This is a genomic window from Flavobacterium aquaticum (assembly GCF_003259835.1).
Lineage (GTDB): Bacteria > Bacteroidota > Bacteroidia > Flavobacteriales > Flavobacteriaceae > Flavobacterium > Flavobacterium aquaticum.
In genome coordinates, this window is sequence record NZ_QLMI01000001.1 from 346,029 (window position 1) to 461,371 (window position 115,343).

Annotated in this window: 110 protein-coding genes, 11 tRNA genes and 1 other RNA gene (2 of these 122 cut by a window edge); 67 read left to right on the top strand and 55 right to left on the bottom strand. The window is 32.2% G+C overall.

Features of this window, described 5'->3' with window-relative positions:
• The 3 genes in view from nusB to yajC are tightly spaced (at most 12 nt apart) and all read left to right on the top strand, a layout consistent with a single transcriptional unit that may run on beyond the window.
• Nucleotides 1-560: the 3' portion of a transcription antitermination factor NusB gene (gene nusB / locus B0I03_RS01755; RefSeq protein ID WP_181452317.1), read on the top strand. Its footprint begins 382 nt before the window's first position; the window shows 560 of its 942 coding nt (coding positions 383-942); the start codon falls outside the window, past its left edge; its stop codon occupies nt 558-560.
• A 12-nt stretch (nt 561-572) separates the two neighbouring features.
• Nucleotides 573-1,040 carry a DUF1573 domain-containing protein gene (locus tag B0I03_RS01760; RefSeq protein ID WP_111565756.1) on the top strand — a complete coding sequence of 156 codons (468 nt, stop codon included), beginning with the start codon at nt 573-575 and terminating at the stop codon, nt 1,038-1,040.
• Nucleotides 1,041-1,049: 9 nt separating this feature from the next.
• On the top strand, nt 1,050-1,319 hold the full coding sequence (yajC, locus tag B0I03_RS01765; protein WP_111565757.1) for a preprotein translocase subunit YajC: 270 nt from the start codon (nt 1,050-1,052) through the stop codon (nt 1,317-1,319).
• 50 nt (nt 1,320-1,369) lie between these two features.
• Here the strand turns inward: yajC and B0I03_RS01770 are convergent, their stop codons facing one another.
• From B0I03_RS01770 to porX, 8 genes are all read right to left on the bottom strand, one after another.
• Nucleotides 1,370-1,945: a YdeI/OmpD-associated family protein gene (locus tag B0I03_RS01770; RefSeq protein ID WP_245902908.1), complete on the bottom strand. Its 576-nt coding sequence runs from the start codon at nt 1,943-1,945 to the stop codon at nt 1,370-1,372.
• Nucleotides 1,946-1,949: 4 nt separating this feature from the next.
• Nucleotides 1,950-3,191, bottom strand: a complete 1,242-nt coding sequence (pepT, locus tag B0I03_RS01775) for a peptidase T (protein ID WP_111565758.1) — start codon at nt 3,189-3,191, stop codon at nt 1,950-1,952.
• Between the two features lie 75 nt (nt 3,192-3,266).
• Nucleotides 3,267-4,235: a hypothetical protein gene (locus B0I03_RS01780; protein WP_111565759.1), complete on the bottom strand. Its 969-nt coding sequence runs from the start codon at nt 4,233-4,235 to the stop codon at nt 3,267-3,269.
• A 125-nt stretch (nt 4,236-4,360) separates the two neighbouring features.
• Nucleotides 4,361-4,438: transfer RNA gene (locus B0I03_RS01785), tRNA-Val, on the bottom strand.
• 82 nt (nt 4,439-4,520) lie between these two features.
• Complete coding sequence (locus B0I03_RS01790; RefSeq protein ID WP_111565760.1) at nt 4,521-4,907, bottom strand: DUF4258 domain-containing protein; 387 nt, start codon at nt 4,905-4,907, stop codon at nt 4,521-4,523.
• 60 nt (nt 4,908-4,967) lie between these two features.
• Nucleotides 4,968-6,164, bottom strand: coding sequence for an alanine dehydrogenase (locus B0I03_RS01795; RefSeq protein WP_111565761.1), 1,197 nt, complete (start codon nt 6,162-6,164; stop codon nt 4,968-4,970).
• A 101-nt stretch (nt 6,165-6,265) separates the two neighbouring features.
• Nucleotides 6,266-6,679 (bottom strand): tRNA (adenosine(37)-N6)-threonylcarbamoyltransferase complex ATPase subunit type 1 TsaE, encoded by a 414-nt coding sequence (tsaE, locus tag B0I03_RS01800; protein WP_026725814.1) that lies wholly within the window; start codon nt 6,677-6,679, stop codon nt 6,266-6,268.
• Nucleotides 6,680-6,702: 23 nt separating this feature from the next.
• Nucleotides 6,703-8,256 (bottom strand): T9SS response regulator signal transducer PorX, encoded by a 1,554-nt coding sequence (gene porX, locus B0I03_RS01805; RefSeq protein WP_111565762.1) that lies wholly within the window; start codon nt 8,254-8,256, stop codon nt 6,703-6,705.
• A gap of 132 nt (nt 8,257-8,388) precedes the next feature.
• Between porX and B0I03_RS01810 the strand changes: the two genes are divergently transcribed.
• The 9 genes from B0I03_RS01810 to B0I03_RS01850 all read left to right on the top strand — a co-directional run bounded on the left by B0I03_RS01810 (nt 8,389) and on the right by B0I03_RS01850 (nt 16,547).
• Nucleotides 8,389-9,624, top strand: coding sequence for an HD domain-containing protein (locus B0I03_RS01810; protein ID WP_111565763.1), 1,236 nt, complete (start codon nt 8,389-8,391; stop codon nt 9,622-9,624).
• A gap of 120 nt (nt 9,625-9,744) precedes the next feature.
• The gene (lpxD, locus tag B0I03_RS01815) at nt 9,745-10,764 is read left to right on the top strand and encodes a UDP-3-O-(3-hydroxymyristoyl)glucosamine N-acyltransferase (protein ID WP_111565764.1); all 1,020 of its coding nucleotides are present in this window, start codon (nt 9,745-9,747) and stop codon (nt 10,762-10,764) included.
• 15 nt (nt 10,765-10,779) lie between these two features.
• Nucleotides 10,780-12,168, top strand: coding sequence for a bifunctional UDP-3-O-[3-hydroxymyristoyl] N-acetylglucosamine deacetylase/3-hydroxyacyl-ACP dehydratase (locus tag B0I03_RS01820; RefSeq protein WP_111565765.1), 1,389 nt, complete (start codon nt 10,780-10,782; stop codon nt 12,166-12,168).
• Nucleotides 12,169-12,264: 96 nt separating this feature from the next.
• Nucleotides 12,265-13,050: an acyl-ACP--UDP-N-acetylglucosamine O-acyltransferase gene (gene lpxA, locus B0I03_RS01825; protein ID WP_111565766.1), complete on the top strand. Its 786-nt coding sequence runs from the start codon at nt 12,265-12,267 to the stop codon at nt 13,048-13,050.
• Between the two features lie 40 nt (nt 13,051-13,090).
• Nucleotides 13,091-13,657 (top strand): elongation factor P, encoded by a 567-nt coding sequence (gene efp, locus B0I03_RS01830; protein WP_026725820.1) that lies wholly within the window; start codon nt 13,091-13,093, stop codon nt 13,655-13,657.
• 93 nt (nt 13,658-13,750) lie between these two features.
• Nucleotides 13,751-14,692 (top strand): UDP-3-O-(3-hydroxymyristoyl)glucosamine N-acyltransferase, encoded by a 942-nt coding sequence (locus tag B0I03_RS01835; protein ID WP_111565767.1) that lies wholly within the window; start codon nt 13,751-13,753, stop codon nt 14,690-14,692.
• Entirely contained in the window at nt 14,682-15,044 is a 363-nt protein-coding gene (locus B0I03_RS01840) for a nuclear transport factor 2 family protein (protein WP_111565768.1), read from the top strand. Before B0I03_RS01835 ends, B0I03_RS01840 begins: the two co-directional genes overlap by 11 nt.
• 84 nt (nt 15,045-15,128) lie before the next feature.
• Nucleotides 15,129-16,001 (top strand): succinate--CoA ligase subunit alpha, encoded by an 873-nt coding sequence (gene sucD / locus B0I03_RS01845; RefSeq protein ID WP_111565769.1) that lies wholly within the window; start codon nt 15,129-15,131, stop codon nt 15,999-16,001.
• Nucleotides 16,002-16,115: 114 nt separating this feature from the next.
• Nucleotides 16,116-16,547: a lipocalin family protein gene (locus B0I03_RS01850; RefSeq protein ID WP_111565770.1), complete on the top strand. Its 432-nt coding sequence runs from the start codon at nt 16,116-16,118 to the stop codon at nt 16,545-16,547.
• A gap of 32 nt (nt 16,548-16,579) precedes the next feature.
• On the opposite strand, the gene B0I03_RS01855 is transcribed toward B0I03_RS01850, so the two are convergent.
• Together B0I03_RS01855 and prmA are read right to left on the bottom strand one after the other, a co-directional pair.
• Complete coding sequence (locus B0I03_RS01855; protein ID WP_111565771.1) at nt 16,580-16,855, bottom strand: ATP-dependent Clp protease adaptor ClpS; 276 nt, start codon at nt 16,853-16,855, stop codon at nt 16,580-16,582.
• Nucleotides 16,856-16,989: 134 nt separating this feature from the next.
• The gene (gene prmA, locus B0I03_RS01860; RefSeq protein WP_111565772.1) at nt 16,990-17,823 is read right to left on the bottom strand and encodes a 50S ribosomal protein L11 methyltransferase; all 834 of its coding nucleotides are present in this window, start codon (nt 17,821-17,823) and stop codon (nt 16,990-16,992) included.
• A 91-nt stretch (nt 17,824-17,914) separates the two neighbouring features.
• Between prmA and B0I03_RS01865 the strand changes: the two genes are divergently transcribed.
• From B0I03_RS01865 to ygiD, 4 genes are all read left to right on the top strand, one after another.
• Complete coding sequence (locus B0I03_RS01865; protein ID WP_111565773.1) at nt 17,915-19,132, top strand: porin; 1,218 nt, start codon at nt 17,915-17,917, stop codon at nt 19,130-19,132.
• A 126-nt stretch (nt 19,133-19,258) separates the two neighbouring features.
• Nucleotides 19,259-20,095 (top strand): CvfB family protein, encoded by an 837-nt coding sequence (locus tag B0I03_RS01870; RefSeq protein WP_111565774.1) that lies wholly within the window; start codon nt 19,259-19,261, stop codon nt 20,093-20,095.
• Nucleotide 20,096: 1 nt separating this feature from the next.
• Entirely contained in the window at nt 20,097-20,381 is a 285-nt protein-coding gene (locus tag B0I03_RS01875; protein WP_146603241.1) for a hypothetical protein, read from the top strand.
• Between the two features lie 111 nt (nt 20,382-20,492).
• The gene (gene ygiD / locus B0I03_RS01880) at nt 20,493-21,326 is read left to right on the top strand and encodes a 4,5-DOPA-extradiol-dioxygenase (RefSeq protein WP_449528512.1); all 834 of its coding nucleotides are present in this window, start codon (nt 20,493-20,495) and stop codon (nt 21,324-21,326) included.
• Here ygiD and B0I03_RS01885 read toward each other — a convergent pair whose 3' ends face one another.
• Genes B0I03_RS01885 through B0I03_RS01895 form a run of 3 tightly spaced genes read right to left on the bottom strand, consistent with a single transcriptional unit; the run spans nt 21,327 to nt 24,064 of the window.
• The gene (locus B0I03_RS01885; RefSeq protein WP_111565777.1) at nt 21,327-22,508 is read right to left on the bottom strand and encodes a serine hydrolase domain-containing protein; all 1,182 of its coding nucleotides are present in this window, start codon (nt 22,506-22,508) and stop codon (nt 21,327-21,329) included.
• Complete coding sequence (locus B0I03_RS01890; protein WP_111565778.1) at nt 22,498-22,944, bottom strand: PH domain-containing protein; 447 nt, start codon at nt 22,942-22,944, stop codon at nt 22,498-22,500. Before B0I03_RS01890 ends, B0I03_RS01885 begins: the two co-directional genes overlap by 11 nt.
• 1 nt (nt 22,945) lies before the next feature.
• Entirely contained in the window at nt 22,946-24,064 is a 1,119-nt protein-coding gene (locus B0I03_RS01895; protein WP_181452318.1) for a C1 family peptidase, read from the bottom strand.
• 118 nt (nt 24,065-24,182) lie between these two features.
• Between B0I03_RS01895 and B0I03_RS01900 the strand changes: the two genes are divergently transcribed.
• From B0I03_RS01900 to miaE, 10 genes are all read left to right on the top strand, one after another.
• Nucleotides 24,183-24,551 (top strand): four helix bundle protein, encoded by a 369-nt coding sequence (locus B0I03_RS01900; protein WP_008257848.1) that lies wholly within the window; start codon nt 24,183-24,185, stop codon nt 24,549-24,551.
• 76 nt (nt 24,552-24,627) lie between these two features.
• Nucleotides 24,628-25,467, top strand: coding sequence for a 1,4-dihydroxy-2-naphthoyl-CoA synthase (locus B0I03_RS01905; protein ID WP_111565780.1), 840 nt, complete (start codon nt 24,628-24,630; stop codon nt 25,465-25,467).
• A 56-nt stretch (nt 25,468-25,523) separates the two neighbouring features.
• A complete protein-coding gene (locus B0I03_RS01910; RefSeq protein ID WP_111565781.1) occupies nt 25,524-26,102 on the top strand; it encodes a PH domain-containing protein in 579 nt (192 codons plus the stop codon).
• On the top strand, nt 26,095-27,597 hold the full coding sequence (locus B0I03_RS01915; protein ID WP_111565782.1) for a PH domain-containing protein: 1,503 nt from the start codon (nt 26,095-26,097) through the stop codon (nt 27,595-27,597). Before B0I03_RS01910 ends, B0I03_RS01915 begins: the two co-directional genes overlap by 8 nt.
• 31 nt (nt 27,598-27,628) lie before the next feature.
• Complete coding sequence (gene menA / locus B0I03_RS01920; protein WP_181452319.1) at nt 27,629-28,525, top strand: 1,4-dihydroxy-2-naphthoate octaprenyltransferase; 897 nt, start codon at nt 27,629-27,631, stop codon at nt 28,523-28,525.
• A gap of 38 nt (nt 28,526-28,563) precedes the next feature.
• Nucleotides 28,564-29,241 carry a metal-dependent hydrolase gene (locus tag B0I03_RS01925; protein WP_111565783.1) on the top strand — a complete coding sequence of 226 codons (678 nt, stop codon included), beginning with the start codon at nt 28,564-28,566 and terminating at the stop codon, nt 29,239-29,241.
• A 472-nt stretch (nt 29,242-29,713) separates the two neighbouring features.
• Nucleotides 29,714-30,910, top strand: a complete 1,197-nt coding sequence (locus B0I03_RS01930) for a tetratricopeptide repeat protein (protein WP_146603242.1) — start codon at nt 29,714-29,716, stop codon at nt 30,908-30,910.
• Between the two features lie 79 nt (nt 30,911-30,989).
• Nucleotides 30,990-32,036 carry an o-succinylbenzoate synthase gene (locus B0I03_RS01935; RefSeq protein WP_111565785.1) on the top strand — a complete coding sequence of 349 codons (1,047 nt, stop codon included), beginning with the start codon at nt 30,990-30,992 and terminating at the stop codon, nt 32,034-32,036.
• Nucleotides 32,037-32,082: 46 nt separating this feature from the next.
• Nucleotides 32,083-32,535: a hypothetical protein gene (locus B0I03_RS01940; RefSeq protein WP_111565786.1), complete on the top strand. Its 453-nt coding sequence runs from the start codon at nt 32,083-32,085 to the stop codon at nt 32,533-32,535.
• A 61-nt stretch (nt 32,536-32,596) separates the two neighbouring features.
• Entirely contained in the window at nt 32,597-33,178 is a 582-nt protein-coding gene (gene miaE, locus B0I03_RS01945) for a tRNA-(ms[2]io[6]A)-hydroxylase (protein WP_111565787.1), read from the top strand.
• 56 nt (nt 33,179-33,234) lie between these two features.
• Here miaE and B0I03_RS01950 read toward each other — a convergent pair whose 3' ends face one another.
• On the bottom strand, nt 33,235-34,446 hold the full coding sequence (locus tag B0I03_RS01950) for a glycosyltransferase family 4 protein (RefSeq protein WP_111565788.1): 1,212 nt from the start codon (nt 34,444-34,446) through the stop codon (nt 33,235-33,237).
• Nucleotides 34,447-34,547: 101 nt separating this feature from the next.
• Between B0I03_RS01950 and B0I03_RS01955 the strand changes: the two genes are divergently transcribed.
• The 3 genes from B0I03_RS01955 to B0I03_RS01965 all read left to right on the top strand — a co-directional run bounded on the left by B0I03_RS01955 (nt 34,548) and on the right by B0I03_RS01965 (nt 36,032).
• A complete protein-coding gene (locus tag B0I03_RS01955; RefSeq protein WP_181452320.1) occupies nt 34,548-34,727 on the top strand; it encodes a hypothetical protein in 180 nt (59 codons plus the stop codon).
• A gap of 224 nt (nt 34,728-34,951) precedes the next feature.
• Nucleotides 34,952-35,203, top strand: coding sequence for a hypothetical protein (locus B0I03_RS01960; protein ID WP_111565789.1), 252 nt, complete (start codon nt 34,952-34,954; stop codon nt 35,201-35,203).
• Between the two features lie 316 nt (nt 35,204-35,519).
• Nucleotides 35,520-36,032, top strand: a complete 513-nt coding sequence (locus tag B0I03_RS01965; RefSeq protein WP_111565790.1) for an NUDIX hydrolase — start codon at nt 35,520-35,522, stop codon at nt 36,030-36,032.
• Here the strand turns inward: B0I03_RS01965 and B0I03_RS01970 are convergent.
• Both B0I03_RS01970 and B0I03_RS01975 read right to left on the bottom strand, forming a co-directional pair.
• Nucleotides 36,024-36,638: a YkgJ family cysteine cluster protein gene (locus B0I03_RS01970; protein WP_111565791.1), complete on the bottom strand. Its 615-nt coding sequence runs from the start codon at nt 36,636-36,638 to the stop codon at nt 36,024-36,026. The two genes, B0I03_RS01965 and B0I03_RS01970, sit on opposite strands and share 9 nt — an antisense overlap.
• 71 nt (nt 36,639-36,709) lie before the next feature.
• A tRNA-Arg gene (locus B0I03_RS01975) sits at nt 36,710-36,783 on the bottom strand.
• Nucleotides 36,784-36,854: 71 nt separating this feature from the next.
• On the opposite strand from B0I03_RS01975, the gene B0I03_RS01980 reads away from it, so the two are divergent.
• On the top strand, nt 36,855-37,367 hold the full coding sequence (locus B0I03_RS01980; RefSeq protein ID WP_111565792.1) for an adenine phosphoribosyltransferase: 513 nt from the start codon (nt 36,855-36,857) through the stop codon (nt 37,365-37,367).
• Between the two features lie 65 nt (nt 37,368-37,432).
• Here B0I03_RS01980 and B0I03_RS01985 read toward each other — a convergent pair whose 3' ends face one another.
• From B0I03_RS01985 to B0I03_RS02030, 9 genes are all read right to left on the bottom strand, one after another.
• Nucleotides 37,433-39,223, bottom strand: a complete 1,791-nt coding sequence (locus tag B0I03_RS01985) for an acyl-CoA dehydrogenase family protein (protein ID WP_111565793.1) — start codon at nt 39,221-39,223, stop codon at nt 37,433-37,435.
• Nucleotides 39,224-39,358: 135 nt separating this feature from the next.
• Nucleotides 39,359-40,549 (bottom strand): acetyl-CoA C-acyltransferase, encoded by a 1,191-nt coding sequence (locus B0I03_RS01990; protein WP_111565794.1) that lies wholly within the window; start codon nt 40,547-40,549, stop codon nt 39,359-39,361.
• Between the two features lie 43 nt (nt 40,550-40,592).
• On the bottom strand, nt 40,593-42,983 hold the full coding sequence (locus tag B0I03_RS01995; RefSeq protein WP_111565795.1) for a 3-hydroxyacyl-CoA dehydrogenase/enoyl-CoA hydratase family protein: 2,391 nt from the start codon (nt 42,981-42,983) through the stop codon (nt 40,593-40,595).
• 18 nt (nt 42,984-43,001) lie between these two features.
• On the bottom strand, nt 43,002-43,442 hold the full coding sequence (locus tag B0I03_RS02000; protein WP_111565796.1) for a MarR family winged helix-turn-helix transcriptional regulator: 441 nt from the start codon (nt 43,440-43,442) through the stop codon (nt 43,002-43,004).
• Nucleotides 43,443-43,569: 127 nt separating this feature from the next.
• Complete coding sequence (locus B0I03_RS02005) at nt 43,570-45,339, bottom strand: AMP-dependent synthetase/ligase (RefSeq protein ID WP_111565797.1); 1,770 nt, start codon at nt 45,337-45,339, stop codon at nt 43,570-43,572.
• A gap of 124 nt (nt 45,340-45,463) precedes the next feature.
• On the bottom strand, nt 45,464-46,318 hold the full coding sequence (locus tag B0I03_RS02010; protein WP_111565798.1) for an EamA family transporter: 855 nt from the start codon (nt 46,316-46,318) through the stop codon (nt 45,464-45,466).
• Between the two features lie 354 nt (nt 46,319-46,672).
• Nucleotides 46,673-50,338, bottom strand: a complete 3,666-nt coding sequence (purL, locus tag B0I03_RS02020) for a phosphoribosylformylglycinamidine synthase (protein ID WP_111565800.1) — start codon at nt 50,336-50,338, stop codon at nt 46,673-46,675.
• Nucleotides 50,339-50,503: 165 nt separating this feature from the next.
• The gene (locus tag B0I03_RS02025) at nt 50,504-51,136 is read right to left on the bottom strand and encodes a DUF1579 domain-containing protein (protein WP_245902911.1); all 633 of its coding nucleotides are present in this window, start codon (nt 51,134-51,136) and stop codon (nt 50,504-50,506) included.
• Nucleotides 51,137-51,155: 19 nt separating this feature from the next.
• Nucleotides 51,156-52,715, bottom strand: a complete 1,560-nt coding sequence (locus B0I03_RS02030; RefSeq protein WP_111565801.1) for a hypothetical protein — start codon at nt 52,713-52,715, stop codon at nt 51,156-51,158.
• A 303-nt stretch (nt 52,716-53,018) separates the two neighbouring features.
• Here B0I03_RS02030 and B0I03_RS02035 point away from each other — a divergent pair, with 303 nt between their 5' ends.
• The 4 genes from B0I03_RS02035 (at nt 53,019) to B0I03_RS02050 (ending at nt 55,494) form a co-directional block, all read left to right on the top strand.
• On the top strand, nt 53,019-53,444 hold the full coding sequence (locus B0I03_RS02035) for a hotdog fold thioesterase (protein WP_111565961.1): 426 nt from the start codon (nt 53,019-53,021) through the stop codon (nt 53,442-53,444).
• Nucleotides 53,444-54,472 carry an isochorismate synthase gene (locus tag B0I03_RS02040; RefSeq protein ID WP_111565802.1) on the top strand — a complete coding sequence of 343 codons (1,029 nt, stop codon included), beginning with the start codon at nt 53,444-53,446 and terminating at the stop codon, nt 54,470-54,472. The genes B0I03_RS02035 and B0I03_RS02040 overlap by 1 nt, the downstream gene beginning before the upstream one ends.
• Nucleotides 54,473-54,627: 155 nt before the next feature.
• Entirely contained in the window at nt 54,628-55,344 is a 717-nt protein-coding gene (bshB1, locus tag B0I03_RS02045; protein ID WP_111565803.1) for a bacillithiol biosynthesis deacetylase BshB1, read from the top strand.
• A 74-nt stretch (nt 55,345-55,418) separates the two neighbouring features.
• Nucleotides 55,419-55,494: transfer RNA gene (locus B0I03_RS02050), tRNA-His, on the top strand.
• Nucleotides 55,495-55,551: 57 nt separating this feature from the next.
• Here B0I03_RS02050 and B0I03_RS02055 read toward each other — a convergent pair.
• Complete coding sequence (locus B0I03_RS02055; protein ID WP_111565804.1) at nt 55,552-56,478, bottom strand: SIMPL domain-containing protein; 927 nt, start codon at nt 56,476-56,478, stop codon at nt 55,552-55,554.
• 160 nt (nt 56,479-56,638) lie between these two features.
• Here B0I03_RS02055 and B0I03_RS02060 point away from each other — a divergent pair, with 160 nt between their 5' ends.
• The gene (locus B0I03_RS02060; protein ID WP_111565805.1) at nt 56,639-57,538 is read left to right on the top strand and encodes a hypothetical protein; all 900 of its coding nucleotides are present in this window, start codon (nt 56,639-56,641) and stop codon (nt 57,536-57,538) included.
• 154 nt (nt 57,539-57,692) lie between these two features.
• Entirely contained in the window at nt 57,693-58,211 is a 519-nt protein-coding gene (locus B0I03_RS02065; protein WP_111565806.1) for a hypothetical protein, read from the top strand.
• 71 nt (nt 58,212-58,282) lie between these two features.
• Here the strand turns inward: B0I03_RS02065 and B0I03_RS02070 are convergent, their stop codons facing one another.
• The 3 genes from B0I03_RS02070 to B0I03_RS02080 are packed head-to-tail and all read right to left on the bottom strand — an operon-like array spanning nt 58,283 to nt 66,713.
• Nucleotides 58,283-60,190, bottom strand: coding sequence for an OmpA family protein (locus B0I03_RS02070; protein WP_111565807.1), 1,908 nt, complete (start codon nt 60,188-60,190; stop codon nt 58,283-58,285).
• A gap of 11 nt (nt 60,191-60,201) precedes the next feature.
• Nucleotides 60,202-61,110, bottom strand: coding sequence for a PorP/SprF family type IX secretion system membrane protein (locus B0I03_RS02075; RefSeq protein ID WP_111565808.1), 909 nt, complete (start codon nt 61,108-61,110; stop codon nt 60,202-60,204).
• A gap of 29 nt (nt 61,111-61,139) precedes the next feature.
• The gene (locus B0I03_RS02080; protein ID WP_111565809.1) at nt 61,140-66,713 is read right to left on the bottom strand and encodes an HYR-like domain-containing protein; all 5,574 of its coding nucleotides are present in this window, start codon (nt 66,711-66,713) and stop codon (nt 61,140-61,142) included.
• 351 nt (nt 66,714-67,064) lie between these two features.
• On the opposite strand from B0I03_RS02080, the gene B0I03_RS02085 reads away from it, so the two are divergent.
• From B0I03_RS02085 to B0I03_RS02100, 4 genes are read left to right on the top strand one after another with little or no spacing between them, the layout of a single operon-like run.
• The gene (locus tag B0I03_RS02085; RefSeq protein ID WP_111565810.1) at nt 67,065-67,568 is read left to right on the top strand and encodes a SixA phosphatase family protein; all 504 of its coding nucleotides are present in this window, start codon (nt 67,065-67,067) and stop codon (nt 67,566-67,568) included.
• Nucleotides 67,549-69,633, top strand: a complete 2,085-nt coding sequence (ppk1, locus tag B0I03_RS02090) for a polyphosphate kinase 1 (protein ID WP_111565811.1) — start codon at nt 67,549-67,551, stop codon at nt 69,631-69,633. Before B0I03_RS02085 ends, ppk1 begins: the two co-directional genes overlap by 20 nt.
• 10 nt (nt 69,634-69,643) lie before the next feature.
• Nucleotides 69,644-70,534 carry a Ppx/GppA phosphatase family protein gene (locus B0I03_RS02095; protein ID WP_111565812.1) on the top strand — a complete coding sequence of 297 codons (891 nt, stop codon included), beginning with the start codon at nt 69,644-69,646 and terminating at the stop codon, nt 70,532-70,534.
• Nucleotides 70,535-70,571: 37 nt separating this feature from the next.
• Complete coding sequence (locus B0I03_RS02100; RefSeq protein ID WP_111565813.1) at nt 70,572-71,777, top strand: AbiH family protein; 1,206 nt, start codon at nt 70,572-70,574, stop codon at nt 71,775-71,777.
• A gap of 56 nt (nt 71,778-71,833) precedes the next feature.
• Here B0I03_RS02100 and B0I03_RS13265 read toward each other — a convergent pair whose 3' ends face one another.
• The 3 genes from B0I03_RS13265 to B0I03_RS02115 form a co-directional block, all read right to left on the bottom strand.
• The gene (locus B0I03_RS13265) at nt 71,834-72,202 is read right to left on the bottom strand and encodes a DNA polymerase III (protein WP_245902913.1); all 369 of its coding nucleotides are present in this window, start codon (nt 72,200-72,202) and stop codon (nt 71,834-71,836) included.
• Between the two features lie 320 nt (nt 72,203-72,522).
• Nucleotides 72,523-73,596 (bottom strand): DNA polymerase III subunit gamma/tau, encoded by a 1,074-nt coding sequence (gene dnaX / locus B0I03_RS02110; protein WP_111565815.1) that lies wholly within the window; start codon nt 73,594-73,596, stop codon nt 72,523-72,525.
• A 109-nt stretch (nt 73,597-73,705) separates the two neighbouring features.
• Entirely contained in the window at nt 73,706-74,014 is a 309-nt protein-coding gene (locus B0I03_RS02115) for a hypothetical protein (RefSeq protein ID WP_111565816.1), read from the bottom strand.
• Between the two features lie 126 nt (nt 74,015-74,140).
• On the opposite strand from B0I03_RS02115, the gene rnpB reads away from it, so the two are divergent.
• An RNA gene (rnpB, locus tag B0I03_RS02120) (RNase P RNA component class A) lies at nt 74,141-74,464 on the top strand.
• Nucleotides 74,465-74,477: 13 nt separating this feature from the next.
• Here rnpB and rsmD read toward each other — a convergent pair.
• The 3 genes from rsmD to B0I03_RS02135 are packed head-to-tail and all read right to left on the bottom strand — an operon-like array spanning nt 74,478 to nt 76,610.
• Nucleotides 74,478-75,056, bottom strand: coding sequence for a 16S rRNA (guanine(966)-N(2))-methyltransferase RsmD (rsmD, locus tag B0I03_RS02125; protein WP_111565817.1), 579 nt, complete (start codon nt 75,054-75,056; stop codon nt 74,478-74,480).
• The gene (locus B0I03_RS02130; RefSeq protein ID WP_111565818.1) at nt 75,053-75,865 is read right to left on the bottom strand and encodes a DUF3822 family protein; all 813 of its coding nucleotides are present in this window, start codon (nt 75,863-75,865) and stop codon (nt 75,053-75,055) included. Before B0I03_RS02130 ends, rsmD begins: the two co-directional genes overlap by 4 nt.
• A complete protein-coding gene (locus B0I03_RS02135) occupies nt 75,849-76,610 on the bottom strand; it encodes a hypothetical protein (RefSeq protein WP_111565819.1) in 762 nt (253 codons plus the stop codon). Before B0I03_RS02135 ends, B0I03_RS02130 begins: the two co-directional genes overlap by 17 nt.
• A gap of 123 nt (nt 76,611-76,733) precedes the next feature.
• Here B0I03_RS02135 and B0I03_RS02140 point away from each other — a divergent pair, with 123 nt between their 5' ends.
• Both B0I03_RS02140 and kdsB read left to right on the top strand, forming a co-directional pair.
• A complete protein-coding gene (locus B0I03_RS02140; RefSeq protein WP_111565820.1) occupies nt 76,734-78,158 on the top strand; it encodes an ATP-dependent DNA helicase in 1,425 nt (474 codons plus the stop codon).
• 27 nt (nt 78,159-78,185) lie between these two features.
• Nucleotides 78,186-78,911: a 3-deoxy-manno-octulosonate cytidylyltransferase gene (kdsB, locus tag B0I03_RS02145; RefSeq protein WP_111565821.1), complete on the top strand. Its 726-nt coding sequence runs from the start codon at nt 78,186-78,188 to the stop codon at nt 78,909-78,911.
• Here kdsB and B0I03_RS02150 read toward each other — a convergent pair.
• Entirely contained in the window at nt 78,903-79,565 is a 663-nt protein-coding gene (locus B0I03_RS02150) for a spermidine synthase (protein WP_111565822.1), read from the bottom strand. The genes kdsB and B0I03_RS02150 overlap by 9 nt on opposite strands.
• Before the next feature lie 55 nt (nt 79,566-79,620).
• Between B0I03_RS02150 and B0I03_RS02155 the strand changes: the two genes are divergently transcribed.
• Both B0I03_RS02155 and B0I03_RS02160 read left to right on the top strand, forming a co-directional pair.
• Complete coding sequence (locus B0I03_RS02155) at nt 79,621-80,178, top strand: 1-acyl-sn-glycerol-3-phosphate acyltransferase (protein ID WP_111565823.1); 558 nt, start codon at nt 79,621-79,623, stop codon at nt 80,176-80,178.
• Nucleotides 80,179-80,279: 101 nt separating this feature from the next.
• Nucleotides 80,280-81,317: a hypothetical protein gene (locus B0I03_RS02160; protein ID WP_111565824.1), complete on the top strand. Its 1,038-nt coding sequence runs from the start codon at nt 80,280-80,282 to the stop codon at nt 81,315-81,317.
• 50 nt (nt 81,318-81,367) lie between these two features.
• Here the strand turns inward: B0I03_RS02160 and B0I03_RS02165 are convergent, their stop codons facing one another.
• Nucleotides 81,368-81,829: a helix-turn-helix domain-containing protein gene (locus B0I03_RS02165; protein WP_111565825.1), complete on the bottom strand. Its 462-nt coding sequence runs from the start codon at nt 81,827-81,829 to the stop codon at nt 81,368-81,370.
• A 302-nt stretch (nt 81,830-82,131) separates the two neighbouring features.
• On the opposite strand from B0I03_RS02165, the gene B0I03_RS02170 reads away from it, so the two are divergent.
• The 3 genes from B0I03_RS02170 to B0I03_RS02180 are packed head-to-tail and all read left to right on the top strand — an operon-like array spanning nt 82,132 to nt 84,379.
• Nucleotides 82,132-83,286, top strand: coding sequence for a M14 family metallopeptidase (locus B0I03_RS02170; protein ID WP_111565826.1), 1,155 nt, complete (start codon nt 82,132-82,134; stop codon nt 83,284-83,286).
• Between the two features lie 57 nt (nt 83,287-83,343).
• Nucleotides 83,344-83,823, top strand: a complete 480-nt coding sequence (locus B0I03_RS02175) for an Lrp/AsnC family transcriptional regulator (protein WP_026726210.1) — start codon at nt 83,344-83,346, stop codon at nt 83,821-83,823.
• 46 nt (nt 83,824-83,869) lie between these two features.
• The gene (locus B0I03_RS02180; RefSeq protein WP_111565827.1) at nt 83,870-84,379 is read left to right on the top strand and encodes a DinB family protein; all 510 of its coding nucleotides are present in this window, start codon (nt 83,870-83,872) and stop codon (nt 84,377-84,379) included.
• A gap of 40 nt (nt 84,380-84,419) precedes the next feature.
• On the opposite strand, the gene B0I03_RS02185 is transcribed toward B0I03_RS02180, so the two are convergent.
• The 4 genes from B0I03_RS02185 to aroB all read right to left on the bottom strand — a co-directional run bounded on the left by B0I03_RS02185 (nt 84,420) and on the right by aroB (nt 88,656).
• On the bottom strand, nt 84,420-84,809 hold the full coding sequence (locus B0I03_RS02185) for a DNA primase (RefSeq protein ID WP_111565828.1): 390 nt from the start codon (nt 84,807-84,809) through the stop codon (nt 84,420-84,422).
• An 87-nt stretch (nt 84,810-84,896) separates the two neighbouring features.
• Nucleotides 84,897-85,871 carry a deoxyhypusine synthase family protein gene (locus B0I03_RS02190; RefSeq protein ID WP_111565829.1) on the bottom strand — a complete coding sequence of 325 codons (975 nt, stop codon included), beginning with the start codon at nt 85,869-85,871 and terminating at the stop codon, nt 84,897-84,899.
• Nucleotides 85,872-85,882: 11 nt separating this feature from the next.
• Nucleotides 85,883-87,292, bottom strand: coding sequence for an arginine decarboxylase (locus B0I03_RS02195; RefSeq protein ID WP_111565830.1), 1,410 nt, complete (start codon nt 87,290-87,292; stop codon nt 85,883-85,885).
• A gap of 296 nt (nt 87,293-87,588) precedes the next feature.
• The gene (gene aroB, locus B0I03_RS02200) at nt 87,589-88,656 is read right to left on the bottom strand and encodes a 3-dehydroquinate synthase (RefSeq protein WP_111565831.1); all 1,068 of its coding nucleotides are present in this window, start codon (nt 88,654-88,656) and stop codon (nt 87,589-87,591) included.
• A gap of 93 nt (nt 88,657-88,749) precedes the next feature.
• Here aroB and B0I03_RS02205 point away from each other — a divergent pair, with 93 nt between their 5' ends.
• Nucleotides 88,750-89,916, top strand: a complete 1,167-nt coding sequence (locus B0I03_RS02205) for a proline dehydrogenase family protein (protein ID WP_111565832.1) — start codon at nt 88,750-88,752, stop codon at nt 89,914-89,916.
• 70 nt (nt 89,917-89,986) lie between these two features.
• Entirely contained in the window at nt 89,987-90,979 is a 993-nt protein-coding gene (locus B0I03_RS02210; RefSeq protein ID WP_181452322.1) for a T9SS type A sorting domain-containing protein, read from the top strand.
• Nucleotides 90,980-91,229: 250 nt separating this feature from the next.
• On the opposite strand, the gene B0I03_RS02220 is transcribed toward B0I03_RS02210, so the two are convergent.
• Complete coding sequence (locus B0I03_RS02220) at nt 91,230-91,652, bottom strand: thiol-disulfide oxidoreductase DCC family protein (protein ID WP_111565835.1); 423 nt, start codon at nt 91,650-91,652, stop codon at nt 91,230-91,232.
• Nucleotides 91,653-91,789: 137 nt separating this feature from the next.
• On the bottom strand, nt 91,790-93,958 hold the full coding sequence (locus B0I03_RS02225) for an endonuclease MutS2 (protein WP_111565836.1): 2,169 nt from the start codon (nt 93,956-93,958) through the stop codon (nt 91,790-91,792).
• Between the two features lie 83 nt (nt 93,959-94,041).
• On the opposite strand from B0I03_RS02225, the gene B0I03_RS02230 reads away from it, so the two are divergent.
• Complete coding sequence (locus B0I03_RS02230; protein ID WP_111565837.1) at nt 94,042-94,707, top strand: uracil-DNA glycosylase; 666 nt, start codon at nt 94,042-94,044, stop codon at nt 94,705-94,707.
• A gap of 51 nt (nt 94,708-94,758) precedes the next feature.
• Here the strand turns inward: B0I03_RS02230 and B0I03_RS02235 are convergent, their stop codons facing one another.
• The 11 genes from B0I03_RS02235 to B0I03_RS02285 all read right to left on the bottom strand — a co-directional run bounded on the left by B0I03_RS02235 (nt 94,759) and on the right by B0I03_RS02285 (nt 102,394).
• Nucleotides 94,759-95,319 carry a hypothetical protein gene (locus B0I03_RS02235; RefSeq protein ID WP_146603243.1) on the bottom strand — a complete coding sequence of 187 codons (561 nt, stop codon included), beginning with the start codon at nt 95,317-95,319 and terminating at the stop codon, nt 94,759-94,761.
• 87 nt (nt 95,320-95,406) lie between these two features.
• Complete coding sequence (locus tag B0I03_RS02240; protein WP_111565839.1) at nt 95,407-95,937, bottom strand: hypothetical protein; 531 nt, start codon at nt 95,935-95,937, stop codon at nt 95,407-95,409.
• An 11-nt stretch (nt 95,938-95,948) separates the two neighbouring features.
• Nucleotides 95,949-96,542, bottom strand: coding sequence for a DUF3575 domain-containing protein (locus B0I03_RS02245; protein WP_111565840.1), 594 nt, complete (start codon nt 96,540-96,542; stop codon nt 95,949-95,951).
• 40 nt (nt 96,543-96,582) lie between these two features.
• Nucleotides 96,583-97,512: a transglutaminase domain-containing protein gene (locus B0I03_RS02250; protein WP_111565841.1), complete on the bottom strand. Its 930-nt coding sequence runs from the start codon at nt 97,510-97,512 to the stop codon at nt 96,583-96,585.
• A gap of 27 nt (nt 97,513-97,539) precedes the next feature.
• Nucleotides 97,540-98,385, bottom strand: coding sequence for a substrate-binding domain-containing protein (locus B0I03_RS02255; RefSeq protein ID WP_111565842.1), 846 nt, complete (start codon nt 98,383-98,385; stop codon nt 97,540-97,542).
• Between the two features lie 23 nt (nt 98,386-98,408).
• Complete coding sequence (locus B0I03_RS02260; RefSeq protein WP_111565843.1) at nt 98,409-98,906, bottom strand: hypothetical protein; 498 nt, start codon at nt 98,904-98,906, stop codon at nt 98,409-98,411.
• Between the two features lies 1 nt (nt 98,907).
• Complete coding sequence (locus B0I03_RS02265; protein WP_111565844.1) at nt 98,908-99,462, bottom strand: GNAT family N-acetyltransferase; 555 nt, start codon at nt 99,460-99,462, stop codon at nt 98,908-98,910.
• Nucleotides 99,463-99,553: 91 nt separating this feature from the next.
• Nucleotides 99,554-100,420, bottom strand: coding sequence for a nucleoside phosphorylase (locus B0I03_RS02270; protein WP_111565845.1), 867 nt, complete (start codon nt 100,418-100,420; stop codon nt 99,554-99,556).
• 75 nt (nt 100,421-100,495) lie between these two features.
• Nucleotides 100,496-100,828, bottom strand: coding sequence for a translation initiation factor (locus tag B0I03_RS02275; RefSeq protein ID WP_111565846.1), 333 nt, complete (start codon nt 100,826-100,828; stop codon nt 100,496-100,498).
• Nucleotides 100,829-100,873: 45 nt separating this feature from the next.
• Nucleotides 100,874-101,272, bottom strand: coding sequence for a GxxExxY protein (locus B0I03_RS02280; protein ID WP_111565847.1), 399 nt, complete (start codon nt 101,270-101,272; stop codon nt 100,874-100,876).
• Between the two features lie 168 nt (nt 101,273-101,440).
• Nucleotides 101,441-102,394 carry an isopenicillin N synthase family dioxygenase gene (locus tag B0I03_RS02285; RefSeq protein ID WP_111565848.1) on the bottom strand — a complete coding sequence of 318 codons (954 nt, stop codon included), beginning with the start codon at nt 102,392-102,394 and terminating at the stop codon, nt 101,441-101,443.
• Nucleotides 102,395-102,866: 472 nt separating this feature from the next.
• On the opposite strand from B0I03_RS02285, the gene B0I03_RS02290 reads away from it, so the two are divergent.
• A complete protein-coding gene (locus B0I03_RS02290; RefSeq protein ID WP_111565849.1) occupies nt 102,867-104,843 on the top strand; it encodes an alpha-ketoacid dehydrogenase subunit alpha/beta in 1,977 nt (658 codons plus the stop codon).
• Between the two features lie 323 nt (nt 104,844-105,166).
• Nucleotides 105,167-105,973: an alpha/beta hydrolase gene (locus B0I03_RS02295; protein ID WP_111565850.1), complete on the top strand. Its 807-nt coding sequence runs from the start codon at nt 105,167-105,169 to the stop codon at nt 105,971-105,973.
• A gap of 13 nt (nt 105,974-105,986) precedes the next feature.
• Here B0I03_RS02295 and B0I03_RS02300 read toward each other — a convergent pair whose 3' ends face one another.
• Nucleotides 105,987-107,000 carry a helix-turn-helix transcriptional regulator gene (locus B0I03_RS02300; RefSeq protein WP_111565851.1) on the bottom strand — a complete coding sequence of 338 codons (1,014 nt, stop codon included), beginning with the start codon at nt 106,998-107,000 and terminating at the stop codon, nt 105,987-105,989.
• 117 nt (nt 107,001-107,117) lie between these two features.
• Here B0I03_RS02300 and B0I03_RS02305 point away from each other — a divergent pair, with 117 nt between their 5' ends.
• The 14 genes from B0I03_RS02305 to B0I03_RS02355 form a co-directional block, all read left to right on the top strand.
• Entirely contained in the window at nt 107,118-107,585 is a 468-nt protein-coding gene (locus tag B0I03_RS02305; protein WP_181452323.1) for a phosphatase domain-containing protein, read from the top strand.
• A gap of 68 nt (nt 107,586-107,653) precedes the next feature.
• Complete coding sequence (locus B0I03_RS02310; protein WP_111565852.1) at nt 107,654-108,400, top strand: nucleotidyltransferase domain-containing protein; 747 nt, start codon at nt 107,654-107,656, stop codon at nt 108,398-108,400.
• Between the two features lie 10 nt (nt 108,401-108,410).
• The gene (locus B0I03_RS02315; protein ID WP_111565853.1) at nt 108,411-110,687 is read left to right on the top strand and encodes an AAA family ATPase; all 2,277 of its coding nucleotides are present in this window, start codon (nt 108,411-108,413) and stop codon (nt 110,685-110,687) included.
• A 9-nt stretch (nt 110,688-110,696) separates the two neighbouring features.
• Nucleotides 110,697-111,755 (top strand): DNA polymerase beta superfamily protein, encoded by a 1,059-nt coding sequence (locus B0I03_RS02320; RefSeq protein WP_111565854.1) that lies wholly within the window; start codon nt 110,697-110,699, stop codon nt 111,753-111,755.
• Nucleotides 111,756-111,765: 10 nt separating this feature from the next.
• The gene (locus B0I03_RS02325; protein ID WP_111565855.1) at nt 111,766-112,344 is read left to right on the top strand and encodes a peptidylprolyl isomerase; all 579 of its coding nucleotides are present in this window, start codon (nt 111,766-111,768) and stop codon (nt 112,342-112,344) included.
• 741 nt (nt 112,345-113,085) lie between these two features.
• Nucleotides 113,086-113,157: transfer RNA gene (locus tag B0I03_RS02330), tRNA-Asn, on the top strand.
• A 5-nt stretch (nt 113,158-113,162) separates the two neighbouring features.
• Nucleotides 113,163-113,236 (top strand) — tRNA-Arg (locus B0I03_RS02335).
• Between the two features lie 24 nt (nt 113,237-113,260).
• Nucleotides 113,261-113,333 (top strand) — tRNA-Asp (locus B0I03_RS13185).
• Between the two features lie 29 nt (nt 113,334-113,362).
• Nucleotides 113,363-113,435, top strand: a tRNA-Pro gene (locus B0I03_RS02340).
• Nucleotides 113,436-113,441: 6 nt separating this feature from the next.
• A tRNA-Tyr gene (locus B0I03_RS13190) sits at nt 113,442-113,524 on the top strand.
• A gap of 83 nt (nt 113,525-113,607) precedes the next feature.
• Nucleotides 113,608-113,681, top strand: a tRNA-Leu gene (locus B0I03_RS02345).
• A 5-nt stretch (nt 113,682-113,686) separates the two neighbouring features.
• A tRNA-Phe gene (locus B0I03_RS13195) sits at nt 113,687-113,760 on the top strand.
• Between the two features lie 308 nt (nt 113,761-114,068).
• Nucleotides 114,069-114,132, top strand: a tRNA-OTHER gene (locus B0I03_RS13200).
• Between the two features lie 345 nt (nt 114,133-114,477).
• A protein-coding gene (locus B0I03_RS02355; protein ID WP_111565857.1) for a slipin family protein crosses the window boundary here: on the top strand, nt 114,478-115,343 show its 5' portion. It continues 232 nt past the right edge of the window; only the first 866 of its 1,098 coding nucleotides appear in the window; it begins with the start codon at nt 114,478-114,480; its stop codon lies off the right edge, out of view.

Genomic DNA, 115,343 nt, shown 5'->3' on the forward strand with positions numbered 1-115,343 from the left:
TGTACCAAAACTACATGGAAAAATCAACCAGTAGCTTTGAAGATGATAAAAACTTTATTGCCGATTTATATACCGAAGTTATTGCTCCAAGTGATCGTTTGTATGATTATTTAGAAGACCATAAATTAACTTGGGTGGATGATTTGCCAGGAATTAATACGTTAATTGTAAAGCAAATTAAACAATTAAAATCGGAACATGACGCTTTGGTAATTCCAAAAGTGTATAAAGATTCTGACGATAAAGAGTTTGTAAAGAATTTGTTTAGAAAAACAGTTTTAAACGAAGTTGAATTATCTAAAGAATACATCGATAAAACGCCAAATTGGGATGTAGAGCGTATTGCTGAAATAGATACTATTATTCTAAAAATGGCGATTTGTGAGTTGTTGAAATTTCCATCTATTCCTACGAAAGTAACAATTAACGAATATTTAGAAATTGCAAAAGAATATTCTACGCCAAAAAGTAGTATTTTTATCAACGGAATTTTGGACAACTTGGTAAAAGAGTTTGACCGAGATGGAAAATTAAATAAAGCAGGTAGAGGTTTATTATAAAATTTTAAAAATATGATAAGAAAATCAGTTGGGTTATTCGCCCTTTCATTAGTTGTGTTAGCAACCGCTTGTAAACAAGAAAGTGCTGCAGATAAAATTACAGATGCTGATATGAAAGCTATTCAAGAGCAAAATGCTATGGTTGGAAAATTAGCAAAAGTAGAATTTGATAAAGAAATTCACGATTTTGGAACTATTAAAGAGGGTGATAGAGTTGAAACAGAATTTATTGTAAAAAATGTTGGTGATTCCGATTTATTGATTCATGATGCAAAAGGAAGCTGTGGTTGTACGGTTCCTGAACCTCCTAGAGAACCAATTAAACCAGGTGATTCAGCTCCAATAAAAGTATCTTTTGATTCTAAAGGGAAACCTGGCTCACAAGAAAAAACAGTTACGTTAACAACTAATACTGCTAACGGACACGAAACCTTTAAAATTAAAGCAAATGTAACACCAGCTGCACCAGCAGCTAAATAATAAATAATTATGAATCCAAGTTTAGCGATACAAATCGTATTAATGATTGCTGTGTTTTATTTCTTATTGATAAGACCACAACAACAAAGAGCCAAAAAAGAAAAAGCATTTGAAACCGGATTAAAAGTAGGTGATAGAATCATCACTAAAGCAGGAATTCACGGTAAAGTGGCAGAAATGAACGAAGATACTGTAGTTGTTGAAACTATGGCAGGAAAAATTAAAATGGAAAAATCTGCTATTTCAATGGAAATGAGTGCTAAATTAGCAGCAAAATAATATTTTTTTAAATATAAAAGCCGAATTTCACTGTTGAAATTCGGCTTTTTTTATGCTCTATACTTATCATTTAAACCACGTTCTTCTAAAATCATCAGAATGACTTTTTCTAAACGAGTTATTTGTGTTTTTTCTTGCTTGGCAGAAATTATGTGTTCGATGAATTCTCTTTGTTTATAAGGAGAGAATGCATTAAATTTGGTTGAAAGTTCAAAATTTCTATCCAATTCTTTTTGTAAAATTTCAGGAATTATCGTTTCCTTTTTTTCTTTTGGAATTGCTAATCCCTTTTCTTCAATTTCAATAGCTTCTTTTATGTAAGCTAAAATTAATTTCTCATCAATTTCATTTGCCGAATTAAATCGCATTTGTCGTAACGATTTTGTGTTTTCCTCATTTGCATTAATTAGTAATTTCTTTTCATCTTTAAGAAAAACACCATTGTAAAACCAAATGCCAAAATAGGATTTAAAACCACCAATTCCCAATACATTTTTATTGTTATATGTGTAAACTGGTCCGCCCCATTTCGTTGTTTCAACTAAAGGCATTTTACGAATGATAGCATGTAATTGCTCCATTTCGTTTTCCCATTGATTGGTTTTATTCCATTTATTTTCTTCCACAAAATTATTTTTTAGCAGCAGTAATTTCGGCAATTTTAACAATCACTTCTGTAGCTTTTACCATACTTTCAACAGGAACGTATTCGTATTTTCCGTGGAAATTATGGCCTCCAGCGAAGATATTAGGGCATGGTAATCCTTTATAAGATAACTGACAACCATCTGTTCCTCCTCGAATAGGTTTAATTAAAGGTTTAATACCTAATTCTTTCATCGCTTTTTCTGCAATTTCTACAATATGAAAAACAGGTTCTACCTTTTCTTTCATGTTATAGTATTGGTCTTTTACTTCAGCAATTACAATTTCATCACCAAATTGATTTTTCCACTTTTTATTGAATTTATTCGCTAATTTGTGTATGAATTCCTTTCTTTTAGCGAATTTTTTAGCCGAATGATCTCTGATAATTAGCTCAACCACAGTTTCTTCAATACTCCCAGAAATTCCAACAACGTGAAAGAAACCTTCATAACCTTTTGTTTTCTCAGGAATTTCGTTTTTAGGAAGTTTTGAAATGAATTTAGAAGCCAAAAGCATTGAATTAATCATCTTCCCTTTAGCATATCCTGGGTGAACGCTTTTTCCTTTGAACGTAATTTTAGCTCCAGCTGCGTTGAAATTTTCATATTCTAATTCGCCAATTTGACTTCCGTCCATAGTGTAAGCCCATTCGCATCCGAACTTTTCTACATCAAATTTATGAGCGCCACGACCAATTTCTTCATCAGGCGTAAAACCTACACGAATTTTACCATGTTTAATTTCAGGATTCTGAATTAAATATTCCATTGCCGACATAATTTCTGTAATTCCGGCTTTATCATCGGCACCAAGTAAAGTAGTTCCGTCTGTAGTAATTAAAGTTTGTCCTTTGTATAAAAGTAAATCTTTAAAATAACTAGGAGAAAGTATAATGTTTTGTTCTTTGTTTAGAATAATATCACCACCATCATAATTTTTTACAATTTGTGGCTTAACGTTTGCACCCGTAAAATCAGGTGTTGTGTCGTAATGAGAAACAAATCCTATTGTAGGAACCTTATGTTCTACATTACTTTCCAAAGTAGCCATTACGTAACCATTTTTATCGATAGTTACTTCGGTCATTCCCATTTCTTTCAACTCTTTTACTAAAAGTTTAGCAAGGTCAAGTTGTTTTTTTGTACTTGGTGTAGTGTCTGAATTTGGATCAGATTCGGTGTCTATAGTAACGTAACTTATAAAGCGATCGATAATGTGTTGCATGATTTTTAAATTTTACACAAATATAAGAAATGAAGAATTGAAATTGAAATTCGAACGGTCTATTATTTTTTTATTTTATTTAGAATTTATTTGTTTAAAAAAGAATTTAATAACCTCTAAATTCATTTCTGATGTTGTCCAATGTCCTACATTATCATAAGTTATAAATGTTGCGTTTACATTATTATTCTTATATATTTCTTGACATTTTAAATATCGATTTTGTACATCTATTCCTAAATTTGAATTAATTAAGTTGCGTTCTATATCGTTATAAGCATCATCGAATTGAACGGCATCATTATCATCTAATTTTCCCATGTAGATAAATTGAGGAATCGATTTAAATTGATTTATGTCAAAATTTTTATTGAATAATTTAGAGAAATCATTAATTCCGAGTGGATAATTAAACTTTAATTGATTGATTTTTTTTTCTGGAAGCATTAATTCTCCATTAAATCCACCTATAGCTAAAGCTTTTATCTTTTCGGGATGAATAAAAGCAAAACGATTTGTAAAAGTAGCTGAAGCAGAAAAGCCATTCATAAATATTTTGTCATCTACTTTTATATTTAGTGAGCTTAAAATGTTTTTTGCATCTTTTATCATTTCCAACAATTGTAAATCAAGACGCTTTAGTTCTTGAGAATTATTTAAAATAACATCTCGGTCTAAAGCGTGAGTATAAATTAGCTCTTGAGATGATGGCCTTGGAAAAATAGGCACTAGTAATGGAATTTTCAACATTGTTGCAACATTATTTCCAACTGAACTCACTGTTGCTAAATTAATTGCAGATTCTTTATGTATTTCAATGCTATCGTTTGTTTTGCCAGTATTATTAGGTTCGACTAGAAGAACTATTTTTTTATTTATTGGAGTTCCTTTAGGAATAAATAAAATATAGTCGTTTTGAAATCCTTTATTAATGTCTTTTTTAATAATTAGTAAACTATCTTTTTTGAAGACATCTAGTTTTGAATCTTGAGCAAGTGAAAAAAATGATGAAAATAATAAAAGAAAAATTAGGTAAAAACGCATAACAAAATCATTTAGATAAAGTAGACGCTTTGATTGAATGTTTGTTACATTCTAGTATAATTCACTTGAGAATAAAGAAAAGTATATAAAATAAAAAATCCTACATTTCTGTAGGATTTAAATTTTGGTGGGCGATGAGGGGTTCGAACCCCCGACCCCCTCGGTGTAAACGAGGTGCTCTGAACCAGCTGAGCTAATCGCCCCAATATAACGCTTTACTATTTCTGTATTGCGAGTGCAAATATACAAGGATTATTTGTATCTGCAAGCAATTTTAAATAAAAATTATTTTTTTTCTATCTTTTCTAAGAGTACCTTATTGGTGTAATTAATCATTGTAATGGTAATTTCTTCATTTTTAGCAGTTTTGCCTTCAATAACATAAATCTTACCTTTTTTGTAAGATTCATTACTTTTTGAAAAATCTACATCTCCATAGCGTAAACTCTCTTTAATATCTTCTATAGTAACCCATTTTTCTGATAAAGATTTTTTAGCAAGGGTATCAATATCTAACGATTTGCTACGTAAATCTTTTAAAACACGACAATTTGGTAAATAGCAAAACTCAACACCTTTGTCGTCTGCTTTAGCTCTCAAAAACCAAATCACAAATATTATACCTAAAAATAATCCAAATAAATAATAGGCTAAACGAAACTGAAACTTCATATAAATAATAATTTGTGCAAATTTAGTTTAAATTATACACATAGTCCCTAGATTTTAACTTTAAAAAACAATCAGATTGATATCGCGATATTCCAAATTAAACCAATCTGCAATAGCTTTATTGGTTAAAACACCGTGATAGGAATAAATACCATTTTTTAAACCTCTATTACAACGAATAGCCGTTTCAATTCCGCCATCATCTGCAATGTGTAATAGGAAAGGAGAAATGATATTGCTAATTGACATAGATGCCGTTTTAGAATAACGTGAAGGAATATTAGGAACACAATAATGAATTACACCATTTTTAATAAAGGTAGGTTTTTCATGCGTAGTTACCTCGGAAGTTTCAAAACAACCGCCTGTATCAATGCTTACATCCACAATAACAGCTCCTTTTTTCATGTGTTCTACCATGGTTTCGGTAACCACAACAGGAGCTCTGTTTTTTCCTTTCATGGCGCCAATGGCCACATCACATCGTCTTAGTGCCTTTAAAAGAGATTTTTCTTGAATAGTTGAAGTGAAAATTCTTTGATTTAAGGTGTTTTGTAAACGACGTAATTTGGTAATCGAATTATCAAAAACTTTTACATGAGCTCCTAATCCTAAAGCAGTTCTAGCAGCATATTCTCCTACAGTTCCAGCTCCAATGATGACAACTTTTGTTGGTGGAACTCCAGTGATATTTCCAAAAAGTAAACCTTTTCCAATGTTCTCACCAATCATTAATTCGGAAGCAACTAAAATAGAAGCTGTTCCTGCAATTTCAGATAATGATTTTACTGCTGGATATGAACCATCTTCGTCTTTTATGAATTCAAATGCTAAAGCTGTTATTCTTTTGGTTGCTAAAGCTTCAAAATATTCTTTTTTTTGAGTTTTTAATTGAATAGCTGAAATCACAATCGTTTGCGGATTCATCATTTCAATTTCAGTAAGAGTAGGTGGCTCTACTTTCAAAATCATTGGGCAACCCAACACTTTTTTGGTGTCTTGTGTGATTTCCGCACCTGCATCGCTGTATTCTTTGTCGGTGTAACTTGAAGTTTCTCCAGCTCCTGATTCTAACATTACGCGATGTCCGTGCGAAACCAATGAAGAAACCGCATCTGGTGTTAAGCAAATTCTTCTTTCTTGATAGGAGGTTTCTTTTGGAATTCCTATAAATAATTCGCTTTTATGACGCGCTACTTCAAGTTTTTCTTCTTGAGGAAGCAATTGTGAAGCAGAAAAAGGAGAGTATATCGACATTACTTTTGATTTTGAGGTTCTAAATTAGGAATTATTTTAGACTTGGGAAATAGATTCACAAAAAAAGAGAATAGAAGTTGATTTTCTATTCTCTTTCGTATTTAATTTTTGAGCGTTAATTCACGTTTACCATTTGGTAAAATTTTTATAGAAATACTCGCATGGTCAATAGGAATTAAATTTGGCGTTTTTTCTGGCCATTCGATAAAGCACCAATTATCAGAATAGAAATATTCGTCTAATCCCATGTCATAACCTTCTTCTTCTGAATTTAAGCGATATAAATCAAAGTGATACACCGTTTCACCTTCAAAAGTTCTGTATTCGTTGACTAAAGAAAATGTTGGGCTGCTTGAATTATCTTTTACGCCCAACTCTTTGACCAATTCTTTAATTAAAGTCGTTTTTCCAGCGCCCATTTGCGCATGAAAAGTGATAATTTTCTTTAACGAAGGCGTAGCAAGAATTTGTTTTGCAATGGCATTTATTTCTTCTAAACTGTAAATTACGGTCATATATAAACTCAAATTTTACTAAATTATCTCGGCTCTAAAACTAAGAAAGGAATCACCATTTCTTCTAACGAAATTCCTCCGTGTTGATAGGTATTTCGGTAATAACTCACATAATGATTGTAGTTGTTTACGTAAGCCAAAAATAAATCGTTTTTTGCAAAAATAAAAGAGCTACTCATGTTTAACGCTGGTAATCCAATTTTCTTAGGATCTTTAACCGCATAAACGTCTTTGTCTTCGTATGTTAAACTTCTTCCTGTTTTGTAGCGAAGATTCAAACTCGTGTTTTTATCACCAATAACTTTCGACGGATTTTTACAATTGATAGTTCCGTGATCAGTTGTTATAATTAGTTTAAAACCAAGTTGTTGCGCTTGTTGAATCATATCCAAAAGTGGAGAATTCTTGAACCAACTTGCCGTTAAAGAACGATATGCTTTATCGTTTGAAGCTAATTCTTTCACTACATCCATTTCGGTTTTAGCGTGCGATAACATGTCTACAAAGTTGTAAACAATAGTAGTTAAATCATTGTTTTTTAACGATTTGAAGTTGTCAGCTAATTTTTTTCCCGAAGCAAAATTGGTAATCTTATAATATTCTTGTTTGATATTTAATCCTAAGCGTTTTAATTGCTCAGTTAAAAATTCACCTTCATACAGATTTTTTCCTCCTTCATCTGGATCGTTTTTCCAATATTGTGGAAATTTCTTTTCCATGTCTAGAGGTGTTAATCCAGAAAAAATAGCATTACGAGCATATTGTGTTGCCGTTGGTAGAATAGAGAAGTAGCTTACTTCTTTTTCTAATTTATAATGATTGTTTACGACACTTTCAAACGCTTTCCATTGGTCATAACGCAAGTTATCAATAACAACGAAAAGAATAGGCTTGTCTTTTTTACGGATTTCTGGCGCAACTAATTCACCAAAAATTTCATGAGAAAGTACTGGTTTGTCTGCTTTTGGTTGGAACCAATCTTCGTAATTACGTTCGATGAATTTCCCAAATTGCACATTCGCTTCTATTTTTTGACTTTCTAAGATTTCTACCATGCTTTGGTCTTCTATGTTTTCTAACTCAAGTTCCCAAAACAACAGTTTTTTGTACAATTCGACCCAGTCTTCATAGGTACGAACCATTGCCATATCCATCGCAATTTTTCGGAATTCTTTCTGATAATCTAAAGTTGTTTTTTCAGAAATCAATCGTGAATGGTCTAAATTCTTCTTTAAACTCAATAAAATCTGATTTGGATTAACCGGTTTTATCAAATAATCGGCAATTTTAGAACCGATGGCTTCTTCCATTATGTATTCTTCTTCACTTTTGGTAATCATAATCACCGGAACCGAAGATTTCTTTTCTTTTAATTCAGATAAAGTTTCTAAACCGCTTAAACCTGGCATATTTTCATCTAAAAAAACAATATCGAAATTATTTTCTTCGAACAAATCGATAGCGTCTTGTCCGTTATTGCAAGTGGTTACGTGATAATTTTTCTTTTCTAAAAACAAGATATGGGGTTTCAATAAATCAATTTCATCGTCTACCCAAAGTATTTTTATCTGACTCATATTTCTTAATTTGTGTGCAAGTTACTATTTATTAAACGAGGTTTGTATTAAATATTGTATAAAATTTTCAATACTTTTTAACGATTTCATTTTGTAAAAAATCGCTACATTTGTTACTAAAATTATCAAATTGTGAGCCAAACCAACAAACTCAAAATATTTAACGATCCTATTTATGGTTTTATTACCATTCCCAATAGTTTAATTTACGATTTAATTCAGCATCCTTACTTTCAACGTTTACGAAGAATTTCCCAAATGGGAATGTCGTATTTGGTCTATCCAGGAGCGCATCATACGCGTTTTCATCATGCGTTGGGTTGTATGCACATCATGCAAAAAGCGGTTCAAACCTTGCAATTTAAAGGTGTTTCTATTTCGGAAGAAGAAGAAAATGCGCTATATATTGCGATTTTGTTGCATGATATTGGTCACGGACCCTACAGTCACGCCATGGAACATAGTATTGTGGAAGAAGTGCATCACGAAGAATTATCGTTGTTGTTCATGGAGCAATTAAATAAAGAATTTGATGGCAAATTATCACTTGCGATTCAAGTTTTTAAAGGCGAATATCATAGAAAATTCATGTTGCAATTGATTTCAAGTCAGTTGGATATGGATAGAATGGATTACCTAAAACGTGATAGTTTTTACAGCGGTGTAGCCGAAGGAAACATCAACAGCGAGCGTTTAATCCAAATGATGAATGTTCAAGATGATTATTTAGTTATTGAAGAAAAAGGAATTTATTCAGTAGAAAAGTTTTTGGTTGCCCGAAGATTGATGTATTGGCAAGCTTATTTACACAAAACAAGTGTGGTTGCGGAATTAATCTTGACCAAAATTCTAAAACGTGCAAAAGAATTGACTCAAAAAGGAATGGTTTTGCCTTGTAGCGAACCGTTGCAATTCTTTTTACAACATAAAATCTCATTAGCAGATTTCGATAAAAGTGTGTTAGATAAGTTTTCTTATTTGGATGATTATGATGTTTTGGGTGCAATAAAAGCTTGGCAATTTCATGATGATTTTGTCTTACAATCACTTTGCCGAATGATACTAAATCGTGATTTATTAAAGATTCAAATGAGTGATGATAAACCCAACAAAGAGAATCTATTAGCTGTAAAAAATAAATATATTTCTATTGCTGGAATTTCGGACAAAGAAGCAGATTATTTTGTTTTCAAAGGCAAGTTAAAAAATCAAGCTTACAGCAAATCAAGTGAGCCTATTCGTATTTTGAAAAAAGATAAAACCATTGAAGATGTAGTAGAAGCTTCAGATCAATTGCACTTAAAAGCTTTATCGAAACCGGTAACTAAATACTTTATTTGTTTTCCAAAAGTGGTATTAGAATCTTAACTTTTTAATTTAATTTTATATTTTTGCCAAGTTGAAGTGGAATCAATACTTGGTATTGAATGAAAATGCGTATTTTTATATCCCAAAATCTATCTGATTAGATAGTAATAAAATTTTTAAATGAAGTTTACAGCAGCGCAAATAGCAGGCATTTTAGAAGGTGAAGTAGTGGGTAATCCAGAGGCTGAAGTTTTTAAATTGTCTAAAATAGAGGAAGGAACCGAAGGCTCATTGACGTTTTTGGCGAATCCAAAATATATCAATTATATCTATTCTACTCAGGCATCTGTTACGATTGTTAACAAAACTTTTGAGCCAGAACAAGAAATTACAACAACTTTAATTAAGGTTGAAGATGCATACAAATCATTTTCGAAGTTGTTAGAATATTATAATCAAGTAAAATTGATGAAATCAGGAATTGAGCAACCTTCAGTTATTTCAGAAGGTGTTACCTACGGTTCTGATTTATATTTAGGAAGTTTTTGTTATGTTGGAAAAAATGTAACCATTGGAAATAATGTAAAAATTTATCCAAATAGCTTTATTGGAGACAACGTAACTATTGGTGATAATTGTGTTTTCTTTGCTGGTGTTCGAATTTATTCGGAAACGGTTATCGGAAATCGTTGTACGATTCACTCAGGAACAATCATTGGTTCAGACGGATTTGGTTTTGCGCCTCAAGAAGACGGAACGTATGTAAAAGTACCGCAAATTGGAAATGTAATTATTGAAGATGATGTTGAAATTGGTGCGTGTACAACAGTTGACAGAGCTACTTTAGGTTCAACAATCATTAGAAAAGGAGTAAAATTGGATAATCACATCCAAGTTGCTCACAATGTTGAAATAGGTGAAAATACCGTAATTGCTGCACAAACTGGAATTGCTGGAACTACTAAAATAGGTAAAAACTGTTTAATTGGTGGTCAAGTAGGTTTTGCAGGACATTTGGTAATTGGAGATGGTGTAAAAATTCAAGCACAATCCGGAATTGGTAAAAATTTAGAAGCTGGAGAAGTGGTTCAAGGAAGTCCGGCATTCAATTACGGAGATTTTGCAAAATCATTTGTACATTTTAGAAATTTACCAAAGATTGTTACCGATATAGAAGAATTAAAAAATAAAATTAAATAATTTAAAATTTTTATCATGGCGAAGCAAACAACAATTGCTGCAGAAATATCATTAAAAGGTGTAGGTTTACACACAGGTCAAGAAGTTGCAATGACTTTTAAACCAGCTCCTGTAAACAACGGATTTACATTTGTACGTGTAGATTTAGAAGGACAACCAATTATTGAAGCTGATGCAAATTATGTTGTAAATACGCAACGAGGAACTAATTTAGAAAAATTAGGAGTAATGATTCAAACACCTGAGCACGTTTTAGCGGCGCTTGTGGGTTGCGATTTAGATAATGTTATCATCGAATTAAATGCTTCTGAACTTCCTATTATGGATGGTTCTTCTAAATATTTTGTTGAAGCTATTGAAAAAGTTGGAATTGTTGAGCAAGAAGCTGACCGAAAAGTATACGTAGTTAAAGAGGTTATTTCTTATTTAGATGAAACTACAGGAAGTGAAATTACTGTGATTCCTTCTGATGAATATTGTGTAACTGCAATGGTAGATTTTGGTACTAAAGTTTTAGGAACTCAAAATGCAACCATGAAAAGTATAAAAGAGTTTAAATCTGAAATCGCTGATTGTAGAACGTTTAGTTTCTTACATGAGTTGGAATCACTTTTAAATAATGGTTTAATTAAAGGTGGCGATTTAAATAACGCTATTGTGTATGTTGATAAAGAAATTTCAGCTGAAACAATGGAAAATTTAAAGAAAGCTTTCAATAAAGAAACAATTTCAGTTAAATCTAACGGAATTTTAGATAATCTTACGTTGCATTTCCCTAATGAAGCTGCTCGTCATAAATTACTTGATGTCGTTGGTGATTTATCTTTAATAGGAACAAGAATCCAAGGAAAAGTTATTGCTAACAAGCCAGGGCATTATGTAAATACACAGTTTGCTAAGAAAATTGCTAAAATAATCAAATTAGAAGAGCGTAATAACGTTCCTAGTTATGATATCAACAAAGAGCCTGTAATGGATATTCATGGTATCATGGATTTATTACCACACCGACCTCCATTTTTATTAGTTGATAAAATTTTAGAATTATCAGAAACTCATGTTGTAGGATTAAAAAATGTTACAATGAATGAAGATTTCTTCGTTGGACATTTTCCTGGAGCACCAGTAATGCCAGGTGTTTTACAGATTGAAGCTATGGCACAAACAGGAGGTATTTTAATTTTAAGTACTGTTCCAGATCCAGAAAATTACTTAACTTATTTCATGAAAATTGACAATGTTAAGTTCAAAAATAAAGTCTTACCAGGTGATACCTTATTCTTTAAATGTGATTTAATTTCTCCTATTAGAAGAGGAATTTGTCACATGCAAGCGTATGCGTATGCAAATGGTAAATTAGTTTCAGAAGCCGAATTAATGGCACAAATTGTTAAAGTAAAATAAAGATATATGAAATCGCCACTAAAACAACTTTGCGTAAGCAAAAACAAAAAATAAAGGCGATACCATATTTTACCATAAAAAATAAAATTTTAAAATATGAATCAACCATTAGCTTATGTGCACCCAGGTGCTAAAATAGCAAGAAACGTAGTAATTGATCCTTTTACTACCATTCATAACAATGTTGAAATTGGTGAAGGAACTTGGATTGGTTCAAATGTTACCATCATGGAAGGTGCTCGTATCGGTAAAAATTGTAATATTTTTCCAGGAGCAGTAATTTCTGCGGTTCCTCAAGATTTAAAGTTTGGCGGAGAAGATTCGTTAGCGGTTATTGGTGATAACACTACAATCAGAGAGTGTGTTACTATTAATAGAGGGACAGTGGCTTCTGGTCAAACAAAAATTGGAAAAAACTGTTTAATTATGGCTACGGCTCACATTGCACACGATTGTCATATTGGTGATAACGCTATTATCGTAAATGGAGTAGCATTAGCAGGACACGTAACTGTGGGAGATTTTGCAATCATTGGAGGTTTAGCAGCTGTACATCAATTTATTTCAATTGGGGAACACGCTATGATTTCTGGAGGAAGCTTAGTTCGTAAAGACGTTCCACCATTTTCAAAAGCCGCAAAAGAGCCTTTATCTTATGTAGGAATTAATTCAGTAGGATTAAGAAGAAGAGGTTTCTCAACTGAAAAAATTAGAGAAATTCAGGATATTTACAGAATTCTATACCAAAAAAATTACAATACAACTCAAGCATTGAGTATTATTGAAGCTGAAATGGAAGCAACTCCTGAACGCGATGATATTATTCAGTTTATCAGAAACTCTTCTCGTGGAATCATGAAAGGTTATACAAGTTCAATGTAATTTTCAATTAAAAATAAAACAAACATCAAATAAAAACAAAATGGCAAGTACATCAGATATTAGAAACGGATTATGTATTAAATACAATAACGATATTTATAAAATTATCGAATTTCTTCACGTAAAACCAGGTAAAGGACCAGCTTTCGTAAGAACAAAATTAAAATCGTTAACAAACGGAAAAGTATTAGATAACACATTTTCTGCTGGACACAAAATTGATGAAGTACGTGTTGAAACACATACATTCCAATATTTATATGCTGAAGGAGATCAATTTCACTTCATGAACAACGAATCATTTGAGCAAATTACATTAGACAAAAAAGTTTTAGATGCTCCAGATTTATTAAAAGAAGGAACAAACGTAATGATTCAAATCAACGCTGAAACTGAAGCGCCTTTATCAGTAGATATGCCAGCTTCTATCGTCTTAGAAGTTACTTATGCTGAACCAGGAGTTAAAGGAAATACAGCTACAAATGCTACAAAACCAGCAACTGTTGAAACTGGAGCTACAGTAAACGTTCCGTTGTTTATCAATGAAGGTGATAAAATCAAAATTGATACAGCAACTGGAAACTACATGGAAAGAGTAAAAGAATAATTGAAAGTAAAAACTAAAGAGTAATTAGTAAATAACCAAGTAACTAATTACTCTTTTATATTTTACTCATCACTAATTACTAATTATTATTAAATGAAATTTCCAAAAGTTTATCCTCTAAAAGATATTGCCCAAATTATCAATTGTAATTTTGTGGGTGATGCTGATTTTCCAGTTCACGGTATGAATGAAATTCATGTGGTAGAACCTGGTGATATCGTATTTGTAGATCATCCAAAATATTATGACAAAGCACTTCAATCGGCAGCAACTATTGTTTTAATTAACAAAGAAGTGGAATGCCCAGAAGGAAAAGCGTTGTTGATTTCAGATGATCCTTTTAGAGATTTTAATAAACTTACGAAACATTTCAGACCTTTTCAAGCTTCGAATGCAGCTATTTCAGATTCAGCTAAAATCGGAGAAGAAACAGTTATTCAACCAAATTGTTTCATTGGACACAACGTTCAAATTGGTAAAAATTGTTTGATTCATGCTAATGTTACAATTTATGATAACACCGTAATTGGTGATAATGTAATGATTCACGCTGGAACTATTCTTGGTGCAGATGCTTTCTATTACAAGAAACGTCCAGAAGGTTTCGACCAATTGTTATCAGGTGGACGAGTAGTGATTGAAGATAATGTAGGAATCGGTGCTTTATGTACGATTGACAAAGGAGTTACAGGTGATACTACTATCGGAGCTGGAACTAAAATTGACAATCAAGTGCATGTGGGTCACGATACTGTTATTGGTAAAAAATGTTTGATTGCTTCACAAACTGGAATTGCTGGTTGTGTTGTTATCGAAGACGAAGTAACCCTTTGGGGACAAGTTGGAACTACAAGTGGAATTACTATTGGTACAAAAGCAGTAGTAATGGGACAAACTGGTGTTACCAAATCAATTGAAGGTGGAAAAACTTATTTTGGAACTCCAATTGAAGAATCGCGTGAGAAATTAAAACAATTAGCCAACGTAAAACGAATTCCTGAAATCATTGAAAAATTAAAACAAAATGACAAATAGAGCGAAAATCGAATTTTTGTATAAAGAAGATGGTATGCGAAATGACGTTTTTTTAAACGAACTTTTGCACGATGATTTTATTTTAGATTGGGACAGTTCGCATGGAAATGTTAACATGAATAAAGCAGATATTATTGGCTTGGCTAAAGAATTAAAACAAAATTACGTGGATTCTTTTATGGAAATTTCTCACTTTATTGAAGATGATAATCAAATCGTGGTGAAATACAATCATAAAGTAACTACTATCGAAAACCCGAAAGAGTTTGTCCTTATTGCAAAAGTGGTAGTTATTTGGGAATTTGAAGCAGATAAAATCAAAAAAGGATATCAAATTAGCAAACCTAATTAAAAAAATACAATAAAAATTACGTGATTATTTGGTAAAAAACTTACTTTTGCATCACAAATTTAAACACAATTTAATTCATATATCATGAGCGTTTTAGTAAATAAAAATTCAAAAATAATTGTACAAGGATTTACAGGTAGCGAAGGAACTTTCCACGCTTCTCAAATGATTGAGTACGGAACAAATGTTGTAGGTGGTGTAACTCCAGGAAAAGGAGGTTCAACACATTTAGACAGACCAGTTTTCAACACAGTTAAAGATGCTGTTGAAAAAGCAGGTGCTGATACTTCAATTATCTTCGTTCCGCCAGCATTTGCTGCTGATGCAATTATGGAAGCTGCTGAAGCGGGTATCAAAGTAATCATTTGTATTACTGAAGGTATTCCTGTGGCAGATATGATTAAAGCGTATGATTATATTAAAGGAAAAGATTGCCGTTTAGTTGGTCCTAACTGTCCAGGTGTAATTACTCCAGAAGAAGCTAAAGTGGGTATTATGCCGGGTTTCGTTTTCAAAAAAGGAACAGTTGGAATTGTATCTAAATCAGGAACTTTAACTTATGAAGCTGCTGACCAAGTAGTAAAACAAGGTTTAGGAATTACTACAGCTATTGGAATTGGTGGTGACCCAATCATTGGAACAACTACTAAAGAAGCGGTTGAATTATTAATGAACGATCCAGAAACTGAAATCATTATCATGATTGGTGAAATCGGAGGTCAATTAGAAGCAGACGCTGCTAAATGGGTAAAAGCTGACGGAAATCGTAAACCAGTTGTTGGATTCATCGCAGGAGAAACTGCTCCTAAAGGAAGAACAATGGGTCATGCTGGTGCAATTGTTGGTGGAGCTGATGATACAGCAGAAGCTAAAAAACGCATCATGAGAGAAAACGGAATTCACGTAGTAGATTCTCCAGCTGAAATTGGTAAAAAAGTAAAAGAAGTTTTAGGGTAATCTTTACTTCTTAAAAATATAAAGTCCTGAATTTTCAGGACTTTTTTTATTTATAAAAATAAATTTTTCAATTGAGAAATTTGTGTACTTTTGATTAACTATAAAAAGTAAATTATGAAAAAAAGAGTTTTATTATTTGTGTCAATTGTATCACTTTCATTAACTTTCAATTCATGTAGTAAGGATGATGATAACGGTTCTTCTACATCTGGAAATATTGCGGGGAAATGGATTTATTTAAAACAAGGAGAGATTGTTGGAGGAGAAGAAGTTCTATATCCTTATGAAAATTCTTGCTCTTCGGAAAATGATTTTACACAAATATATAGCAATGGAACACTTAGAGATGTTTATTACAATTCAACTTGTTCTGAAAGTATTGATAATGCAACTTGGACTAGAAGTGGGAATATGATTACAGTTTCTTATGGTCCAGGTGAAAGTTCTACTTCTGAAATAATAGAATTAACATCAACAAAATTAAAAGTTAAATACTATGATGAAGTTGATGAAATTTATTATCTGACTGAGTTTCTTAGAGATTAAATAAAAAGTCCCGATTTATCGGGACTTTTTATTTATATAATTTCTGCACTTAATCCAGCATCTAATAATGCGGAGCATTGTGGTTTTAATTGGTCAATTGGACCTGTTTTAACCGTGCATTTGCCTTTGTAATGTACTAATAATGCACATTGCTCGGCTTGTAATTCATCGTGTTTGCAAACTCTTATTAATGTATCAATAACGTGGTCAAATGTATTTACATCATCATTGTGTAATACAATTTCGTTATTAACACCAACAGCTTCTTCTACTAAAACTTCTTCTTGTACTTTTTCTATCGTGCTCATTTTCTTTACGTTTGAAAGTTCATTACAAAAATATTAAAAAAATGTTTCAAGTTCAATTTCAAATTCAAAAATCAAGTTCAAGATTTAAAAGAAATTAAACTTCTAACTCTAAACTCCCAACTTCCATCTCCTAACTATTTCTCAAACTTCAAAGCAACCCAGTTGTTTCTTTCAAATTGTTTTATATAGGTTAATCCTTTAGACGTACAACTCTCTGAAATCACGGGAATGTCTTCTGTATAGAAACCACTTAAGAATAGAATTCCGTTTTCGTTCAAACAATCTACATATTGTTGCATATCGTTTAAAAGAATATTACGGTTGATGTTAGCAATAATAATGTCGTATTTTTTTTCCACTAATAAAGAAGCATCGCCTTCGTAAACCGAAATATGTTTACAATTATTACGTTCTGCATTTTCAATTGAGTTTAAGTAACACCAATTGTCAATATCAATAGCATCAATAGGTTGAGCACCTTTCATTTCGGCTAAAATGGCTAAAATGGCAGTTCCGCAACCCATGTCTAAGGTTTTTTTATTGGTAAAATCGGTTTCTAAAATGTGTTGAATCATCATGTGAGTGGTTTCATGATGACCTGTTCCAAAACTCATTTTTGGTTCAATTACAATATCGTATTCAGCACTTGTTTTTTCGTGAAATGGAGCTCTTACGTGACATTTTCCGTCTACATCAATAGGTTCGAAGTTTTTTTCCCATTCTTCGTTCCAATTTACTTGCTCAATTTCTTCAAAAGTATATTCGATTTTAAATTCTGGATTACTTAAAATTTGAATATCTTCTAATATATTTGTATCCCATAAATCCTTTTGAACAAAGGCAGAAATTCCAGTTTCAGTTTCGATAAAGCTTTCAAAAGCTTTTTCACCCAATTCTGCAATCAAAATTTCACTTCCTAATTCAACTGGGTCTATTGTAAAATGATATCCAATATATATAAATGACATAACGTTAATTTTTTGCAAAGGTAATATTTACTTAACATACTTAACCTTGTTTTAATGTTAAGTTTGCGCAAAATAAACAACAACATAACAAATGAAAAAATTAGTAACCTTTTTATTGCTTGTAATCAGCTTTATTGCTGTTGCTCAAGATGTAAAAGTAACCACAAAAGACAACGATTTAAAGTTGGCTGCACTTCCATATTATAGCTATGGAAAAGGATTAGGAATAACATCGCCAGATAGTTTATTTCAATTAAATATTCGTTTTAGAATGCAAAATCGTGTAACTTACATTCAAAATGAAGATGAGGATGCAGCTTATTCGGGAGAAATTAGACGTTTGCGTTTGCGTTTTGATGGTTATGTAGGTAATCCTCACTTTTTATATGTAATTCAGTTGTCATTTGCACCAGGTGATGTGGGCGAAATTCAAGATGGTGAAAATATCAATATTATTCGTGATGCTGCTGTTTTTTACCGTCCAAATAAGCATTGGAGTTTTCTTTTTGGACAAACTAAATTACCAGGAAATCGTCAACGTGTCAATTCATCAGGAGCCTTACAATTAACCGATAGAAGTATTAACAATGCTCGTTTTACAATTGATAGAGATTTTGGTTTTCAAGCGTATTATCTAAACGAAAACAAAGATAAATTTTCATACAATGTAAAAACGGCAGTAACTACAGGAGAAGGTAGAAACTGGACAAAATCTGCTGATGACGGAGTTGCATTAACTGGAAAATTAGAATTAATGCCTTTTGGTTCATTCAAAAAAGACGGAACCAATTTTGAAGGAGATGTGGCTCGCGAAGAAAAACCAAAATTATTAGTGTCAGGAGCTTTTCATCAAAATAACTTAGCTAGAAGAACACAAGGACAACTTGGAAATGATTTATTCGAACAAAAAACTATGAAATCGGTATTGTTAGATGCGATGTTCAAATATAACGGTTGGGCTTTTATGTCGAGTTATATGTCGCGTTCGGCTAAAGATCCAATCGCATTTAATCCAGATGATATTACAGAATTTAATTATGTTCCTGTAGGAAGTGGAATGGATTATCAATTGAGTTATGTTTTCCCAACAAACTACGAAATTATTGGACGTTTTTCTACTCAGAATATGCATGATGATATCAAAGCATTAACACCTGATTCTAAACAATATTCATTAGGTGTTACAAAATATTTATGGGAACATGCTTTCAAATTACAAGGTGAAGTTACGTTAAGTGATTTGAATTATTTCAACGGAAGTAACAAACAAAATTGGTACGTTCGTTTTCAATTAGAAATAGGAATCTAAGTTTTAAAAAAATATAGCATGAAGCCACAAGTCAGTAATTGATTTGTGGTTTTTTCATTTTCTGGATTTCCGATTTCTAAATTCTAATTTTTAAAATGCTTACCTTTGCACTTTATTTATTTTATTATGTTACATATAGGAGAGTTCAATACGTTAAAAATATTAAGAGATACTAAGGTTGGTTTATTTTTAGGAAGTGAAGAAACACAAGAAGACGATGTTTTATTGCCAAATAAATATGTGCCGAAAGAATTTTCTATTGGTGATGATTTAACCGTATTTGTGTATTTAGATCACGAGGAACGTCCTGTTGCAACAACTTTAAAGCCTTATATTAAATTGAATGAATTTGCCCATTTGAAAGTAAATTACATCAATAAATTCGGTGCTTTTTTAGATTGGGGATTGGAGAAAGATTTGTTTGTTCCTTTTAAAGAACAAGCGCGCCCTATGGAAGAAGGCAAGCGTTACTTGGTTTACATGCATATGGATGAAAAAACGAATCGTTTGGTTGCTTCGAGCAGAACAAATAAATATTTATCTAACGAAAACTTAGAGTTAGAAAAAAACGAAGAAGTTGATATTTTAATTTCGCACATTACCGAAGGTGGAATCAATTGCATCATCAATCAAAAGCATAAAGGATTAGCTTATAAAAACGAAGTATACAATGATGTAAAACCTGGAATGAAAACTAAAGGTTACATCAAGAATATTCGTCCTGATGGTAAAATTGATGTGATGTTGAGAAAAGTAGGAGTAGAGGCAATCGAACCTTCTTCGCAAGTAATTTTAGACGAATTAAAATCCAATCGCGGTTTCTTACGTTTAACGGATAATTCGCATCCAGAAGACATTAAAACGGTTTTGAAAATGAGTAAGAAGAATTTCAAAAAAGCCGTTGGAAATTTATACAAACAAAAACTTATCGAAATCAAAGAAGACGGAATTTATTTGATTTAAAATGTCAACAAAGAACAAAATATATCTTGTGTTAAGTATTGTCGTTTTATTAATGACGTTCGTTGGTATTTTTCAAAAATTTGAAACCATTCATTTTATTGGTTTTGAAACCGAAATCATTTGGATTCCTGTTTGGATAGGTGTTGTAATTTTACCTCTTTTAAATTTATATGAAATTGCTGTAAATACGGATGATTATAATAAGTATTATTGGTTAGCATTGTTACTAAATGTAATTTCTATTTTCTTTATTCTGAGATATTTCGAAATAGAGTTACTTTCCTAAATTTTTCATAATTAGTATTTAATTTAAATGTTTTATTATTACATTTGTATATACAAATATTAATTTATGAATCGCAAGAATTTCATAACTTTACTTTCAGGAGGAGTCGCTATGGCAAGTATACAACCGTTCTATGATTGGACAAAAGGATTAGGAGAAGAAGAGGAGAAGATGCCCGTTTTATTCATCGGACATGGTTCGCCTATGAATGCTATTGAAGATAATATATTTTCAAAAAGATGGCAACAAACGGGAAAGGAAATTCCAACACCAAAAGCAGTTGTAGTCGTTTCAGCTCATTGGTTAACAAAAGGTACAATGGTAACGGCAATGCCAAATCCAAAAACCATTCACGATTTTGGTGGTTTTCCTCAAGCGTTATTTGATGTACAATATCCAGCGCCTGGAAGTCCTGAATTAGCAACTGAAATTCAAAAATTAATTACAAATCCTGCGGTAGAATTAGACCATGATTGGGGATTAGATCACGGCACTTGGTCGGTAGTAAAACACATGTATCCAGATGCCGATATTCCAGTTTTACAATTGAGTATTGATTATTACAAACCGGCAGCTTATCATTATGAATTAGCAAAACAATTATTAGCACTTCGTAAAAAAGGAGTTTTAATCATCGGAAGTGGTAATATGGTCCATAATTTACGAATGGTAGCTTGGGATAAACTCAACGAACCCGAATACGGATTTGATTGGGCTTTAGAAATGAATGACATCTTTAAAAATAAAATCTCAAACGGTTTTCATAAAGAGTTAATTCAGTATGAAAAGCTTCATAAAGCGGCTACTTTAGCGATACCAACACCCGACCATTACTATCCTTTGTTGTACATATTAGCACTTCAAACCGATAATGATAAAGTGGAATTCTTTAATGATAAAGCCGTTGGTGGTTCGTTGACGATGACTTCTGTGAAAATAGGCTAATTATTCGCCTTCTTCTGCATTAAATTTAAACGGATAATCGCCAAATTTTGGAGCTAAACGTTTTGTTTGATATGTTTTACGAGTAAACTTATTCGATAATGCAATGATTGTAACAGAATCTTTATGAAGTGTAACCATAGAAGAAGTGTTTCCATGCCACCAACCGTTGTGGAAAAAGTATTGCTGACCCGTTTCAAATTCTAACATTCGAATACCTAAACCGTAGTTTTTAGTGCCTTTTCTTTCGTAGCTGTAGCCTTTGTACATTTCTTCCTTCATTTTGGTACTAAGGAATTTATCAGAATATAGCGCCAAATCAAATTTCAGTAAATCACGCGGAGTAGAATAGATGTTTTTGTCACCATATACTTGATCCAAAAACTCAAAAGCCAAACGTAAATAATTGTTTTTGTACGATTGACTAACTTCGTCTTTTTTGTTTAAATCATCAAAAACGAAAGTGTTTTTCATATCTAAAGGATCAAAAATCATTTCTTGAAGCACTTTTGGATACGTTTTGTTAGTCACTTTTTCGATGATTAAAGCTAATAAAGCATAATTTGTATTGCAATAACCAAAACGCGTTCCGGGCTTTGATTCTAACCCAATATCTTTCGTAGCTAACAAAGTTAAAACATCTTGATTGGTCAGTGTTTTCTTTTTATCCCAAACTCCTTTATCATCAGTGAAATAGGCATAATTTCTCAAACCACTTCGGTGATTTAATAACATTCTAACAGTAGTTTCTTCGTGAGGAAATTCAAGTAATATGGATTTTACAAGATCGTCTAATTTAAGTTTTTTTTGGTCAACTAATTTCAAAACCGTAACAGCAGTGATTACTTTACTAACTGACGCAATATGTAAAGGAGTATCTTGTTTAATTGAATCGCCTTTTTCTTTATAAGCGAAGCCACTATAGTTTTCGTATAGAATCTCACCATTTTTTGCTACTAAAAACGACCCACTGAAATCTTTTGCATTGAATTTTTTATCGTAAAACGCCTCCATTTCATTCCCCATCCTTTTTTTGTAAATGGTAGTTAGTGGCGTAAAGTTTACGGCATATTCAGAAACATTACCTTCTTTATCTTTTAAGGTAGATTCTTTGTTTTCGTCGGGTTTATTTTGGCAATTAAAAAGTAGTAAACTTAAACTTACAAGTACTATTTTATTCAACATAGGGAGTGTTCTTAAACGTAATATTTTGATTTAGGCGTTGCAATGTAGCAATAAATTCTTCTTGTTTTTCAGGTGAAATGTAAATATCATCATATTTGTTATACGTAATAATTAAACCAATATGACTCAATGCTGGTTTCCAAATAGTTGGTACATAAATTCCTTTATGATATTCAATTTTAGTAATTTTAGTAATATCGATTTTTCCATAAAATGGACCCGATTTCCAATGTAAATCTGTGTTTTCAATCTTGTAAAAAGTAGTTTTATATGTCCAAATTAGGAATAAAATCACTAAAAAATGTATCGAAAATAGTACTAAAAATGGCTCGTAAGAATCCTCAAAAAAAGCAGGAATTGTTAAGAGTAATAAAAATAATATTACCCCAACATAAATATATTTATTCAATTTACTTACTGCCGATTTGAAAATCATACTACAATCCTAATTTCTTCTTAGTTTCTTTTGAAATTCCATCTTTGTGTACCATAACCGAAATTGCTTTTAATTTCATGTAAGCCACACTCATATAGACATAACCACCGTTTGCGACTTTCTTTTCATCGCTTCCCCAAGAGTTTTTTACTTTGTAATAGACATTTCCTTTCTGATCTTTCACAGTTCCAACAATATGCATCAAATGATCGTCAGTTGTCGTAAGATTTTCAAATTCTTGTTGGCGGAATTCAGGTGTGATTTTCTTTTCGACAACAATTTCACCTAATCCCGTTTTATTATCTTCTTCTTTTTCTGGAATAAAAGCAACACCATATTTTCCTGAAAAGGTAGGTTCCGAAACATCACAATCTAAAGAAAGAGAATAACCATTAGCTAAAGCATTGTCAATATTAGTAATGAATTCATCTAACGGTAAATTGTACATACTTCCGTTTGAAAAGTTATCTGGAATATTCAAAATGAACGGTTTGTAATTCGCTTCATGCGTAAACGAAGTTAAAGTCACATAATTTTCTGGTTTAATTTTAGCGAATTCAGCAAATGATTTCGGCGTATAATTTTTGCCTTCATATTCAAATTTGGTTGGAATGCTTCCTAAATAAATATCCAAAACCGCATTAATAGCTTGTTTCCAATTCGGAGATAATTTCTTTGCAGGATTTTCAACATAAGTTTTCAACATCGCCTCTAAAACCGCAACCATTTCAGCATGATTGTGTTTGTTGACATCATCACCTAATCCATCATAAATACTATTTGGAACCAATCCATATTTTGCTACGCTGTTAATTACATCATGCGCCAAAGCACCTTCACTAAAATTAGCTTTTCCTTGACGTAAAACATAATTTTCTGCTTTTAAAGGATAAGTAGTTCTTGCTTGATACATTTCAGAAAGGTCTATTTTCTTACCCGTTAAGCGAATAATTTCCGACTCTAAAAACGAAGAAGTAGAGAAACTCCAGCAAGTTCCCGTGATATCTTGAGAGATAACAGGTAAACATTCCACATCATTAACTTTCTGAAATTCATAGTTTTGAGCCGAAGCCGAAAATAGTCCAGATGCAAACAGCAATCCGATAAATAAGTTTTTCATAAATCTTATTGTTTTGAACTTGCAATATAATGCAAAAAATGAATTATTTTTACCAAAACAAATACAAAAATCAAGGGCAAGTTCAAATTCAATTTTAAAAGAAAATATCAAGACATTCATGGAATTAAACGAACCAACAGAAAGAATATTCAATTTAGATGAAAGATTAGTTAGATTTGCTGGAGAATCGATTTTCTTTGTTAGAAAATTAGCTAAGGCATATGAATTAGAATATTACAAAAATCAATTAATTCGTTCTTCTGGAAGTGCTTCTTTAAATTATGGTGAATCTCAAGGAACTATTACAGATAAAGATTACGTTTTTAAATTATCATTAGTTGTAAAAGAATTAAAAGAATCAAGAAATTCACTCCGAGTTTTAAATTACATTAAAGAAGGTGAAGAGAATGAAAGAAATTGGCTTTTGTCAGAAGTAGAAGAATTAATTGCAATTACATCAAGAATGATGTTGAACAAATTGAAATAATATTTTTAAACGCAATACTTTTGAACTTGAACTTGAACTTGCCCTTGCCATTGAAAAATAAAATAAATTTAAAAATATGAGCACAATCAATTGGAAAACCGTAAGAGAATTTGAAGATATTACTTATAAAAAATGCAATGGCGTTGCAAGAATCGCTTTCAATCGTCCAGACGTTAGAAATGCATTTCGTCCTAAAACAACCAAAGAATTAATCGAAGCATTTTACGATGCGCAAGAAGATACATCAATTGGAGTAGTATTGCTTTCTGCAGAAGGACCAAGTTCTAAAGACGGTATTTGGAGTTTTTGTAGTGGTGGCGACCAAAAAGCACGTGGTCATCAAGGTTATGTTGGCGAAGATGGTTACCACAGATTAAACATTTTGGAAGTACAACGTATGATTCGTTTTATGCCAAAAGCGGTAATTTGTGTCGTTCCGGGTTGGGCTGTTGGTGGAGGTCACTCGCTTCATGTGGTTTGTGATTTAACGTTAGCAAGTAAAGAACACGCTATTTTTAAACAAACCGATGCAGATGTTACGAGTTTTGATGGTGGTTACGGTTCGGCTTATTTGGCTAAAATGGTAGGGCAAAAGAAAGCTAGAGAAATTTTCTTCTTAGGTAGAAATTACTCAGCACAAGATGCTTTTGAGATGGGAATGGTAAATGCCGTAATTCCGCATGCTGAGTTAGAAGCTACTGCTTACGAATGGGCACAAGAAATTCTGGCGAAATCACCAACATCAATTAAAATGCTAAAATTCGCCATGAATTTAACCGATGATGGAATGGTAGGACAACAAGTCTTTGCAGGTGAAGCCACTCGTTTAGCGTATATGACAGACGAAGCAAAAGAAGGAAGAGATGCGTTCTTAGAAAAACGTAAACCAAATTTTGAAAAGAAATATTTACCGTAATTAGAAAATAGAACAAAGAGAAAAGAAGAAAGACAAGCCTTTAATAAACTATTTCTATGAATGAATTCACAAATAATCCTATCGACATTAACCAACTTCCTAAATTTGAAGAAGTGCAATTGAAAGGATTGAATCCCAAATATATTACGGTTTTACTTTTTAATTTTTCCTTGCTTTTAATTTTGGTGATTGGAGGAGTTTCAACTTTGTTTTATTTCAAGGAGGAAGCTTTTTCAAATACAATCTGGATGGCAATTGTAGTAGGAATAGTTTTGTTTTTAGCAGGATTAGTAGTGTTCACGAAATTTAGTTTTCAGAAAAAAGGATATGCTTTCAGAGAACACGATGCTATTTATAAATCGGGATTAATTTCGGAGACTACAACGATTATTCCTTTTAATAGAGTGCAACATGTGGCTTTGCATCAAGGATTTATTTCTCGAAAATTAGGTTTAGCTTCTGTCGAATTGTTTACCGCTGGTGGTAGTAGTTCGGATTTAGAAATTCCAGGTTTGCTTTTAGCAGATGCGCAGCTTATTAAGAATTTGGTTTCACAAAAAATTAATCCGCCAAAAAAAGACGAACCTATTGAAGAACAAACAAACGAATCATTTCTAACTGAAGAACATGAATAAATCTGTAGATTTTTCACAACCGCAACGTCAATCGCTTCCGGGGATTTTGGTCATGTTTGCCAATTCTTTGCAAAAGACGATTCGTGCTTTATGGCCGATGTTGTTGATTTGGTTAGTAAAGTTTGATTCGCTCAATAAAATTGTTTTTTTTGGAAGTGTTGCTGGAGTAGTAGTTTTGATTGGGATTATTTCGTATTTACAATACTTGTTTTTTACTTTTCATATTGATGAAGAAAATGGTGAATTTGTCATTCAAAAAGGAGTTTTAAACAAAACGAGAATTACCATTCAGTTGCATAAAATTCAGCAAGTTAACATCAATCAAAGTTTAATTCAACGATTGGTTGGCGTTCATAAATTAGAAATAGACACTGCTGGAAGTGATAAAAAGGAAGCTTCAATTAGTGCAATTTCTCATGAGTTGGCAACTATTCTGAAAGAACGATTAATCAATCATTCCCAACAAGAAACAGTTGAAAACAGCAATACTATTTCAGAAGAAGTCACTCCAACCTCTTTCATAAAAATTGGATTACCTAGTTTAATTAAAATCGGGTTTACTTCTAATTATATCAAGAGTTTTGCTCTAATTTTTGTATTTTTCACTACCATATTAGAGAATCTACAACAGTTAAATACAGAAGTAATTGACGAAGATAAAGTTACGGGTTATCTAGATACTTTGCCCATTATAACTTCGTTTTTAATAGTGGTAGGGTTTTTTATTGGACTTATTTTATTGGTGAATTTGGTTCGAACGATTCTAAAATATTTCGATTTCACTATTCAGAAAAGCAAACAAGCTATCATTTTGTCTTACGGATTACTTTCGACAAAAAATACGTTGTTGAATCCAAATAAAGTTCAAAAAATTAAAGTTACCCAAAACTACTTTCAAAAGAAGTTGGATGTTACTACGATTGGTATACATCAAGCTTCAAGTGATGTAGAGAAAGTAAAAGAAAAAGACCAAATAGAAGTCCCAGGTTGTACTGAAAACGAACGCGATGCTATTCTAAAATTGTTATTAGGGCAATTACCCCAAAAAGGAACGATGTATTTGCCGAATTGGAGAAAATTAGCAGTAAATACGTTTTTCTTTTTATTAGTTCCAATAGCAATAACCTTAATACTAAATTACAAAACAGAATTCGTAACTTGGACAGAATGGTTCATTTATACTTCTATTTTCTGTGTTTTTGCTGGAGTCATGCTTTGGTTTTCGTTTAAAAATTATAAGCTTTTTGTTTCTAATGATTTCATTATCAGACAAAATGGCGCTTGGGATATCGATACCACAATTATAGAACCTTATAAAATTCAAGCCATCGAAACCCAACAATTTTTCTGGCAAAAAGCAACGAATATTGGTTCGGTGACTTTATCAACCGCAGGAGGAACTGTTAGTTTTACAACAGGAAATTATACCGAAATCAAACAATTGGTGAATTATTGGTTGTATGAAGTGGAAACTTGGGAAAAGAATTGGATGTAAACGCTAAAAGCTATTAAAAATTAAATGAATTATGAAAATAAAACCTTGGATACAAGCCGCACGATTACGAACCTTACCACTTTCTGTTTCTGGAATTATTGTGGGAAGCGCTTATGCTTATTACCAAGGATTTTCCGATTGGAGAATTGTGGTTTTGGCGCTCTTAACTACGTTAGGATTACAAGTATTGTCCAATTACGCCAACGATTACGGTGATGGTGTAAAAGGAACAGATGCCAACCGAATCGGAGAAAAACGCCTAGTAGCAGCCGGAGTAATAACAGCAGAGCAAATGAAAAAAGCCGTAATTATCACTGCAGTATTGACGTTCATTATTGCTCTTTTATTGATTTACGTAGCATTCGGAAAAGAGAATTTTGCCTTAAGTTTGATATTCATCTTATTAGGAATCGGTTCCATCGGAGCAGCTATTAAATATACGGTTGGAAAAAGCGCTTATGGATATAGCGGTTTTGGCGATTTGTTTGTGTTTATTTTCTTTGGATTGGTTTCGGTAATTGGTTCTAACTTTTTGTTTACCCATTTCATTGATTGGAAGTTATTCTTACCTGCAACATCCATCGGATTATTAAGTGTTGCTGTATTGAATTTAAACAACATGCGCGATATTGAAAACGATAAAATTGCTGGAAAGAATACGTTGGTAGTGAAAATGGGTTTAAAATGGGCAAAAAAATATCATGAAATTATTTTAGCAATCGGTATGTTGTCTTTTATGGTATTTTTAATGCTAATTAAAACTTCATTACTTCCTGTTTTGTTAATTAATATCCCAATAATTATGAACATGAACAAAGTGAATAAATCAGAAAAATACGAAGACTTCGACCCTGAACTTAAAAAAGTAGCTTTAAGCACATTTGCTTTAAGTATATTATTTTGGTTAACTTTAGTGTTTTTAAACTAATCACTTTTTACTAATCACTTTTCACTAAAAAATAAACTATGAAAATCACGTTTTACGGACACGCTTGTATCGGAATTGAAGTAAATGACGTTCACATTTTAGTGGACCCATTTATTTCAGGAAATCCAAAGGCTTCTCATATTGATATCAATACGTTGAAAGCGGATTATATATTGTTAACCCACGCACATCAAGATCATATTTTAGATGTAGAAGCAATCGCAAAACGCACAGAAGCTGTTATTGTTTCTAACTATGAAATTGCCTCTCACTACGGAAATAAAGGTTTTAATTACCATCCAATGAATCACGGCGGAAGTTGGGATTTTGAATTCGGAACGGTTAAATATGTAAACGCTATTCACACGTCTTCTTTTCCTGATGGAAGCTACGGAGGACAACCTGGCGGATTTGTTATCGAGGGCGAACACAAAAATATCTACATCGCTGGCGATACCGCATTAACTATGGATATGAAATTAATTCCAATGAGAACCAAGTTAGATTTAGCCATTTTACCAATTGGAAGCAACTTCACTATGGACGTAGAAGATGCGATTATTGCTTCTGATTTTGTACAATGCGATAAAGTATTAGGTTATCATTTCGACACGTTTGGCTACATCGAAATCAATCACGAAGACGCGAAACGCAAGTTTTTCGACAAAGGAAAAGACTTGATGTTATTAGAAATCGGACAAAGTATTGAATTGTAAATTTGGTACAAAAATTGAATGGTAATTAAACACATAGACACATAGATTTTCATTTTTGAATTGTTTCTTTATATTAATCTTTTAAATGAGTAAATTTTTATATAAACTTTCATTTTTTTTCGCTGTAATAGTTCTTGCTATTGGTTTTGTGATGTAGTTTTTTACTAGTTCAACTCATGGCTTTTCATTTAGTAAAACAGGTAGTTTGTATTCAGGAACTATTGATGGTAATGGTTTAATTCTTCTAGGTTTTTTACTTTTGATTTTTTCTTTTTGGGCTTATAAGGATTATCAGACAATTGAAAGGAATAAAGTTTTGATGAGAAATAATGAAGCTAAAGAAATTAAAAAGAGAAAATTAAAAATTAATAGAAAATAGAATTTCTAAGCTATGTTTTCTGTGTAAAGTGTAATGCCTCAAAATAAACACCAAGTAGAACTATGATTCTATGTGGTTAAAAAATAAATTATAATGAATAAAATAGTTTACCTCGTATCCGCCGTATTGTTTTCAAGCTCAATTTTTGCTCAAAAAGAGGGTTTTTGGGATAAAGAACGAGCAACAACAAAAGAAATAACACTTTCAGCTGGAAAACGCGCTTTAATTAAAACAGAAGATTTACCTGTTGGGACTACTGAATTTGTATACAGAATCACCATTTTAGATGAAAGTCAAAAACTAACCTCAAGTTTGGTTTCGGTGTTAAAAGCGATACCTGATCCTACTGGAATTAGTCAAGGAACAGCAGGAGCAATTCATTTAACATCTGCAATTTCTGGTGATGATAAATGTACGTTTGCTTTATTTCAAGAAGCTAATGCAGCTAATTTATTTTTAAAAGAAGGTAAAACCGATAGAGCTTGTTGGGAACAAAAAGAAAAAGTAAATAAAGACGCCAAGTTGATTTCGTCATCTTCTTTATGTTTAACCAATTTACCTAATTTATGGTTCGGATTTGAAAGTCAGAATTGGGTTATGAATCAAAAAATTGTTTTAGAAGTCGTGCCTTGGGTTGATTATAAGGCAAGTAGAGGTTGGGATAAAACCACTAAAAATGAAATTTTAAACTTGGCTAAAAAGCTTCCAGTTGTTTCAAAATTAACCAAAAAAGATGCGTTTTATGCTACTTTTATTGAAAATATTAGTAAAAAGTACACGTATAGAGAATATGCTCAACTTTTAGCTGTAGAGCGATCTAGCGCTATTGAAAAGCTTACAGAAGAAAGTTTAAAAGGAACGGGAGAAGTAAAAGTCTATTATGATATCATTCGAGACCAATCAAATTCAGCTTTTCAAAAAGGAAATTATGAAGAAGCGATTTCGATTATTTACACCGAAATGTTTGCTAAAAACAGAGCAACTTATCTCGATTATCGCATTTTAGGAGATTATTATCTGTATTCAAAACAATTCACAAAAGCGGAAGAAACCTACAATAAAGGAATAAAATTAAACCCTTCCGAAATTAATTTTCAGTTGAATTTAGCGCATGTTTATTTATTTACCGATAAAATTTCAGATGCTAAAGACATCCACAAAAAATACGCGCACGAAAGCTTATCCAATGGGAAAACCTGGATAGCGCAAACAAAATCCGATTTCAAAGAATTCGAAAAACACAGATTACCAACCGACAACTTCAAGAGAATCTTGAGAATCTTAGAATAAAATATCAATAACAAGTTCAAGTACAAAAATCAACTTCAAACTTTGAAATTTGTACTTGAATTTGCACTTGCACTTGAATATGAAAGCAACCTACAAAAAATACATTCTGAATTTCAAACGCCCAAGTGGGACTTCTCGTGGAGTAATGACGGAGAAAGAAACTTGGTTTTTGTTATTGGAAGAAAATGGAAAAATCGGAATAGGCGAGTGTGGTATTTTACGAACACTTTCTATAGATGATCGACCTGATTATGAAGAAAAATTGCAATGGGTTTGTAAAAACATTCATTTAGGAAAAGATAAATTATGGGATCAGTTAATGGAATTTCCTTCGATTCAATTTGGAGTAGAAATGGCGTTTTTATCGTTGCAATCCAAAACACTTTTCGATTTATTTCCTTCAGAATTTATGAATGGAAAAAAAAGCATGTTAATAAATGGTTTGGTTTGGATGGGAGAAGAGCTCTTCATGAAAACCCAAATCGAAGAAAAACTAGCGCAAGGATTTTCGTGTATTAAACTGAAAATTGGAGCAATCGATTTTGAGAAAGAATTAGGTTTGTTGCGATTTATTCGTCAAAATTTTGATGCTAAAACCATTGAGATTCGTGTGGATGCTAATGGTGCTTTTAATTCAAAAGAAGCTTTAAATAAATTAAATCAATTATCTGAATTTGAATTACATAGTATTGAGCAACCAATTAAAGCGAATCAAATTCAAGAAATGAAATTACTTTGCCAACAAACGCCATTTCCAATCGCTTTAGATGAAGAATTAATTGGTGTTTTTGGAATAGAAATAAAACGAAAACTACTTGAAGAAATTCAACCACAATACATCATTTTAAAACCGAGCTTAGTTGGTGGGTTCAAAGGAACATTAGAATGGATTTCGATTGCCGAAAGTTTAAATATAGGTTGGTGGATAACTTCCGCATTAGAAAGTAACATTGGATTAAACGCAATTACTCAATTTACTTTTACCTTAAATAATCTAATGCCGCAAGGTTTAGGAACGGGTGGTTTGTACACCAATAACTTTGATTGTCCGCTAGAAATTGAGAAGGGACACATTCAATACAATCCTAATAAAAACTGGAATACTAACAATTTGTTTTCTAACTAATACGTTTCTGATTCTTTTTACGTTTTATATTTTAAACTAATTAAAAATGAAACGAAACTTATTAATCACTCTTGTTGTTATTACTTTTTTGTCCTTAGCTTTTTTTGGATTTAAAACCTTTGTTACGTCAATTTATAATCAAAGAGATTGCGAATTTGCAAACATTGATAATATTGAGGTTAATGTAGGTATCGATATACCTTCAATTGAAAGTACTGCTTGTAATTACAACGAAATAAAAAATCAAAAATCAGTCTATTTCAAATTTGATAAAGAAGTGAATATTCAAGATTATTATACATCTAATCACTTTAAAAATTTAGAATATTCTGATTTGGTTAAATTTAAAAATTTAGATTTTGTTGGTAATAAAAGACCATTTAATGATGGATTAAACAATTATTTTTACAAAAGCGAAATGAGACGTTCGAATTCCTTTTATGCGATTCTAAATACAGACACAAAAGAATTATGGATTGTAATTTCTTTTAAAGATTGATGCAAATAGGTTACTTTTACATTCTGAAATCAAAAATCGTTAATCTACATTCATAAATCAAATGTTACGTTTAAAATTACCAACCGACCCAAGATGGGCCAACATTGCCGAAGGAAACTTAGAGGAAATTCTTACTGATCATGCGTGGTGTGAAATTAAAGCAGCATCTAATGCAATGATGTTAATTAATTTGTTGCCGGAGTTTACAGAAATTACTACCGAGTTAACTTCAATTGCAAAAGAAGAATTAGATCATTTTGAACAAGTACATGAGATTATCAAATCACGAGGTTGGGTTCTAGGTCGTGAACGAAAAGATAGTTATGTAAATGATTTATTTAAGTTCATGAAGCCTGGTAATCGCAAGCATTTAATTGTGGAGCGTATGTTATTCGCGGCAATGATTGAAGCAAGAAGTTGCGAACGTTTCAAAGTACTTTCCGATAACATAAAAGACGAAGAATTAGCTGTTTTTTATAGAGAATTAATGATTTCGGAAGCTAATCACTATACTTCTTTCTTACAATTTGCCCACGAATTAGCAGAAGAAGGTTACGACGTTAAAAAGCGTTGGGAAGAATGGTTAGAATTTGAAGCAAAGGTGATTGCAAGCTACGGAAAATCGGAGACGATTCATGGATAAAAGTATGTTGTCTCAGTCTCAGTTTTCAGATATTCTGCGACTGTAAACTGCGACTGTCAAATATTTTTAGCTTCAATCCACTTACTCATATACTTAGTGCTTTGTAAACTTTGATGTTGTAAAATTTGCCCAAAGAAATTTTGAGTTCTATGGTTTTTTAAATTTTCTTGAAGATTTTCTACTTGATTCATAAAATCACGCTCGAATAATTCTTTTTTGAAACGTTTTTCAATTATTTCATACCCATTTTTTTGAGCGGTTTCCCAATGAGATTTATCTTTATACAATTCGAAAGCTTTTTTTACAAAGTCATTTTCATCAGAGATAAATCCATTCCAATCTAAATTTCCGTGCATTCCTTCGGCACCCATTTTTGTGGTTATTGAAGGCAATCCCAATTGCATAGCTTCAAATAATTTTCCTTTTAAACCCGCTCCGTACGGAATTGGAGCTAACAAAACTCTTGATTTTGCATAAACTTCTGTAACACTTTCTGCTCTTCCTTTAATTAGAAACCCTTCTTTTTCGTTATGTAATTGTTTGGCTTTTTCCGTAACATATGCACCATAAACATGAAGTTCGGCTTCGGGAAGTTGTTTTTTGATAAATTTCCAATGTTTTTTCAATTGTAAAACGGTTTGCCAATTGGGTTCATGCAAAAAGTTTCCTATACTGATAAAATGATTTCGTTCTTTAAACTTTGGAACATTTGGATTTATTTCTTCCGATAGGAAAGGCAAATAGTACAAAAGAGAAACATCAATTTTAAACGTTTCAGTAGCCAATTGCATTTCGTATTCTGAAATCAACAACGTCAAATCACATCTGTAAATCGATGCCATTTCGCGTTTAAAAACATCGGAAATATAATCTTCAAAAACCAATTCACGATTTTGTTTGAAAGCCATTTCTCTAGCTTTTCTTAAGAAATGTAAATCTTCGGTATCTAAAATTCGCAAAGCATTCGGACAGTTTTCCATCACACGCCAACCGTATTGCTCTTCTATCATGAATCGGTCAAATAGTACGACATCAGGATTTAATACTGTAATTTCAATATCAAAACTGCTATCATTCAATTGAATAACTTTGGTTTGAACCGAAATCGTACTCAAATCAAACGAAAATTCTGATTTTGAAGCCGAACACAAAAAGGTGATTTCATATCCTTGCTTTTGAAACAACGATATGAGTTGCAACATTCTGCTTCCAGCTGCTGTTGAATTAGGTTCTGGCCAAACGGCTCCAATGATGACTAAATGCTTCATAAGGCAAAGATAGTTATATGTTTTTAGGTTTCAAGTTTCAGGTTTCAAGTTCAAATTGAAAATTTAAAAGTAAATTTGCACTAATCACTAATCACTAAAAAATGAGTTTTTTCAAATTTTGTCCAAGTTGTGCCTCAACCCATTTTATGTTTCCTGATAATTGTCGGTTTTTGTGTGATGATTGTGGTTTTACTTATTATCACAGCATTGCAGCAGCTGTAGCCATAATTTTTACATTTGAAGACAAAGTGTTTGTTTACAGTAAAAAATATCAATACTGACAAAGTAAAAAAGGATTTACTATGTGGATTAATTTTGACTCATAAGGTGATAGAGGAAAATTATTTGAAGTAAATTAATACAGACATATATATAAGCAAAATATGAAGCAGATTTTTTTATTCATTAATGATTAATATTTCATAAACGTAAAGATAATCTTATTTTTTTCTCTTTTTTGAAATACTTTTCTTATATTGCAGTCATAACTTTAAAAACTTTAATTATGAAAAAATTATTTTTTACAATTGCTTTATTGGTTGCAATACCAATTTTCTCTCATCAGAATAGTAGAGTTACTATTACTGAAAATGTTACAACTACAGTTTGTGTCCCTTTTAAGGTTGTAGGAGCAGGTCCTAATGAAGCCTACTTTTACTCTAAAGATTGTGCGTTAACTTTTATTTCAATTAATGGAGGAGATCTTTTTAAAGGTAACTATTGTGTGGATGAAGATAAAGTTTTTATTTGTTTATAATTTTTATGAATTATAAATTGTAAATTCTTTTTAATAATACTTATTTAAAACTCTTCTTATTTGGGAAGAGTTTTATTTTTTAATCAAATTTGATTTTGAAAACTGTGTCCAAGAGTTTTTAAAGTTTACAAAAGTAAAAGCTTGATATTTTATGAACTTAAATTGACAATCTATGAAACGGATTTACTTTCACTAAATACTCATAGTAAGAATTTTTCACATTGAGTACAATTATGAATTAGTTTACTCCATTCTTTTTTCAAATTCTAATTGAAAATTTAAAAGTAAATTTGCGTAAACTACTAATCACTAAAAAATGAGTTTCTTTAAATTTTGTCCAAGTTGTGCTTCAACCCATTTTACGTTTCCTGATAATCGTCGGTTTTTGTGTGATGATTGTGGTTTTACGTATTATCATAACATTGCCGCTGCTGTAGCCATAGTTTTTACGTTTGAAGATAAAGTATTGTTTACAGTACGAAACGTTAATCCAGACAAAGAAAAATGGGATTTACCAGGAGGTTTTGTTGATCCGAATGAAACTGCGGAAGAAGCGGCTTGTAGAGAAATTAGAGAAGAATTGGGAATTGAAATTTCAAACAGTGATTTAAAATACATTACCACTTCACCAAATAATTATTTGTATAAAAATATTCCGTACAGAACGATGGATATTTTTTACGAATGTCCACTAAAATCAGATGTTATCACAATTAATGCTGAAGACGAAATCCAAGCTTTAATTTGGGTAAAACGTTCAGAAATTGATTTGGAGAAAATTGGTTTTGTTTCGATTCGAAAGGTGATAGGTGAAAAGTACCTAAGGTAGTTTTTTGTAATTTTCAGGTAAATCGCGGTAAGCATAATATTGCAAAACTTCTTCTAAAGCAGCTTTCATAGCTTTATTTACAGGTAGAAAAATATTTCCGAGTTTAAAATCTATTTGTGAAAGTTGCATGTAATATTCAGTGAAAATAGGTACAGATAAATTTGTATTTATAGCAGTTGTAGCATTCTCAAAATTTGTCGATTGCCCTTCTTTTATGATGTTACAAGTTGCTATACGCAATTTTCCGTATTTATCTGTTGTTGCTCCAAAACCAAAAAGCCTACAAATTAAACCTCTATATTGATACGTACTGCAATTTCCAGAAGTAAATTCTGCCAACGATTTTGGACGGTATAAAAAGCAAGTAGCTGTTGTGTTTTGTTCTAATTCTATTAATGTTTCTTCAGCTTGACCATTTAAAAAAACGTGAAATGCCCAAGGTAAAAACTCTAGTGGCGAAGCATCAATTTCGGGTGTTGAGCAACATTTTCCACATCCTGCAATACAACCTAACTTGGTTTCTTTTTGGAATTCTATAATTTCCACATCAAGATTTTGAAACAACGTTTCTACTAATCTTACGCGATTTTCTATAGAATTATCCATTTTTGATTGTTTTACAAAGAGTTAAGGTATAAAAAAAAGCGTTCAAATTCATGAACGCTTCTTTAATTTTGTGACCTCGACTGGATTCAAACCAGTAACCTTCTGAGCCGTAATCAGATGCGCTATTCAGTTGCGCCACGAGGCCGATTTTGTGAGTGCAAATATAGATATATTTGTGTAAATTGCAAACCCTAACAAGAAAAAAAGTAAATAAAAATGAACTTACAAGACTATATTCGTGATATTCAAGATTTTCCAAAACCAGGAATCGGATTTAAAGATATAACTCCGTTATTACTTTCTTCAGAAGCAACAGCTTTTTGCTTGGAAACATTGGTTAATTCGTTACAAAATCAAAAAATTGATAAGGTAATAGGAGTGGAGAGCCGTGGTTTTTTCTTTGGTATGTTATTAGCACAAAAATTAAATGCGGGATTTATTCCCGTTCGTAAACCTAAAAAATTACCTTTCGATACAATTAGTGCTTCTTATGAGTTGGAATATGGTACTGATACTTTGGAAATGCATGTAGATGCCATTCAACCTGGAGATAAAATTTTAATTCACGATGATGTTTTAGCTACAGGAGGAACTGCAAAAGCGGTTTGTGAATTAGTAGAGCAATTAGGTGGCGAAATTGTGCAAATGAATTTCTTAATGGAATTATCGTTTTTAAACGGAAGAGAAAAACTTGGAAATAAGGAAATTTTTGCTGCTTTAACGTATTAAAAATAAAAAACCATTCGCTTAGGCGAATGGTTTTTTTAAACAAACTAAACCAATTAATTGCTGTATTAAAAAGCGTATTTATTTTCGCTAATAATTTTTGCAGCAATTTTTTCACGAAGACCAATTACATTTGGCATATTCGTATATTTTGTAAAACGTTTTAATCCCATTAACATCATGCGTTGTTCGTCACCTTCAGCAAAAGAAACGATTCCTTCTTTTCCTTTTTGGTTTACGATATCTACTGCATGATATAAGTATAATTTTGCCATAGCAATTTGTTCTTGAACTTTATCTTCGCCTTCTTTTTTAGCTAATTTTTCCGTTCTAAGAATAGTACTTTCTGCCATGTAGATTTCGATTAAGATATCAGAAGCAGCCATTAATAATTGTTGGTGTGATTCTAATTCTGGTCCGTATTTTTGAACTGCAGCACCAGCAACCATTAAGAATACTTTTTTCAATTTGGCAATCATTTCTTTTTCTTCAGCAAATAATTCTGAATAATCTGGAATATCGAAAGAAGGAATTCCCATTAGTTCTTCAGCGACAGCCATTGCTGGACCTAATAAATCCACATGACCTTTCATTGCTTTTTTTACTAACATTCCAACTGATAACATTCTGTTGATTTCGTTAGTTCCTTCGTAAATTCTTGCGATACGAGCATCTCTCCAAGCACTTTCCATTGGTGCATCTTCTGAGAATCCCATTCCACCAAAAATTTGAATTCCTTCGTCTGTACACGCTTGCACATCTTCAGAAACCGCTACTTTTAAGATAGAACATTCGATTGCAAATTCTTCTACACCTTTTAATTCAGCTTCTTGGTGCGAATTTCCTTCACTAACTCTAATATTGATTCTATTTTCGATATCAGATGCAGCTCTGTAAGTAGCACTTTCTCCTGCATAAGCATTTGTAGCCATTTCAGCAATTTTAGCTTGGATAGCTCCAAAACTTGAAATAGGCGTTTTAAACTGAACTCTTTCGTTAGCATAATGTACAGCTCCAGTAATGGTTCTACGTTGTGCTTCTAAACAAGCAGCTGCTAATTTAATACGACCAACATTTAAAGCATTCATAGCAATTTTAAAACCTTCGCCACGACCTGCCAACATATTTTCTACAGGTACTTTTGTTTCGTTAAAGAAAACCTGACGAGTAGAAGAGGAGCGAATACCTAATTTGTGTTCTTCATCACCCATTGAAATTCCGTTTGAAGGATCATTTTCGACAATGAAACCTGTAATATTTTTATCATCTTCGATACGAGCAAAAACAATCATTACGTTACAAAAACCTGCATTAGAAATCCACATTTTTCCACCTGTGATTTTATAATGTGTGCCATCTTCTGAAAGTACTGCTTTTGTTTTTCCAGAGTTAGCATCAGAACCTGCTCCTGGTTCTGTTAAACAGTAAGCTCCAAACCATTCGCCTGAAGCTAATTTTGGTACATATTTTTGTTTTTGTTCTTCTGTTCCGTATAAGGTAATTGGCATAGTTCCAATTCCAGTGTGCGCTCCAAAAGCTGTTGAAAACGAACCAGTTGCTCCCGAAATATAATCACAAACTAAAACCGTGTTTACGAATCCCATTTCCATACCACCGTAAGCAGCAGGAACGGCAACACTTAAGTAACCTAATTCACCAGCTTTACGCATAATGTCTTCGGTTAAAGCGTAATCTTTCTTTTCGAAGCGTTCTTTGTTTGGCCAAATTTCTTTGTCTACGAATTCGATAACCGAATCACGCATCATAACTTGTTCTTCATTGAAGTCTTCTGGTGTGAAGATGTCTTCGCATTTTGTTTCTTTTACAAGGAATTGACCTCCTCTAATGATATCTGACATAACTTTTATTTTTTGGAGAAAAGAAATCTTAATTTCTATTCATTATTGGTTAATTATTTTTTTGGAACACAGATTGAAGAAATGGATAAAATTTTAAAAATTTCTCTGATTTTTCCAATCTGTGTTCCTTTATTTTTATTTCAAAAATTCAAAAATTCCGGCAGCACCTTGACCAGTTCCAACACACATTGAAACGATTCCGTATTTGCTGTTTCTCAGGCGCATTTCGTCAAACAATTGAACGGATAGTTTAGCACCGGTACAACCTAGTGGGTGACCTAAAGCAATAGCTCCACCGTTAACATTTACGATTTCAGGATTTAAACCAAGTTCTCTAACTACAGCAAGAGATTGTGCTGCAAAAGCTTCGTTTAACTCAATTAAATCAATTTGGTCTTGTTTTAATCCTGCTTGTTTTAATGCCTTTGGAATTGCAGTAACTGGACCAATTCCCATGATTCTTGGTTCTACACCTGAAGCAGCGTAGCTTACCATTCTTGCGATTGGTTCTAAGTTTAATTCTTTAACCATTTCTTCGCTCATGATTAAAACGAAGGCCGCTCCATCACTCATTTGCGAAGAGTTTCCAGCCGTAACCGATCCATCAGCAGCGAATACAGGACGTAACCCAGCTAAAGCTTCAACAGAAGTACCTGCTCTTGGACCTTCGTCTTTATTTACTACATAAGATTTTGTTTCTTTTTTACCATTTTCATTGATAAACGTTTGTTCCACTGTGATAGGAGCAATTTGTTTATCGAATTTACCTTCTGCTTGTGCTTTTAAAGCTTTCATATGTGAATGATACGCAAACTCATCTTGATCAGCACGAGAAACATTGAATTGTTTTGCAACTGCTTCAGCTGTTAATCCCATACCCCAGTAATAATCTTCGTGACCTGCAGCAGCCACTTTGTAATCTGGTGTTGGTTTATAACCTCCCATTGGAATGTAACTCATACTTTCGGCACCACCAGCAATGATACAATCTGCCATTCCAGACTGAATTTTAGCCGTTGCCATTGCGATAGTTTCTACTCCAGATGCACAATATCTGTTTACGGTAACACCAGGAACATCGGTAATTTTTAATCCCATTAATGAAATTAAACGCCCAACGTTCAAACCTTGTTCTGCTTCCGGCATGGCATTTCCTACCATTACATCATCAATACGTGCTTTGTCGAAATCAGGCAAATCCTTCATCATGTGTTCGATGGTTTCTGCTGCTAATTCATCAGGACGTTTAAAACGAAAAACTCCTTTTGGTGCTTTTCCTACTGCGGTTCGGTAACCCGAAACTATATATGCGGTTGTATTTTTCATATCTAATATTTTTTTCTACCAATATTTCGCCTCTAGGAGGCTATTAATTACGTAAAGGTTTACCCTTAGTTAGCATATATTGAATTCTCTCAAGAGATTTTCTTTCTCCTGTTAAAGATAAAAAGGCTTCTCTTTCTAAATCCAATAAGTATTGTTCAGAAACTAAAGTTGCTTCTGATAAATCACCACCAGCCATTACATAAGCTAGTTTGTTTGCAATTTTCTTATCGTGTTCAGAAATGTATTTACCAGCTTCCATTTGGTCAGTTCCTACTAAGAACATTCCCAATGCTTGTTTACCTAATACTTTGATATCTTTTCTTCTTACTGGTTGGGTGTAACCTTGTTCTGCCATTTGTAAAGCTACTTGTTTTGCTGTTGCAATTTGGCGGTCTTTGTTTACCACAACGATATCTCTTCCTTTTTGTAAAACTCCGGTATCAAAGCCTTCATAAGCTGAAGTTGCTACTTTTGCCATTCCAACGGTTAAGAAATATTCTTGTAAAACATTTAATTCCACATCGTTTTTACGGAATAAATCAGAAGCTCTTAAAGCCATTTCTTTAGAACCACCACCGCCAGGAATTACACCAACACCAAATTCTACTAATCCGATGTAAGTTTCTGCTGCGGCAACAGCTCTGTCTGCGTGCATGGTTAATTCGCAACCACCACCAAGAGTCATTCCATGAGGCGCAGCTATAACTGGAATTGCAGAATAACGACAACGCATCATCGTGTCTTGGAACATTTTGATGGCCATGTTTAATTCGTCATATTCTTGTTCGACTGCCATCATGAAAATCATTCCTAAATTAGCTCCAACAGAGAAATTAGCGCCTTGATTTCCAATTACTAAACCATTATAATCTTTTTCAGCGATGTCAATAGCTTTGTTGATTCCTTGTAAAACACCAGCGCCAATTGAATTCATTTTAGATGTAAATTCTAAATTGATGATTCCATCACCTAAATCGGTAATGATAGAATCGCTGTTGTTCCATATTTTTTTGCTTTCGCGAATGTTATTTAAGATAATGAAGGCATCTTGACCTGGAATTTTCTCTACTTTTTTGTTGGTGATGGAGTAGAAGTGCGTTGCTCCATCTTTAATCGAATAGAAAGAAGTGTTTCCTGAAACTAACATATCGGTTACCCAAGAAGCAGGTTGATAACCTTCCGCTTTCATTAATTCAATACCTTTTTCAACTCCGATGGCATCCCAAATTTCGAATGGACCGTTTTCCCAACCGAATCCAGCTTTCATTGCATCATCGATTTTGTAGAAAGCATCTGTTATTTCAGGAATTCTATTTGAACAATATTGGAACATTGAAGCGAAGTTTTTTCTGTAGAAATCTCCTGCTTTGTCTTTTCCAGTTACTAAAACTTTGAATCTGTCGATTGGTTTTTCAATCGTTTTGGTTAATTCTAAAGTTGCGAAAGAGGCTTTTTTATTCGCTCTGTATTCTAATGTATCTAAGTCTAAAGTTAGAATGTCTTTACCTTCTTTTTTGTAGAAACCTTGTCCTGTTTTGCTTCCTAACCATTTGTTTTCCATCATTTTGTTAACAAATTCTGGAAGTTTGAATAATTCATGAGCTTCGTCGTTTGGACAATTTTCATAAATTCCGTTAGCCACATGAACTAAAGTATCTAAACCAACAACATCAACCGTTCTAAAAGTAGCCGATTTTGGTCGACCAATAACTGGTCCAGTTAATTTATCAACTTCTTCAACTGTTAATCCCATTTCTTTTACTTGGTGGAACAAACTTTGGATTCCGAAGATTCCAATTCTATTTCCGATGAAAGCTGGAGTATCTTTTGCTACAACTGAAGTTTTTCCTAAGAATTTTTCACCATAACCATTTAAGAAATCTAAAACTTCATTAGAGGTTTTTGGACCAGGAATGATTTCAAATAATTTTAAGTAACGTGCTGGATTGAAAAAGTGCGTTCCACAGAAATGTTGTTGAAAATCTTCGCTTCTTCCTTCGCTCATGAACTGAATTGGAATCCCAGACGTATTTGAAGTAACTAAAGTTCCTGGTTTTCTGTATTTGTCAACTTGTTCGAAAACAATTTTCTTGATGTCTAAACGTTCTACTACAACTTCGATAATCCAATCGGCAGTTGCAATTTTTGACATATCATCTGTAGTATTACTTGTTGTAATTCTTGATGCAAAACTTGGATGATAAATAGGAGAAGGCTTCGATTTTAAAGCGTTAGCTAAATGATCATTAACTAATCGGTTTCTAACGGCTTTACTCTCTAAAGTCAATCCTTTTTTCTTTTCTGCTTCGGTTAGTTCGTTTGGCGCTATGTCTAATAATAAGACTTCTACACCAATATTAGCAAAATGGCAAGCGATACCACTTCCCATAATTCCGGAACCAATAACAGCAACTTTTTTAATATTACGTTTCATGTTTATAGGTTTGTTGTTTTATTTGTCGTTATAGATTTTTTTTTCTGCAATTAATTCGTTGATGATTTCGGCAACTTCCATAAAATGTTGAAGTTTTTCTTCACTAATATGTTGTTTTACGGTTTCATTGAAACGAAGTACGGTTTCTTTAGAAAGTTCTCTTTTTTCTTTCCCTTCTTTGGTTAATTGAATTATTACACCACGACCATCAGTTGGATTTTTTTTACGAGTAATTAATCCTCTTTCTTCCATCGATTTTAGTGTTCTGGTTAAGCTTGTGGCTTCCATTCCCATTTTTGGACCAAGAGTTGTTGATGGCGAACCATTTTCTCTATCGATGCTTAAAAGTGCAAAACCCGTTGCCATTGTAGCGTTGTATTTTGCCGCTTCTTCGTTGTACATCCTGGCAACTGCTTGCCAAGTTGCTCTAAGTATATAGTCTATTGTTTTATCTTTCATAGAATTATCTATCTAAACTTTTTCAAATATAAAAAAAAATACTATGCATGCATAGTATTTTTAACATTTTTTTCAAAATTTAACATTTTAAAATAGCAAAACCCACGAAATGTGGGTTTTAGAGTTTTTATCCGTAAATTTTTTGATATAAATCGTTATATTTTTCTTTAATTATTTTACGTTTCAATTTCATAGTAGGAGTTAAGTGACCATCAACGATTGACCAAACATCTGGGGTAAGTTCAAAACGTTTTACTTTTTCCCAATTTCCGAATTTTTCATTGCTATGGTCAATTTCTTCTTGAATTCTATCAATTACCATTTTATTAGCACATAATTCTTCATTGGTATTAAATTTAAGATTATGTCGATTTGCCCAATCTCTAACAAATTCAAAATTTGGTTGAATGAAAGCAGCTGGCATTTTTTCGCCATCTCCAATAACCATGATTTGTTCAATAAAACGCGATTGTTTGAAAGTATTCTCTAAAATTTGTGGTGCTACGTATTTTCCACCTGAAGTTTTGAACATTTCTTTTTTACGATCGGTAATTTTTAGGAAACCATCAGAATCAATTTCACCGATATCACCTGTATGGAAATAACCATCTTTTAAAACTTCAGCAGTTTGAGTTTCATCTTTGTAATATCCCATCATTACGTTTGGACCTTTACATAAGATTTCTCCATCTTCTGCAATTTTAACTTCAACACCGTCTAATACTTTTCCAACGGTTCCTACTCTGAAACCACCATTTCTCATATCGTTTACTGAAATTACAGGAGAAGTTTCTGTTAAACCATAACCTTCCATAACTGGAATATTAGCAGCACAAAAAACTTTTGTTAATCTACTTTGTAACGCTGCACTTCCTGAAACTAGTAATTCTAATTCACCACCTAAACCTTCTTGCCATTTAGAGAAAATTAATTTTCTAGCAATTTTAAGTTTAAATTCGTAAAAAGCACCGTTTTGTTTATAAGGTTTGTAATCCATACCTAAATTTAATGCCCAGAAGAAAAGCGCTTTTTTGATTCCACTTAAATCAGCTCCTTTTGCATAAATTTTATCGTATACTTTTTCTAATAAACGAGGAACAACCGACATAACGTGTGGTTTTACTTCTTTTAAGTTGTCTGAAATCTTTTCAATACTTTCAGCGAAGTAAATAGAGATACCGTAATATTGATATAAATACGTCAACATTCTTTCGAAAATATGACAAATAGGTAAGAAACTTAAAGCTCTTGTATCTCCAGCTCTTAATGGAACTCTTGGAGCACTCATTAAAACATCTGAAACAATATTTTGATGAGACAACATAACACCTTTTGGTCTTCCTGTTGTTCCAGATGTATAGATAATTGTTGCTAAATCAGTTGTGGAAACATTATTTTTTCTGTCTTCAACTACATCCTGGTTAGAAGTATCAGCTCCTAATTCTAAGATTTCTTTCCAACTTTTGCATGCTTCAATATCATTATAAGAGAAAACATCTTTTAATAAAGGAACGTTAGCTTTTATACTTTGCAATTTTTCATATACCTCAAGATCAGATACAAAAACATATTGCGATTCTGAGTGATTTAAAATATATTCATAATCTTCGGCTGAAATTGTTGGATACATTGGAACAGTTTGCGCTCCTGTTTGTAATACACCAATATCTGTGATATGCCATTCTGTTCTGTTGTTAGACGAAATGATAGCAATTTTATCATTTTTATTTACGCCTAAACGAAGTAAACCTCTTGAAATAGCATTGGCTTTGTCTAAATATTCTTGTGTAGAAGTTTTTACCCAAGTATCTCCATATTTAGTAACTAGAGCATCCTTTAAATTATACTTTTCTAATTGATAATAAGGAAAGTCAAATAAGCGTGTAATATTGTTCATAATTCGCAATTATTATTTTATGCAAATTATAAAAATAAAATTAATTATACAATTTTTTAAATAATTGATAATCTTATGGTTAGTATTTTAACAAAAATAAAATACTATGCCTGCCTACTAATTTTTACTTTAATTGAGAAAGTGTGATGATAATTATTGAAATAATTGCCAAAATGATTCCGAAGTAATTCCATTTGGTCATTTTTTCTTTAAACAGAAGTATTCCTGCTAAACTTCCTAAAATAATTACACCCATATTCATCCCAGCAAAAACAGTGGATGGATTTTCTGCCAAGGCTTTGTGTGCTTTTAAATAAAAGAGAATGTTTCCGAAATTTAAAATTCCTAATGCCAATCCCCAAAGTACATTTTTCATTCCGAGTTTTTCTTTTTGGACAATTATTTTTCCAATCAAAAATAAAATTGAAACTATAAAAGCACCACAGAAAATTAAAAATAAAGAAGTAGTAAAACTAAACGCTTTAAAAACAGCGACTTTCTTAAATAAAATATCAATAATTCCAAATCCGAATAAAACCAATAAAGGATAAACCCAATTATTTGATTTACTTTCTGATTTTTTATTTAATGTAAAAAAGATGGCTGAAAATCCAACAACAAACCCAATTATTTTGAGTGAACTGAAAGTTTCATTAAATAGGTAGTAAGAAGCAATTAGCGGAATAAATAAGGAAAGTCGTTGCGCAATATCGGTTTTTACGATTCCAGTAAGTTTGATGGATTTTGCTTGAATAAAAAATACAACAGGTAATAAAAATGCTAAACTTATAAAAAGCGAATACGGAACCGATTTTTGCTCAATAGCTAAATTAGGTTGGTAAGTAAAATAGGTGAGTAGTAACGCCGAAAAATAATTAAACGTAATGATTTGAAATACATTTAACTGAAATCGTTTGGCTACTTTTAAAAATATTCCAACGGAAACACTACAAATTACACTTAAAATGACAAACCACATATTCTTTTATTTTGACACAATAGTACAAAAAAAAACACCTTAATTAAAAGATGCTTTTATAAAGTATATATTCATGTTAATTTTATTTCTTGAAATTTACAAAAAAAAAATTGATATTATTAAATCGAATATTCCAAAAACTATTAAATATACTATATTATTAATATAGGTAATTTTTTCTTTTAAAATAGGGTTACCTCCACTTGTATTTGTAAATGATTGATTTTCATTTTTAATATCATCAATTCCAAAGCTCGAACCAGAATCATATTGATTTGAATTTATAAAAATATAGATTAACAATCCAAATAGTGTTATTATAAAGAAAGCTAATATTCGTTTTTTTGTAAACATTTATTTCTTATTTTCAATCCATTTTCTAGCATTTACAAATGCTTCTAACCAAGGAGAAACTTCATCTTTTTGTCCTCTATCCGGATAATTTGCCCAGTTCCAAGGGAAAGTCGAACGCTCAATATGTGGCATCATTACTAAATGTCTTCCAGTAGTATCACACATCATAGCGGTGTTAAAATCAGAACCATTTGGATTTGCTGGATATCCTTCGTATGCATATTTAGCTACGATGTTATATTTTTCTTCTGAATATGGTAATTTGAATTTTCCTTCACCATGTGAAATCCATACGCCTAAAGTTGTTCCTTCTAAAGTGGATAACATCACTGAATTATTCTTCTGAACCGTTACCGAAGTAAAGCCACTTTCGTGTTTGTTCGAAGTATTGTGGTGCATTTTTCCATGAACTTCGTGTTCGGGATTAATCAATTCTAATTCCATTAATAACTGACAACCATTACAAATTCCAACAGAAAGTGTGTCTTCACGTTTGAAGAAATTTTTCAAAGCCGTATTTGCTTTTTCGTTGTATAAAAACGCTCCAGCCCAACCTTTAGCCGAACCTAAAACATCAGAATTAGAGAATCCTCCAACGGCTCCAATGAATTGAATGTCTTCCAATGTTTCTCTTCCCGAAATTAAATCGGTCATGTGGACATCTTTTACATCAAATCCTGATAAGAACATTGCATTTGCCATTTCTCGTTCTGAATTACTTCCTTTTTCGCGAATGATTGCTGCTTTTGGTCTTGGTTTTGAGCCATCAATCACAGGTAATTTACCATCAAAATGCGATGGGAAAGTGAATTGTAATTTCTGATTTTTGTAATTGTCAAAACGTGCTTGCGCCATTCCGTTTTTAGATTGTTTTGAATCTAAAAGGAAAGAAGTTTTAAACCAAGTATCTCTTAAAGTTGAAATGCTAAATGTTAAACTATCTTCACCATTAATAACGGTAAACGCATCACCATCGATAGCCGAACCAATTTTGAAAATCTCAATATTATGTTGTGCGAAAGTTGCTTCCACTTCAGCATCTGCTTGGAAAACAACTCCGATATTCTCATTAAATAAAGCTTTAACCGTATCTTTTTCTCCTAAAGAAGTCAAGTCGATTAACGCACCTAATTTATCATCTGCAAAACACATTTCTAATAGCGTAGTGATTAAACCACCGCTTCCAATATCGTGTCCTGCTTTAATTTTTCTGTCTTTAATTAAATCTTGTAAAACGTTGAACGCTTTTTTGAAGAATTCCGAGTTTTGAATCGTTGGAACATCATTTCCAATTTTATTCAACACTTGAGCGAATGAACTTCCACCTAATTTAAACGAATCTTGCGATAAGTTGATGTAGTAAATGTTACCTCCGTTTCTTTGTAAAACTGGTTCTACGACTTTAGTAATATTTGAACAATTTCCAGCTGCTGAAATAATAACCGTTCCTGGTGCGATTACTTCATCATTTGGATATTTTTGCTTCATTGAAAGTGAATCTTTTCCTGTTGGAATATTGATTCCCAATTCGATAGCAAAATCCGAACAACCTTTTACTGCTTCATATAAACGAGCATCTTCACCTTCATTTTTACAAGCCCACATCCAGTTGGCTGATAATGAAACCGATTTCATTCCTTCTTTTAAAGGAGCCCAAACTAAATTTGATAAAGCTTCACCAATAGCAGTTCTTGAACCCGCCACAGGATTTACCAATGCTGAAATAGGCGAGTGCCCAATCGAAGTAGCAATTCCTTCTTTTCCTTTGAAATCCAATGCCATTACTCCGACATTGTTTAAAGGTAATTGTAATGGACCCACACATTGTTGTTTAGCAACGCGTCCGCCTACACAACGGTCAACTTTATTGGTTAACCAATCTTTACAAGCTACTGCTTCTAATTGTAAAACTTGACTTAAATAGCTTGCTATATTTTCTTTTGAATATTCTAAATCAGAGTAATTGGTTGCAACGGTTTTATCCGTCATAATTGTTTTTGGCGAACTTCCGAAGAAATCTTCCAAAGCATAATCCATTGGTTTTACACCAGTCGATTTTGATTCGAAAGTAAATCTATGGTCGTTAGTTACGTCACCCACTTGATACATTGGAGAACGCTCTCTGTCGGCAATTCGTTGTAACGTTTCGATGTCTTTTTCACCAATAACTAATCCCATTCTTTCTTGCGATTCGTTTCCGATGATTTCTTTAGCTGAAAGCGTTGGGTCACCAACTGGTAATTTATCTAAATCGATTAATCCTCCTGTTTCTTCTACTAATTCTGATAAACAATTCAAATGTCCACCAGCACCATGATCGTGAATGGAAACAATCGGATTGTTATCACTTTCTACCAAACCACGTATAGCATTAGCCGCACGTTTTTGCATTTCTGGATTCGAACGTTGGATGGCATTCAATTCAATTCCTGAACCAAAAGCACCTGTGTCTGCAGAAGAAACCGCAGCACCGCCCATTCCAATTCTATAATTTTCTCCACCTAAAATAACGATTTTATCGCCAGCAGTAGGTTTCTTTTTAATCGCTTGATCTAATTTTCCGTAACCAATTCCACCTGCTTGCATGATTACTTTATCGTAACCAATTTTACGATTGTTTTCTTCGTGCTCGAAAGTTAAAATAGAACCTGTAATTAAGGGTTGTCCAAATTTATTTCCAAAATCAGATGCTCCGTTAGAAGCTTTAATCAAAATATCCATTGGCGTTTGGTACAACCAAGGTCTTTCAGCCATTCCGTTTTCCCATGGACGTTCTTCTGCTAAACGTGAGTATGAAGTCATGTAAACAGCAGTTCCTGCTAATGGTAATGAACCTTGCCCACCTGCTAAACGGTCACGAATTTCTCCTCCTGAACCTGTTGCAGCTCCGTTGAAAGGCTCAACTGTTGTTGGAAAGTTGTGTGTTTCTGCTTTTAATGAAAGAACCGAATCAAATTCTTTTTCTTGATAGAAATCAGGTTTGTCAGCGCTTTTTGGAGCAAATTGCGTTACTTTCGGACCTTTAACAAAAGCTACGTTATCTTTATAAGCCGAAACAATATCGTTGGGATTTGTTTCGGATGTTTTCTTGATTAGTTTGAATAAAGAAGTTGGTTTTTCTTCGCCATCAATCACAAATGTGCCATTAAAAATTTTGTGACGGCAGTGCTCTGAATTGGCTTGTGAGAAAGCAAAAATCTCAGAATCCGTTAATTTTCTTCCTAATTTCGTAGAAAGGTTATTCAAATATTCAACTTCTTCAGGACTTAATGCTAAACCTTCTGATTTGTTATAAGCGTCAATATCTTCAATATCCAAAATGGGTTCTGGTTGGATATTAATCGTATAAATGTCTTGATGTAACTCCGAATACTTTTGTGAAAGCATTGGGTCGAAATCAGTAAAATCGGCAGCTACTTTTTCAAATTCCTCAATACGAATGATGTCAGAAATTCCCATGTTTTGAGTAATTTCTACCGCATTTGTACTCCAAGGCGTAATCATAGCGGCACGTGGTCCAACAAAAAAATCCGACAATACGGATTTTTCTATTTTATGTGCGTTGCCAAAAAGCCAATTTAATTTGTTGATGTCTTCTGATGAAATCTCGTTTTGCGTTTGAACCGCAAAAACCGTGTTGGATTGGTTTCCGAAGAAATGAATCATTGTAGTTGTGTTTTTAGAGATAAGTCAAGACTTATCTGTATGTTTTGTGTTGTTGTTTGAAAGTGCAAATTTATTCTAAAAAGTTAGAAGTTCAAAGTTTTAAGAGCGCATAAAAACAAAAAAAGCTGTTCTTTTTTGAACAGCTTTGATTTTATTTGTTGAAAACTACATTTTACGTTTCGAAACTACTTGCATCGATTTGAATTCTTTGCCGTCTTCTGAAACATCAAACATTTCCATTTTTTGGTTGTTGTCGTCGATATAGGTAATAATTTCTTTTACTTTTTTAGCTTTTTTGGTTACTGGATCCACCATTTCCCCATAAAAAGTAGAGGTTTTTGTTGCTTCATCGTATTTTCCACGAGTAACCATCATTCCTGTTCCCATATTGTCAATCCAAGTGGATACAAATTCTTCGGTTGCATTATCGTAGGCAACCATTCCTTTTCCTTCAAATGGCATTCCGAACATATCACCAGAATACGTTCCTTCTTGATATCTTCCGCCCATAATCATTTTATAAGTTACGGTAGCAGTTGATTTCATTTCTTGTGGATTATCTGGTGACCAAAACGTTAATTCAGCATCCCAAGTTCCAGTATCTTTAGCTAACATTTCATGACCTTTTGATGGTGTAGCATAATCAGTCCAAGCTTTGGCTACCGTAGCAGAATCGGGTTTTGTTTCTGCTGTAACTTCTTCTTTAGTTGTTGTTTCTTCTGGTTTTTGCGCTTCTTCTTTTTTACAAGAAACGAATGTTAAACCAATAATTAAAAGAGATAGAGATAGATTTTTCATAATTGTATAATTTAATTGGTTAGTCAAAAGTGGTCCAATTGTAAGCACCCATATCAGTAGCGCCACTTCTTGAATTATTTAAAATATCATTAAAAGTTGAATAAGTGTTATCTGCAGTTCCTTTTGCTGCAGAATCTTCTCCAATAATTAATTCATTATTTCTTGCATCTTTAAAATCTGGATTATTAACAGTTGAATTGGTAGCAATTAAGCAAGTATTATAAAGCGTAGCATTAGAAAAATCATACAACGGATTATTCGTAAATTGATTACTAAAATCAGCAAATTTGATTAAGCAATGGTCAAAATTGTAGACAAAAGTTGTTCCTTCTTTCTTTAGATTAATAGCTAAATTACTTGAAGAATGAATAATACAATTTTTGAAATTCGCTTTGGTAAGTGCATAAATCGCATTTCCATCATAATCATCTAATAAAACTGCTGTATGTGTTGGACTTGGCCAATAATTTGCAAATGTACAATGTGTAAATTCATAACTTCCACCAAAACTACCTGCAAAAGAAGCTTGTCCACAATTATTGATAACGACATTTCTTCCTTCAATATTTCCAGTACGAGCTAAAATACCAACATTAGAACAATTATAAATTTGAGTGTTTTCAAGATCTAAAGTTGGGGTAGTAGTTCCATCGTTTCCAGTAACTAAAATTCCAACTGTTGCATTTTTTATAGTTAAATTTTTAATTTGATTATTTGTACTTCCTTGGGTTAACCAAATGGTTCCCCATTGACCAGGAACTTCTGAAAAATCTGGTTCTAAACGATCGCCTTCGAAAATCACTTCGTTTTCTAAAGCGGCTGTTGTTGAATTTGTTCCATTCACATGAATTGAAGCGTTGTTAGCAACAATTAATCCTGATTCTGCATGGAAGTGAATTCTTGCTCCAGCATCTACAACAAGTGTTTTGTTTGAAGGAACAGCTGCATAACCATAAATGACATAAGGTTTGGTATTCGTCCAATGCAATTCGTTTCCATTGATTGGATTAGTCTCTTCCAAAAATCGACCACGAATCGTAATAGGATTTCCGTCACCATCAACTCCTAAGTTTAGTTCATCATAAGTATAGGATTCATCTGGATTTTGAACTCTTCCAGGATAAATAAAATAAGCATCTTGAATTAGAGTTACTAATTCCACTTTTTGTTGATTTGGATTAGATTCATCACCAAATAAAATTTTATCGGTATATAAAAAATCAGTAGGATTTGCATCGGCAACTTCGGCAGTTACGGAAACGAAAATGTACATACTATCTTTTGCCAAAATTTCAACATTTTCAAAGATTTGACCTGCCATTCCATCTACCATTAAACGGTATTTTGATGCTGTTCCTTCTTTTAATCTAAGTGATGGAATTGAAATGTTTTTATCACTTCGGTTATATACTTTTAAGGTGTAAGTACTTGAACCAATGTCAGTAAAAACAGTATCTAAATAAACGGTGTCTTTAGAAAATTCCAAACCACCAGTTCTTGATTCAAAATCAAAATCGTTTCGACATGAAGTTAATGAAACGGCAAAACCTACCAGTAATAAAAGTAATAAACGACGCATGTAGAGTTAATTTTGGTAAATATAATTATTAATTTAAATTTTTGAAAATAAACTTTTCGTTTTAACCACATAGAAACATAGATAACCTTTTTGACTGAGTTCATTTTAGTTCAAATATTGAATTACATAGCGCTATGTTTCCTAATGTAAAGTTTGAACGCCTTTAAATTCAATTTTAGGACTATGTTTCTATGTGGTAATTATTTTGTTTTAGTCAATTTTAGTTACGTACAAATATTTATAAAACGTTAAATAACATGAAATATTCTATTCGGAATGCTTAATTTTACAAAAAATAAAGTTATGATGTTTGATAGAGAAAAAATGCTTCAATTGTGTAACGATTGGAGCAAAAATACTTTAATGAATACCTTAGATATTGTTTTCACCGATGCTGGAGAAGATTTTTTAACCGCTACAATGCCTGTGAATCCAAGAGTACATCAACCAATGGGATTATTGCATGGTGGAGCTTCTGTCGCTTTGGCAGAAAGTGTTGGAAGTGCCGCTTCATTAATGTTTGTAAATCCCGAAAAACAAGAAGTTCGTGGAATTGAAATTTCAGCAAATCATTTAAAAAGTAAACGCGAAGGAATGGTTACCGCTACTGCAAAAATTGTTCATAAAGGAGCAAGTCTACATTTGTGGGAAATTAGAATTGTTGATGAGCAAGGAAAGTTAATTTCATTGTGTAAATTGACAAATATGATACTTTCAAGAAGACAATAATGCAAGTTTTCGAAGAAATACAAGCTTTATTATTGCAACATAAACCGTTTGTGTGTTATGTCAAACCAAATGAAGCAGTTTGGAATTTACTCGTACAACAAACAGATGAAATTATTGAATTTTCCAATCAAGCTGGATTTGTTTTTATGCCTTTTCATGAAGGAAAACAATTGGTAATTCCGTTTGAAGGGAATAATTTTTCGCAAGGGAATCTTGAAAATTTAGAAAAGAAACCAACTGAAAGTTTCACTTCTGAAAGTAATCAAAAAGAAGCTTTCGAGAATTTAGTTTCTAAAGGAGTTTCAACCATTCAACAAGGTAAATTTGATAAAGTAGTTTTGTCTCGAAAAATAGTTTTGAAGGAACAAATCGCTATTGTTGAAACCTTTCAGAACTTGATTTCGACTTATCCAACGGCTTTTCGCTATTTGTTTTTTCATCCCAAAATTGGTTTATGGATGGGAGCAACGCCTGAGCAATTGGTAAAAATCAATCAAAATCAGTTTGAAACTGTCGCTTTGGCAGGAACGCAATTGTATTCCGAAAATGTAATTTGGGCAACCAAAGAAATCGAAGAACAACAATTTGTAACCGATTATATTGTAACTAAAGTAAAGGATAAAGTAAATAACCTTATTGTTTCTGATGCTAAAACAGTTAGTGCTGGAAATTTAGCACATTTAAAATCATTTATTTCAGGTGAATTAACTGCTGATTTTCAAGCGAATGATTTGATTAAAGCGTTACATCCAACACCAGCGGTTTGTGGTTTACCCAAAGAAAAAGCCATCGATTTTATTCTGAAAAATGAAGGTTATAATCGAAAATATTACGCGGGTTTTTTAGGTGAATACAATAAAGACAATCAAACCGATTTATTCGTAAATTTACGCTGTTTAGAAGTAGAAAATGATGTTGTGAATATTTACGTAGGCTGTGGCATTACAAAAGACAGTAATTCTGAAAAGGAATTCTTCGAAACGGAAAACAAGTCGATGACGATGCGAAATATTTTAGTTTCAAAATAAAATTGAAACACATAGGCACATAAAAAATTTTAAAGGGCATTGTATTTTAAATAGTTCGCATAGAAATCTATGTAAACTATGTAGAGTGAAACGACTAAAATAAACACAAAGAAAATCTATGATTCTATGTGTTTAAAAAAAATAAAAGTTTAAAAATGAAATTAGACATATTAGCTTTTGGAGCGCATCCAGACGATGTAGAATTAGGTTGTAGCGGCACGATTGCCAAAGAAGTTAGCCTTGGAAAGAAAGTCGGGATTATCGATTTAACTCGTGGCGAATTAGGAACACGTGGTTCGGTAGAAATTCGTAATTCGGAATCGGCTAAGGCTTCTGAGATTTTAGGAGTTGTGGTGCGTGAGAATTTAGATATGCGTGATGGTTTTTTCGTAAATGATGAAGCACATCAATTGAAAGTAATCGAAATGATTCGCAAATACCAACCTGAAATCGTGTTGTGCAACGCTATTACTGATAGACACATTGACCACGGAAAAGGAAGTAAATTAGTTAGCGATGCTTGTTTTTTATCAGGTTTACGACAAATTAAAACCGAGTTGAATGGAGAAGCGCAAGAAGCGTGGCGACCAAAAGTAGTCTACCATTATATTCAATGGCAAAATATTGAACCTGATTTTGTGGTAGATATTTCGGGATTTATGGATAAAAAAATGGAATCTGTCTTGGCTTATGGTTCGCAGTTTTATGATCCAAATTCAAAAGAACCGGTTTCTCCAATTACTTCAAAAAACTTTTTAGATAGTGTAAAATATCGTGCTCAAGACCTTGGAAGGCTTGTTGGAGTAGAATATGCTGAAGGTTTTACTACTGAAAGATATTTGGCTGTCAATAGCTTAGGAGATTTGAAATAAAATTGTAGTAAAAAAGTAAAAAAAATCTTTGCAAGATAGAAGTAAACCCCTATATTTGCACTCGCAAAACAAATGGTGATTGTAGCTCAGTTGGTTAGAGCGTCGGATTGTGGTTCCGAAGGTCGCGGGTTCGAGACCCGTCTTTCACCCTTAACATTGGAAAGCCCTGAAGTAATTCAGGGCTTTTTTTATTCCACAAACTTTCCTTTAAATCGAAGTATCAATTTTATAAGTCATTGTAAGTGTCAATACATATTGAATACCGACTTCTGTTTGGTTGGGATTGATGACTTTGTCAAAACCAGCACTGGAAATTCCGTCGTAGTAGAAGGTTTTGTTTTTTCGGGCGATTTTCTTTAGGTATTGGTTGCGGTTGTTGTAATTGGTTTCAATTTCTGCCGATTCAAAAGCTTGGTACATTTTGTATTGTGTTTTTGGGAAAACCGTTGCAAATTCTTCAGTAGCGCTTGGTGTTCCAATTACTCGCTTTCCAAACGATTTCATGTATCTGATTTTTTTTGCTTCGGCTAAAACCAAAGCTTCATCAAAAAGCGAATTGTGAATCGCATTGGTATCATTATTAAAATATTCGACTTTTATAATATCGTGAATTTCAAAATCGGAAGCTATCGCAATTAATTTTTCCAAACTATTAGCATTGGAAGTAGTAATAATGATGTTCTTTTTGATTTCAAAACCTTTGTCAATTTGCTGTGCAGTTTCTAAATTGGCATTGAAATCATAAATTTTGGTTTGCGAAATAAAATCGATGTAGCAGTTTTCTTTTTTGATTCCCAACGCTTTTATTTTGTCTAAAAAGCCATCAATTCGGGTATTTATTTTTTTACTGCAACCCGAAACGGTTTCGTCTTCTTGATTTAATCCTAATGTAATGACAAATCCATCGGCTTTTTTATTAAGTAGCATTTTTACAGTAACGGTTAAATGATTGTCGTTGATAGAAACAACCGTGTTATTGGGCAAACCATTCTGATTGTAATTGTTCTCGTTGTAGCGATTATTTCCATAAATTTGATTGCCGCTAATTTGAGCTTGAGCCACACTAAATGTCAATACTAAAGCTACAATAATCCATTTGATTTTTCCATTTAAATAAGAAACTTGTGTTTTCATAATTTTATATTTTTAATGATTTGATGGCAATAGTACTTTCGAAAAAAGAAAAACGTTTGGCAAAATCACTATCCATTATCTGTAAAGATTTTTCGCTACATTTACAGTGGTTTTACAGTAAATAAAAATTCGTAATCAGTTACTTTTGACCCAAATAAACATGAATCCATTAGACGTATTTTATAAACTTAAAAACGATGTGCTTTTGACCTATCAGAAGCAGTATCCTTATTTTGAGGGAAATTGGAAAACGTTTAGTTCGCAAGACATTCAAAATTTAATCGATTTGATTGCCGTTCAAGTAAAACAAACCGTGAGCGAAAAATGGATTTACACGCATTTGAAAGTCGAAACCAACGATAAATTGCCGAGAAAAGATATGTTGGATATTTTATCGCAATTGGTTGGTTATTCGGGTTGGGATGAATATGTGTTTAAATGGAAACAAGAAGTGGTTCCGATTGTAGCTCAACCAAAACGAAATAATAAGGTTGTTTTCAGTGTTGGATTTATAGGTTTGTTTTTGATGGGGATTTTTATTTATAGCTATTTGAATAGGGAAGAAGTACAAACCATTCCCGTTAAAAATGCTTTTACCGAAGAACAAATCAATAGTGAAGAGGTGAAAGCGGTAATGATTGAAAATGATGTTGAAACACCAATTGAAATTGTAGATTCAAAAATTCAAATTACGGCAAAGGAAAGTGCTAAAATTGTTTTGAAAAGTCCGTATTATAAAGATAAAACGGTTGTTTTAGGAAAGGAAAATCCAAACGAAATCAACTTACAGCCTGATGATTATGCGATGATGTTGAAAGGTTTTATGAAATCAGATATTAAAGATTGGGAAACCCGAAAAGAGCAATTGCAAAAGATTTTAGCCGACGATTTAGAAGTTTTGGTGATGTTGAAAAATGATTTGGGAATTGAATATTTCAACAAACAAGAGTTTTCAGAAAAGTTGATTGTTCCAAGTGTTGCTTTGAAGCGAATGAAAGTGATTGACATTCAAAGTAATGACAAGAATGAGATTAAATTTATACGAATTATACAAGAATAATTTTTAAACACATAGAAACATAGTTTTGTTTTGAAAGGGTTTGAGACGTTTCACTTTTTTGAGTTTACATAGCTATGAACAACTCAAATAAGTTATTTTCTATGTTTCTATGTGGTTTATACTGAATATTATGATAAGAAGAAGTTGTATTTTTATGTTTTTATTATTTACATTTTCCGTGTTCGGACAAAATGTGAATACGCCTGCTTCAACTGCAATAAAAGCAAATTTTACAATGGCTTCGGTAAAAGCATACCAGGAAAGCGCGACATTAAAAGTGGAAGATTATTACCAATATCTGACTTTATTATCAAGTGAAACCACATCTGAAACTTTAAAAGCCGAAATTAAAATGAGTATTTTTCGATTATTTGAAAGCGAAAAAGAAATGGTTATCGATTTTACTTCAACTGAAAATACTGCTATTTCATTAAATGAATTGATTAAAAAAATCACGAATAAGAACTTTTCATTTTTGGTTGCCAATTTTGAGAATTCAATAGTAGGATCTGACTATTGGACAACACAATACCAACTTATCGTTACACAAAACAAAATTCCAATGGAATTTCAATATTATCAAAAAATTGGGTTTAAGCCCGTTGTAAAATCTTTTGGTACCACCAAAAAAGAAGTTTGGACCTTGTTTTTAGGAGAAGTTACGTTGCCATAGATATAAATTATAAAAGCAGCTATTACAAGAACGGCTGCTTTTATTAAAAATGATATAGATATGTGTGTAGGTTACATTTTTAGTACGATAAATTCGCTTCGTCTATTTTTTTGATGTTCTGCTTCGCTACACGGAACGTCGTCTGAACAATTGTTTACCAATTGTGTTTCTCCATATCCTTTTGCTGTTAATCTGTTTCGGTTGATACCGTTTTTAACCATAAATTCTAAAGTAGATTTTGCTCTTCTGTCTGACAACAATTCGTTGTATTTGTGTGTTTGTCTACTATCGGTATGCGAACGAATATCAATTGTCATGCTAGGATATTGGTTCATAACGGCAATAATTTTTTCTAAATCTTCTGCAGCATCTGGTCTTATGTTCCATTTATCTAAATCGAAATAAATAATGCTCACACCAAGTATTTTACCTAAATCGGTTCCTACTTCAACTGGGAAAATATTTCGTTTTAATTCAATGTCTAATTTAGATTCACCAGTTTTGGTTACGGGGCCAAAGGGTTTTTCATTCGTTTCATATTCTTCTTTTGATGCTCTTACGTAATATTTTTTATTACATTCAATTTTAAAGGAATAGGCACCTTTTTCTGAAGCAGTAGTTTCACTAATTTGATTCATTTTATCATCAAACAATATCACTTTAGCATTTGGTAGAATTTCTTTTGTATCTACATCGGTTATTAAACCTGATAAAGTATGTGTACAAACGGTAAAGGTATAAATATCATCATAACCGCTGCCGCCATCTCTGTTGGATGAGAAAAATCCTAAACCATCTTTGTTAGTAACGTAACCAAAATCATCCATTTGACTATTTAATGGTTTTCCAACATTAACAGGTTTTTCAAAAGAATTGTTAGCTGATTTTGCTTCAAAAATATCTAAACCACCAAGTCCTGGATGACCATCTGATGCAAAAAACAAATTGTTATCAGCATCAACAAATGGGAATGTTTCTCTTCCTTCTGTATTGATAGTTGGACCTAAATTTTCAGGTGAACCAAAATTACCATTAGAATCAATAGACACTTTGTACAAATCAGAATTTCCAAAACTTCCTGGCATATCCGAAGCAAAATACATGGTTTTCTCATCTGGACTCAACGTTGGATGTGCTGTTTTGTAATTATCATTTGAAAAAGGAACTTCTTTTATATTCGTCCATTCGCCATTGACCAATTCGGCTTTGTAAATTTTTTCCATGATAACTTTGTCATCACTTTTACGTTTTTTACCGTCGTTGTAATTGTTTCGGGTAAAATACATGGTTTTTCCATCTTTTGTAAAAACAGGTGAGGACTCGTTATATTTGGTATTCACGGTTTTAGAAAAGTTTTCTACGCTTCCTAATTTTCCTTGATTATCAATCGAAGCAACGAATAAATCAGTAAAGTTTTGCTTGGTCCAATCGTGAATTTTCGAATACTGATTGCCTTCGCTTCTTGAAGAAGTAAATACAATTTGTTTTCCAAAAAATGTTGGTCCATAGTCAAAAAACTCTGAATTTACATCGGTTTTATCCATGGTGTATTTTCCAGAAACGGCATCAATGTCAGTTAAGTAATCTTTGTTCTCTTGAAATAATTTGGCTCTAGTATCGTTTGTTTTTTGAGCAAATAATTCCATATACTGATTTGATTTTTCGTAATTACCTTCTGCTTTTAAGGCTTGAGCATATCTAAAATAATACTCTGAATCTACTTCTTGATTTAGGGCAAAAAGTTCGCCATACCATTTAGATGCTTTATCTAATTCTCCATTGAAATAGTAAGCATTTCCTAATTTTTCAAATAATTCAGCAGATTTGTATCCTTTTTCGGCCACTTTCTCATAAATTTCGATTGCGTCTATATAGGAGTATTTGTCGTATTTTTTGTCTGCTTTGTTTAGCTTAGACCCTTGTGCAGAAGCACCAATTGTGATGCTTAAGACGAATACTAGTGTGTATAATGTTTTCATAATCGGAAAATTTAAAAGAATCTAGGTGCTGAAACTCTACTTCTGTTGAAAAACTCATAGCGTAGGAAAATCTCGTGAGAACCTGAATTGTAGTTAGCAAGTTTAGTTGTCTCTAAATCATAACCATATCCAATAAACCAAGAATCTGAAATTTGAAATCCAGCTAATGCACTCACGGAAGCATCCCATCTATAAGCCGCACCTAATGTTAGTTTGTCGAAGAATAAGAAATTCGCAGTAACGTCAGCTTGCAGAGGAGCACCTTCTACAATTTTACTTAAAAGAGCAGGTTTAAAATCGATGTTTTCACTTAATGTAAATACATGTCCTGCAATAAAATAGAAGTGCATTTTTTCTTTTGTAATTTCAATATTGTTGTCATTATATCGATACGATTCGAAAAAGCTTGGTACTGATAATCCAAAATAAGTTTTATCTGAAAATAGATATAATCCAGCTCCTACATTTGGAGAAAATTCGGTATCCATGTTTTGAAATTGTGGGTCTGTTGGGTCAAAAACTCTAAGTTTGTTTACATCTAATTGAAACAAATTAGCGGTTCCTTTTAAACCTAATGACAATTTATAATTTTCAGAAACTTGAATAAAATAAGCCAAATCTACCGAAAATTCATTTTCAGAAACGGGACCGATTTCATCATTGACAAAATTTAATCCTACTCCAAAATTAGAATCTCCCACAGGCATATTTATAGAAAAATTATTAGTTACTGGCGCTCCGTCTAATCCAACCCACTGATTTCTATGCAATAAAAAAGCGGTGATTGTTTCCCTAGAACCCGCATAAGCAGGGTTAACTAAAGGAGTATTGTACATATATTGAGTATATTGAGAATCCTGTTGAGAATAGCACATACTTTGTAAAATGAATGCACAAATTATAGTTAAAATCGTTTTCATCTTGTTCGTATTTAAGTTGCTTTAATCTATTAACGGTTTAGGTATAAATATCCTGTTTTTTCATGATTCTTATTTTCTTCATCTGTATATTTCAGAATGTAAAAGTAAGTTCCATCTGGTAAAAGTTCATTTTTATTAAGAGTATTTCTACCTTCAGAAATACCTTTGAACGATTTAAGAGTATTATCATAACCTGTTTCGTCATAGACTAAAATTCCCCATCTGTTATAAATTTCTACTGTATTATCTGGATAACATTCAAGTCCGTCGATGAAGAAGAAATCATTTGAAGTATCATCGTTAGGTGAAACTGCGTTGTAAACGGTAATTTCACAAGCAGCTAACACAACACAATCATCATTTACATTCAAATATACTTCATAGATCATTGGGCAAGAATTGTCTTCTAATTCAACCACATATTGAAAAGTATAGTAACCTAAAGTTACATTAATCGGATTAAAAATACTTCCTGTTAATCCACCCGAATTAGTAACTTCAAGCCATTCTCCTGTTGTAGGAATTGAATCGTCTAATATAGTAAATAAATCTATTGGATCATCTTCAATACAAATTGCGAAAGGAATTGCATCAAAAGGTTCTTCAACACTTACGTTTATAGTTTGTGAGAAATTTGCTTCGTTTCCACAATTATCAGACACAACCCATTCACGAACAATAACATATTCATAAATTGAAATAATAGTTGAAGTTTCATTATAAACAACTTCTTGAACTCCGGAACAATTATCAGTGAATACTAATTCAGGAATTTCAGGAATTTCAGAACATGAAACACTAATTTGTGAGTTTAATTGAGTTGTTAAAGTTGGAGGAGTGGTATCAAATACAGTTATAGTTTGTGTATAACTTGAACTGTTATTACAGTCGTCAGTTATCGTCCAAGTTCTACTGATGATGTATTCTCCTTCGCATTGCGATTCTTCTCTGTCGATTGTATCTAAAACAGTTATAGTTACATCACTACAATTATCAGAACCTGTCATTTCTGCTGGATTAGGAATTGCGTCACAAGAAACAGAAATGTTTTGAGGAAGTTCACTCGTGAAAACTGGATTTGTATTATCAATGATTGTAAATGTAGCTGTTGTTGAAGAACTATTTCCGCAATTATCAGTAGCTGTAAAAGTTACCGAAGCTGAACCAGTCGCTCCACAAGTATCAGAAACCGAAGTAAAGTTGTTAGTCCAAGTCACCGAAGAACAAACATCGCTAGCTGAAGCACCACCATTTGAAGCTAACCACGCGTTTAAAGCAGCAGTATTTCCGTTTCCATCACATTGTACTTCTAAGTTAGAAGCTTGAGTTGTGATTGTTGGATTTGTGTTATCAATGATTGTAAATGTAGCTGTTGTTGAAGAACTATTTCCGCAATTATCAGTAGCTGTAAAAGTTACCGAAGCAGAACCAGTTGATCCACAAGTATCAGAAACTGAAGTGAAGTTGTTACTCCAAGTTACGTTCGAGCAAACATCAGTTGCAGCAGCACCACCATTAGAAGCTAACCAAGCGTTTAAATCAGCAGTGTTTCCATTTCCATCACATTGTACTTCTAAGTTAGAAGCTTGAGTTGTGATTGTTGGATTTGTGTTATCAATGATTGTAAATGTAGCTGTTGTTGAAGAACTATTTCCGCAATTATCAGTAGCTGTAAAAGTTACCGAAGCAGAACCAGTTGCTCCACAAGTATCAGAAACCGAAGTAAAGTTATTACTCCAAGTCACCGAAGAACAAACATCGCTAGCTGAAGCACCACCGTTAGAAGCTAACCAAGCGTTTAAAGCAGCAGTGTTTCCAGCACCATCACATTGAACTTCTATATTCGAAGCTTGAACAGAAATCACTGGATTCGTGTTATCGATGATTGTAAATGTAGCTGTTGTTGAAGAACTGTTTCCGCAATTATCAGTAGCTGTAAAAGTTACCGAAGCTGAACCAGTCGCTCCACAAGTATCAGAAACCGAAGTAAAGTTATTACTCCAAGTTACTGAAGAACAAACATCCGAAGCTACAGCGCCACCATTTGAAGCTAACCAAGCGCTAAGTTGAGCAGTATTTCCATTTCCATCACATTGTACTTCTAAGTTAGAAGCTTGAGTTGTGATTGTTGGATTCGTGTTATCGATTATTGTAAACGTAGCAGTAGTTGAAGAACTATTTCCACAATTATCAGTAGCTGTAAACGTTACCGAAGCAGAACCAGTCGCTCCACAAGTATCAGAAACTGAAGTAAAGTTGTTACTCCAAGTAACCGAAGAACAAACATCGCTAGCTGAAGCACCACCGTTAGAAGCTAACCAAGCGTTTAAAGCAGCAGTGTTTCCAGCACCATCACATTGAACTTCTATATTCGAAGCTTGAACAGAAATCACTGGATTCGTGTTATCGATGATTGTAAATGTAGCTGTTGTTGAAGAACTGTTTCCGCAATTATCAGTAGCCGTAAAAGTTACCGAAGCTGAACCAGTCGCTCCACAAGTATCAGAAACCGAAGTGAAGTTGTTACTCCAAGTTACGTTCGAACAAACATCGCTAGCTGAAGCACCACCATTAGAAGCTAACCACGCGTTAAGTGCAGCAGTGTTTCCATTTCCATCACATTGTACTTCTAAATTTGAAGCTTGAGTTGTGATTGTTGGATTGGTGTTATCGATTATTGTAAACGTAGCAGTAGTTGAAGAACTATTTCCGCAATTATCAGTAGCAGTAAAAGTCACTGAAGCTGAACCACTCGCTCCACAAGTATCAGAAACTGAAGCAAAGTTGTTAGTCCAAGTTACATTCGAACAAACATCCGAAGCTACAGCACCACCGTTTGAAGCTAACCAAGCGTTTAATTGAGCGGTATTTCCAGAACCATCACATTGTACTTCTAAATTTGAAGCTTGAGTAGTGATAGTTGGATCAGTATTATCAATGATAGTAAATGTTGCTGAAGTAGTAGAACTATTTCCACAGTCATCAGTAGCAGTAAAAGTCACTGAAGCCGAACCAGTTGCACCACATGTATCAGAAACCGAAGCAAAGTTATTAGTCCAAGTTACGTTGGAACAAATATCCGAAGCCACAGCACCACCATTTGAAGCTAACCAAGCGTTTAGTTGAGCGGTATTTCCATTGCCATCACATTGTACTTCTAAATTCGAAGCTTGAGTGGTGATTGTTGGATCAGTATCGTCAATGATGGTAAATGTTGCTGAAGTAGTAGAAGCATTTCCACAATCATCAGTAGCCGTAAATGTTACTGTAGCCGAACCAGTCGCTCCACAAGTATCAGAAACTGATGCGAAGTTATTAGTCCAAGTTACATTTGAACAAACATCCGAAGCTACAGCGCCACCATTAGAAGCTAACCAAGTGTTTAAAGCAGCAGTGTTTCCATTTCCATCACATTGTACTTCTAAGTTTGAAGCTTGCGTTGTGATTGTTGGATTGGTGTTATCGATGATTGTAAATGTAGCAGTAGTTGAAGAACTATTTCCACAATTATCAGTAGCAGTAAAAGTCACTGAAGCTGAACCAGTCGCTCCACAAGTATCAGAAACTGATGTGAAGTTGTTACTCCAAGTTACGTTTGAACAAACATCAGTTGCAGCACCACCACCATTAGAAGCTAACCAAGCGTTTAATGCGGCAGTGTTTCCAGCACCATCACATTGTACTTCTAAGTTAGAAGCTTGCGTTGTGATTGTTGGATTCGTGTTATCAATGATTGTAAATGTAGCAGTAGTTGAAGAACTATTTCCGCAATTATCAGTAGCTGTAAAAGTTACCGAAGCCGAACCAGTCGCTCCACAAGTATCAGAAACCGAAGTGAAGTTGTTACTCCAAGTTACTGAAGAACAAACATCAGTAGCAGCAGCACCACCGTTAGAAGCTAACCAAGCGTTTAAAGCAGCAGTATTTCCATTGCCATCACATTGTACTTCTAAATTTGAAGCTTGCGTTGTGATTGTTGGATTGGTGTTATCGATGATAGTAAATGTAGCTGTAGTTGAAGAACTATTTCCACAATTATCAGTAGCAGTAAAAGTCACTGAAGCTGAACCAGTCGCTCCACAAGTATCAGAAACCGATGTGAAGTTATTACTCCAAGTTACCGAAGAACAAACATCAGTTGCAGCAGCACCACCATTAGAAGCTAACCAAGCGTTTAGTGCAGTAGTATTTCCAGCACCATCACATTGTACTTCTAAGTTAGAAGCTTGAGTTGTGATTGTTGGATCTGTTGTATCATTAATTGTAAAAATTTGTGAACATGTTACAACATTTAAAATTGTATTTTCTCCCGCATCTCTTATTCCGTTATCGTTTGCGTCTAAGTATTCGGTAATTGTATAAGTTCGGGTTACTTGCGTATTACAACCTAAATAAGCGCTGTTAGAAGCAGTTATTTGGATTACACCACAAGGATTGTTTCCAATTATACCATTACCATTTCCTAAAGCTTCAAATTCTAATTCAGTTAAAGAAGTTGCTTGAGGTAATAAATCATAACATTGTAAACTTACAGGTGAAAATGTTGGACAGGTTACTAAAAATTCACAACAAACTACAGCAGAAATTGTAGTGGAATAATATTTAATACATCCTAAAGCATCAGTAATTGTTGCAGAATAATTTCCGATTCCTAAGTTTGATAAATCTTGAGAAGTTGCACCAGTATTCCATGAAACAGTATAAGGAGCAGTACCGCCCGAAATTGTCAAATCAATCGAAGCAGTTGAACCAGGTACACAAGTTAAACCTTGAACATTAGCATTTACAATAACTTCACTAGGATAAACAATAGGAACTGAAAAAGTATTAGTCAATCCCATTGAATCTGTAACGGTTAATGTTGCAGTATTTGAGGATGAATTATTATAGACAAAAGTAGGATTTTCTAGAGTTGAATCGATTGTTCCGTTAGAATCAAAATCCCAAGCATAAGTATAGGTATAGGGAGGAGTACCACCATTTGTAGTAGATTCAAAATTAATTGTTGATATATTTCCTATTGTACATCCAGAATAGTCAAATTGAACGGCTAATGGAGTAATTATAATTGTACTTGTTGGAAATTCACATTGCGATTTGTTATAAGTATTACAATTATAAGGTTGTAATTCATTATTATTTCCAGAAGTTTTCCATACAATTAATATTCTATCAAGCAACATTTCTTGACCACAAACCCAAGTAAATGGACCATAAAGTAGTCGTTGTCCTGAACCAGGTGCTACGGTTCCTAAATTTACGTTTATTTGAGTTGTTACACCATCAATTATCAAATCTGCAAACATTCTTGCATGATAAATATTGCTATTTGAATTTGAAGTATAGTTCAGCATTACATACATGGTTTGAGACACACCTGGCGTACATGTAGTGTTATTTAATGGCACTCCGTTAACATCAGTTAAACTTAAAAACACATCATTTAAAGTGTAGTTATTTGATGTACAGTTGTAGAAATCCTGATAATAATTAGGAGCAGTACCACATAATCTTAAATCGGGTTTTGTTGTTGTAAATTGCGAATGAACAAAATTAAACCCAAGACAGATAAGAAATATCGAAATGGTAATTTTTGTTTTCATGAACGTTTTGATTTAATTTAACAATAATTGAAAAAATAGACCAAAAACGAGTAGAGGAATAATTAATAGTTGGGGAAAAATAAAAATGAGTTTTACCTCTTTTAAAAATAATTTAAATTAACTTTTTTAACACATATCTATTACCTATAAAAAGTAATTAAAGTTCTAGTCAGGGCAACTATTGAAGAAATTTCTTGATGCTAAATTACTCAAAAACTAACACTTAGATAGCTTTATGTCAGTGTTTTCGATAAAGTGTTTAAAAAAATCTACTAACTAACTTAAAATTAGCAAAAGCTTTAACTTTTAATTCAAAAAAAAGTAGTAATTTGAATCTCTAAACTAATAACTATGAAAAATTTGATACTTATTAGGCATTCTAAATCGAGTTGGGATGCTCCAGTTCAGGATATTGATAGATCTATCTCTCAACGAGGTGTTCGTGATGCACATTTAATCGCTTCTAAAACACCAAAAATTTTACCTCCTTCTTACATTGTGTGGAGTAGTAAAGCTAAACGAACTCAAGAAACGGCTTTTATTTTTTCGCAATACTTGTCTATTCCTTTAGAAACGATTCGTTTTTCAGAAGATTTGTACACTTTTGATGCTAAGAGCTTAGAAAAAAGTATAAAAAAATGTGAAAATTCATATGATAGCCTAATTCTTTTCGGACATAATGAAGCTATTACAAAATTTGTTAATAAATTTGGAGACCTTTATATAGATAATGTACCAACATCTGGTGTAGTTGCTTTGCAATTTGACACTGATGATTGGAATAACATATCAAAAGGACAAACTAAAGCAACATTATTTCCAAGCCAGTTTAAAAATGAACAATCCTACAAATAACTATATAGATAGAGAAAAAAGTTGGTTAACGTTTAATGCAAGAGTACTTCAAGAAGCCAATGATGAGAACGTACCTTTATTAGATAGATTTCGTTTTCTTGGAATTTTCTCCAACAATTTAGATGAGTTTTTTAGAGTTCGATACGCAGCCATTCGTCGTATGAGTCTTGAAACTAATGAAACCGAAAAAATTCTCGGTGTTCCAGCAGAGCAATTGCTTAAAGAAATTACTGATATTGTTATTGAGCAACAATCGGAAAGTTTACGAATTTTAAGTGAAATCGAAAAAAAACTCGAAAAAGAAAACATCTATATTATTAATGAAAATCAGGTTACCAAAGAACAGGAAGTTTTTATTCACGATTATTTTATTCAAAAGGTAAGTCCTGCTGTAGTAACTATCATGTTAAATGACTTAGAAGAATTTCCTTTATTAAAAGACACTTCTGGGTATTTAGCAATTAAATTGGTTATGAAATCAGAATCTTCAACCGAAGAAATCAAGTATGCAGTAATCGAAATTCCAAATACAATTAACCGATTTGTTGTTCTTCCATCAAATTCTGAAAAACAGTATATCATTCTTTTAGATGATGTTATTCGTCTTAACTTAAACAGCATCTTTAATATATTTGATTATAAAAGTATTTCAGCTCACATGATTAAAATTACTCGAGATGCACAGTTGGAATTTGATAGTGATTTGAGTAAAAGTTTAATGGAAAAGATTTCCAATTCGGTTAAAGAGCGAAGAGTGGGCGAACCTGTTCGTTTTGTTTACGACCAAGCCATTGGTAAAGATACTTTGGAATTTTTCCTAAAAGGAATGAATATTTTAAGTTCTGATAGTATTATTCCGGGTGGAAGATATCACAATCGTAGAGATTATATGAACTTTCCACATTTAGGAAGATACGATTTATTATATAGAGAAAACTTACCACTACCAGTTCCAGGATTATCATTAGAAGGAAGTATTTTAGAGCGAATCAAAAAGAAAGATTACTTGCTTTATGCGCCATATCAGTCGTTTTCTTACATCATTAAATTTTTGCGTGAAGCGGCTTTAGATCCAAAAGTAGCTTCTATAAAAATTACACTGTATCGTTTGGCTAAGAATTCTCAAATCGTGAGTTCTTTAATAAACGCGGCTAAAAACGGAAAAAAAGTAACCGTTCAAATCGAGTTACAAGCACGTTTTGACGAAGAAAGTAATATTTCGTATTCCGAACAAATGCAAACCGAAGGAATCGAATTGATTTTCGGAGTTAAAGGTTTAAAAGTACATAGTAAAATTTGTGTTATTGAAAGAATTGAAGAAGGAAGAGTTAAACGTTACGGATTTATCTCGACTGGAAATTTCAATGAAAATTCGGCAAAGGTGTACACCGATGTAACTTTATTTACAAGTAATGTAGAAATTCTTAAAGACGCTGCAAAGATTTTCGATTTCTTTGATGTGAATTATAGAGTGCATCGATATAAGCATTTAATAGTATCTCCACATTATACAAGAACACGTTTTAATAAGCTAATCGATAGAGAAATTTTAAACGCTCTTTCCGGAAAAGAAGCCTATATCAAATTGAAAATGAACAGTATATCCGATTTTAAAATGACGGATAAATTGTATGAAGCAAGTCAGGCGGGAGTAAAAATTCAATTAATCATTAGAGGAATTTGCTGTTTAATTCCAGGCGTAAAAGGATTAAGCGAAAATATTGAAGCCATCAGTATCGTAGATAATTATTTAGAACATTCACGAATTTATATTTTCGGTAATGCAGGCGATCCTGAAGTGTATATCTCATCTGCCGATTTCATGACACGTAATTTAGACGCAAGGGTAGAAGTAACCTGTCCAATTTATGATCCTGAAATTAGAAAAGAATTAATTGAAACGTTTGAAATAGGTTGGAAAGCTAACGTAAAAGCCCGAATTCATTCCGCAGATTTATTAAATCGTTACAGAAAACGTGGCGATGAAAAACCATTTAGAGCCCAACAAGAAATGTACAATTTTTACCAAAACAAATTAGATGTAATTGCAGAAGAGTTGCAATAATAAAAGATAAATGATTACAATAAAAAAATATGCAGCTATCGATATCGGTTCCAATGCCATGAGGTTGTTGGTAACTAATATCGTAGAGCAAGAAGGTTGCGCTCCTCAATTCAACAAAAGTTCTTTAGTTCGTGTTCCAATTCGTTTGGGTCAAGATGCGTTTACGGTTGGCGAAATTTCGGAAGAAAATATTGACCGAATGGTTGATGCCATGAAAGCTTTTAAATTATTAATGAAAGTTCACAAAGTAGAACAATATCGTGCTTGTGCTACTTCAGCCATGCGAGAAGCGTATAATGGAAAAGAAGTTGCCGAAATCATCAAGAAAAAAGCCGATATTAAAATTGATATTATTGATGGTAAAAAAGAAGCAGCTATTATTGCGGCTTCCGACTTAAAACAATTTATAACTTCCGATAAAGCGTACTTATATGTAGATGTTGGTGGTGGAAGTACCGAATTTTCTTTATTCTACGAAGGGAAAATCATCGCATCTAAATCATTTAAAAACGGAACAGTTCGTTTATTGAACAACATGGTAAACGATGTCGTTTGGCAAGAAATTGAAAAATGGATTAAAACCAACACCGAACCTTTTGAAGACATCACACTAATTGGTTCCGGTGGAAATATCAATAAATTGTTCAAATTATCTGAAAAGCAACAAGATAAACCGCTTTCGTATGTATATGTAAGTTCGCAATATCAAAAACTGAACAGCATGACCTACGAACAAAGAATCGCCGAAATAGGTTTAAACCCAGACCGCGCCGATGTAATTATCCCAGCTACAAGAATTTATCTTAACGCCATGAAATGGAGCGGAGCCCGACATATTTATGTTCCAAAAATTGGATTATCTGATGGTATCGTGAAAGCGATGTATTATGGGAAGATTTAATAAAATTGATTTAGTTATTCAATATTAAAAAAAGACTATGCCAAAGATTTTAATTACCGGAAATGGATTTGATTTAAGTTTAGGCTTACCTACTTCTTATAGTGATTTTATTAATATATTAAATTCATTGAATGAATATGGAGAATTAGATTATGAAACAATATACAGAAAGAGTATTAATTATAATCAGATAACTGAAAATTATAAATCTTTTGATTTTAATTTTGATAAAATTGAAATTTTAAAAGGAGAAATTAAATCTAATTTGTGGTTTCAATTCTTTAAAAATGAATTTGAAATCGATACTTGGATTGATTTTGAGAATAAAATTGAATATGTATTAAAGATTTTATTTTCATCAGTTAAATATCTTAAAGATAATTTATTTTCTAAAGGTTCAATTAATAAAGATACTGTAAATTTTAATTCAAAGTTATTTAATAATAATGTTGAAATAATTCAAGTGCTTAATAAATTTAATATAATTTCTTTAAATGAATATTATGAAATTAGATTTAATGAAAATTATCTTATTAGGAAATATGACTTTTTTATTGATGTTGATATAAATAAAATAACTAAAGAATTGATTGAAGAATTAGATAACTTCAAAAAAATATTCAATTATTATTTTGAAGTTTTTGTTTTTCCATTTTATTTTAATCAAAAAAAGAGAGTTGGTAAAACATTATTTTCAAATATAAATAAACATTATACATTCAATTATACACCAACTTTTGATAAATTTTACGCAAATGCACAAAAAACCAATTTCTTACATGGAAAAATCGATTCTTCTTCTAATCAAATAGTATTAGGAATTAATGAAATTCCAGATGGAGAATTAGACAAACGTTATTTTCTACCTTTTACAAAATATTTTCAAAAGTTGAATAACAATACAGACTTTGAATTTATTACAGAATTTGAAAAAAAGAAAAATGTAAATTATATTTTTTTCTTCTTTGGTCATTCGCTCGATAGTTCAGATTCAGATTATATTAATGAAATCTTTAACTTTGTCAATGATTTGAATTCAAGAATAAAAAAAATAGTTATTATTCATCATAATGATAAGTCTAAATCTCAATTACTAATAAATCTCCTGAATATTAGAGGAAAAGATGACATTCAAAAATTAATGAAGAATAATATTTTAGTCTTTAATCATATAGATTCAACTGAATTGAAACGTGAATTAGACAGAGATATTTCAAAATCATCTATGATTACTATTAGTTAAAATATGCTGTATAACATAGGTTTACTCCAAGTCAGACTTATAAAACAATTGATAAACTAAACATCCAAATCAAACGTCTTTCTCAACAAGTCTAAAGCTGGATTAATCTGTTTTAAACGTTCAAATTTCTCTTGTGGGGTGAAGGCATATTTATTTTCGGTAGTTTCATTTACAACAACTTCAATGGTAATATCGTGGTTGTGTAACTTTCCTCTTAAATAACCTATTAATTCATGGCAACCCGATAAAAAATCCTCTTTAGTACTTTGATTAGGAAGTTCTAAAGTAATGGTGGTTCCGTTTAAGGTTGGATCGTTCATTTGCATATAAGTTGCCATTAAACGCTTTCCAGAATCCGTCATTTTTTGAGCAAATTTATTCCATTGCAACAACATATCGGTTTCGTTAAAAACCTCCGAAGGCAATTCTTCTTTGTGCTTTTGATGCTGATTTTGTTGTGCTTCTAAGTCTTTTTTAGCTTTAATACTCGCTAACGAAAGTGCCGAAACTTTAGTTCCCGTTGGATTTAAATTTGTTAAAACCGGTTTTGGAATTTCAGGAACAATTGGAGCAACTACTTCATTTTGAACTTGAGGAATTTCTGTAACTTCAGGTTCTTTTACAACGGTTTCAGCAACTACAACAGGTTTTGATTCCTCTGTTGGAATTTGTGCTTTAATCGTTGGAACTTCAGTAATAGAGTAGGAGTTGTTCTTGTAATAAGTAGCCGGAATTATAAATTTAGCTACTTTTTTTTTTCTCCATCAAAAGTGATAGAGGCTAATTGCATCAAACAAAGTTCAACTAAAAGTCGTTGATTTTGACTGACTTTAAATTTCAAATCGCATTCGTTTGCCAATTCAATTCCTTTGATTAAAAAGTCGTGCATGGCTTTGTGCGATTGCGCTGCATATAAAGCTTGCGCTTGTTCGCCAGCTTCTAATAAAGGAAGAGTTGCCGGGTTTTTACAAACCAATAAATCTCTAAAATGCGATGCTAAACCTGCAATAAAATGATGTCCATCAAAACCTTTTGCTAAAATATCATTGTAAGCAACTAATAAATCCGGAATTTTATTTTCTAAAATTAAATCGGTGATTCTGATGTAATATTCAAAGTCTAACACGTTTAAATTTTCGGTAACAGCTTGTCTGGTAAGGTTTTTTCCACAGTATGAAACTACTCTGTCAAAAATAGACAAAGCATCACGCATAGCACCATCTGCTTTTTGAGCGATAATGTGTAATGCATCATCTTCGTATGCAACACCTTGTTCTTTTGCAATTTCGGCTAAATGTTCTTTCGCATCTTTAACCGTAATTCTTTTGAAATCAAAAATTTGACAACGCGATAAAATCGTTGGAATAATTTTATGTTTTTCAGTTGTAGCCAAAATAAAAATGGCGTGCTTAGGCGGTTCTTCTAATGTTTTCAGGAAAGCATTAAAAGCTGCTTGCGAAAGCATGTGCACCTCGTCAATGATATATACTTTGTATTTTCCTGTTTGTGGAGGTATTCTCACTTGGTCGATAATACTTCTAATATCATCAACACCATTGTTTGAAGCTGCATCTAATTCGAATACATTAAACGAAAAATCTTCATACGGATCATCGTAACCTTCTTGATTGATTTTTCGAGCTAAAATACGAGCACAAGTTGTTTTTCCAACACCACGAGGTCCAGTAAATAATAAGGCTTGCGCTAAGTGATTAGTTTCAATAGCATTCAACAAAGTATTGGTAATAGCTTGTTGGCCCACAACATCTTTAAATGTTTGCGGACGGTATTTACGAGCTGATACGATAAATTGTTCCATAAATTCTATTGAAACACAAATATAGTTTGGGAAATTCCAAAAAGCAAATTCCGAAATCCAAATTGAAGCGAATCTTTATAAAAGTTATTCACAATTTGGTGATTTTGAATTAAAGTGTTGTGGAATGCTTACCTTTAATAGAAAGTTTAACAATTGTTTCAGCATTTTTATCAGAAGAATTAGCTGAAGTTCCAGTTACAAAAACGCCTTTTAATCCATATTTTGAAACGATGCCATAAACGGTTGCTTCATCATCTGGATTTGAATTTCCTTCATAATGATAAATGTGGTTGATGGTATAATTTTCGGGATGCAAAATAATATCTTCTTCATTTTGATTGAAATCAAATGTAAACCCTTTCTCTCTTAATTTTGTAAGCGCTTCGGAGACAGAAGCGTAGTGATAAATAGTTGACATGAGAATTAAGTATTATAAAATTTGCGACCTATAAATTTACGAATATATTAGCTCTTAAAAGCAAAAGATTATGTTAAACTATCCATTAAAATTTCTTCAAAACGATATAATTTGTTGTAAGTTTGCACCGCAGACCGCCTTATCGTCCTTGTGTAAACATGGTAGGAAAGTCCGGACACCAAAGAGTAGCATAGTGGGTAACGCCCATCCGCCGAAAGGTGAGGACAAGTGCAACAGAAAGTATGTACAGGTAATGCTGTAGTGAAACCAGGTAAACTCTATGCGGTGAAATGCCAAGTATATCAGCAGTTTTTGAGAAATCAGAATAAGGGCGACTCGTCCGATGTTGAAGGGTAGGCAGCTTGAGTTACGTAGTAATGCGTAATCTAGATAAATGATAAGGCTCCGATTTATCGGAGACAGAATCCGGCTTATAGGTCTGCTTTTTTATTTTATTACGATTTTAACCTTCGTCTTCTTCTTCATAATCTTCTTCTTCGTCGCTTTCAAATTCGTAAAAAGAAAACACAGAACCTCCATAATTTTTTGAAAAAGAAAAATTAGTTAAATGATCTAATTTAGTATGTTTTGAATGTTCTACAATTAACATTCCCTCTTCGTCTAAAAGTTCGTTTTCAAAAATAAGTTGAATGATTTTTTCAAAGTTCTCCTGACTCAAATCATAAGGTGGATCAGCAAAAATGATATCATAATTTGCTTTACTTTTTTCTAAAAATTTGAAAACATCGCTTTTGATTACGCTAATATCTAAATCTAATTCCGTTGCCGTTTTTTTTATGAAATTCACACAACCCATATCGCCATCAACACTAGTTATTGGTCCAGCGCCTCGAGAAGCGAATTCGTAACTAATATTACCAGTTCCTGAGAATAAATCTAAAACTTTTAAACCATGAAAATTAAAGTAATTATTCAAAATATTGAATAAAGATTCCTTACACATGTCGGTTGTAGGACGAACAGGTAAGTTTTTTGGAGCTACTAAACGGCGCCCTTTGTGTTTTCCGGAGATAATTCTCATGAATGATAAAGTATAAAGTGATTTCGCAATTCGGTAGAGGAAACATCTAAGATTGAAGCTTTGTTAGAAACATCAAGCAAAGTGCAGTTTCTTATATATTTAAAAGCAATTTTATAAAACGCATCCTTTTCAGAACAATTTCCAAAAAGTTGAACTGAAATAGTTTCTGGATTTAATTGCAATTGTTCGCAAGTAAATAAGATGAAATAAATAAAATCTTCTGGAGTGTTATATTGAAACGAATTAAAAAGTAATAATTGTTGATTTTTTACCACAACAATTTCAAAGTGCTCTTTTTGTATGTGAACAAAAACTTGTTTTTCTTCTTTGTTTTTGGACAAATCGAGTAGTTGTTTTACCAAAATAGAATTCGCATTTTGGTATTCAAATGTTTCGTATTGGTCTAACAAGAAGTTGTTAATATTGACGAAAGGAACATACACATTATTCATTTCGTAAGGAAAAATAACATCGTGTGTAAAAAAATCGGTTTCAAAAACTTTGGTATTGTATTGTAAATAACTTGCTAAAAAATTTGCATCAAATAGGGAAGTAGGCACAAAAGAATTTAAGTTATTGTCATGAATTACCATTACTTCATCAAATGATTTTGTAAGAATAGGATAATCAACAAAAGTACGCCACAATTGTTCTTCAATTACTTTGCTTTTCTCAAAGTGAATTGACATAGTATTTATTACTTTGTTTGATAGTAAATCAAAGACACAAAAAGAAAGTCCACTCAAGGAAACCTGAATGGACAACTTTTTATATGTTTTTTGAGTAATGTCGTTATTCGTTATTACCATATTTTTTTGGCCAGTTTCCAGTAAGAGTTACTTCTTCTAGTGAACCTAAAATAATTTGAGGACCATTGATTTCGTCAATAGATTCTACTTTATTTTCTTGTTTTACTAATTCTTGATCTAAATCTTTTAATAAAGCATTTTTGTCAATAATAGCTTGGAATACAGAAAGATTCATGTCGTTTCTACTAACAACACCAGTTTTCATTGATACAGGCACTTCAATACTTCCAACTTTAACAACGTTAAGTCTTTTATAACGATCAGAATTTTTAAATAATGAGTCTTTAACTTTTACAGTTCCTAATTTTGTAATAATTACTTCGTCTTTAAAGAAACCACCAACTCCGTCAGCACCAACTTTAATACCAAAAGCAGCATTCTTAGCGGCATCAATTACAGCAGTATCTCTTCTTGAAATAATTTCAAATTCGCCATTTTCAACAAACTTTACTAATTCATCAAAAGTATCAGCATATTTTCCATGTACTGATTTGTAACCTGTTTGAAGTTTTTTAATGTCTAACATAGTTTTAACAGCAACTTCAAAACGAGCCTCTTTTTCATTTTGAAACTCAATAGGTTTCATAATTGAAGAGTATATTAAATATACAAGAAAAAAAGAAATTCCCCATAATAGAATAGTGAATACTTTTTTATTTCCTGGAGTAACAAATTTATCAATTAGTTTAACCAATGCAAAGATTAAAACAATCAATACGACTAAATAAATAGCAATTTCTAACATTTGAATAATTTATTTTTAGTTAAATAGGTACGCAAATCTACAATTTTTTTTTCTACACAAAAGAATTTCTTGTAAAAATCATTCAGTATATTTGAAAAATTAATATTGGCCAAATCATTTTTTATGACATATAAGCTGTTTTACAATTTATTACAAAATAATTTCCCTCATCAACCAACTCTAAAACAGGATATTTTTTTTCAGAAAATAGCCGATTTTATTTTAAACTCGACTTCTGATGATATTTTTGTACTCAAAGGTTATGCTGGAACAGGTAAAACAACAATAATTTCTACCGTAATTAATAATTTAGGAGATGTTAATATGAAAGCTGTGCTTCTTGCTCCAACAGGTAGAGCAGCAAAAGTAATAAGTAATTACTCAGGAAAGCCAGCTTTTACGATTCACAAACGTATTTATTTCCCTAAAAAAAATAAAACAGGCGGAGTAAGTTTTACTTTACAACAAAATAAATTTAAAAACACCTTATTTATAGTTGATGAATCTTCCATGATTTCCGATACGAATCAAGATTCTAAATTATATGAAAATGGTTCTTTGTTAGATGATTTGTTTTTTTATGTGGATGCCGGAAAAAATTGCAAGTTGTTATTAATAGGAGATACCGCTCAGTTGCCACCTGTAAATATGAGTGTGAGTCCTGCTTTGGATATTGATTCGCTTTCGCTTCATTATCAAAAAAATGTACATCATATTGAGTTAGATGAAGTCATGCGACAAGCCGAGCATTCTGGAATTTTGTATAATGCGACTCAATTAAGAGAATTATTGCATTCGCATTTTATTGATACGTTCCAATTCAAATTGAAAGGATTTAAAGATATTGTTCGTTTGCAAGATGGTTATGATATTCAAGATGCAATTCATCAAGCGTATGATAATTATAGTATTGAAGATACCGTTTTTATTTTGCGATCGAATAAAAGAGCGAATCAGTATAACCAACAAATTAGAGCTTCTATTTTATCTAAAGAAAGTGAAATTTCTACGGGAGATTATTTAATGGTGGTGAAAAACAACTATTTCTGGCTAAAAGAAGAATCAGAAGCCGGATTTATTGCTAATGGCGATATTGTCGAAATTCTAGAAATTAGAAAAATTCAAGAGTTATACGGATTCAAATTCGCCACCGTAAAAATCAGAATGGTGGATTATCCAAACCAAATTCCGTTTGACACTGTTATTATGTTAGATACGATTATGAGTGAATCGCCTTCGTTGACTTATGAAGAATCGAATAAATTGTATCAGGAAGTGTTGTTGGATTATGAAGAAGAACGCCAACAATATAAAAAATTACAGAAAGTAAAAGAAAACCCTTATTTCAATGCGCTTCAGGTGAAATTTTCGTATGCTATTACGTGTCATAAATCGCAAGGTGGTCAATGGAAAACGGTTTTTGTAGAACAACCATATTTACCTAGCGGAATTGATGTAGATTATGTCCGCTGGTTATACACCGCCATCACGCGTGCCGAAGAAAAATTATATTTAATCGGATTTAAGGATGAGTTTTTCGAAAATTAATACTTTTGTAATCAAACAAAATCAAACATGAAAATAATAGCTGTAATTCCCGCTCGATATGCTTCCACACGTTTCCCTGCCAAATTAATGCAAGATTTAGGAGGCAAAACTGTAATTCTCAGAACGTATGAAGCAGCTATTTCTACGAATTTATTTGATGATGTTTTTGTGGTTACCGATTCTGATTTAATTTATAATGAAATTATTTCGAATGGAGGAAAAGCCATCATGTCGATAAAAGAACACGAAAGTGGAAGCGACAGAATTGCTGAAGCTGTTGAACATATGAATGTTGATGTTGTAATTAACGTTCAAGGTGACGAACCTTTTATCAATAAAAAACCTTTAGAAGAATTAATCGAAGTTTTTAAAAACGATACCGAAAAGAAAGTCGATTTAGGTTCTTTGATGTTTCAAATTTCTGATAAAAAAGAGATTAATAATCCAAATAACGTAAAAGTAATTACAGACCAACAAGGTTTTGCTTTGTACTTTTCTCGTTCGGTAATTCCATTTCCAAGAGAAGAAAATGTCGGAGTGCGTTATATGAAACACATCGGGATTTACGCTTTCAGAAAAGAAGCTTTGATGGATTTTTACCGTTTACCCATGTTATCGTTAGAAGCTTCCGAAAAATTAGAGCAATTACGTTACTTAGAATATGGAAAACGTATTAAAATGGTAGAAACTTCTCACGTAAGTATAGGGATTGATACGCCAGAAGATTTAGAAAAAGCTAGAAAGTTATTGTAGTTTTTTTATAGTAAACAATTCGTTGTGAACTTCTATTTTGGGATATAATCGCACCGAATAATTGCTTTCAAATTTACTTTTGTAAGTTGCATTTCTTCTTCTGTCTTGATAATCTAAAACCATAGTATTAAATAAGATAAATCCATTTACATTAAGTAAAAAGTTAATACGATTTATAAAGAAATCTTCAAATAGAAAATTGGGCATTGAAGTATCTTGAAAGATGTCAATAATGATTAAATCATATTTTTCTTTGGTCTTTAAAACAAACTCAAAAGCGTCGTCAATTACGATTGAAACGTTGTTGTAATTTCCTAATCCAAAATATTTTGTAGCTAATTCTACAACAGCTGCATCAATTTCTACGCCTGTAATTTTGCCTTCAAATTTCACTTCTTTTTTTAGGGTTTCAATAACACTTCCGCCAGCAACTCCAAGAACTAAAACCGATTGAAAGCCTTTAATTCGTTCGTAACCTATATATTTTAATCCTTTTTTTAAGACACGCTGTAAACTTCCAAAAGAATAATTAGTGTTTTCAGAATCCAAAACTAAATACCCGTTATTCCAGGTAACTTCCAGATTTTTACTATAAACCGATTTCTTTTGATGAATTTTTATAGGAAGTAAAAAACTCAATAAGCGCTTAATCATGTAACTTTGTTTGTAATCGTAAATATAATTTTATTTTTGTATCAAAATCTATCCCATGAAACAAATTATATACAAATTTATTTTCTGCAAAATTTTTGGTTGGAAAGTGGTTGGAACCATAACGCCAATAGTTAAAAAATGTGTGATTATTGCGGTTCCACACACGAGTTGGTGGGATTTTTTCCTTGGAATTTTTTCTCGAGGCATTCTAAATATCGAAATAAATTACGTGGCTAAAAAAGAATTATTCGTATTTCCATTTAATTATTTTTTCACTTGGACAGGTGGAACACCTTTAAATCGCCAAAAAAACGAAAATAAAGTAGATACAATTGCTAAAATATTTCAAGAAAAAGAAGTTTTTAGGTTAGCAATCGCTCCCGAAGGTACTCGAAAAAAAGTATCCGAATGGAAAACAGGTTTCTATTACATGGCTCTAAAAGCAAATGTACCTATTGTTCCCGTAGCTTTTGATTACGGAAGAAAAGAAGTGGTTTATCACGAACCATTTTATCCAACAGGAAATATTGAGGCTGATATTAAATTTTTAGAATCGTATTATAAAGGAGTTATAGGGAAAGTTCCAGAACTAAGTTATGTTCCAAAGGAATAATTGATTGTTTGATTCATTTTCAAAAAGATAAAAAAAGTCATTTAAAATAAAACCAAGTAACATAGTTTTTCGTAGATAGAAGAAATCAAAACTTTTAACAAATGAAAAAACTATTTTTACCTCTAGCTTTAGTAGCTGTTTTATTTACTTCTTGTAATGATGACGACTCTTCAATGGTTACTCCAGAACCAGAACCAATTGACCAAACTCCAACTCCGGCTCAGGAATTAAAATTGATAACCACAAGTAATACTTCGGGACAAATTTCGTTTACCGATTTATTAGCAACAACCCCAACAGCAAAAAGTTTTTCAATAAGCTCTACCGATGCTGATGGAGTTTATTATGATGTATTCAAAGACCAAATCGTGTTAGCTTCAAGAACAAATAATAGAGTAGAAGCTTATAATGGATTGAGAAATGCTATTATTTCTTCAGCCACAACTTTAGATTTATCTTTTTCATCTTCAACAGATTTTACAAATGCTCGTGAAATAGCTGTTTCAGGAGATAAAGTAGTTGTTGCACAAGACCAAAATGCTGGAAATAGTAATATCAGTAAATTTTATGTGTACCAAAGAAATACATCTGGATTTACGCTTTTAAACACCTATACAGTTGATATTAAACTTTGGGGAATTCATTTAGACGGAACTACGATGTACGCAATTGCTGATAATACAAGCGATTTAGTGGTTTACAATAATTTCTTTTCTAATGCTACAGGAGCAATTTCGGCTTCAAAAAGAGTTACAATTGAAGGTTTAGTTAGAACACACGGAATTACTTATTCTCCCCAAGATAATGTAATGGTGTTGTCTGATGTAGGTTTAGCTTCAAGTGCAACCGACGGTGGTTTAGTGGTTATTAATAACTTTACTTCTGTACTAAACATGACGAATAATTTGGGAACAATTGCTATGAACAATCAAATTAGAGTGTACGGACCTAATTCTATGTTAGGAAACCCTGTCGATGTTGCTTACGACCATGTGACGAATGCTATTTTTGTAGCGGAACGTTTGAATGGTGGCGGACAAGTTTTAAAATTTGCTTTCCCAACAATGTCAGCTGATGCAATACCTCAAATGAGTAGAACAGAAGCAGGAGTAACTGCTGTTTATTTACACAGAAGATAAAGGTTTGTTATTTAATTATTTAAAAACTCTGGAGAAATTCAGAGTTTTTTTTATGGCTTATAGTTTTTGAAAGTTCCATTTTTAAAAAATACTACAATACGCTCAATTTCTTCGTGAGAATTATTTTCTGTCTTAATCGATTCTACAGGATTACGTTCTGAAAGAGTAGGGCTAGTTCCTTTCTCTACGGTCGAAAATAAATCAGGTTCAGAATTAGTTGTTTCTATAAATGATAATGAAGAGGGTTTTGTTTCTTCTTCTAAAACTGTCTGAGTTGCATTTTCTGATTTTGGAAAATTTCCTTTACCATTTAAAATCCAATACAAATCTACTTCCGGAAAAACCTCAATTACTTTTATGATAAAATCTAAGCTAGGTTTGTTTCTGCCAGAGAGTAGGTGAGACAAACTCGATCGCTGTACATTTATTTTATCCGCAAAAGCAGAAGCCGATAAATTATAATAATCGAGTATAATTTCTAACCGTTTAATAAAATCATCAATGTTTACCATTGTAAATAGTTATTTAGAATTATAGAGTTACAAATGTAAACAAAGCAATAGAGATATACAAGTTTACAGATGTAAATAGCGGTTTTATTGTTAATGTTTTACTTTATTTAATAAGTTATAACTTATTGATTTACAAATAATAAAACTGAACTTTGTTTATATGATTAATATTGTGAATTAATGCAATTTGGATTAATAATGATGGCTGTTAAAACCGTTTACAAAAGTAAATCATATAATAATTTATAGTGTTTACAAATGTAAAATTAAAGTTGTTTACATTTGTAAATCAAAATAAAGCCATGGATTATTTACAATTAGCAACTCAATATTTAGAACCTAAACTCAAAGGAAAGTATATTCATTTAGAAACTATTTTACCTGTTTTGAAATCGTTAAATCCATATTTTGAAATTACAGAAATAGGTAAATCGGTTCAAGAAAGAGTGATTCATCAGGTTAAAATTGGAACGGGAAAAACAAAAATTTTGATGTGGTCGCAAATGCATGGAAACGAATCGACTACTACAAAAGGATTGTTTGATTTCTTTAATTTCTTACAATCGGATAGTGAAATTGCAAATCGCATTAAAAGCGAATACACCTTATTATGTATTCCTATGTTGAATCCAGACGGCGCTTTCTTATATACAAGAGAAAATGCGAATAAAGTAGATTTAAACAGAGATGCTTTTAATGCTACTCAACCAGAAATGCAAGTCTTGCATAGTGTTTACAAGAGTTTTCAGCCAGATTATTGTTATAATCTGCATGATCAAAGAACAATTTTTGGTACAGAAGGTTTTAATTTGCCGGCAACTATTTCTTTTTTATCGCCAGCTTATAATGAAGAAAGAGAATATAATGATGTTCGATTAAAAGCAATTCATATAATAAACAAGATGAATATTGCGTTACAACTTTATATTCCAAATCAAATTGGCCGTTTTGATGATGGTTATAATATAAATTGTACGGGTGATTATTTTACAACACAAAATACACCAACTATTTTATTTGAAGCTGGACACTATGAAGATGATTATGATAGAGATGTTGTAAGAAAATATGTTTTTATTTCGCTTTTGAGTTCATTTGATGCGAGTTACGAAAACGTTATAGTTAATAAAGAATTGAATAATTATTTGAAGATTCCTCAAAATAATAAATGTTTTTATGATTTTATTTATAAAAATGTCAAAATTATTGATAATAGTGAAGAAAAAATAATTAACTTTGCTGCTCAATATACTGAAGTAGTGCAGAATGGTCAGTTGAAATTTGTAGCATCTATTGTCAAAATAGATGATTTGCAGGATTTTAAAGGACATTTAGAATACGATTGCGCAAATGGTTTGTTTGAATCTAAAGGAAGATATTTTCCAAAATTAGAGGATAAAGCCGATTTTTTTATCAATAATTTAACAGAATTTAACAATGGTGTAAAAATTATTTGATAAATTTACCTCAGATTTGAATAAAACTCAAAAATTTAACAAATATTATAAGCACTTATGAGTAAGTTTCGTTTAGATGAAGTAGATCATCAAATTTTGGACATGTTGATTGATAACACGAGAGTTCCTTTTACAGATATTGCAAAAAAATTATTAATTTCTGCAGGAACGGTACATGTTAGGGTGAAAAAAATGGAAGATGCAGGAATCATTCAAGGTTCTTCTTTGACATTAGACTATGAAAAATTAGGTTACTCTTTCATTGCTTATGTTGGAGTTTTCTTACATAACACGTCGCAAACTAAATTCGTTTTAGAGCGTATTAATCAAATTCCATTCGTAACAGTTGCTCACGTAACTACGGGAAAGTTTAATATTTTCTGTAAAATTAGAGCTAAAGATACTAAACATGCTAAAGAGGTTATCTTCATGATTGATGATATCGAAGGTGTGTACAGAACTGAAACCATGATTTCTTTAGAAGAAAGTATCAACGATAAAAAACGATTGATGCATACGATTTTTAAAGAATTGTAAAATATGAAAGCCTCTTTATGAGGCTTTTTTTTTATATCTTTAAGTTATGAAAAACTTACAATCAAACGAGTTTGCTCCCTATTATGAGAATTATATCAAATTAGTTCCAGAGCAAGATATTATTAAAGGACTTATTAAGCAAAAAGAAGAAATGTTGCATTTCTTTAAATCGATTCCTGTTTTTAAACATGAATTTCGATATGCAGAAGGGAAGTGGACAATTAAAGATATTATTTTGCATTTGATTGATGCAGAACGAATATTTGCTTATCGTGCTTTAAGAATTGCAAGAAATGATAAAACTGTTTTACCAGGATTTGAAGAAAATGATTATGTAGTTACAGCTAATGCTAATAATCGTGAATATGAAAGTTTATTGGCAGAATATGAAACTGTACGAAATGCTTCTGTGAGTTTATTTGAAACTTTTACAACTGATGATTTACTTCGTTTAGGAACGGCTTCTAATAACAGTGTTTCGGTAAGAGCTATTGGATATATTATGTTAGGACATGAATTGCATCATAAAAACGTAATTTTAGAAAGATATTTATAATAAAAAAGGGATTCAATTTTGAATCCCTTTTTTATTTATTTTAATCTTCATCGTCTTCGTCAGCATCATCGTCGTCTCCGTCTTCTGAATCTTCGATATCGTCTGAATCATTTGAATCGTCATCGTCGTCATCGTCGTCTTCAATATCTAAGTCTTTTAGAGCTCCGATTTTTTCATCTGGTACTGCTACCACATCATCTTCGATAATGTCATCTTCGTCGTAATTTTCAATTCTGTCGGCTAGTTTAGTACTTACTTTTACTAAATAAATAGTGTCTTCAGTACGAACTTCTACAGCTTCAACAGTTTCATTCTTAGCATTTTTAAAACGAATAACATCCGAATCATCATATCCGTCAGGAAATTTCTCAACTAGTAAGGTTAAGATTTCATTTGTTAATTTAGCGTAATCAACAATAACTCTTTTCATTGGGTAGGTTTTAATCTTGTAATTTCGTCAAATGTAATATCCTCAGCTTATATTTTCAAGTAAAATTTAATATTTTTTTAAAAAATTTTACCAACCTAAAACGTAAGCAAACATCAATGGCGCAACTATCGTAGCATCAGACTCTACGATAAATTTAGGCGTTGTAATATCTAATTTACCCCAAGTAATTTTTTCGTTTGGAACTGCTCCAGAGTACGAACCATAACTAGTTGTTGAGTCAGAAATTTGGCAGAAATAGCTCCAAAACGGCACATCATGCATTTCCATATCTTGGTATAACATTGGAACTACACAAATTGGGAAGTCACCAGCAATTCCTCCGCCAATTTGGAAGAAACCAATTCCTTTTCCAGCACAGTTTTTTGGATACCAGTCTGCTAACCACATCATGTATTCAATTCCACTTTTCATAGTTGTAGCTTTGAATTCACCTTTAATGCAGTAAGAAGAGAAAATGTTACCCATTGTACTGTCTTCCCATCCTGGAACTACAATTGGTAAGTTTTTTTCAGCAGCTGCAACCATCCAAGAATCTTTTGGGTCGATTTCATAGTATTGTTCCAAAACTCCTGAATTGATCATTTGGTACATAAATTCATGTGGAAAATAACGTTCTCCTTTAGAATCAGCATTGTTCCAAATATCAAATAAGTGTTGTTGTAATCTTCTGAAAGCTTCTTCTTCAGGAATACAAGTATCTGTTACACGATTGTAATGGTTTTCTAATAAATCCCATTCTTCTTGTGGTGATAAATCTCTGTAATTTGGAACTCTTTTGTATGAATTATGAGCTACCAAGTTCATGATATCCTCTTCTAAATTAGCTCCAGTACAAGAAATAATATGTACTTTATCTTGACGAATCATTTCGGCTAATGATTTTCCTAATTCAGCTGTACTCATTGCACCAGCTAATGTAATCATCATTTTTCCGTTGTCTAATAAATGCTCTTCGTAACCTTTTGCTGCATCTACTAAAGCAGCAGAGTTAAAGTGAAGATAATGTTTCTCGATAAACTGACTAATTGGTCCTTTGCTCATTACTTTTTATTTTATTGTTCTTTTTTCTTAATGTATCCTAAAATTTCTAAAACGTCTTCGGCTTTTTGTTGTTCTGAAAACACTTCAGTTGCAATAATTCCGTTTTTGTCTTTGTCAATTAAAATGTGTTTTGGTTGTGGTAAAATACAGTGACTTAATCCACCAAAACCTCCGATGGTTTCTTGATAAGCTCCGGTATTAAAGAATCCTATGTATAATGGTTTTTCTTTATTGTATTTTGGTAAATAAACCGCATTCATGTGTTGTTCCGAATTGTAATAATCGTCTCCATCACAAGTTAATCCACCAAGTAAAACCCGTTCGTAAGTGTCATTCCAGCGATTCACCGCCATCATAACAAAACGTTTGTTAATTGCCCAAGTATCAGGTAGAGTGGTGATGAAAGAAGAATCAATCATGTTCCAATTCTCTCTATCATTTTGTTTCTTTTGGTATAACACTTGATACAAAGCACCTCCAGATTCACCTACAGTAAACGATCCGAATTCTGTAAAAATATGAGGAACAGCAACTTCTGCATCATCACATGCAATCTTGATTTGATTTAAGATTTCGTCTACCATATATTGGTAATCGTAATCAAAAGCTAATGAATTTTTAATAGGGAATCCTCCGCCAATATTCAAACTATCTAATGAAGGACATTCTTTTTTCAAAGCAATGTACACTTTCATACATTTTAATAATTCGTTCCAATAATACGCTGTGTCACGAATACCTGCATTAATAAAGAAGTGAAGCATTTTTAATTCCACTTTCTTGTTTTCTGCAATTTGTTTTCTGTAGAAAGGAACGATGTCTTTATAACCAATTCCTAAGCGAGATGTATAAAACTCAAATTTTGGTTCTTCTTCCGCAGCAATACGAATTCCGATTTTAAATTTCCCATCGATTTCTTCTTGTAATAAATCTAACTCTTCAAAATTATCAATTACAGGAATAGTATTTTTGTGTCCGTTGTTGATTAAACGAGCAATGTTAGTTACATATTGATCGCGTTTAAATCCGTTACATACAACGAAAGTATTTTTATTGATTTTTCCTTGTTCCATCAAACTTTCAACAATATTAATGTCAAAAGCAGAAGAAGTTTCAAGATGGATGTTATTTTTTAAAGCTTCATTTAAAATGAATTCAAAATGGGAACTTTTAGTACAGTAGCAATAGAAATACTTGGCTTCATAGCCATGTTTTTCCATTGAATTTCTAAACCACATTTTAGCACGGTTGATGTTTTGAGAAATTTTAGGCAAATAGGTAAACTTAAGTGGCGTACCATATTCTTCTACCAATTTCATTAAATCGATACCGTGAAATTGAAGATTGTCTTTGTTTAAAGTAAATTCTTCTTGTGGGAAATAAAAAGTCTGATTAATTAAGTCGTAATATTTAGTGTTCATTTTGAAATATAAGATTAAAAATTAAAAAAGCTTAAAGCGAACTTGTTTTAAACCTTAATTTTCAAACCCTAATATTTGCAAATCGAATTAATAGTTTTTCACTAAAAGTCTTCGATAACGCGAATAAATCAATTATATGAAAACAAAATATAGAAAAGAACAAACGATCAATAATAGATAAGTCAGCATTCCTATTGCTAAGAATTCTGTTGAAATTGTTCGTATAGTTGTTTTCTTTCATGGGCGCAAAGTTAAAAAATAAAATGGCTATTATTTAAAGAAATTTAAAAAAATAATTAAACTGAGTAATCTTTAAAGGCTTTGAAAATCAATTCGTTATCTGCTTCTTGATTGATTTTTATTTTTCCGATTCCTTCAAGAAGAGCAAATTGTACTTTTCCGAATTCATTTTTTTTATCATAAATCAACAGTTCAATGATTTGATTGATATCGTTTTCATTAAACTCAATACGCTCAAAAATATCATTTATAATGTATTTAATTTCTTGATATTCCTCATTGGTTAACAACCCTTTTTCTTTAGAAATATAGCTTTCTAAAATCATTCCTGCGGCAATTGCTTCTCCGTGAAGTAAACTAGTTTTATCTTCGTTTTCTAAGAAATAGCTTTCAATTCCGTGTCCTAAAGTATGTCCAAAATTTAATCCTTTTCTAATTCCGTTCTCGGTTAAATCTTCACAAACAATTGTATTTTTTATTTGAATGGATTGATGAATTAATTCGTTTAAATCTTCTGTACTTAAATCCTTTAAGTTTTTAAATTTATCCCAATAATTTTTGTCGAAAATTAAGCCATGTTTTAACATTTCGGCTAATCCGGAGCGCATTTCTCTTGGAGATAGTGTACTTAAAAACTCAGTATCCACAATAACCGCTTTTGGTTCGCGAATAATTCCGATTTGATTTTTTAAATTTCCTAAATCTACACCATTTTTCCCTCCAATAGAAGCATCTACCATTGAAAGTAGTGTAGTTGGAATATTGATAAAATCAATTCCTCTTTTGAAAGTGCAAGCTACAAATCCGCCCAAATCAGAAATTACGCCACCACCTAAATTGATGATGATACTTTTTCTATCGGCACCTAATTCAGACAAAGCAGCCCAAACTTCGGAACAAGTTGCTATATTTTTATGACTTTCACCTGCTTCTAATTCAATGATTTCGATTTCAATTTCGGTTGCCAAATTATTTAATAAGTGAGGTAAACAATACTGCGAGGTATTTTCGTCAACCAAAATAAAAATTTTAGAATAATGCGTTGGAACAAGATACGAAGCTAGTTTTTCATAGCCTGTTTCATTAAAAAATACGGAATAATTAGTTGCTTGTATGGTTTGCATGAAAATGTGTAAAATTTGACTGCAAAATACGTCATTTTTTATTTATTATTCGATAACTGTGGCGTATATTTGTAACACTTTATTTCAAACACAATGAACACACTATTTAATAATACAGAAGTTGCTTTTGCTTTAAAAAGTGACACCGAATTAGAAAGAGCTTATTTTTTATTCAAATTAATCGATAGTCAACCCTTAGTAAAAATAGGAACAGCCGTAACTAATTTTGCTTTAAAAGCGCATTTGCCAGTAGAAGGATTGATTCGTTCAACCGTTTTTGATCACTTTTGTGGTGGTGTAAATGAAACGGATTGTCTTCGTGTAGTAGATAAAATGTATACAAAAGGGGTTTCTTCAGTTTTAGATTATTCAGTTGAAGGTAAAGAAGAAGAGGCACAGTTTGATGCAGCTTTGAACATGACTTTAAAAACAATTGAATTTGCTAGAGAAAGAGAAGCGATTCCGTTTGCAGTATTTAAACCAACAGGTTTTGGACGTTTAGCTTTATACGAAAAAGTAGGAGAGAAGGCTCATTTGACAGAAAACGAGCAAAATGAATGGAACAGAGTAATCGAACGCTTTGATATTGCTTGTAAAACAGCATTTGAAAAAGATGTATTGTTATTGATTGATGCTGAGGAAAGTTGGATGCAAGATGCTGCAGATGCTATTGTAACCGACATGATGCGTAAATACAACAAACAAAAAGCGATTGTTTTTAATACGTTGCAAATGTACCGTTGGGATCGATTAGATTATTTAAAAAATCTTCACGAACAAGCAAAAGCAGAAGGATTTTACATTGGAATGAAATTAGTTCGTGGTGCCTACATGGAAAAAGAGAATGAAAGAGCGGCAGAACGCGGACAAAAATCTCCAATTTGTATTTCAAAAGAAGCTACTGACATAAATTACGATGCTGCTGTTTCTTATATGGTAGATCATTTGGATATTATGGCGGTTTTTGCTGGAACTCATAATGAAGAAAGCTCGTATAAGCTAATGCAATTAATGCAAGAAAAAGGAATTGCTAAAAATGACAAACGTATTTTCTTTGGACAATTATTGGGTATGAGTGATAATATCAGTTTTAATTTAGCAGCTGAAGGATACAATGTTGCAAAATATTTGCCTTTTGGTCCAGTAAGAGATGTTATGCCATATTTAATAAGAAGAGCTGAAGAAAATACTTCAGTAGCTGGGCAAACCAGTAGAGAATTAACTTTAATTAAGAAAGAGAAGGAAAGAAGAAAGTTGTAAATTTTTCTTAAAGTTGTTTTTTCTTACAATGAAAAGATTAAATTTGGGGGATAATTATAAAACTTTTATTATGAAAAAAACTTTACTTACTTTAAGCTTATTTGCTTCTTTTTTTAGTTTTTCACAGGTTTTGCAGTCAGAAAATTTTGACGCTTTAACTTTAGGAGATGTTGGTACAGATGTAACCGGAGTAACAGCAGGTCAAGGAGGTTACTACACTGCAAATGGAACAAATGCAAGTTATCAAATTGTTTCAGAGACAACGGGTAAATCATTACAAATTACGGGTTCAAATACCGCTACTGGCTCACGCTTTATGTGGAAAGACGGATTAGTTTCTGCTTGGGCAGGAAGAACAAGTGGAAATGAGGTAATTAATATTGAATTTGATTTATTTACTGGTGGAGCAACAACTAGTAAAAACCGTCAAAATTTGTATTTATATAATGCAGCTGGAGATAGAGTTTTAGTTGGTTTGAGTTTTGTTGCAGAAACCAAGACTCTGTTAGGAGTTTGTTATTTGGATAATGCAGGTACATTTGGAAATTATTCTTTAAATTTAGGTGCTTCTCCAATAGTTTTAAGTGGAAATCAATGGGTTAGAATAGGAATGAGTTTTAACAAAACAACGGGTGAAGTTTTTTGGAAAGGACCTGGTTTTTATGGTTCTTTTGATGGAGCCGCAGCTGGTTCGGATCCTGCTGAAATAGATTATATAATGAGTTCAGGAACTGCTAACGCAGTTGCATACACTGGTAAGTTTGATAATTTAGTTTCTTGGGCTAATAATGTAGAAAATCTGTTAGGAACTAATGATTTTGAAGTAAATAAATTAGATTTAATAACATTGTATCCTAATCCAACTACATCCATTTTAAACATATCAAACAACAATAATCTAGATATCAAAAATATTTCAGTTGTTGATATCAATGGAAGAGTGGTTAAAAATCAAGAAGGTTCTTTAACCCAAATTAACGTTTCTGATTTAAATGCTGGTGTTTATTTTGTAACAATTGAAGCTGCAGAAGGAAAAACAACTAAGAAATTTATTAAACAATAATTTCTTTACTACATAAAACTAAAAAACGACCAGATTACTGGTCGTTTTTTTTCTTTTTATCACTATTCATCATTAGCATTACAGCGCCAACTAAGCCAAGACACACAAGAGCAAAAACAATTATCATGATGAATGTTCCATTGCTATGTGAATAAAGTGGTAATAATAAATTTGCCATAGTTACAAAGGTTAGAATTTAAACAAAGATATAATTTAACAATTGTTTATTTCCTGATAATTATCATGTAACTTATTCTAAAAATTTAGCTTTTAATTCAGGAGTTGGAATCATACAAGATTCTTTTTTGCCATACCATTTGTATCGATTTCGAGCTACATAATCATAAATAAAATCACGTATTCCTGTTGGTAATATGGTAAAAACAGTTGCTAAAGTAAAAATTCCACTCAAGCCTTTTGCAATGTGTAAAGCTGCTGTTGATTTGTAGTAATAGGAAATTCCAGGTTCATACAAAACAATACTATCTGTATGAATAGGATTAATTCCAATGTGTTTTAAAATTTTCTGTCCTATTTCTGACTGTAATGATACAAATCTGAAAACATCTTTTTTATCATGTTTAATCACATATTGAACGGATGAATCGCACAAATTACAAACACCATCAAACAATATGATTTTTTTATCTTGTGGTAAATCTTGTATTTCCATATATCAAATTCAAGTTCAATCTTTAATTTTTAAAAAAAGGAACACAGATTTTTAAAATTTAAGTAATTGAAAAAATCTCTGTGTAACACTAATCAACGCAAACATAATCAAAAAAACTCGGTGAAACTCTGTGTAACTTAAACAGGTTGTACGTATTCCAATTGGTCTAAACTCACTTTTGAAGTAAAAATTCCGTAATTTACAGTTGCTTTTGTTTTTTCAATCACATCAATTGTTCCAATGGCTTTTCCATCTTTCATTCGAACTCTATCACCAACTTTTAAAGTAACTTTTGGTTTGTTTTCTTCTTCTATTTTTGCTTTGATTTTCTTTTCTTTTTTAACCGTGCGAATTTCCTCCACAATCACTTTAACTTCCTCTTCAACCTTTTTTTGAATCACTTCTTTTACCTTCTTTTCTTTAATCGAAAGTTTTTTACGTTTCGAATTTTCGATTTCAACCATTTTTAAAAATTCACCGATTAACGTTTTTTTGTCTTTATTATTGAAGTAACTTTCCGAAATATCATCAATTTTTTGACCAATATATATTAAACGCTGGTTCGCATCATACAATTCCTGATAACGTTCTAATTTATCCTGAATTTTAGCATTGATGGTTTCCATTTTCTTGCTTTCTTCACGCGCTTTGGTTTCTTCTTCTTTTAATGTTAAAGATGTTTTTTCTAATTTAGAACGCTCTTTTTGAAGGGTTGCAATGGTTTTGTCGAAACGAACTTTTCCGCCTTCAATTTTCTTTTTCGCACGATTGATTAATCCAAACGGAATACCATTTTTTTGAGCAACTTCAAACGTAAACGAACTTCCGGCTTGACCTAAAATCAGCTTGTACATAGGTTCTAATGATTTTTCATCGAACATCATGTTTGCATTGGAAGCGTAGGGCAATTCGTTTGCTAAAATTTTTAAGTTACTGTAATGTGTGGTTATAATTCCGAAAGCTTCGCGAGCATAGAATTCTTCCAAAAACGTTTCTGCTAAAGCACCACCTAATTCTGGGTCAGAACCCGTTCCAAATTCATCGATTAAGAACAATGTTTTAGCATTACATTTCTTTAAAAAGTAGTTCATGTTCTTTAATCGGTAACTGTATGTGCTTAGATGATTTTCAATGGATTGATTATCTCCAATATCTGTTAAAATTCTATCAAATAAAAACGTTTCGCTACGTTCGTGAACTGGAATTAAAATCCCACTTTGCAACATCAATTGTAGTAATCCAACAGTTTTTAGTGAAATCGTTTTTCCTCCAGCATTGGGTCCCGAAATCACAATAATGCGACTTTCGTTATGTAATTCGATGGTTTGTGGATAAGTAACGGCTTTCTTTTCCTTGTTGTTCAAATACAAAATAGGATGGAAGGCTTCTCTAAAAAACAAGCGTTTCTCTTCGATTATTTTTGGTAAAATTCCGTTGATTTTATTGGCATATTTTGCTTTGGCAGCAATCACATCAACATCACTCAAAAAGTCTTGATAAGCAGCAATAGTTTCGGTAAACGGACGAATTTCATTGGTTAAACGTTTTAAAATGCGCATGATTTCTTCGCGTTCTTCAAATTCTAGATTGTTTAATTCGCGAGAATAACGTTGTGCTGCTTCGGGTTCGATATAAGCAATACTTCCTGTTTTAGAATTTCCTAAAATAGAACCTTTTACTTTTTTACGATACATAGCTAAAACCGCTAAAACTCTACGATTTTCAACTACAGTTTCTTTAATATCATCTAAATAACCAAGTGAATTATATTGGCTCAAAGCCATACCAAAACTTTGGTTGATTTTTCCTCGAACTAGATTTATATTTCTACGAATATCTACCAAATCAGGTGAAGCGTTGTCTTTTATTATTCCGAACTTGTCAACCACTTCATCAATACGCTGAATGATCAATTTTACAATATCATTTTGAGAAGCTTTTTGGTATAAATTGGGATAATAATCTTCGAACTTCTTTAAAAACTGAATCAACGTAATTGCCGTTTCTGAAAGGTTGGCAATCTTTTTAAAACTTCCAACTTCCAAGAAACTATCTTCGATAGCTAAGAATTTTAATTCGTAATTGATATTTTCAAATCCGTGATTCGGAATGGCGTTGTTGTTAGAAAACGAAGATAAATATTCAGAAGTTTGCTTTAAATTAATAAGCAATTCTTCTTTGTTTTTGAACGGAGTTATCGCCATAGCTTTTGCTTCACCAATATCAGTGTTGCAACGACCAGCGATGGTTTCTAAAACCGTATTAAATTCTAAATCTTGTAGCGTTTTTTCTGTAATCGAAATCATTTTTCTTTTTCTGTTAGGTCAAAGTTACAAAGTAATAAATCCATATTGCAACAGAAATTTATATTTTTGGTAAAAATTATAAAATGTTTATCAAAAACCAGAGTTGGGAAACCTTATTAGAATCTGAATTTCAGAAGCCTTATTTCGTAGAATTAATGCAACAAGTGGAGCAAGAATACGCCACAACGACTTGTTTTCCGCCAAAAGAATTGATTTTTTCTGCTTTTGAGCAATTTGATTTTCGCGATACAAAAGTGGTGATTATTGGACAAGATCCGTATCATGGAATAGGTGAGGCGAATGGTTTGTGCTTTTCGGTGAATGATGGAGTTGCTATTCCGCCTTCTTTGAAAAATATTTTTACTGAAATTAATACGGAATACGAAAGGATTCTTTTTCCAACTTCGGGAAATTTAGAGCGTTGGGCAAAGCAAGGTGTGCTATTGTTAAACGCTGGTTTAACAGTAAGAAAAGACGAAGCCAACAGCCACAAACACTTAAAATGGAACGTTTTTACCGATGCTGTAATTGATTTAATCAATCAAAAATCTGAAAACGTAGTTTTTTTACTCTGGGGAAGTTTTGCACAGAAAAAAGGCAAACTAATCAACCAAGTAAAACATTTGGTTTTAGAAAGCGGACATCCTTCACCTTTAAGTGCCAACAGAGGTATGTGGTTTGGAAACAATCATTTTAGATTAACGAATGAATACTTAAAAATGAAGGGAAAAGGTGAGGTGGTGTGGTAGGTATCATTCAAAAAAATGATATTATGGAATGTAATTCCTCACTAGCTAGATTTAATTAAATCCAATTTTCGTTTGTTCTTGATTAAATACTTCTTCCAATTCTTTCATTCTATTTTTGAACTCACTTGCTGAAATTACCTCGTTTTTGCGTAACCATTGAAGGTTATTTATTTGAGACTCAAAAGACAAATTTTTATTTGGTTTGTAAAAATAAGTTTCTTTTAAATAGTTGTCACGCATTTCAAAAAGAAATTCAAGAAAATCATCAACAACTTTTTTATTTGGAATACTTTTGAAGAAATACAGATAAGTATTATAATGAACTCTTATTCTCCAGAGATTTTCAATGCTTAATAAGTAAATCGAAGTTGAAATTAAAAAAAATCCTCCCCATATTATCCATTGATATTCTCCTAAATCATTTTGTAAATCTTTGTCATTTCTCCACATAAAAGTTACAAAAGTGAGAAAACCTAATGCGATTACAGGAATATAGAAATTTTTTCTGTTTAAAAGATAAGAGTCTTTATGGCGAGATAAATTTTCATATGGAATCGAAACTTCGAATTCTTTTCCAAATAAAGTTGATTTATAAACAACTTTTGTTTCCATTATTTTGGCTTCTCTTTTCGTAAAACCTCTTTTTTGAACAAGCTCTTTTTGCATGAGTAGTGCTTAAAGTTGTTTAACTAATAAATTCTAATCTATAGTAAACTCCAAAACATTTCCAACCGCTCCTACAGTAGTTGTTTTTATAGTTACCATAACAGCATCTTGTGCGTTTAGAGTTACAATTTCTGGTTCAACTATAACTCGGTATTGTCCAGGAGCAAGCGTGTTATTCGTTTCATATTCGTAGGTCGTGTCTAAAGCGTCTAAAACAGCAATTCCAGAGATTATTTCATCAATTTCATTTTCTCCTTCAATTACAGAAACCGTTGTTGGGGTGTAGTATTCCCAAGCGCCACTAACATTTTTCTTTTCTAATGTATAATTAAAAAATATTTTTCTAGAAGTGCTTGTCAAATAAATATCAAAAGGATTATTTGGTTGTGGTAACAATCTTGACACGTAACAAGAAACGTTAAGTTCGTTTCCAGTAACGTCTAATTCAATTAAACTATTTGCTGTAACTATAGTTGATGCAAAAAATTCGTCATCACTTTCAGTACAACTAGTAAAAAAGAATGAAGGAATGACAAGTGTTAAAATATATAAGTACTTTTTCATGATGTTTCTAATTAAAATCTATAACCTAAATTAATTCCCAATCGGGCTACTGTTGATGGACTGTTTTCTTTAAATAAGTTTTTTCCAATACCAACCGTTAAATCCAATACAAAGCTCTCTTTAAAGTATAATTTATAGCCAACAGAACCTCCTAAAGCAACGTCGTTATAGTCTTTTTTTGTAATTACAACATAATCTGCTGCGCCATTGTTTAAAGTTGTTAATTCCTTGTATTCGCCACCATTTATATTAACAAATCCTTCTAAATAATATAAACTCGAAGCACTTTTAGACAAGGCATAACGTACATACGGAATCACTTGATAGTCAATTAGAGTTCGAGTATCATCTGTAAGGAAATCATCGGTTTTGCTTTTTTTGTTAAACATCATTCCAGTGATACCAACAGAAAAATCTTTGTTTAAAAAGCGTTCGAATGAAATACCTAATTTTCCAAAAGCAATACCATTTAAAACATCTACTTTAACTTCGTTTTTTTTAGCTAGAATAGGAGATACGATGGTGTCAGTAGTCATCGTTTCGTTAGACTGAGCAAAAGCACCAACAGAAAGTAATAATACTAATATATAGCTTATTTTTTTCATATAAAAAGGTTGTTAATTTGTGTAAATATAGGAAAATTTATCAATTAAAAGTAAGCGCTCCTAGAATTTCTTCACTCATGAATTTTCCTCCAGGATAGGTAGCTGTATAGTCGAGATTTAACCAAATTTGTCCTCTTTCATCAATGTGATAATAGATTTGATGATTTTTACTTTCTTCTACGAAAAGTACTTCTTTTATGTAATAAATAGCAGTTTCTAAATCATTTTTGTTTCCGATTAACATTTCTGGATACAAATGCCCACCAGTATGAATTATACGAGGTGTTCCTCCAATTGCTTTTATGCAGGCCGACATCAAAATAGCATGATCATCACAATCACCTGAAAAATGTTGCAAACTTTCGGAAGCAGAAGCAATATATTCTCTTCCTTTTGGATCGTTAACGTAATTCCAACGATTTCTAATTTCTTTGAAAACTGCAAAACATTGAATCATTCTTCGTGTTTCGCCTGATTGTTTGATTTCTCTGAAATGTTTTGTTGTAGCAGATAGAGCAAAATTTCGAACTTTCGGATTGGAAAAATCTACCGCATTAATAATTTTGGATTTATTTGGAAAAGGAAGCAATTTGGCTACGATGATATCTTGAGGATTTGGCGCTTCGCTCATAGAATACACCATATAGCGATAATCTTCAAACACACGATTAAAACCGTAATTTCCGAATAAAGTTCCGTACAATAAGGCAATTATATACAAAAAAACAATCAGAATGATAATGGTTTTTACCAATCGTAAAAGAAGTTGAATGACAACTAAAATGAGAATAAAAATGATTATTCTATCTAAATGAATTACCCATTCTAAATCGATTAAATTTTGATGCGCAATTAAAAAAACCGGAATAGCAATTAAGATATTCAATAAAAAAATGACAACAATATCCCACGGCTTTGGTAAAGAAAGCTTTTCTTTGAGTTCGGCGATAGTTGGGATTTTAATTGTCATTTCGTTTAAAACGATAAAAATACGGAATTATTTAAGTATCGATTCTTTTGGTAGTTTTTTATCGATAATTTGAAGCTTCAAAAGTTGTTCCATTATTTTATCTAATGTTGGAGCTGTCATTTGTTTTTGCGACCAACGTGTTAATTTTAACCATTCCTGAATTGCTTCTACATTTTGATTGTATTTAGAAGCTAAGGTTCGGTCAATACTTGGAATCATTTTGAATTCTTCGGTTGTTGTATTGATAATGTCTAAAATCTGTTCGATTACTTTTGGATGCTGGTCCAAAACTTCATTTCGAACTGCAATAACAAAACAAGGCCATGGAGTAGGGCAATCCGCAATTCTTCTGAAAATTCCTTTATCTACTAATGGTTGTGTCATAAAACGTTCCCACATGAAATAATCTGCTTTTCCTGAAGTTAAGCTTTCAACGGCTCCATCAATTGTGTTTACGATTTCAAATTGTAAGTTTTCGGTGTTCCAATTTTGATGTTGAGCATTCACAATACTCATCAAATGCGAGCCTGAACCTATGCGAGAAATCGCAACTTTTTTGTTTTCTAAATCGGAAATTGTATTATAACTAGAATTTGCTGCTACATGAATTCCCCAAATTAATGGACTTTGCACATAAACTTGAACAATTTTACTTGGATTTCCAGCAACAATATCTTTGATAATTCCTTCAGTAAGAATTACAGCAATATCGGTTTCGCCATCGCGCAACATTTGGCACATTTTACCAGTTCCTTCTGGCACATCGGTCCACTGCAAATCGATTCCAACGGCTTCAAATTCGCCATCTTCAATGCACATGTGCCAAGGTAAATTAAAATGTTCTGGAACGCCAGCTATTTTGATTGTTTTCATTCTAAGAGTATTAGGTACTAAGATTATTCAGATAGTTTTGAGATACATTGTTCTCTAATTTTCCAAATTTCTTCAAAGGTATTATTTTGATTGGTTTCTTTAATCCATTTTTTTAAAAAAGCCATATGATATGCTACTTTAAAATCACATACTTGATTTGGAGTTATTTCGATTTCTTCAACTATATCATGCTTTATTTTATCGTAAAATGAATCAACAGTTGTTACATCAACCGGAACATGGTTTATCTTCAAATAACAATGTGCTTCAGGAATGTAATTGATATTATTTTTTGAGAGTAAATCACCTAGTTTTGGTGTATTTACTTCATTCATTTTGAATATTCCAATGTATAGCTTTATATTTTTAATTTCATTTTTATCAGCAAAATCCTTTAAGAAAGCGTGTTTCGAACTGCAAGTTCCTTTATTTTCAGAAAGTACTAATGTAAAATCATACCTATTAGCATTTCTTCCATAAGGAATGTTTTTTACTTTATCAATTAGCTCTTCAAAATTCATTCTAACGTTCTAAATTCTGATTTCTAAATTCTAAATTTTTTAACTGCCACCATTTCCAAGTTACACCATTTTCATCAGGATAATCTTCAATAAAATTGAAACCTACTTTTTGCAACACATGATTAGAAGCACCGTTTTCGGCATGGGTGTAAGCATTCATTTCTTGAATTTTCATTTGATTGAAACCATAGTCTAACCAAGCATTTGAAGCTTCCGTAGCGAAACCTTTGTTCCAAAATTTTTCATTTAAACGATAACCGTAATCATAGAAATTGGTGTTTCCGTTTTCTACATGGTCGTTTACAAATTTAATTCCTGTCCAACCTATTAATTCATTAGTATCTTTAGTAATAGCTACAAAACGTCCAATTCCGTTATTGATGTATTGTTGTCTAACCATATCAATGTAAGCGTAAACTTCGTCAATTTGAACAACTGGTTTTTGCCATAAATATTTATGAACATTAGTGTTGCAATCCATTTCAAATAAAGAATTCGCATCTTCATGTCGCATTTCTCTTAGAATTAGTCTTGGTGTTTCTAGTATTAAATCCATTTTATAATTTCATCATTCAACATTCGTTATTCGATACTCAACGTTTAAACTTGGAATAGTCAATTTTGAACAACGAATATTGAAGTTTTGGTTATTCTGCTAACTTTTTTAAAGTATATTCAATTAATTCATCTACAGCTTTGTATGGGTCTTCACTGAAAGTTCCGGTTGCACGGTTAGCGATGATAGCATTTAAAGATAAACAGTTGTGACCTAATAGTTTTCCTAAACCATAAATAGCACCAGTTTCCATTTCTAAATTAGTCATTCTAGTTCCATTAAAATTGAAACTATCCATTTTAGAATTTAATTCTGGATCTTGAATTCCTAAACGCACCACACGACCTTGTGGACCATAAAATCCTCCAGCTGTTCCTGTGAATCCTTTATAAATTTTATCGCTTTCTAATCTTTGTTCTAAAGTTTTGCTTCCTGCAATTACGTAGGGACGACCTTTTCTCATGTCCCAATTGGTATGCTTGATAAAAGCTTCTTCCATTTCAGTTTCCGAAATTTCATCAATTAAATAGGAGCGAAGCATGTTATCCAATCCTAATCCATACTGACTCATTACAAAACTATCGCAAGGAATATCCGCTTGTAACGAACCTGAAGTTCCGATACGTACAATGTTTAAAGAAGTCAATTCTTTTTTAACTGTTCTTGTTGCTAAATCTACGTTTACCAAAGCGTCTAATTCATTCATTACGATGTCGATGTTATCTGGACCAATTCCAGTTGACATAACTGTAATTTTTTTGCCTTTGTAAGTTCCTGTTTGGGTTTTAAATTCACGTTTTTGAGTGGTAAACTCAATAGAATCAAAGTGTTTCGTAATTTTCTCAACACGGTTTTGATCCCCAACGAAGATAATATCGTTAGCGATTTGTCCAGGCTTTAAGTTAATGTGATATACACTTCCGTCTGGATTTAATATTAATTCTGATGCTGCTATCATTTGTTTTTGTATTATGCTTTAGGCTATACGCTTTAAGCCATTTTTATTTCATAATTTTAAATTCACTTATTGAATTTAACCTCCAACTCGTTTTGTTTTGAATCCTTTGTCTTGTAGTATTTTCATGATTTTATCACGATAATCACCTTGAATGATGATTTCTCCATCTTTAAACGTGCCACCAACGGCTAATTTGCTTTTGATTTCCTTCGCTAAGATTTTAAAATCTTCGTCTTCGCCTTCATATCCTGAAATAATCGTGGTAGGTTTTCCTTTACGCTTCTCATATTTGCAAATCATTGGTTCTTTTTGAACGAATAATTCGTGTGGAGTTTCTTCGATAGTTTCTGGTTCGTTAGAAACTTCGTGGTTAGGGAATAGTTTTTTTAATTGTTCTTGTAAGTCCATATTTTAGCACGCGGATAAAACGGATTCGCTAAAGCGAAGCGCGAATTAAAACTGATTTTTTCTATTCTTTCTTTTGTTTTCGTAAATTTTTCTTCTGAATTCAGGCTTTTTTCCAAAGTTTAATAATAAACCAATTTCGCAATCAGTTCCTTTTAAGTAATTGAGCAATTGATTTTCAAACTCTTCAACAATATTATCGGCAGCTTTTAATTCTAATATGATTGTATCGTTTACAATTATATCAGCATAATAGTCACCAACGTTTTCCCCTTTGTAAAAGACTTTAATTTTTTTATTAGGAGTTGCTTCAAGTCCTTTTTTTCTTAACTCAATCAATAAGGCATTTTGATAAACTTTTTCAAGAAAACCAAAACCTAATTCGTTGTAAACTTCGTAAAAAGTTTTTAAAATTAACGATGTTAAATCTTCATGTAATAAGTGCATATATTCTATTTTTATGGTTTAAATCTGTTTTAATCTGCGTTTTAAGAAGTAAATCCGTTTCATCCGCGTGCTAATATGGCGTGTATGTATTTTCAATCTTTAAACAAAAAACCAAACCCCAATGTTACTTGGAATTTGGAATTTTATTTATTTGGAATGTGATTTCCTTTATTTCTTAATCAATCCTAATTCTACCAAACGTTCATGTAAGAATTCACCAGCGGTGATATCTTCATATAATTTTGGATTGTTTTCATCGATACATTCTGGTAAGCAATTTAAACTCATATCGCTTACTGGGTGCATGAAGAAAGGAATGGAATAACGAGAAGAACCCCACAATTCTCTTGGTGGATTTACCACTTGATGAATCGTTGATTTCAACTTGTTGTTGGTATGTCTTGATAACATATCTCCAACGTTAATCATTAACTCGTCTGGTTGTGCCATAGCGTCAATCCATTCTCCGTTATGATTTTGTACTTGTAATCCTTTTCCTTGAGCTCCCATTAATAAGGTAATCAAGTTAATGTCACCATGTGCTGCTGCACGAACGGCACCGTCTTTAGGTTCGTCGGTAATAGGAGGGTAGTGAATTGGACGTAAAATACTGTTTCCGTCTTTGATGTATTTGTCAAAGTAGAATTCGTCTAAACCAATGTAAAGTGCTAAAGCTCTTAACACATAAACACCTGTTTTTTCTAACATTTGGTACGCTTCTTTACCTACTTCATTGAATTTAGGTAACTCTGTTACTTCCACGTTATCTGGATATTCGCCAGCGTACTTTGAACCTTCGCTAACGTATTGTCCAAAATGCCAAAACTCTTTCAAATCTCCAGCAGAGCGACCTTTGGCATGCTCTTTACCGAAAGAAACATAACCACGTTGTCCGCCAATTCCTGGGATTTCGTATTTAGCTTTGGTTTCTAAAGGAAGTGAAAAGAAGTTACGCACTTCTGAATACAATCCTTCTACTAATTTGTCATCTAAAAAATGACCTTTTAATGCTACGAAGCCGATTTCTTCGTAGGCTTTTCCGATTTCATTTACAAATTTTTGTTTACGTGCCGGATCATCCGACAGGAAATCACGTAAGTCAACACTAGGAATTTGTTGCATACTTAAACTTTATTGTTAATAAATCAAATGGGTTATAACCCAAGTAAATACAAATGTAATTAAATATTTTTATTGTGAAAGAGGAAAGTTGTTAACAATTGGTGATGGGTGATGGGTGGTGGGTAAAAGGTTAACGGTTTTTGGAACACAGATTAAAAAAATGCAAAAAATCCAAATAATCTATTATGAACTTTTAAACACAAAGAAATTAACTTAATAATCTTATATGACTTTTATGTTAAATGTTACAAAGTGCTAAACCGAGTTTTTTTGAAATACTATGTGTTGAGAAAGCTACACCGAGACGTTTTATTTTAAAGAGCCATTATTACTTTTGCGTTCTTTGCGAAAAAACTTTGCGTCTTTGCGTTTAAATTAATAGTGTCTAATTTTAACTTTCTTTTTTTATAACAATTCGCTTTCAAAATGTTATTTTTATTACTTTTGAGCAAAATTTAATCGTTCCATCATCATGAACTTTGAAAGAAAAGAATTATCGAATTCGCAACTACTTGATTTATATAAGAAAATCTTAAAACCGCGTTTGATTGAAGAGAAAATGTTGATTCTAATCCGTCAAGGAAAAGTATCGAAATGGTTCTCTGGTATCGGACAAGAAGCCATTTCTGTCGGAATTACTTCGGTTTTGGATAAAGACGAATATATTTTACCAATGCACCGTAATTTAGGAGTGTTTACTACTCGTGATATTCCATTACATCGTTTATTTTCGCAATGGCAAGGAAAGAAAAACGGATTTACTAAAGGTCGTGATAGAAGTTTCCATTTTGGAACACAAGAATATAAGATTATTGGAATGATTTCGCATTTAGGTCCTCAATTAGGAATTGCAGACGGAATCGCTTTGGCCAATAAATTAAGAAAAAACGGAAAAGTTACGGCTGTATTTACTGGTGAAGGCGCTACTTCGGAAGGAGATTTTCACGAAGCATTGAATATTGCAGCAGTTTGGGAATTACCGGTTTTATTTGTAATTGAAAATAATGGTTACGGATTATCAACTCCAACAAACGAGCAATACCGTTGTGAGAATTTAGCAGATAAAGGTGTAGGTTACGGAATGGAAAGCCACGTTGTAGATGGAAATAACTTATTAGAAGTGGTGCATTTGATTTCGGAATTAAAAGCTTCTATGATTGAAAATCCGCGTCCAGTGTTGTTAGAGTTCAAAACGTTTAGAATGCGTGGACATGAAGAGGCGAGTGGTACGAAATATGTTCCTCAAGAATTAATGGACATGTGGGCTGTGAAAGACCCAGTAGAAAATTATAGAAATTACTTAAAAGCTACAGCAGTTTTATCAGAGGAAGAAGATGAAGCGATTCGTGCTGAAATTAAGAAAGAAATTGATACCGATTGGGCAAAAGTGCAAGAAGAACCAGAAATTGTAGCTTCTTTAGAAGAAGAATTAGGTGATGTTTACAAGCCTTATACTTTCGAAGAATTCAATCCTTCTTCGGAAGTTGAAAATATCCGTGTGATTGATGCGATTTCGAATGGTTTACGTCAGTCGATGGAACGCCATGAGAATTTGGTGATTATGGGACAAGACATTGCCGAATATGGTGGAGCTTTTAAAATTACAGATGGATTCGTAGCGCAATTTGGAAAAGAAAGAGTTAGAAATACACCAATCTGTGAAAGTGCTGTAGTTTCAGCGGCTAACGGATTATCTATAAACGGATTTAAAGCGGTAATGGAAATGCAGTTTGCAGATTTCGTTTCAACCGGATTTAATCCAATCGTAAACTTATTAGCAAAGCAACATTACAGATGGCAAGAAAAGTCGGATGTAGTGGTGCGTATGCCTTGCGGTGGCGGAACTCAAGCAGGACCTTTCCATTCGCAAACTAACGAAGCTTGGTTTACCAAAACTCCAGGATTGAAAGTAGTGTATCCAGCATTTCCAAATGATGCAAAAGGATTATTGAATACTGCAATTAACGATCCAAATCCAGTATTATTCTTCGAACACAAGCAATTGTATAGAAGTGTTTATCAAGATGTACCAAAAGATTACTATACCTTACCTTTTGGAAAAGCGTCATTGATTAAAGAAGGAACAGATGTTACGATTATTTCATTTGGAGCAGGCGTTCATTGGGCTTTAGAAACTTTAGCTAAAAATCCAGAAATTAAAGCAGACTTATTAGATTTAAGAACCTTGCAGCCAATGGATTGGGATGCGATTTACGCTTCGGTAAAGAAAACAAATAAAGTAATCATTTTACAAGAAGATACTTTGTTTGGTGGTGTTGCCAGTGATATTTCGGCTATGATTATGGAAAATTGTTTTGAATATTTAGATGCTCCAGTTAGAAGAGTAGGAAGTTTAGAATCAGCTATTCCGTTTATGAAATCATTAGAAGATCAATATTTACCTAAAGGTAGATTTGAAACCGAATTAAAAGAATTATTGGCTTATTAATTCATCAGCATATATTATTTAAAAGACACTTTCGGGTGTCTTTTTTTGTTTTGGTTGGTATACCTTTTGCATACACTATCTATACTTTATCTATACACTATCTAAGGAGTATCTACCTTGTAGCTTCTTAACAACAAAAAGTTGTTTTGCAAGTTTTGATGTCTTTTGATAGTTTTGGTATTGTTTAATAGGGGTTTTGTTAGCATGCGCTTTGTAAAAGAGGATTTTATACGTAAAAAGGAAGAAAAATAGAAGGTAATAAAAAAAGATCATTGAAATAATAAAAATTATTAAATTTAACCTCAATTAAATATTCAGAACAGATGAAATTCTTTTTAAATTTTTCAGTACTCTTTGTTAGTTTGTTAAGTTGTTCTAATAATCAACAACCTAACGACCCTATTCCTGCTCATGAAACCTTTACCATTGATTCTAAATATGTTAATGAAAAAAGAGTTATTACTGTTTGGTTTCCTGATGAATATAAAAATTCAACAGATTCATTACCTGTTTTATATATGCCTGATGGCGGAATTAAAGAAGATTTTCCACATATTGCCAATACATTATCTGAGCTAATTAAAGCAAAGAAAATTAAGCCATTTATTTTAGTTGGTATAGAAAACACACAGCGTAGACGCGATTTAACACCACCAACATCTGTAGCAAAAGATAAAGAAATAGCGCCAGTTGTTGGAGGTTCTGCTGCATTTAGACAATTTATACAAGCGGAATTGATTCCTGAAATCCAAAAAAAGTACAGAACAACGGCTAAGAAAGGCATTATTGGGGAATCGTTAGCTGGATTATTTGTAACCGAAACATTTCTAATTGCTCCAGATATGTTTGATTTTTATATTGCTTTTGATCCTTCTTTATGGTGGAATAACAAGCAATTATTGAAAGATAGTCCAAATTATTTAGAAGCATTTCCAACGACTTCTAAAACGTTTTGGTTTGCAGGTTCAAGTGCTAAAGATATTTTTGGTAATACAAATAAGCTAGCTGAAATTTTAACTTCAAATTCACTTCCCAATTTAAAATGGAACTATTCACCAGAAAAGAAAGAAGAACATCATACAATCTTTAGAGCCACAAAAGAAAAAGCGTTGATTTGGAGTTTGAATTAAGAAGTTGTTTTTTTTAGTCATCATATCTTTTTAAAGATTTTTCTAAAATACTTTTTATTCGCAATCGCAAACGTTCGGGTTTTAGGACTTCTAAGCCATCACCAAAGCCTAAAAGAATGCGCTCCATTTCGTAGTTTTCGATTAGAAATAGGTTGATAATGATGCTTCCGTCTTCGTTTTCTTTTAGTAAGCGTTGTGAATTATGTAATGGTTTAGTCAATACATAAGGTGCGTTGTATTGATCTATCCAAAGTTGAATTGGTTTGGGTTGTAAGCCTGAATTTACAGTAACACCAATTACATTTTTATAATAGTTCTCTGGATTAAAAGGTTGCTCCAAAAATGGCATTTGAAAATCGTAATCTATTTTAATAATACGGTCTAAGGCTAAATTAGCGATGGGTTGACTGGCCTTTTTTCGACCAATAACAAACCAACGATTGTTGAATTCTTTTAAGATAAACGGATGGAAATTAAATTGTTGTTCTTCTTTGGATTTGAAGGACTTATACGTGATTACTAACACTATTTTTTTAACTATCGCTTGATAGATTTCATCTAAAAAATGCAAGCCTTTTAAACTCTCATTTTTATCTAAGTGAATGACGGGTTGGGTGTGTGATTTTTCGGCATAGATTTTATCTTCTAAGCGTTGCAGAATGTCTGAAACATCATTGAACAATGAGAAGTCTTTGAATTGCTTGAGCATGGAAACGGTTTCACTCAAGACATTGATATCTGTTTCTGTTAAGGGAATATCGGTAATGGAAAAATCTTCATCGGCATAATGGTAATACTTTTTGTCATAAACTTCAATAGGCGCATTGTAGCCCAATTTTTCGCTGCGCATCATCTGAATATCCAATTGAATGGTGCGTTTGCTTACGGGGTTTTCCTTGCCTTCGTATTCGTACAAAGCTTCGCTACAAGCATACATTAAATCTTCTAATGTCCATTGACGGTAGTTGTTTTGCAAACATTTGTCGATGGTTTTGTAGCGGATGAGCGCGTTTTTATTTTGAGCCATTTTTTGAAGTGTTCAGTGGTCAGTTTACAGTGTTCAGTTTCAAAAATACACTTCTTTTTTTAGTGCGCAAAATAATTGCGTAGTGATAAAACTATATTTGTATCAAAGAAATATATCATGAAAAAACGAATCCTAAAAGACGAACCAAAATACACCCTTCAAAATCCTGATTTACCAAAAGCGATTATCTGTGATTTGGATGGAACTTTAGCATTGATGAATGGACGAAATCCTTTTGATGCCGCACGCTGTGAACATGACACATTAAATGAGCCTGTTGGAAATCTGTTGCGAAACTATAAAAAATTAGGCTATCAAATCCTTTTGGTTTCGGGAAGAGAAGAGCAGTTTAAACCACAAACCTTGTTGTTTTTGGAAAAGCACGCTATTGCTTTTGATGCACTCATCATGCGAAAAACCAAAGACTTTAGAAAAGATGCTATCATTAAAACCGAGATTTATAACGAACAAATAAAAGACAACTATTTCATAGAATTTGTGTTAGACGACCGCAACCAAGTAGTAGATATGTGGCGAAAAGAACTAGGATTACCTTGTTTTCAAGTTTTTTATGGGGATTTTTAATTCGATAAAATTCTTACAAAAACTAAAGATAAAACGATTTTTTTATTACATTTGATAAGTACCTAATTATGAACGATAAAATACAAAATAAACTCAAACAAATTGAACTCGAAAAAGGAGTTGAAATCTTGTATGCAGTAGAATCGGGGAGTAGAGCTTGGGGATTTTCGTCGCCAGATAGCGATTATGACATACGCTTTATCTACAAGCACGATTTGGATTACTATTTGTCGTTGTGGGAACAAACCGATGTGATTGAGTTCATGACCGAAGACGATTTAGACGGCAGCGGTTGGGATTTACGGAAAACCGTAAAATTATTAGCAAAAAGTAACGCACCTTTGTTGGAGTGGATTTATTCGCCAGTGGTGTATTATGAAAATGAGGCGTTTATGAACCAAATGCGAGCATTAGCAAAAGACTGTTTTTCGCCAGTGGCTTGTTTGCATCATTATTTGGGAACGACAAAGAATTTTATGGACGTTTGTGAGCAAGAAGAGGTAAAATTGAAAAGCTATTTTTATGCCCTACGCACGGCATTAGCTGGAAAATGGATTATTGAACACAACACCTTTCCACCAGTAGCTTTTAGAGAATTATTGCCTATTGCACCACAAAACATTCAAGAAAAAATAAAGGAATTAATGCAAATAAAAGCCAACCAAGACGAAAGCTACTTGCACCCAAAAGAAGTTTTGATTACCGATTTTTTGAAGGAAACGGTACAATTTAATATGGAAAATGCTGCGAGTTTGAGAAGTGGGAAGAAGATGAGTGAGGAATTGGATGGAGTGTTTAGAGAATTGATAAAATAATAATTAATTTATGATTACTAGTATTAAACTTGATAAAGTTGCAACATATACTAATGAAGTTAAGATTGATGATTTAAAAAAAGTTAATTTTTTCTTTGGAAATAATGGTGCAGGCAAATCTACAATTGCAAAATTCCTGTATGATTTGAGTTTAAATGAAGAAAAAATATCAATTCAATTTAAGAATTGTTCTCAAATAGGATATGATAATCATAATCAAGAAATATTAGTGTTTGATGAAAAATTTATACAAAGAAACTTTATTAATAAAAACCTCCAAAACGGAATTTTTTCATTAAATCAAGCTAATAGAGAAATTGATGAATTAATTGAGAATGAGAATTTAAAGTTAAAGCAAAATGAGAACTACTTAAATAACATATTAAAAGATAGAAAAAATAAAATTTATTTAGATAACAGAGAATATATAGAAGATTCTAAAAGTTTTTGTTTTGAAGAAAGAAAGAAAACCTTGAATTCTTTTATAAAAATAAGAGATAAATTTCCTTTTAAGCAGACACAAAATAACTATGATAAAATTATTTCTATTATTAATAACAATCCAGATTTAACTGAAATTACTTTTGAAAATTTATTAAATAATTATAACAAACTTTATGAAATTGATCACTTTGAAATCAAATCAAATATTTCTCCTAATATATATAAAAAAATTAGAAAGATTGAATTGAAGTTAAGTTCAATTTTAAATGAAATAATCATTGGTAATGATGATGTAGATATTGCTAAAATGATAAATGATTTAGGGATAAGTAATTGGGTTGAAGGTGGATTAAATATTTTAAAAATGGATTTATCTAACACAAAGTGTCCATTTTGCCAAAACGAGAGTATAAATGAAAATTTACTCAATAAGTTTGAAAAATATTTTGATGAAAATTATAAGGCTAAAATTTCTCAAATATTAACTCTTAAAGCAGATTACGAATTAGCATTTAATGATTTATTATTAGAAATTAAAAATCTTACTAAAGAATTTAATTCAAAAAACATTGCCTCTGATTTATTTGAAGATTTAAAGTTATTATTTGAAAAAAATATAAGAATCATTGACCAGAAAATTAAATTCTCAAATGAAAAAAAGGAGATATTTTCAATTTATAATTTCAAAAATAATATTTCAAAAATAATATTTGAAATAAAGAATCATAATGAAGATTTTAGTAATATTGAAAAGAATAAAGAAATATTCCTAGAGGATATTTGGAATTATCTTGCATATAATTGCAAACCACAAATAGAGTTAACTTTATTAATTAGTAATGAGTTTGCGATTGATTACTTTTTTGAATTACAGATAGAAGAATATTTAAATGATAAAATAAGTGATTCGAGAGAGAAAATTGAAATTTGGAAAGAAGAAACAATAACAACCCAAGAAGCTGTTAAAAATATAAATACTATTTTAAGAAATAGTGGTTTTGAAGGTTTTGTGATAGATGAAAAAGAAAAAGTTAATAATATTTCTCAATATTTTTTGAGAAGAATTGATTCTCAAAATAATGAAAATGTATTCAAATCACTGAGCGAAGGTGAAAAAAATTTCATTGCTTTTTTATATTTTTTTCAATTATGCTTAGGAACAGACAATGTGTTAAAGAGTTCAAAAAAGAAAATTATAGTAATTGATGATCCTGTTTCTAGTTTGGATAGTCAAATCTTATTCATCGTTACAACTTTGATCCATCAATTGATAGCAAAGAAAGGTAAAAAACCGAATAATCTAGAGCTTAGAAATAATAATATCGAACAAGTTTTTATTCTTTCTCATAATATTTATTTTTATAAAGAAGTTTCGTTAAATCATCGCCCTATTTGTGAGGATAAAAATTTTTATCATGTATCTAAAATCAAAAATGTTAGTGAAATTAAATGTCATGGAAATAAAAATAATATTTTAAATGATTATAGTTTGCTTTGGAAGACTCTAAACAATTTCAAGGGAACAAATGATACTAACTTAAATATTGCAATATGTAACATAATGAGAAGAATTCTAGAAAGTTATATAAATTTCACAAATTTAGGAAGCGGTAATAGTACTTGGGATTGTTTGATTAATATTTCTTTAGACAACCCAAAATATTATATATGTAGTGCATTAATATCAGAAATCAATGAAGGTAGTCATAAAGTATCTCCTTTAGATGATATATTTTTTCAAAGATTAGTAAATGAAGTTCCTCAAAACTTATTTGAAGCATTTGAATTAATTTTTAAAGAAATAGGCGAAGAACATTATAATGTAATGATAAAAATAGATTAATTTATCAAAATGACCATCCAAGACCTTAAATCCCACAACCTAATCCTTTTCGAAGTCATTTCGGGGAGTAAGTCGTTTGGGTTAAGCACACCTACTTCTGATACGGATATAAAAGGCGTTTATTATTTGCCTAAAGCCCAGTTTTACGGGTTGCATTATATGCCGCAAATCAGTAACGAAACCAATGATGAAGTGTATTATGAGTTGGGTCGTTTTGTGGAGTTGTTGTTAAAAAACAATCCTAATATTTTAGAAATATTAGCTTCGCCAGCAGATTGTATTTTGTACAAACATCCGTTAATGGAGCGTTTGCAATTGCAAGATTTCTTGTCAAAACTGTGCAAAGATAGTTTTGCTGGTTATGCCATGACACAAATTAAAAAAGCCCGTGGTTTAAATAAGAAAATCGTTAATCCATTACCCAAAGAGCGCAAGAGTTTATTAGATTTTTGTGCAATTTTAAACGGTTATGATTCGGTTCCGTTATCTAAATGGTTAATGGAACAAAACCTTTTTCAGGAACAATGTGGGTTAATCAATGTTCCCAATGCCAAAGGAATTTATGCGGTGTTTTATGATTCTGATACAACCTTAGGGTATCGTGGCATCATCAAAAATGAATTGTCTAACGAAGTTTCGGTTTCTTCCATTCCAAAAGGAGCTGAACCTATTGGGTATTTGTCGTGCAATTTAGAAGGCTATTCCAAATATTGTAAAGAATATGCCGAGTATTGGGATTGGATAGAAAAACGCAATGAAGAGCGCTACAATACCAATCAACAACACGGCAAAAATTACGACAGTAAAAACATGATGCATACGATACGTTTGCTACAATCGGCTGAACAAATTTTAGCCACTGGAACATTGAATATTCGCGTTTCCAATCGCGACGAATTGTTAGCCATAAAAGCAGGCGAAATGGAATACGATGCGTTATTACAAAAAGCAGATGATTTGATTGCTTCGATAGAAAATTTGTATACAGTGTCAGATTTACCAGAAGTTCCTGATAGTGAAAAACTGCTTGGTGTTTTAGTGGAAATGAGAGAGGAATTATATCGTTAAATTATTCAAAATGAAACAACTTTTTACATTATTATTACTAATTACTTTTTCAAATTTAACTGCTCAAAAGATTGATTTAACTGCAATTAATTCAATTGAAGATGCAGAAAAATACAAAGAAATAAATACTGATAGATTTACAATTATAGATTATATCGCAACAACAAAGGACAGTTTAAATTATTATAAAAATCAATTAAGTGAAAAGAGTAAAACTGAAAACATAAAAGTTTTAGAAGTCAAACCTATTGTTGCGATGAAGGTAAATTATATTTTCTTTTATGGCAAAACCCTTTCAAAAAAAGAAATTGATTTAAAACGTAAAGAAATTTTGGATTTATATGATAAAGGTGTCTCATCTGATGAATTAGTTGCTAAATACACTATGGATCATAATAGTAAACCCGGAGGAAACTTTGGTTGGATTGATGATGTAAATGTTGAACCAACATTTAGAGAAGCCTTAAAAAAACATAAAAAAGGAGATGTCTTTTTAGTTGATACGCCAGAACTGAATTGGTATTATGTTGTATTCAAGTTATATGATGATGTTGAAAAAGTAGCGATATATTATATAAAAGTACTTTAATTCTAGTATATTTGCCCTCGAAATGAAAACACAAAAGCAACATATTAGTCTAAATTTATATCGCTCAGCGATAGATTTCCCTATGGAAATTAATGGACGTTGTATGTGTTTTTATGAAGAATAATTATTGTTTTTAGTAAAATTACACCAAAATATACGAAACGTCCTTTGAAAAAAGGGCGTTTTTTTTGTTTAAAAATGATTGTAGAAAGGATTTTTGATGCTGAAATCGAGTTCAGCATGACAGAAATAGAAAAAAAAGTAAAAAAATGTTTCATGATAAAACGAAATAGTAAAAAATAAGAGTGAATGCGTAACCAAATGAGAGACAGTCATTTGAAAAATTCGAGGTATCTGTTGGAAAACGGACAGGATTTTTATTGTCTAAAATTTAATATAACTAATTGATTGTCAATAAAATAATTTTAAAAAAGATTTGGAAGTTACTTTTTTTTGACTTTATCTTTGCCCCAGAAATCAGTTGACAGTCACAGTGGTCAGTTGGCAGAAATCAGATATTTAAAAAATATAATAATTATGAGAACACGATATAACATTCAAAAACTAAATACAATAAGCATGATTGATTGTTTTAATCCTTCACGTAACGTAGCTCCGAAATATGATTTCGGATGTATGAATAAACAGGTGCAAACTAATAGGCATTTGGGATAGTAGTATTCCATTGTTATGATATGAAGCACCTTTTATGAGGTGCTTTTTTTATGCCCAAAAAATATTGATTCTGTAGCTCAAGGGTAGAGCAGTGAGCTGTTAACTCAAAGGTTGTAAGTTCGAATCTTACCAGAATCGCGACCGATTTTGTAGCTCAATTGGAAAGAGCATTTGCCTACGAAGCAAAGGGTTGAAGGTTCGAGTCCTTCCAAAATCACACGAGTTCTTTAGAAAGGAACAAGGCTTATTAGGGTTACTGGCTAACCTTCCCGACTGTCTCTCGGGAGAAACGGGTTCGATTCCCGTATAAGCCGCAATAAACTAATCTTTTGATTAGTTACATCTGGGAAGATAACGATTGGTTGTTTACCTGCTTTGGATGCAGGAGGTTACAGGTTCGAGTCCTGTTTCCCAGACAAAATGGAAGTACGTCAAAGTAGGAGAGTTGAGCTTGTCTGTAAAACAAGTGCTTCATGCTGAGTAGGTTCGAATCCTACTACTTTCACAAAATTAATTTGTGATGTAATTGGTTAGCATAAGAGATTTTGATTCTCTCTGTTCAGGTTCGAGTCCTGACAAATTAACTTAGCAGGAATGGCGAAACTGGTAGACGCGTCAGATTTAGAATCTGAATTTTGAGAGTTCGATTCTCTCTTCCTGTACTATTGGAACAGTGGTGTACATGGTGTTGCACGTTAGTCTGAAGAACTAAAGGTATTTGTTCGATTCAAATCTGTTCCACAAGTTTTTTTACTACGCAGAATAATTGCGCAGTAGGTTTTGAATCTTTGTTCAGCAATAAAGAAGTTCATAAATATAATGTGATTTAGCTACGCTGAACTGAAGTTTTTCCTTACGTCGAAATGACAATATGGAGTTTAAAAATATCAAGCAAGTCTTGTTGGGTGTTTCTGTATGGCACTATTGCAGTATTCGTTTCGCAATTGCGGATGATGTTGTACTGTTCAACTTGGCTTGGAGGTTTTGGTGGTTTTCCAAAAAATCATCTCACTCTATGGGTCACGGGTTCGATTCCCGTACATACTTCGGGTATGTTAGTTCAGTCTGGTTAGAACAATAGATTAATCGTAGGTTCGAATCCTACACACATTTTAGGTATGTGTTTGACAGTGGTTGTTACCAACAGACTCAAAATCTGTTTGACAGAGTAGCATAGCTCTTTAAAAGAATGCACCATAAGAAAATCTTCGGACTTGGTCAGTTTTGACTCGACTCGTTCGTAAAGAAACACTTAGGAAAAGACCTGAAAAAGGCTTCGTATTCCTAACCGTTCTTTTGCTTTTGTATTTGCTTGTTGTTCGCTACGGCTAACTTCAAAATAGAATAGAAACCCATTAGAATGCTTTTGATTACTAACTTTTTTCCGTTTTGAACTTTGGACGAAGGACTGAAGGTTTTCTTTTTAAATGAATGTTTAATGATAACTATAAATAAATTATGATCGACAGAATTACAATTCAGGCATACCAAGTAGGTTTGGTATTAGAAAACAGAATGTTAATCGATGTATTAACAAAAGGAAAATATTGGATTTTAGGAAATAAAGAAGTTTTAATTTTTGAAATGAATCAACCTTTTCAATCGAGATTTGAATTAAACTCTTTGTTGAAACATGAAAAATTAGCTTCCATGTTAGAAGTTGTAGATGTTATGGATAACGAATTGGTAATTCAAATCCAAAACGGAATTTTCAAAGATGTTTTAACTACTGGAAAATATGCTTTTTGGAAAGGAGTTTATGAATTTCAATTTGTGAAAATTGATTTATCTAAAGTGGAAATTACTGAAGAAATTTCAATGTCTTTATTGGAAAATTTTAAATTAAAACCATACACTAGAAAGTTTCAAGTGTTGAACTTTGAAAAAGGTTTGTTGTTTGTGAATGGCGCTTTTGTTAAAGAATTGGCTGCTGGAAATTACTATTTCTGGAATAACGCCATTCCAATTGAAGTTAAAAACGTAGATATTCGTCAGCAACAAATGGAAATTGCAGGTCAAGAATTATTGACAAAAGACAAAGCAACTTTGCGAATTAACTTCTTTGTCCGTTACCAAGTAATTGATGCAGTTAAAGCTTTGGTAAACAACAAAGAATACGACAAACAGTTGTATGTGTTGATGCAATTGGCTTTACGAGCTTTAGTTGGTAGCTACACTTTAGACGAGTTGTTGAACAAAAAAGACACGATTTCAAAAGAAATTTTAGAAAATATGTTGGAGAAAATCAACGCCTTAGGTTTAAGTGTTGCCGATGCTGGAATAAGAGATGTTATTTTGCCAGGTGATATGAAAGAAATCATGAA

Coding starts and splice junctions, on each gene's coding strand:
- menA (WP_181452319.1), top strand. CDS start 27,629: ATGAAAATAAAACCTTGGATACAAGCCGCACGATTACGAACCTTACCA.
- B0I03_RS02195 (WP_111565830.1), bottom strand. CDS start 87,292: ATGAACACTAAATATTACGACTTAATTAATCAGACTTTTTATTTCCCA.
- B0I03_RS02100 (WP_111565813.1), top strand. CDS start 70,572: ATGCCAAAGATTTTAATTACCGGAAATGGATTTGATTTAAGTTTAGGC.
- B0I03_RS01870 (WP_111565774.1), top strand. CDS start 19,259: ATGTTACATATAGGAGAGTTCAATACGTTAAAAATATTAAGAGATACT.
- aroB (WP_111565831.1), bottom strand. CDS start 88,656: ATGCAAACCATACAAGCAACTAATTATTCCGTATTTTTTAATGAAACA.
- ppk1 (WP_111565811.1), top strand. CDS start 67,549: ATGAACAATCCTACAAATAACTATATAGATAGAGAAAAAAGTTGGTTA.
- B0I03_RS01795 (WP_111565761.1), bottom strand. CDS start 6,164: ATGTCGATATACTCTCCTTTTTCTGCTTCACAATTGCTTCCTCAAGAA.
- B0I03_RS01910 (WP_111565781.1), top strand. CDS start 25,524: ATGAATGAATTCACAAATAATCCTATCGACATTAACCAACTTCCTAAA.
- B0I03_RS02060 (WP_111565805.1), top strand. CDS start 56,639: ATGAATCCATTAGACGTATTTTATAAACTTAAAAACGATGTGCTTTTG.
- ygiD (WP_449528512.1), top strand. CDS start 20,493: ATGGCAAGTATACAACCGTTCTATGATTGGACAAAAGGATTAGGAGAA.
- B0I03_RS01865 (WP_111565773.1), top strand. CDS start 17,915: ATGAAAAAATTAGTAACCTTTTTATTGCTTGTAATCAGCTTTATTGCT.
- B0I03_RS01915 (WP_111565782.1), top strand. CDS start 26,095: ATGAATAAATCTGTAGATTTTTCACAACCGCAACGTCAATCGCTTCCG.
- B0I03_RS02150 (WP_111565822.1), bottom strand. CDS start 79,565: ATGATTAAGCGCTTATTGAGTTTTTTACTTCCTATAAAAATTCATCAA.
- B0I03_RS02205 (WP_111565832.1), top strand. CDS start 88,750: ATGAACACACTATTTAATAATACAGAAGTTGCTTTTGCTTTAAAAAGT.
- B0I03_RS01930 (WP_146603242.1), top strand. CDS start 29,714: ATGAATAAAATAGTTTACCTCGTATCCGCCGTATTGTTTTCAAGCTCA.
- B0I03_RS02235 (WP_146603243.1), bottom strand. CDS start 95,319: ATGGAAACAAAAGTTGTTTATAAATCAACTTTATTTGGAAAAGAATTC.
- B0I03_RS02270 (WP_111565845.1), bottom strand. CDS start 100,420: ATGATAGCAGCATCAGAATTAATATTAAATCCAGACGGAAGTGTATAT.
- B0I03_RS02300 (WP_111565851.1), bottom strand. CDS start 107,000: ATGGCTCAAAATAAAAACGCGCTCATCCGCTACAAAACCATCGACAAA.
- B0I03_RS01985 (WP_111565793.1), bottom strand. CDS start 39,223: ATGTCAGATATCATTAGAGGAGGTCAATTCCTTGTAAAAGAAACAAAA.
- miaE (WP_111565787.1), top strand. CDS start 32,597: ATGTTACGTTTAAAATTACCAACCGACCCAAGATGGGCCAACATTGCC.
- B0I03_RS01850 (WP_111565770.1), top strand. CDS start 16,116: ATGAAAAAAAGAGTTTTATTATTTGTGTCAATTGTATCACTTTCATTA.
- B0I03_RS01925 (WP_111565783.1), top strand. CDS start 28,564: ATGAAAATCACGTTTTACGGACACGCTTGTATCGGAATTGAAGTAAAT.
- B0I03_RS02305 (WP_181452323.1), top strand. CDS start 107,118: ATGAAAAAACGAATCCTAAAAGACGAACCAAAATACACCCTTCAAAAT.
- lpxD (WP_111565764.1), top strand. CDS start 9,745: ATGAAGTTTACAGCAGCGCAAATAGCAGGCATTTTAGAAGGTGAAGTA.
- bshB1 (WP_111565803.1), top strand. CDS start 54,628: ATGAAATTAGACATATTAGCTTTTGGAGCGCATCCAGACGATGTAGAA.
- B0I03_RS02255 (WP_111565842.1), bottom strand. CDS start 98,385: ATGAAAACAATCAAAATAGCTGGCGTTCCAGAACATTTTAATTTACCT.
- B0I03_RS02080 (WP_111565809.1), bottom strand. CDS start 66,713: ATGAAAACAAAAATTACCATTTCGATATTTCTTATCTGTCTTGGGTTT.
- B0I03_RS02000 (WP_111565796.1), bottom strand. CDS start 43,442: ATGAAAGATAAAACAATAGACTATATACTTAGAGCAACTTGGCAAGCA.
- B0I03_RS01875 (WP_146603241.1), top strand. CDS start 20,097: ATGTCAACAAAGAACAAAATATATCTTGTGTTAAGTATTGTCGTTTTA.
- rsmD (WP_111565817.1), bottom strand. CDS start 75,056: ATGAGAATTATCTCCGGAAAACACAAAGGGCGCCGTTTAGTAGCTCCA.
- B0I03_RS02185 (WP_111565828.1), bottom strand. CDS start 84,809: ATGAAAAGAGTTATTGTTGATTACGCTAAATTAACAAATGAAATCTTA.
- B0I03_RS02160 (WP_111565824.1), top strand. CDS start 80,280: ATGAAAAAACTATTTTTACCTCTAGCTTTAGTAGCTGTTTTATTTACT.
- B0I03_RS01935 (WP_111565785.1), top strand. CDS start 30,990: ATGAAAGCAACCTACAAAAAATACATTCTGAATTTCAAACGCCCAAGT.
- B0I03_RS02190 (WP_111565829.1), bottom strand. CDS start 85,871: ATGAGCAAAGGACCAATTAGTCAGTTTATCGAGAAACATTATCTTCAC.
- B0I03_RS01940 (WP_111565786.1), top strand. CDS start 32,083: ATGAAACGAAACTTATTAATCACTCTTGTTGTTATTACTTTTTTGTCC.
- B0I03_RS02320 (WP_111565854.1), top strand. CDS start 110,697: ATGACCATCCAAGACCTTAAATCCCACAACCTAATCCTTTTCGAAGTC.
- B0I03_RS02130 (WP_111565818.1), bottom strand. CDS start 75,865: ATGGTAATAACGAATAACGACATTACTCAAAAAACATATAAAAAGTTG.
- B0I03_RS02070 (WP_111565807.1), bottom strand. CDS start 60,190: ATGAAAACATTATACACACTAGTATTCGTCTTAAGCATCACAATTGGT.
- dnaX (WP_111565815.1), bottom strand. CDS start 73,596: ATGGAACAATTTATCGTATCAGCTCGTAAATACCGTCCGCAAACATTT.
- B0I03_RS02250 (WP_111565841.1), bottom strand. CDS start 97,512: ATGACAATTAAAATCCCAACTATCGCCGAACTCAAAGAAAAGCTTTCT.
- B0I03_RS02115 (WP_111565816.1), bottom strand. CDS start 74,014: ATGTCAACTATTTATCACTACGCTTCTGTCTCCGAAGCGCTTACAAAA.
- B0I03_RS02065 (WP_111565806.1), top strand. CDS start 57,693: ATGTTTTTATTATTTACATTTTCCGTGTTCGGACAAAATGTGAATACG.
- B0I03_RS02210 (WP_181452322.1), top strand. CDS start 89,987: ATGAAAAAAACTTTACTTACTTTAAGCTTATTTGCTTCTTTTTTTAGT.
- B0I03_RS02275 (WP_111565846.1), bottom strand. CDS start 100,828: ATGGACTTACAAGAACAATTAAAAAAACTATTCCCTAACCACGAAGTT.
- B0I03_RS02310 (WP_111565852.1), top strand. CDS start 107,654: ATGAACGATAAAATACAAAATAAACTCAAACAAATTGAACTCGAAAAA.
- B0I03_RS02055 (WP_111565804.1), bottom strand. CDS start 56,478: ATGAAAACACAAGTTTCTTATTTAAATGGAAAAATCAAATGGATTATT.
- B0I03_RS01820 (WP_111565765.1), top strand. CDS start 10,780: ATGGCGAAGCAAACAACAATTGCTGCAGAAATATCATTAAAAGGTGTA.
- B0I03_RS02040 (WP_111565802.1), top strand. CDS start 53,444: ATGCAAGTTTTCGAAGAAATACAAGCTTTATTATTGCAACATAAACCG.
- B0I03_RS01995 (WP_111565795.1), bottom strand. CDS start 42,983: ATGAAACGTAATATTAAAAAAGTTGCTGTTATTGGTTCCGGAATTATG.
- B0I03_RS01960 (WP_111565789.1), top strand. CDS start 34,952: ATGAAAAAATTATTTTTTACAATTGCTTTATTGGTTGCAATACCAATT.
- B0I03_RS01890 (WP_111565778.1), bottom strand. CDS start 22,944: ATGATTTTCAAATCGGCAGTAAGTAAATTGAATAAATATATTTATGTT.
- B0I03_RS02165 (WP_111565825.1), bottom strand. CDS start 81,829: ATGGTAAACATTGATGATTTTATTAAACGGTTAGAAATTATACTCGAT.
- B0I03_RS02170 (WP_111565826.1), top strand. CDS start 82,132: ATGGATTATTTACAATTAGCAACTCAATATTTAGAACCTAAACTCAAA.
- B0I03_RS01950 (WP_111565788.1), bottom strand. CDS start 34,446: ATGAAGCATTTAGTCATCATTGGAGCCGTTTGGCCAGAACCTAATTCA.
- B0I03_RS02005 (WP_111565797.1), bottom strand. CDS start 45,339: ATGAACAATATTACACGCTTATTTGACTTTCCTTATTATCAATTAGAA.
- B0I03_RS02035 (WP_111565961.1), top strand. CDS start 53,019: ATGATGTTTGATAGAGAAAAAATGCTTCAATTGTGTAACGATTGGAGC.
- B0I03_RS02240 (WP_111565839.1), bottom strand. CDS start 95,937: ATGAAAAAGTACTTATATATTTTAACACTTGTCATTCCTTCATTCTTT.
- lpxA (WP_111565766.1), top strand. CDS start 12,265: ATGAATCAACCATTAGCTTATGTGCACCCAGGTGCTAAAATAGCAAGA.
- B0I03_RS01895 (WP_181452318.1), bottom strand. CDS start 24,064: ATGAAAAACTTATTTATCGGATTGCTGTTTGCATCTGGACTATTTTCG.
- pepT (WP_111565758.1), bottom strand. CDS start 3,191: ATGCAACACATTATCGATCGCTTTATAAGTTACGTTACTATAGACACC.
- B0I03_RS01855 (WP_111565771.1), bottom strand. CDS start 16,855: ATGAGCACGATAGAAAAAGTACAAGAAGAAGTTTTAGTAGAAGAAGCT.
- B0I03_RS02010 (WP_111565798.1), bottom strand. CDS start 46,318: ATGTGGTTTGTCATTTTAAGTGTAATTTGTAGTGTTTCCGTTGGAATA.
- B0I03_RS02140 (WP_111565820.1), top strand. CDS start 76,734: ATGACATATAAGCTGTTTTACAATTTATTACAAAATAATTTCCCTCAT.
- B0I03_RS01955 (WP_181452320.1), top strand. CDS start 34,548: ATGAGTTTTTTCAAATTTTGTCCAAGTTGTGCCTCAACCCATTTTATG.
- sucD (WP_111565769.1), top strand. CDS start 15,129: ATGAGCGTTTTAGTAAATAAAAATTCAAAAATAATTGTACAAGGATTT.
- purL (WP_111565800.1), bottom strand. CDS start 50,338: ATGATTCATTTCTTCGGAAACCAATCCAACACGGTTTTTGCGGTTCAA.
- prmA (WP_111565772.1), bottom strand. CDS start 17,823: ATGTCATTTATATATATTGGATATCATTTTACAATAGACCCAGTTGAA.
- B0I03_RS01885 (WP_111565777.1), bottom strand. CDS start 22,508: ATGTTGAATAAAATAGTACTTGTAAGTTTAAGTTTACTACTTTTTAAT.
- porX (WP_111565762.1), bottom strand. CDS start 8,256: ATGAGTCAGATAAAAATACTTTGGGTAGACGATGAAATTGATTTATTG.
- B0I03_RS02325 (WP_111565855.1), top strand. CDS start 111,766: ATGAAACAACTTTTTACATTATTATTACTAATTACTTTTTCAAATTTA.
- B0I03_RS01990 (WP_111565794.1), bottom strand. CDS start 40,549: ATGAAAAATACAACCGCATATATAGTTTCGGGTTACCGAACCGCAGTA.
- B0I03_RS02075 (WP_111565808.1), bottom strand. CDS start 61,110: ATGAAAACGATTTTAACTATAATTTGTGCATTCATTTTACAAAGTATG.
- B0I03_RS01760 (WP_111565756.1), top strand. CDS start 573: ATGATAAGAAAATCAGTTGGGTTATTCGCCCTTTCATTAGTTGTGTTA.
- B0I03_RS01840 (WP_111565768.1), top strand. CDS start 14,682: ATGACAAATAGAGCGAAAATCGAATTTTTGTATAAAGAAGATGGTATG.
- B0I03_RS02025 (WP_245902911.1), bottom strand. CDS start 51,136: ATGAAAAATCTATCTCTATCTCTTTTAATTATTGGTTTAACATTCGTT.
- B0I03_RS02175 (WP_026726210.1), top strand. CDS start 83,344: ATGAGTAAGTTTCGTTTAGATGAAGTAGATCATCAAATTTTGGACATG.
- B0I03_RS01965 (WP_111565790.1), top strand. CDS start 35,520: ATGAGTTTCTTTAAATTTTGTCCAAGTTGTGCTTCAACCCATTTTACG.
- B0I03_RS02225 (WP_111565836.1), bottom strand. CDS start 93,958: ATGATTTCGATTACAGAAAAAACGCTACAAGATTTAGAATTTAATACG.
- kdsB (WP_111565821.1), top strand. CDS start 78,186: ATGAAAATAATAGCTGTAATTCCCGCTCGATATGCTTCCACACGTTTC.
- B0I03_RS02280 (WP_111565847.1), bottom strand. CDS start 101,272: ATGCACTTATTACATGAAGATTTAACATCGTTAATTTTAAAAACTTTT.
- B0I03_RS02245 (WP_111565840.1), bottom strand. CDS start 96,542: ATGAAAAAAATAAGCTATATATTAGTATTATTACTTTCTGTTGGTGCT.
- B0I03_RS02135 (WP_111565819.1), bottom strand. CDS start 76,610: ATGTTAGAAATTGCTATTTATTTAGTCGTATTGATTGTTTTAATCTTT.
- B0I03_RS01835 (WP_111565767.1), top strand. CDS start 13,751: ATGAAATTTCCAAAAGTTTATCCTCTAAAAGATATTGCCCAAATTATC.
- B0I03_RS02180 (WP_111565827.1), top strand. CDS start 83,870: ATGAAAAACTTACAATCAAACGAGTTTGCTCCCTATTATGAGAATTAT.
- efp (WP_026725820.1), top strand. CDS start 13,091: ATGGCAAGTACATCAGATATTAGAAACGGATTATGTATTAAATACAAT.
- B0I03_RS02155 (WP_111565823.1), top strand. CDS start 79,621: ATGAAACAAATTATATACAAATTTATTTTCTGCAAAATTTTTGGTTGG.
- B0I03_RS02085 (WP_111565810.1), top strand. CDS start 67,065: ATGAAAAATTTGATACTTATTAGGCATTCTAAATCGAGTTGGGATGCT.
- B0I03_RS02230 (WP_111565837.1), top strand. CDS start 94,042: ATGTTTATCAAAAACCAGAGTTGGGAAACCTTATTAGAATCTGAATTT.
- B0I03_RS02265 (WP_111565844.1), bottom strand. CDS start 99,462: ATGGATTTAATACTAGAAACACCAAGACTAATTCTAAGAGAAATGCGA.
- B0I03_RS01790 (WP_111565760.1), bottom strand. CDS start 4,907: ATGAAGTTTCAGTTTCGTTTAGCCTATTATTTATTTGGATTATTTTTA.
- B0I03_RS02220 (WP_111565835.1), bottom strand. CDS start 91,652: ATGGAAATACAAGATTTACCACAAGATAAAAAAATCATATTGTTTGAT.
- B0I03_RS01970 (WP_111565791.1), bottom strand. CDS start 36,638: ATGGATAATTCTATAGAAAATCGCGTAAGATTAGTAGAAACGTTGTTT.
- B0I03_RS01905 (WP_111565780.1), top strand. CDS start 24,628: ATGAGCACAATCAATTGGAAAACCGTAAGAGAATTTGAAGATATTACT.
- tsaE (WP_026725814.1), bottom strand. CDS start 6,679: ATGACCGTAATTTACAGTTTAGAAGAAATAAATGCCATTGCAAAACAA.
- yajC (WP_111565757.1), top strand. CDS start 1,050: ATGAATCCAAGTTTAGCGATACAAATCGTATTAATGATTGCTGTGTTT.
- B0I03_RS01900 (WP_008257848.1), top strand. CDS start 24,183: ATGGAATTAAACGAACCAACAGAAAGAATATTCAATTTAGATGAAAGA.
- B0I03_RS02295 (WP_111565850.1), top strand. CDS start 105,167: ATGAAATTCTTTTTAAATTTTTCAGTACTCTTTGTTAGTTTGTTAAGT.
- B0I03_RS01780 (WP_111565759.1), bottom strand. CDS start 4,235: ATGCGTTTTTACCTAATTTTTCTTTTATTATTTTCATCATTTTTTTCA.
- B0I03_RS01980 (WP_111565792.1), top strand. CDS start 36,855: ATGAACTTACAAGACTATATTCGTGATATTCAAGATTTTCCAAAACCA.
- B0I03_RS02315 (WP_111565853.1), top strand. CDS start 108,411: ATGATTACTAGTATTAAACTTGATAAAGTTGCAACATATACTAATGAA.
- B0I03_RS02260 (WP_111565843.1), bottom strand. CDS start 98,906: ATGAATTTTGAAGAGCTAATTGATAAAGTAAAAAACATTCCTTATGGA.
- B0I03_RS02290 (WP_111565849.1), top strand. CDS start 102,867: ATGAACTTTGAAAGAAAAGAATTATCGAATTCGCAACTACTTGATTTA.
- B0I03_RS02095 (WP_111565812.1), top strand. CDS start 69,644: ATGATTACAATAAAAAAATATGCAGCTATCGATATCGGTTCCAATGCC.
- B0I03_RS02030 (WP_111565801.1), bottom strand. CDS start 52,715: ATGCGTCGTTTATTACTTTTATTACTGGTAGGTTTTGCCGTTTCATTA.
- B0I03_RS02285 (WP_111565848.1), bottom strand. CDS start 102,394: ATGCAACAAATTCCTAGTGTTGACTTACGTGATTTCCTGTCGGATGAT.